This is a genomic window from Pseudomonas benzenivorans, from assembly GCF_024397895.1.
GTDB lineage: Bacteria > Pseudomonadota > Gammaproteobacteria > Pseudomonadales > Pseudomonadaceae > Aquipseudomonas > Aquipseudomonas benzenivorans_A.
In genome coordinates, this window is the sequence record NZ_CP073346.1 from 3,896,458 (window position 1) to 4,008,916 (window position 112,459).

Annotated in this window: 107 protein-coding genes and 2 pseudogenes (2 of these 109 running past the window's edge); 64 read left to right on the forward strand and 45 right to left on the reverse strand. The window is 65.4% G+C overall.

The features are described from left to right. Positions 1-78, reverse strand: the beginning of a protein-coding gene (locus KDW96_RS18275) for a hypothetical protein (RefSeq protein ID WP_255837640.1). The gene continues 180 nt to the left of window position 1, outside the view; 78 of the gene's 258 nt are visible here — the first part of the coding sequence; its start codon is at positions 76-78; the stop codon falls past the left edge of the window. Positions 79-284: 206 nt separating this feature from the next. Between KDW96_RS18275 and KDW96_RS18280 the strand changes: the two genes are divergently transcribed. Then, entirely contained in the window at positions 285-1,850 is a 1,566-nt protein-coding gene (locus tag KDW96_RS18280) for a BCCT family transporter (protein WP_255837641.1), read from the forward strand. Positions 1,851-1,927: 77 nt separating this feature from the next. Here the strand turns inward: KDW96_RS18280 and KDW96_RS18285 are convergent, their stop codons facing one another. After that, complete coding sequence (locus KDW96_RS18285; RefSeq protein WP_255837642.1) at positions 1,928-2,833, reverse strand: LysR substrate-binding domain-containing protein; 906 nt, start codon at positions 2,831-2,833, stop codon at positions 1,928-1,930. 136 nt (positions 2,834-2,969) lie between these two features. Here KDW96_RS18285 and KDW96_RS18290 point away from each other — a divergent pair, with 136 nt between their 5' ends. Continuing rightward, the gene (locus KDW96_RS18290) at positions 2,970-3,608 is read left to right on the forward strand and encodes an FMN-dependent NADH-azoreductase (RefSeq protein WP_255837643.1); all 639 of its coding nucleotides are present in this window, start codon (positions 2,970-2,972) and stop codon (positions 3,606-3,608) included. A gap of 79 nt (positions 3,609-3,687) precedes the next feature. Here KDW96_RS18290 and KDW96_RS18295 read toward each other — a convergent pair whose 3' ends face one another. Continuing rightward, positions 3,688-4,341: a peroxiredoxin gene (locus tag KDW96_RS18295; protein ID WP_255837644.1), complete on the reverse strand. Its 654-nt coding sequence runs from the start codon at positions 4,339-4,341 to the stop codon at positions 3,688-3,690. Between the two features lie 229 nt (positions 4,342-4,570). Here KDW96_RS18295 and KDW96_RS18300 point away from each other — a divergent pair, with 229 nt between their 5' ends. Beyond that, the gene (locus KDW96_RS18300) at positions 4,571-4,789 is read left to right on the forward strand and encodes a VF530 family protein (RefSeq protein ID WP_255837645.1); all 219 of its coding nucleotides are present in this window, start codon (positions 4,571-4,573) and stop codon (positions 4,787-4,789) included. A gap of 22 nt (positions 4,790-4,811) precedes the next feature. On the opposite strand, the gene KDW96_RS18305 is transcribed toward KDW96_RS18300, so the two are convergent. After that, positions 4,812-7,919: a transglycosylase domain-containing protein gene (locus tag KDW96_RS18305; protein WP_255837646.1), complete on the reverse strand. Its 3,108-nt coding sequence runs from the start codon at positions 7,917-7,919 to the stop codon at positions 4,812-4,814. Positions 7,920-8,203: 284 nt separating this feature from the next. Between KDW96_RS18305 and KDW96_RS18310 the strand changes: the two genes are divergently transcribed. The 4 genes from KDW96_RS18310 (at position 8,204) to KDW96_RS18325 (ending at position 11,623) form a co-directional block, all read left to right on the forward strand. Beyond that, positions 8,204-9,025 carry an aldo/keto reductase gene (locus KDW96_RS18310; RefSeq protein ID WP_255837647.1) on the forward strand — a complete coding sequence of 274 codons (822 nt, stop codon included), beginning with the start codon at positions 8,204-8,206 and terminating at the stop codon, positions 9,023-9,025. A 29-nt stretch (positions 9,026-9,054) separates the two neighbouring features. After that, positions 9,055-9,687 (forward strand): hypothetical protein, encoded by a 633-nt coding sequence (locus KDW96_RS18315; RefSeq protein WP_255837648.1) that lies wholly within the window; start codon positions 9,055-9,057, stop codon positions 9,685-9,687. Between the two features lie 68 nt (positions 9,688-9,755). Then, entirely contained in the window at positions 9,756-10,274 is a 519-nt protein-coding gene (locus KDW96_RS18320) for a hypothetical protein (protein WP_255837649.1), read from the forward strand. After that, positions 10,271-11,623 (forward strand): GAF domain-containing protein, encoded by a 1,353-nt coding sequence (locus tag KDW96_RS18325; protein ID WP_255837650.1) that lies wholly within the window; start codon positions 10,271-10,273, stop codon positions 11,621-11,623. The genes KDW96_RS18320 and KDW96_RS18325 overlap by 4 nt, the downstream gene beginning before the upstream one ends. A gap of 7 nt (positions 11,624-11,630) precedes the next feature. On the opposite strand, the gene KDW96_RS18330 is transcribed toward KDW96_RS18325, so the two are convergent. The 5 genes from KDW96_RS18330 to metR all read right to left on the reverse strand — a co-directional run bounded on the left by KDW96_RS18330 (position 11,631) and on the right by metR (position 15,659). Beyond that, positions 11,631-12,002, reverse strand: coding sequence for a hypothetical protein (locus KDW96_RS18330; RefSeq protein ID WP_255837651.1), 372 nt, complete (start codon positions 12,000-12,002; stop codon positions 11,631-11,633). Between the two features lie 43 nt (positions 12,003-12,045). Beyond that, positions 12,046-12,753: a hemerythrin domain-containing protein gene (locus tag KDW96_RS18335; RefSeq protein ID WP_255837652.1), complete on the reverse strand. Its 708-nt coding sequence runs from the start codon at positions 12,751-12,753 to the stop codon at positions 12,046-12,048. 538 nt (positions 12,754-13,291) lie between these two features. Then, the gene (locus KDW96_RS18340; RefSeq protein WP_255837653.1) at positions 13,292-13,699 is read right to left on the reverse strand and encodes a GFA family protein; all 408 of its coding nucleotides are present in this window, start codon (positions 13,697-13,699) and stop codon (positions 13,292-13,294) included. Between the two features lie 36 nt (positions 13,700-13,735). After that, positions 13,736-14,620 carry a GNAT family N-acetyltransferase gene (locus KDW96_RS18345; RefSeq protein ID WP_255837654.1) on the reverse strand — a complete coding sequence of 295 codons (885 nt, stop codon included), beginning with the start codon at positions 14,618-14,620 and terminating at the stop codon, positions 13,736-13,738. Positions 14,621-14,741: 121 nt separating this feature from the next. Further along, a complete protein-coding gene (metR, locus tag KDW96_RS18350; RefSeq protein WP_255837655.1) occupies positions 14,742-15,659 on the reverse strand; it encodes a transcriptional regulator MetR in 918 nt (305 codons plus the stop codon). A gap of 143 nt (positions 15,660-15,802) precedes the next feature. Between metR and metE the strand changes: the two genes are divergently transcribed. Then, complete coding sequence (gene metE, locus KDW96_RS18355; protein WP_255837656.1) at positions 15,803-18,094, forward strand: 5-methyltetrahydropteroyltriglutamate--homocysteine S-methyltransferase; 2,292 nt, start codon at positions 15,803-15,805, stop codon at positions 18,092-18,094. A 156-nt stretch (positions 18,095-18,250) separates the two neighbouring features. Next, positions 18,251-19,240, forward strand: coding sequence for an alpha/beta fold hydrolase (locus KDW96_RS18360; RefSeq protein ID WP_255837657.1), 990 nt, complete (start codon positions 18,251-18,253; stop codon positions 19,238-19,240). A gap of 109 nt (positions 19,241-19,349) precedes the next feature. Here the strand turns inward: KDW96_RS18360 and glpD are convergent, their stop codons facing one another. Continuing rightward, entirely contained in the window at positions 19,350-20,891 is a 1,542-nt protein-coding gene (gene glpD / locus KDW96_RS18365) for a glycerol-3-phosphate dehydrogenase (RefSeq protein ID WP_255837658.1), read from the reverse strand. A gap of 148 nt (positions 20,892-21,039) precedes the next feature. Then, a complete protein-coding gene (locus KDW96_RS18370) occupies positions 21,040-21,798 on the reverse strand; it encodes a DeoR/GlpR family DNA-binding transcription regulator (protein ID WP_255837659.1) in 759 nt (252 codons plus the stop codon). Positions 21,799-21,894: 96 nt separating this feature from the next. Here KDW96_RS18370 and ybaK point away from each other — a divergent pair, with 96 nt between their 5' ends. The 4 genes from ybaK to KDW96_RS18390 all read left to right on the forward strand — a co-directional run bounded on the left by ybaK (position 21,895) and on the right by KDW96_RS18390 (position 25,781). Then, positions 21,895-22,365, forward strand: coding sequence for a Cys-tRNA(Pro) deacylase (gene ybaK, locus KDW96_RS18375; protein ID WP_255837660.1), 471 nt, complete (start codon positions 21,895-21,897; stop codon positions 22,363-22,365). An 87-nt stretch (positions 22,366-22,452) separates the two neighbouring features. Then, positions 22,453-23,940 (forward strand): glycerol kinase GlpK, encoded by a 1,488-nt coding sequence (gene glpK, locus KDW96_RS18380; protein ID WP_255837661.1) that lies wholly within the window; start codon positions 22,453-22,455, stop codon positions 23,938-23,940. A gap of 50 nt (positions 23,941-23,990) precedes the next feature. Next, entirely contained in the window at positions 23,991-24,779 is a 789-nt protein-coding gene (locus tag KDW96_RS18385; protein WP_255837662.1) for a substrate-binding periplasmic protein, read from the forward strand. Positions 24,780-24,992: 213 nt separating this feature from the next. Continuing rightward, on the forward strand, positions 24,993-25,781 hold the full coding sequence (locus KDW96_RS18390; protein WP_255837663.1) for a PhzF family phenazine biosynthesis protein: 789 nt from the start codon (positions 24,993-24,995) through the stop codon (positions 25,779-25,781). Between the two features lie 37 nt (positions 25,782-25,818). On the opposite strand, the gene KDW96_RS18395 is transcribed toward KDW96_RS18390, so the two are convergent. After that, positions 25,819-26,928, reverse strand: a complete 1,110-nt coding sequence (locus KDW96_RS18395) for an ABC transporter ATP-binding protein (RefSeq protein WP_255837664.1) — start codon at positions 26,926-26,928, stop codon at positions 25,819-25,821. Continuing rightward, a complete protein-coding gene (gene argF, locus KDW96_RS18400; RefSeq protein ID WP_255837665.1) occupies positions 26,925-27,845 on the reverse strand; it encodes an ornithine carbamoyltransferase in 921 nt (306 codons plus the stop codon). Before argF ends, KDW96_RS18395 begins: the two co-directional genes overlap by 4 nt. Before the next feature lie 424 nt (positions 27,846-28,269). Between argF and KDW96_RS18405 the strand changes: the two genes are divergently transcribed. After that, positions 28,270-30,378, forward strand: coding sequence for a molybdopterin oxidoreductase family protein (locus tag KDW96_RS18405; RefSeq protein ID WP_255837666.1), 2,109 nt, complete (start codon positions 28,270-28,272; stop codon positions 30,376-30,378). 135 nt (positions 30,379-30,513) lie between these two features. After that, on the forward strand, positions 30,514-30,840 hold the full coding sequence (gene grxD / locus KDW96_RS18410) for a Grx4 family monothiol glutaredoxin (protein WP_255837667.1): 327 nt from the start codon (positions 30,514-30,516) through the stop codon (positions 30,838-30,840). Positions 30,841-30,953: 113 nt separating this feature from the next. Here the strand turns inward: grxD and bfr are convergent, their stop codons facing one another. Together bfr and KDW96_RS18420 are read right to left on the reverse strand one after the other, a co-directional pair. Beyond that, positions 30,954-31,424 (reverse strand): bacterioferritin, encoded by a 471-nt coding sequence (bfr, locus tag KDW96_RS18415; RefSeq protein WP_255837668.1) that lies wholly within the window; start codon positions 31,422-31,424, stop codon positions 30,954-30,956. 198 nt (positions 31,425-31,622) lie between these two features. Continuing rightward, positions 31,623-31,841, reverse strand: coding sequence for a bacterioferritin-associated ferredoxin (locus tag KDW96_RS18420; protein WP_255837669.1), 219 nt, complete (start codon positions 31,839-31,841; stop codon positions 31,623-31,625). A 114-nt stretch (positions 31,842-31,955) separates the two neighbouring features. Here KDW96_RS18420 and KDW96_RS22305 point away from each other — a divergent pair. Further along, positions 31,956-32,117: pseudogene (locus KDW96_RS22305) on the forward strand (hypothetical protein); the annotation flags it as partial. Between the two features lie 29 nt (positions 32,118-32,146). On the opposite strand, the gene rnt reads toward KDW96_RS22305, so the two are convergent. Both rnt and pyrC read right to left on the reverse strand, forming a co-directional pair. Beyond that, positions 32,147-32,821: a ribonuclease T gene (gene rnt / locus KDW96_RS18430; RefSeq protein ID WP_255837670.1), complete on the reverse strand. Its 675-nt coding sequence runs from the start codon at positions 32,819-32,821 to the stop codon at positions 32,147-32,149. Then, entirely contained in the window at positions 32,818-33,864 is a 1,047-nt protein-coding gene (gene pyrC / locus KDW96_RS18435; protein ID WP_255837671.1) for a dihydroorotase, read from the reverse strand. Before pyrC ends, rnt begins: the two co-directional genes overlap by 4 nt. 168 nt (positions 33,865-34,032) lie before the next feature. Here pyrC and KDW96_RS18440 point away from each other — a divergent pair, with 168 nt between their 5' ends. From KDW96_RS18440 to gloA, 3 genes are all read left to right on the forward strand, one after another. Further along, positions 34,033-34,980, forward strand: a complete 948-nt coding sequence (locus tag KDW96_RS18440; protein WP_255837672.1) for a flagellar protein MotY — start codon at positions 34,033-34,035, stop codon at positions 34,978-34,980. A 130-nt stretch (positions 34,981-35,110) separates the two neighbouring features. Then, complete coding sequence (locus tag KDW96_RS18445) at positions 35,111-36,328, forward strand: argininosuccinate synthase (protein WP_255837673.1); 1,218 nt, start codon at positions 35,111-35,113, stop codon at positions 36,326-36,328. A 108-nt stretch (positions 36,329-36,436) separates the two neighbouring features. Next, positions 36,437-36,829, forward strand: a complete 393-nt coding sequence (gloA, locus tag KDW96_RS18450; protein WP_255837674.1) for a lactoylglutathione lyase — start codon at positions 36,437-36,439, stop codon at positions 36,827-36,829. A 73-nt stretch (positions 36,830-36,902) separates the two neighbouring features. Here gloA and KDW96_RS18455 read toward each other — a convergent pair whose 3' ends face one another. The 9 genes from KDW96_RS18455 to metG form a co-directional block, all read right to left on the reverse strand. Next, complete coding sequence (locus tag KDW96_RS18455) at positions 36,903-37,082, reverse strand: PA3496 family putative envelope integrity protein (RefSeq protein ID WP_213638776.1); 180 nt, start codon at positions 37,080-37,082, stop codon at positions 36,903-36,905. A gap of 113 nt (positions 37,083-37,195) precedes the next feature. Next, positions 37,196-37,834: an endonuclease III gene (nth, locus tag KDW96_RS18460; RefSeq protein ID WP_255837675.1), complete on the reverse strand. Its 639-nt coding sequence runs from the start codon at positions 37,832-37,834 to the stop codon at positions 37,196-37,198. Further along, complete coding sequence (locus tag KDW96_RS18465; RefSeq protein WP_255837676.1) at positions 37,831-38,538, reverse strand: electron transport complex subunit E; 708 nt, start codon at positions 38,536-38,538, stop codon at positions 37,831-37,833. Before KDW96_RS18465 ends, nth begins: the two co-directional genes overlap by 4 nt. Continuing rightward, the gene (gene rsxG / locus KDW96_RS18470; RefSeq protein ID WP_255837677.1) at positions 38,531-39,172 is read right to left on the reverse strand and encodes an electron transport complex subunit RsxG; all 642 of its coding nucleotides are present in this window, start codon (positions 39,170-39,172) and stop codon (positions 38,531-38,533) included. The genes KDW96_RS18465 and rsxG overlap by 8 nt, the downstream gene beginning before the upstream one ends. A 3-nt stretch (positions 39,173-39,175) precedes the next feature. Continuing rightward, a complete protein-coding gene (locus tag KDW96_RS18475; protein ID WP_255837678.1) occupies positions 39,176-40,207 on the reverse strand; it encodes an RnfABCDGE type electron transport complex subunit D in 1,032 nt (343 codons plus the stop codon). Between the two features lie 121 nt (positions 40,208-40,328). Beyond that, positions 40,329-43,025, reverse strand: a complete 2,697-nt coding sequence (gene rsxC, locus KDW96_RS18480; protein WP_255837680.1) for an electron transport complex subunit RsxC — start codon at positions 43,023-43,025, stop codon at positions 40,329-40,331. Then, a complete protein-coding gene (rsxB, locus tag KDW96_RS18485) occupies positions 43,022-43,597 on the reverse strand; it encodes an electron transport complex subunit RsxB (RefSeq protein WP_255837681.1) in 576 nt (191 codons plus the stop codon). Before rsxB ends, rsxC begins: the two co-directional genes overlap by 4 nt. Beyond that, positions 43,594-44,178: an electron transport complex subunit RsxA gene (gene rsxA / locus KDW96_RS18490; protein ID WP_213638769.1), complete on the reverse strand. Its 585-nt coding sequence runs from the start codon at positions 44,176-44,178 to the stop codon at positions 43,594-43,596. Before rsxA ends, rsxB begins: the two co-directional genes overlap by 4 nt. A 167-nt stretch (positions 44,179-44,345) precedes the next feature. Then, the gene (metG, locus tag KDW96_RS18495) at positions 44,346-46,388 is read right to left on the reverse strand and encodes a methionine--tRNA ligase (protein ID WP_255837682.1); all 2,043 of its coding nucleotides are present in this window, start codon (positions 46,386-46,388) and stop codon (positions 44,346-44,348) included. A 217-nt stretch (positions 46,389-46,605) separates the two neighbouring features. Here metG and apbC point away from each other — a divergent pair, with 217 nt between their 5' ends. Further along, positions 46,606-47,694 carry an iron-sulfur cluster carrier protein ApbC gene (apbC, locus tag KDW96_RS18500; protein WP_255837683.1) on the forward strand — a complete coding sequence of 363 codons (1,089 nt, stop codon included), beginning with the start codon at positions 46,606-46,608 and terminating at the stop codon, positions 47,692-47,694. Between the two features lie 59 nt (positions 47,695-47,753). On the opposite strand, the gene KDW96_RS18505 is transcribed toward apbC, so the two are convergent. After that, on the reverse strand, positions 47,754-47,963 hold the full coding sequence (locus KDW96_RS18505) for a cold-shock protein (RefSeq protein ID WP_003245585.1): 210 nt from the start codon (positions 47,961-47,963) through the stop codon (positions 47,754-47,756). 323 nt (positions 47,964-48,286) lie between these two features. Here KDW96_RS18505 and dcd point away from each other — a divergent pair, with 323 nt between their 5' ends. The 18 genes from dcd (at position 48,287) to KDW96_RS18595 (ending at position 67,338) form a co-directional block, all read left to right on the forward strand. Continuing rightward, positions 48,287-48,853: a dCTP deaminase gene (dcd, locus tag KDW96_RS18510; protein WP_255837684.1), complete on the forward strand. Its 567-nt coding sequence runs from the start codon at positions 48,287-48,289 to the stop codon at positions 48,851-48,853. A 296-nt stretch (positions 48,854-49,149) separates the two neighbouring features. Beyond that, entirely contained in the window at positions 49,150-51,015 is a 1,866-nt protein-coding gene (locus KDW96_RS22395; RefSeq protein ID WP_255837685.1) for a PAS domain-containing sensor histidine kinase, read from the forward strand. Next, a complete protein-coding gene (locus KDW96_RS18520; protein WP_255837686.1) occupies positions 51,012-51,395 on the forward strand; it encodes a response regulator in 384 nt (127 codons plus the stop codon). Before KDW96_RS22395 ends, KDW96_RS18520 begins: the two co-directional genes overlap by 4 nt. Continuing rightward, positions 51,392-53,467 carry a bifunctional diguanylate cyclase/phosphodiesterase gene (locus tag KDW96_RS18525; protein ID WP_255837687.1) on the forward strand — a complete coding sequence of 692 codons (2,076 nt, stop codon included), beginning with the start codon at positions 51,392-51,394 and terminating at the stop codon, positions 53,465-53,467. Before KDW96_RS18520 ends, KDW96_RS18525 begins: the two co-directional genes overlap by 4 nt. A gap of 106 nt (positions 53,468-53,573) precedes the next feature. Then, positions 53,574-55,601 carry an ATPase, T2SS/T4P/T4SS family gene (locus KDW96_RS18530; protein WP_255837688.1) on the forward strand — a complete coding sequence of 676 codons (2,028 nt, stop codon included), beginning with the start codon at positions 53,574-53,576 and terminating at the stop codon, positions 55,599-55,601. A 22-nt stretch (positions 55,602-55,623) separates the two neighbouring features. Further along, complete coding sequence (locus KDW96_RS18535) at positions 55,624-56,742, forward strand: type II secretion system F family protein (protein ID WP_255837689.1); 1,119 nt, start codon at positions 55,624-55,626, stop codon at positions 56,740-56,742. 149 nt (positions 56,743-56,891) lie between these two features. Then, a complete protein-coding gene (locus KDW96_RS18540) occupies positions 56,892-57,428 on the forward strand; it encodes a type IV pilin protein (protein WP_255837690.1) in 537 nt (178 codons plus the stop codon). Between the two features lie 14 nt (positions 57,429-57,442). After that, positions 57,443-57,991 carry a pilus assembly FimT family protein gene (locus tag KDW96_RS18545; protein ID WP_255837691.1) on the forward strand — a complete coding sequence of 183 codons (549 nt, stop codon included), beginning with the start codon at positions 57,443-57,445 and terminating at the stop codon, positions 57,989-57,991. Beyond that, positions 57,988-58,428 (forward strand): hypothetical protein, encoded by a 441-nt coding sequence (locus KDW96_RS18550; RefSeq protein ID WP_255837692.1) that lies wholly within the window; start codon positions 57,988-57,990, stop codon positions 58,426-58,428. Before KDW96_RS18545 ends, KDW96_RS18550 begins: the two co-directional genes overlap by 4 nt. A gap of 8 nt (positions 58,429-58,436) precedes the next feature. Then, positions 58,437-59,483 carry a PilW family protein gene (locus KDW96_RS18555; RefSeq protein WP_255837693.1) on the forward strand — a complete coding sequence of 349 codons (1,047 nt, stop codon included), beginning with the start codon at positions 58,437-58,439 and terminating at the stop codon, positions 59,481-59,483. Next, positions 59,480-61,660, forward strand: a complete 2,181-nt coding sequence (locus KDW96_RS18560) for a DNRLRE domain-containing protein (RefSeq protein ID WP_255837694.1) — start codon at positions 59,480-59,482, stop codon at positions 61,658-61,660. Before KDW96_RS18555 ends, KDW96_RS18560 begins: the two co-directional genes overlap by 4 nt. A 164-nt stretch (positions 61,661-61,824) precedes the next feature. Then, entirely contained in the window at positions 61,825-63,021 is a 1,197-nt protein-coding gene (locus KDW96_RS18565; RefSeq protein ID WP_255837695.1) for a GGDEF domain-containing protein, read from the forward strand. 11 nt (positions 63,022-63,032) lie between these two features. Then, positions 63,033-64,094, forward strand: a complete 1,062-nt coding sequence (pilM, locus tag KDW96_RS18570; protein WP_255837696.1) for a pilus assembly protein PilM — start codon at positions 63,033-63,035, stop codon at positions 64,092-64,094. Beyond that, positions 64,087-64,749: a PilN domain-containing protein gene (locus KDW96_RS18575; protein ID WP_255837697.1), complete on the forward strand. Its 663-nt coding sequence runs from the start codon at positions 64,087-64,089 to the stop codon at positions 64,747-64,749. Before pilM ends, KDW96_RS18575 begins: the two co-directional genes overlap by 8 nt. Further along, complete coding sequence (locus KDW96_RS18580) at positions 64,746-65,309, forward strand: type IV pilus inner membrane component PilO (protein WP_255837698.1); 564 nt, start codon at positions 64,746-64,748, stop codon at positions 65,307-65,309. The genes KDW96_RS18575 and KDW96_RS18580 overlap by 4 nt, the downstream gene beginning before the upstream one ends. Beyond that, entirely contained in the window at positions 65,306-65,641 is a 336-nt protein-coding gene (locus tag KDW96_RS18585) for a hypothetical protein (protein ID WP_255837699.1), read from the forward strand. Before KDW96_RS18580 ends, KDW96_RS18585 begins: the two co-directional genes overlap by 4 nt. 74 nt (positions 65,642-65,715) lie before the next feature. Further along, positions 65,716-66,939, forward strand: a complete 1,224-nt coding sequence (locus KDW96_RS18590) for a type II secretion system protein GspD (protein ID WP_255837700.1) — start codon at positions 65,716-65,718, stop codon at positions 66,937-66,939. 174 nt (positions 66,940-67,113) lie between these two features. Beyond that, the gene (locus tag KDW96_RS18595) at positions 67,114-67,338 is read left to right on the forward strand and encodes a hypothetical protein (RefSeq protein WP_255837701.1); all 225 of its coding nucleotides are present in this window, start codon (positions 67,114-67,116) and stop codon (positions 67,336-67,338) included. A 167-nt stretch (positions 67,339-67,505) separates the two neighbouring features. Here the strand turns inward: KDW96_RS18595 and KDW96_RS18600 are convergent, their stop codons facing one another. From KDW96_RS18600 to KDW96_RS18615, 4 genes are all read right to left on the reverse strand, one after another. Then, positions 67,506-70,043, reverse strand: coding sequence for a penicillin acylase family protein (locus tag KDW96_RS18600; protein WP_255837702.1), 2,538 nt, complete (start codon positions 70,041-70,043; stop codon positions 67,506-67,508). A gap of 171 nt (positions 70,044-70,214) precedes the next feature. Continuing rightward, entirely contained in the window at positions 70,215-70,679 is a 465-nt protein-coding gene (locus tag KDW96_RS18605) for a DUF2489 domain-containing protein (protein ID WP_255837703.1), read from the reverse strand. A 7-nt stretch (positions 70,680-70,686) separates the two neighbouring features. Continuing rightward, positions 70,687-70,887, reverse strand: a complete 201-nt coding sequence (locus tag KDW96_RS18610) for an SEC-C metal-binding domain-containing protein (protein ID WP_255837704.1) — start codon at positions 70,885-70,887, stop codon at positions 70,687-70,689. 6 nt (positions 70,888-70,893) lie between these two features. Beyond that, complete coding sequence (locus tag KDW96_RS18615) at positions 70,894-71,391, reverse strand: LEA/WHy family protein (protein ID WP_255837705.1); 498 nt, start codon at positions 71,389-71,391, stop codon at positions 70,894-70,896. A gap of 112 nt (positions 71,392-71,503) precedes the next feature. Here KDW96_RS18615 and KDW96_RS18620 point away from each other — a divergent pair, with 112 nt between their 5' ends. Further along, positions 71,504-72,067, forward strand: coding sequence for a hypothetical protein (locus KDW96_RS18620; RefSeq protein WP_255837706.1), 564 nt, complete (start codon positions 71,504-71,506; stop codon positions 72,065-72,067). A gap of 69 nt (positions 72,068-72,136) precedes the next feature. On the opposite strand, the gene KDW96_RS18625 is transcribed toward KDW96_RS18620, so the two are convergent. The 3 genes from KDW96_RS18625 to KDW96_RS18635 all read right to left on the reverse strand — a co-directional run bounded on the left by KDW96_RS18625 (position 72,137) and on the right by KDW96_RS18635 (position 74,344). Further along, positions 72,137-73,264, reverse strand: a complete 1,128-nt coding sequence (locus KDW96_RS18625) for a hypothetical protein (RefSeq protein ID WP_255837707.1) — start codon at positions 73,262-73,264, stop codon at positions 72,137-72,139. 93 nt (positions 73,265-73,357) lie between these two features. Beyond that, positions 73,358-73,843: a YchJ family protein gene (locus tag KDW96_RS18630; protein WP_255837708.1), complete on the reverse strand. Its 486-nt coding sequence runs from the start codon at positions 73,841-73,843 to the stop codon at positions 73,358-73,360. Between the two features lie 3 nt (positions 73,844-73,846). Then, a complete protein-coding gene (locus KDW96_RS18635; protein WP_255837709.1) occupies positions 73,847-74,344 on the reverse strand; it encodes a DUF6231 family protein in 498 nt (165 codons plus the stop codon). A 422-nt stretch (positions 74,345-74,766) separates the two neighbouring features. On the opposite strand from KDW96_RS18635, the pseudogene KDW96_RS18640 reads away from it, so the two are divergent. The 3 genes and pseudogenes from KDW96_RS18640 to KDW96_RS18650 form a co-directional block, all read left to right on the forward strand. Continuing rightward, positions 74,767-75,129: pseudogene (locus KDW96_RS18640) on the forward strand (OmpA family protein); the annotation flags it as partial. Positions 75,130-75,264: 135 nt separating this feature from the next. Next, positions 75,265-75,993 carry a PA1041 family peptidoglycan-binding anchor lipoprotein gene (locus KDW96_RS18645; protein WP_255837710.1) on the forward strand — a complete coding sequence of 243 codons (729 nt, stop codon included), beginning with the start codon at positions 75,265-75,267 and terminating at the stop codon, positions 75,991-75,993. A 134-nt stretch (positions 75,994-76,127) separates the two neighbouring features. Continuing rightward, on the forward strand, positions 76,128-76,421 hold the full coding sequence (locus tag KDW96_RS18650) for a DUF1145 domain-containing protein (protein WP_255837711.1): 294 nt from the start codon (positions 76,128-76,130) through the stop codon (positions 76,419-76,421). Between the two features lie 69 nt (positions 76,422-76,490). Here KDW96_RS18650 and KDW96_RS18655 read toward each other — a convergent pair whose 3' ends face one another. Further along, positions 76,491-76,955 carry a CopD family protein gene (locus KDW96_RS18655; RefSeq protein ID WP_255837712.1) on the reverse strand — a complete coding sequence of 155 codons (465 nt, stop codon included), beginning with the start codon at positions 76,953-76,955 and terminating at the stop codon, positions 76,491-76,493. Positions 76,956-77,066: 111 nt separating this feature from the next. Between KDW96_RS18655 and dinG the strand changes: the two genes are divergently transcribed. The 20 genes from dinG (at position 77,067) to KDW96_RS18755 (ending at position 97,288) form a co-directional block, all read left to right on the forward strand. Further along, positions 77,067-79,211, forward strand: coding sequence for an ATP-dependent DNA helicase DinG (gene dinG, locus KDW96_RS18660; protein WP_255837713.1), 2,145 nt, complete (start codon positions 77,067-77,069; stop codon positions 79,209-79,211). 96 nt (positions 79,212-79,307) lie between these two features. Further along, complete coding sequence (locus KDW96_RS18665) at positions 79,308-80,453, forward strand: serine hydrolase domain-containing protein (protein ID WP_255840563.1); 1,146 nt, start codon at positions 79,308-79,310, stop codon at positions 80,451-80,453. A 93-nt stretch (positions 80,454-80,546) separates the two neighbouring features. Next, the gene (locus KDW96_RS18670; RefSeq protein WP_255837714.1) at positions 80,547-81,233 is read left to right on the forward strand and encodes an OmpA family protein; all 687 of its coding nucleotides are present in this window, start codon (positions 80,547-80,549) and stop codon (positions 81,231-81,233) included. Between the two features lie 48 nt (positions 81,234-81,281). Continuing rightward, positions 81,282-81,929, forward strand: a complete 648-nt coding sequence (gene pdxH / locus KDW96_RS18675) for a pyridoxamine 5'-phosphate oxidase (RefSeq protein WP_255837715.1) — start codon at positions 81,282-81,284, stop codon at positions 81,927-81,929. Positions 81,930-81,997: 68 nt separating this feature from the next. Further along, positions 81,998-83,140, forward strand: a complete 1,143-nt coding sequence (locus tag KDW96_RS18680; RefSeq protein ID WP_255837716.1) for a glycerate kinase — start codon at positions 81,998-82,000, stop codon at positions 83,138-83,140. A 95-nt stretch (positions 83,141-83,235) separates the two neighbouring features. After that, the gene (locus KDW96_RS18685; RefSeq protein WP_255837717.1) at positions 83,236-83,700 is read left to right on the forward strand and encodes an outer membrane lipoprotein; all 465 of its coding nucleotides are present in this window, start codon (positions 83,236-83,238) and stop codon (positions 83,698-83,700) included. A gap of 347 nt (positions 83,701-84,047) precedes the next feature. Further along, the gene (locus tag KDW96_RS18690; RefSeq protein ID WP_255837718.1) at positions 84,048-86,840 is read left to right on the forward strand and encodes a monovalent cation/H+ antiporter subunit A; all 2,793 of its coding nucleotides are present in this window, start codon (positions 84,048-84,050) and stop codon (positions 86,838-86,840) included. Between the two features lies 1 nt (position 86,841). Beyond that, positions 86,842-87,171, forward strand: a complete 330-nt coding sequence (locus tag KDW96_RS18695; protein WP_255837719.1) for a Na+/H+ antiporter subunit C — start codon at positions 86,842-86,844, stop codon at positions 87,169-87,171. Then, positions 87,168-88,673, forward strand: a complete 1,506-nt coding sequence (locus tag KDW96_RS18700) for a monovalent cation/H+ antiporter subunit D (RefSeq protein ID WP_255837720.1) — start codon at positions 87,168-87,170, stop codon at positions 88,671-88,673. The genes KDW96_RS18695 and KDW96_RS18700 overlap by 4 nt, the downstream gene beginning before the upstream one ends. After that, positions 88,670-89,173 (forward strand): Na+/H+ antiporter subunit E, encoded by a 504-nt coding sequence (locus tag KDW96_RS18705; RefSeq protein WP_255837721.1) that lies wholly within the window; start codon positions 88,670-88,672, stop codon positions 89,171-89,173. Before KDW96_RS18700 ends, KDW96_RS18705 begins: the two co-directional genes overlap by 4 nt. Further along, on the forward strand, positions 89,158-89,427 hold the full coding sequence (locus tag KDW96_RS18710; RefSeq protein ID WP_255837722.1) for a K+/H+ antiporter subunit F: 270 nt from the start codon (positions 89,158-89,160) through the stop codon (positions 89,425-89,427). The genes KDW96_RS18705 and KDW96_RS18710 overlap by 16 nt, the downstream gene beginning before the upstream one ends. Before the next feature lie 9 nt (positions 89,428-89,436). Next, entirely contained in the window at positions 89,437-89,769 is a 333-nt protein-coding gene (locus KDW96_RS18715) for a Na+/H+ antiporter subunit G (protein ID WP_255837723.1), read from the forward strand. A 91-nt stretch (positions 89,770-89,860) separates the two neighbouring features. Next, positions 89,861-90,766, forward strand: a complete 906-nt coding sequence (locus KDW96_RS18720; protein ID WP_255837724.1) for a DMT family transporter — start codon at positions 89,861-89,863, stop codon at positions 90,764-90,766. A 13-nt stretch (positions 90,767-90,779) separates the two neighbouring features. Continuing rightward, complete coding sequence (locus KDW96_RS18725; RefSeq protein WP_255837725.1) at positions 90,780-91,889, forward strand: PLP-dependent cysteine synthase family protein; 1,110 nt, start codon at positions 90,780-90,782, stop codon at positions 91,887-91,889. Further along, on the forward strand, positions 91,886-92,431 hold the full coding sequence (locus tag KDW96_RS18730; RefSeq protein ID WP_255837726.1) for a GNAT family N-acetyltransferase: 546 nt from the start codon (positions 91,886-91,888) through the stop codon (positions 92,429-92,431). The genes KDW96_RS18725 and KDW96_RS18730 overlap by 4 nt, the downstream gene beginning before the upstream one ends. A gap of 288 nt (positions 92,432-92,719) precedes the next feature. Continuing rightward, positions 92,720-93,562, forward strand: coding sequence for a hypothetical protein (locus KDW96_RS18735; protein WP_255837727.1), 843 nt, complete (start codon positions 92,720-92,722; stop codon positions 93,560-93,562). 155 nt (positions 93,563-93,717) lie between these two features. Further along, positions 93,718-94,056 carry a glycosyltransferase gene (locus tag KDW96_RS18740; RefSeq protein ID WP_255837729.1) on the forward strand — a complete coding sequence of 113 codons (339 nt, stop codon included), beginning with the start codon at positions 93,718-93,720 and terminating at the stop codon, positions 94,054-94,056. A gap of 291 nt (positions 94,057-94,347) precedes the next feature. Further along, positions 94,348-95,046: a hypothetical protein gene (locus KDW96_RS18745; RefSeq protein ID WP_255837730.1), complete on the forward strand. Its 699-nt coding sequence runs from the start codon at positions 94,348-94,350 to the stop codon at positions 95,044-95,046. Positions 95,047-95,337: 291 nt separating this feature from the next. Then, positions 95,338-96,177 carry a PI-PLC domain-containing protein gene (locus KDW96_RS18750; RefSeq protein WP_255837731.1) on the forward strand — a complete coding sequence of 280 codons (840 nt, stop codon included), beginning with the start codon at positions 95,338-95,340 and terminating at the stop codon, positions 96,175-96,177. A 250-nt stretch (positions 96,178-96,427) separates the two neighbouring features. Then, positions 96,428-97,288 carry a hypothetical protein gene (locus KDW96_RS18755; RefSeq protein ID WP_255837732.1) on the forward strand — a complete coding sequence of 287 codons (861 nt, stop codon included), beginning with the start codon at positions 96,428-96,430 and terminating at the stop codon, positions 97,286-97,288. A 239-nt stretch (positions 97,289-97,527) separates the two neighbouring features. Here KDW96_RS18755 and KDW96_RS18760 read toward each other — a convergent pair whose 3' ends face one another. From KDW96_RS18760 to KDW96_RS18770, 3 genes are all read right to left on the reverse strand, one after another. Further along, complete coding sequence (locus KDW96_RS18760; RefSeq protein ID WP_255837733.1) at positions 97,528-99,135, reverse strand: NAD(P)/FAD-dependent oxidoreductase; 1,608 nt, start codon at positions 99,133-99,135, stop codon at positions 97,528-97,530. A 234-nt stretch (positions 99,136-99,369) separates the two neighbouring features. Beyond that, positions 99,370-100,368 carry a type I glyceraldehyde-3-phosphate dehydrogenase gene (gap, locus tag KDW96_RS18765; RefSeq protein WP_255837734.1) on the reverse strand — a complete coding sequence of 333 codons (999 nt, stop codon included), beginning with the start codon at positions 100,366-100,368 and terminating at the stop codon, positions 99,370-99,372. Between the two features lie 89 nt (positions 100,369-100,457). Continuing rightward, positions 100,458-101,132: a COG3650 family protein gene (locus KDW96_RS18770; protein WP_255837735.1), complete on the reverse strand. Its 675-nt coding sequence runs from the start codon at positions 101,130-101,132 to the stop codon at positions 100,458-100,460. Between the two features lie 66 nt (positions 101,133-101,198). Between KDW96_RS18770 and KDW96_RS18775 the strand changes: the two genes are divergently transcribed. After that, positions 101,199-101,606: a DUF488 domain-containing protein gene (locus tag KDW96_RS18775; RefSeq protein WP_255837736.1), complete on the forward strand. Its 408-nt coding sequence runs from the start codon at positions 101,199-101,201 to the stop codon at positions 101,604-101,606. A 12-nt stretch (positions 101,607-101,618) separates the two neighbouring features. On the opposite strand, the gene KDW96_RS18780 is transcribed toward KDW96_RS18775, so the two are convergent. From KDW96_RS18780 to KDW96_RS18790, 3 genes are all read right to left on the reverse strand, one after another. Then, entirely contained in the window at positions 101,619-102,230 is a 612-nt protein-coding gene (locus KDW96_RS18780; protein WP_255837737.1) for a LysE family translocator, read from the reverse strand. Positions 102,231-102,424: 194 nt separating this feature from the next. Then, the gene (locus KDW96_RS18785; protein WP_255837738.1) at positions 102,425-103,756 is read right to left on the reverse strand and encodes an OprD family porin; all 1,332 of its coding nucleotides are present in this window, start codon (positions 103,754-103,756) and stop codon (positions 102,425-102,427) included. Between the two features lie 278 nt (positions 103,757-104,034). After that, entirely contained in the window at positions 104,035-104,604 is a 570-nt protein-coding gene (locus KDW96_RS18790) for a PadR family transcriptional regulator (RefSeq protein WP_255837740.1), read from the reverse strand. A 118-nt stretch (positions 104,605-104,722) separates the two neighbouring features. Between KDW96_RS18790 and KDW96_RS18795 the strand changes: the two genes are divergently transcribed. Next, entirely contained in the window at positions 104,723-106,372 is a 1,650-nt protein-coding gene (locus KDW96_RS18795; RefSeq protein ID WP_255837741.1) for a phytoene desaturase family protein, read from the forward strand. A gap of 12 nt (positions 106,373-106,384) precedes the next feature. Here KDW96_RS18795 and KDW96_RS18800 read toward each other — a convergent pair whose 3' ends face one another. From KDW96_RS18800 to KDW96_RS18815, 4 genes are all read right to left on the reverse strand, one after another. After that, on the reverse strand, positions 106,385-107,995 hold the full coding sequence (locus KDW96_RS18800) for an FMN-binding glutamate synthase family protein (RefSeq protein WP_255837742.1): 1,611 nt from the start codon (positions 107,993-107,995) through the stop codon (positions 106,385-106,387). Between the two features lie 113 nt (positions 107,996-108,108). Then, on the reverse strand, positions 108,109-109,182 hold the full coding sequence (locus tag KDW96_RS18805) for an alpha/beta hydrolase family protein (RefSeq protein WP_255837743.1): 1,074 nt from the start codon (positions 109,180-109,182) through the stop codon (positions 108,109-108,111). A 162-nt stretch (positions 109,183-109,344) separates the two neighbouring features. Next, positions 109,345-110,418: an alpha/beta hydrolase family protein gene (locus KDW96_RS18810; RefSeq protein ID WP_255837744.1), complete on the reverse strand. Its 1,074-nt coding sequence runs from the start codon at positions 110,416-110,418 to the stop codon at positions 109,345-109,347. Positions 110,419-110,524: 106 nt separating this feature from the next. Next, on the reverse strand, positions 110,525-112,459 hold the 3' portion of the coding sequence (locus tag KDW96_RS18815) for a CHASE domain-containing protein (protein ID WP_255837745.1). 696 nt of this gene lie beyond the right edge of the window; the window shows 1,935 of its 2,631 coding nt (coding positions 697-2,631); the start codon falls outside the window, past its right edge; it ends in the stop codon at positions 110,525-110,527.

The following is a 112,459-nucleotide window of genomic DNA, read 5'->3' on the forward strand; positions in this document are numbered from 1 at the left end:
CGGCTTGGATGCCTGAACAACTGGTTTTGCGTTGAGGGTTGATGAAGGGAGGTCATCACTTTTTGGCGTAAGAATCATTTGTAAAAAACATGCTCCCGACTGTTTCCTGGGTTGCCAGGAAGTTGCGTGGAGCGGTGCTGCAAAGTTTCCAGTTGGCTCTTCCCGAGCCGGCCTGACATCAAGACATATCAAACTATAACAATGGAGAACTTGATATGAGCAGTCCTAGCGGTATAACTCGCGGCGTCGATGCCCGGATTACCCTCGTTTCGATCGCAATAATCATGGCATTCGTCCTTTACTGCGCGGTAATGGGCGAGAAGGCCGGCACATTCTTCAGCGAGCTGTCCACCAGCATCCTGATGAACTTCAAGTGGTTCTACCTGGCGACCGCCTCGGGCGTGTTGGTCTACCTGCTGTATTTGATGGTCAGCCGCTTCGGCAACATCACCCTGGGCAAGGATGGCGAGAAACCCGAGTTCAGCACCCTATCCTGGCTGTCCATGCTGTTCAGCGCCGGCATGGGTATCGGCCTGCTGTTCTGGTCGGTGGCCGAGCCGATGTGGCACTACGCCGGCAATCCGTTCAGCGCCACCGGCCTCAGCGCCGAATCGGCCGAGACGGCGATGCGCGTGACCTACTTCCACTGGGGCATGCACGCCTGGGCCCTGTACCTGATGCCGGCCCTGTGCCTGGCCTATTTCTCCTTCCGCAAGGGCAAGCCGCTGTCGGTCCGCGCCTGCCTGGTGCCGCTGTTCGGCGAAAAGCGCATGGACGGCTGGCTGGGTGCGATCTTCGATATCATCATCGTGGTCATCACTGCCTTCGGTATCGCCACTTCCTTCGGCCTGGGCGTCGAGCAACTGGCCACCGGGATCAACACCCTGACCGGCATCGAGATGGGCATCGGCATGAAGATGGCCCTGATTCTGGTGATCTCCCTGGTCGCCATCATGTCGGTGGTCTCCGGCGTTGAGCGCGGCATCAAGCTGCTGTCGCTGTGGAACATGGGCCTGTCGCTGCTCATTCTGGCCGCGGTCATGGCCTTCGGCCCGACCCGCTACATCCTCAACACCATCCTCGAAGGCACCTCCGGCTACGCCCAGAGCGTGATCGGCATGAGCCTGTGGAGCGACGCGCAGAACGATGCCGGCTGGCAGAACTGGTGGACCGCGTTCTACTGGGCCTGGTGGCTGACCTGGGTGCCTTTCGTCGGCACCTTCATCGCCCGCATCTCCCGTGGCCGCACCATCCGCCAGCTGGTGATGGGTTCGCTGATCATCCCGGTGCTGTTCAGCTTCGTCTGGATCGGCAGCTTCGGTGGCGCAGCCCTGAACTACGAGCGTGCCGAGCGCCTTGCCCACGAAGAGCAGGTGCAGAGCCAGAGCCTGACCGGTGACGCGGCCAAGTTCGAAGGCGGCGCCATCCTGGCCGCGACCAAGGCCGATGCGACCAAGTCGCTGTTCAGCCTGTTCGACAAGATCGAAGAGTCCTCGGGCGTGAGCATCGCCGGTCTGCTGGGCGCCCTGGCCTCGCTGCTGATCGTCACCTACTTCGTCACCTCGGCCGACTCCGGCACCCTGGTGATCAGTACCCTGGCGGCGCGCGGCGATATCCACCCGCCGACCTGGAGCCGTGTGGCCTGGGGCGTCATGATCGGCGCCATCGCAGCCGGACTGCTGTGGGCGGGCGGCTTGAAGAGCCTGCAGACCGCGGTGATCTGCGCGGCCCTGCCGGTCGGCGTGATCCTGCTGCTGATGGCCATGTCGCTGCATCGCATTCTGCTGACCGAGCCGGTTCAGAGCCTGCAGCTGCGCCCGGCCGACGACCTCGAGCCTTCGGCTAACTAACGCCAACAGCGCGCTGTACAGAAAAGCCCGTCACCTGTTGAAGGTGACGGGCTTTTTGGTTTCCGGGGCTGGTGCGATCAGCGGGCAGCGCTGGGCTTCGATCCGCCCGCTGCCTGGCCGAGCCAGGCGAAGAATGCCTTGACCGGTGGATGGCGCTCGCGCCCCGGCACGCACAATGCGCTGTAGCTGGCCCCGGGGATGCTGATCTCCGCTCGGTAGGGCTGCAGCAGGCCGTTGGCCAGGCTCTGCGAGACCAGGATGGAGCTGGCCAGCACCAGGCCCTGGCCGGCGATGGCCGCCTGCAGCGCGTAGTGCTCATCATCGTAGGCGCGGATCGTCGCCGCGTTCTCCAGCCAGTTCTCGCCGGCCTGCGCGCACCAGGCATGCCAGCCCTGGGCGTAGAGTTCGGAGTTGTGCCAGTGCACGCTGATCAGCGGCGGCGTCTGGTGCCTGGCCTGCGCCACCTGGGTCGGAGAGCCGTAGACGGCGAAACACTCGTCGAACAGCTGGATGCCGTGGAGACCTGGGCTGGGTTGGTGGCCATAGCGGATGGCCAGGTCGATGCTGGCATCCTGATGCAGGTCGATGACCGCGCAGTTGGTATCCAGGCGAAGCGTGATATGGGGATGAGCCGCGTAGAAGTGACCGAGCCGGGGCACCAGCCAGAGGGCGGCGAAGGCCGGCGTTGTGGAGATCGTCAGGTGTCCAGCGCTGCGCAGCGGACGCAGGCTGTCGAGGCTCTGCGTCACATCCAGCAGCGCGCCATGCAGGCTACGGAACAAGCGTTCGCCGCCGTCGGTCAGGCGCACCTGGCGTGGCAGGCGCTCGAACAGCGGCACGCCGAGCCAGGTTTCCAGCGCGCGGATCTGGTGTGAAACCGCGGTGGGCGTCACGGCCAGTTCCGCGGCGGCGACCTTGAAGCTCCCCTGGCGGGCGGCCGATTCGAAGGCGCGCAGGGCGTTGAGGGGCAGGGATGCGAACATCTTGGCTCCATGGATGAACTCAGTTCATCCCATATGACTAACTCTCATTTGTTCGAGCGCCTCTGTATCAATAGTTTTGTTCCGTAACAGAGGGCCTTAGTGGCCATCTGATTCTAGCTCGGGAGAGTATCGACAGATGAACAGAATTCTTGCAGTGCACGGCAGTCCACGGGGTGAGCGCTCCCATAGTCGGCGCCTGACGGAGGGGTTTATCGAGGCGTGTCTGGCTGCTCGTCCGCGAGCCGTGCTGACCCGGCGCGAGGTGGGCCGAGCCTCGATTCCCCATGTTGGTGAGCCCTTCGTGGCAGCCGCCTTCTACCCACAACCTGAATCGCGCCCGCCGTTCATGCAGGCGGATCTGGCCTTGAGCGATGTGTTGGTGGATGAGCTGCTGGCCCATGACCTGCTGGTGATCTCGGCCCCCATGTACAACTTCAGCATCCCCAGCGGGCTCAAAGCCTGGCTCGACCAGATCGTGCGCCTGGGGCGCACCTTCGCGGTCAACCAGGACAATGGCGTCGCGCACTACGAGCCGCTGGTGCGGGGCAAGCAGGCGGTGATCATCACCAGTCGAGGTGGCCACGGCTTCGGCCCCGGTGGCCCCAATGCCGCGCTCAATCACGCCGACAGCCTGTTGTGCACCGCGCTCGGCTTCATCGGCATCGAGGACGTCAGGGTGGTGGCGGCGGAAGGCGAGGAGTCGGACCGCCAGGTCTTCCAGGCGTCCTGTGCGGCAGCCGAGCGGGAGCTGGTCAAGCTGGCCGCGAACGTCTGAGCGCCTGACCCTCAAACTGCAGCACTGGCTGACCCGGGGGCCGGGGACGCTGGGGTCCCCGGCATTCCAGCAGAGCGCCTTACTTGGGTTGGGCGACCGTGCGCAGGTAGGGCTTGAGCGTCTTGAAGCCGTCCGGGTACTTGCGCTGGGCTTCCTCGTCGGACACCGAGGTGGGGATGATCACGTCCTCGCCGGGCTTCCAGTTCACCGGGGTGGCCACCGTGTGCTTGGCGTTGAGTTGCAGCGAGTCGAGCAGGCGCAACACCTCGTCGAAGTTGCGCCCGGCGCTCATGGGGTAGACCAGCATGGCCTTGACCTTCTTGTCCGGGCCGATGATGAACACCGAGCGTACGGTGGCGTTGTCCACCGCAGTGCGCGCGCCACCGCTGGCGTTGGGGTGCAGCATGTCGTAGAGCTTGGCCACCTTGAGGTCTTCATCGCCGATCATCGGGTAGTTGACGGCGTGGCCCTGGGTTTCCTGAATGTCGGCGGCCCAGGCCTTGTGGTTGCTCACCGGGTCGACGCTGAGGCCGAGGATCTTGGTGTTGCGCTTGTCGAACTCCGGCTTGAGCTTGGCCATGTAGCCCAGCTCGGTGGTGCACACCGGGGTGAAGTCCTTGGGGTGGGAGAACAGAATGGCCCAGCTGTCGCCGATCCACTCGTGGAAATGCAGGGGGCCTTCGGTGCTGGATGCGGTGAAGTCCGGTGCTTCGTCACCAATGCGAATTGTCATGCTCAACCTCCTTGCGGGTTATGGGGCGGTCGCCGTTGCGACGACTGTTACGGGCGAACCCGCACTCCTGTGCTGGGCGGCAGCCAGCAGTATAGTCCCCGCCGCAGGCGCCGCTGCCTGGCGACCAACCGGGGTCGGGGGCGTTCGGCGGACCATGGCTTTCCCCGGGCGCGGCACTCGGCTAAGGTGCCGGCGATCCTACTCACAGTCCCCAACAGATCAGGCCCCCATGACCACAACTCCGAACAATCCGCTGCATGGTGTCACCCTGGAAGCCATCCTGACCGACCTGGTGGCGAAGCTGGGTTGGGACGGCCTGGCCAAGCGCATCGATATCCGCTGCTTCAAGAGCGATCCGAGCATCAAGTCGAGCCTGACCTTCCTGCGTCGCACGCCTTGGGCGCGGGAGAAGGTCGAGGCTTTGTACCTGCAGCTGCGCAAGGGCTGAGCCGCTCGGCCGGGGCCGCGGGCTAGCGCCAGCTGGCCTGGACCGGCGTCAGCGGGGCCTGGCACTGGGTGCTGGTGCCCGGCACCAGGTAGGGCGCGAGGATCGACGCCATGCCCTTGAGCACCTGCACCGGCAGGGCCGAGGTGAAGGTGAAGTTCTCCGCGGCGCGCCCCGGCACGAAGGCGGTGAGGGTGCCGTAGTGGCGTGGACCCAGGTAGAAGACGAAGGTGGCGGTGCGGTTCAGCGCCCGCGAGCTGAGCACCTGGCCGCCGCGGCTGACGGTTTCGACGCGGTTGTCGCCGGTGCCGGTCTTGCCGCCGAGGGTCAGCTGACGACCGTCGGGCAGGCTGAAGCTGCCCTGCAGACGCCGGGCCGTACCGCCCTCGACCACCTGGGAAAGGGCCTCGCGCAGGGCCGCGGCGACCTCCGAGGGCATCACCCGCTTGCCCTGCAGCTGGGCGCGGCCGACCCGCGACTCGTAGGGCGTGTCGACGGCGAAGTTCAGGCTGGCGATGCGCTGGGGCGGCTGGCGGATGCCGTCATTGAGGATGATGCCCATCAGTTCGGCCAGGGCCGCCGGACGATCGCCGGAGCTGCCGATGGCGCTGGCCAGGGACGGCACCAGGTACTCGAAGGGGTAGCCGTGCTTCTGCCAGCGCCGGTGGATGTCGAGGAAGGCCTCGACCTCCAGCATGATGCGGATGCGGCTGTCGCGGGCGCTCTTGTGGCGGCTGCGGAACAGCCAGCCGTAGACTTCCTGGCGCTGGTCGCGGCTGGCCAGCACGGCGTCGTTGAAGGTCGCTTGCGGCTGCTCCAGCAGGTAGCCGAGCAGCCAGAGTTCCAGCGGGTGGACGCGGGCGATGTAGCCCTGGTCGGGCAGGCTGTAGGCGCCGGGGCCGTAGTTCAGGTAGAGCTCGGCGATGCGCTTGTCGGTCAGCTTTTCGTCAGGCAGGTGGCTGCGCAGGAAGGCGCTGAACGTATCCTGGTCGGCTTGCGGCATCAGGTAGCGGTGCACCGCCGCAAGGCGCGCCGGAGTGTGGCGCAGGCCGCTGAGGAAGGTTTCCAGGCGCTGCTGGGCCGCCTGTCCGCGGTATTTGCGCCAGAAGCGCAGGAGGAAGGTCTTGCCCTCGCGGTCGGCGAAGCGGCTGAGGTAGAACTGCCGCCGCGGGTCCTTGTCGTCCTTGAGCAGCTCGGCGCTGCTGCCCGGCGCCTGGTAGGTGCTGTAGCGCACCAGATCGCGCATCAGGCGGATGAACGGCAGGTTGATCGACTCGCGCAGGGCTTCGATCAGGGTCGGGATGCGTCTGTTGTCCTCTTTGCGGAAGTTGGCGAAGGTGTGCAGGCCGCCGCCGGTGAAGAAGCGCTCATAGGGGCTGGCCGAATACTTGCGCTGCAGCGCCGCGTCGAGCATGGCCGGCAGGCCGGCGTCCGGGGTGCGGCTCAGGTAGTCGATGGCCCAGTGGGTCAGGTAGTCATGCTCGGCCACCTCCACGGCACGCAGCTGCTTGGCGTCCTTGCCGGCATAGCGCTGGTGCAGCTCGGCGATGATCTCCAGGTAGGTGGCAATCACCCGCAGCTTGGCGGTGGAGCCGAGCTCCAGCTTGCTGCCCTCGTTGATGTCGAAGGGTTGGTCGGTGCTGTCGGTCTGCACCCGCACCTGGCTGCCGCTGGGCGTGCGTTCGAACAGGGTGAAGCTGTAGCGCACCTCGGTGGTCTTCTCGGCCGACAGCAGGCGCTCGCCGAACAGGCCGATCTGCTCGGCGAACTCCGGGTCGGCGAGGCGCTTCAGGTAGGCGCTGGCCGCCTGCTGCAACTCGTCGTTGAGCGTGCTGCTGGCCTGCAGATCGAGGCGGTCGAGGTCATACAGCGGCATGTTGAGCAGGCCGGAGAGACGCGCACGGGCCACCGTGATGCCCTTGTTGCCATCGACCGTCTGCAGGTTCGGCTGCAGCTCCCAGTTGCGGTAGCGCAGCGTCTGGGCCAGGGCCGCATCACGCAGGGACTGGTTGATCAGCCCGCCGCCTGCCAGCAGGCGGATGTGGCTGTCGATCAGTGCCCCCAGCGCGTGCCGGCCCTGGGCCAGGAAGTAGGAGGGGCGGCGCTGGGCGATCATCAGCGCCAGCACCTGGCGCAGGGCCAGGCCCCGCTCGGCGTTGCTGGCCTCGGGCGAACGCGCCGGATCGAGCAGGCGGTTGACCTCGGCGAAGTCGGCGCCGTACCAGATGCGCAGGCCGTCGGCCAGGCCGTGGACCTCGCCGTGCCCCGGAGCCGCGGACAGCGGCACGCTGTTGAGGTAGTCACGCACGATGTTCTCCCGTGCCTGCTGGGTCAGCGGACCGCCCTGGTAGGCGCGCACACTGGCGGACACCATCTGGCGCAGCTTCTCGCCGGCCGAATGGGTCATTCCGTAGGGCGAGTGACGGTACTTCTCCAGCTGGGTCGCCAGGGTGCTGCCGCCGGCGGACTGGTCCTGCACGTCCAGCACCTTGCCGAGCTGGGACCAGGCGGCCATGGCGAAGCGCGGCCAGTCCACCGCCGGGTTGGCCAGCGGTTGCTCCTCGTCGAGCAGGTGACGGTTCTCGATGAACAGCAGGCTGCCCACCACCAGGGGTGGAATGGCGCCGAAGCTCGGGTAGCGCTGCTGCGGGTAGCGGAACTGGTAGAAGGGCGTGCCGCGGCAGTCGCTGATGCTCAGGCCGGTCTGGCTCTTTTCCGGGAACGGGGGGAAGAAGCCGCGCTGGCTGTAATCCATCAGCGCCGGGGAGAAGCGCGCCTGCGCGAGAACGGCGAAGTCGCGCTGTTGCAGGCGCTCGAGCATCAGCGGCAGGTAGGCGTAGCCCTGACGTTTGTCGAAGGGGCCGTCCTGCGGGTAGACGATTGCAGGGCTCGGTCCAGGCTGCACCTGATAACTCAGGGTCGCTGCGTAACGACTGAGGTAGCGCGCCTGAAAATACGCGGTGTGCAGCTCGAAGCTGGCCAGCGCGGCAGCGCAGAGCAGCACCAGCACCAGCACCAGCCAGAAGGCCATGCGCAGCATGCGTCTAGGCCCGGACGGCTTCAGGTAAACCGCCGGTTGACTGCTCGACGGTTGCGCCGCTTGCGGTAGATCGGATTGCCATAGTGCGCCCATGATTGGCCTGGCCCGGATCGGTCCCCCCGAGGGTTTAGACAAGCTTAGTCGCTGCCTGGTCGGTCATTGTCCGGTGCTGGCGGCACGGATGAAAAATAAACAGGGGCCGGCGCCGCGCGGGCGGTTAGGCGCGTAGGGCTATTGGCAGCGGAGCAGATCATCGCGCACCATAACTGGCTGCTGGCGCAGCTGATCCAGCCGCAGCGACCGGTACGGGTGCTGGCGGCGGCAGAGGTGGTTTTCGCCGGTCGAGCGGCCGGCCACAGGCAGCAGGGGGAGGTGCGGTGAGGACAGTGAATCTGGCGGGTAAGCAGGTGCCGGTCATCGGCCAGGGCACCTGGCACATGGGGGAGCAGCCTGGCGCGCGGCGCCGAGAGGTGGCCGCCTTGCAGCAGGGCATCGAGCTCGGTCTGCGGCTGATCGATACGGCCGAAATGTACGGCGAAGGCGGGGCCGAGAAAGTGGTCGGCGAGGCCATCGCCGGACGCCGCGAGCAGGTGTTCCTGGTCAGCAAGGTCTATCCGCACAACGCCAGCCGCCAGGGTGCAATCGCGGCCTGCGAGCGCAGCCTCAAGCGGCTCCATACCGAGACGATCGATCTGTATCTCCTGCACTGGCGTGGTCAGTATCCTTTGGCGGAAACCGTCGAGGCCTTCACTCGGTTGCGCGAGCAGGGCAAGATCGGTGGCTGGGGCGTGTCCAACTTCGACCTGGACGACCTGCAGGCGCTGGCCGAGCCGGGCTGCGCGACCAATCAGGTGCTGTACAACCCCGAGGCGCGCGGCATCGAGTTCGACCTGCTGCCCTGGCAGCAGGCGCAGGGCATGCCGCTGATGGCCTACTGTCCCCTCGGCCAGGGAGGCGCGTTGCTGCAGCATCCGGCCCTGCGCGGTATTGCCGAGCGGCACGGCGTGACCCCGGCCCAGGTGGCCCTGGCCTGGGCGTTGCGTCAGCCGGGCCTGATCGTCATTCCCAAGGCGGTCGATCCCGAGCATGTGCGCCTCAACGCCGAGGCCGCCGTCCTGCGCCTGTCGGCCGAGGATCTGGCGCAGCTAGATGCTGCCTATCCGCCGCCGCGGCGCAAGGCTTACTTGCAGATGGTCTGAGTGATCGGGATCGAACGGAGGATAGGATGATGAAAAGTTGGCTGCTGTTTGCCTGTGTGTTGTTGAGCGGTTGCGCCGGCTACCGCTACGGAGAGGTCAGCCGCGCCTATGTGGGTGAGCCGCCGGCGGCCACGACCATCGTGCGCGGCACCCAGAACTGGCTGGAGGTGCCAGGGGCGCGGCTTCGTGTGGAGCTGGGCAACGAAACCCAGCACAGCGAGCACCAGGTGATCCTGTTTATCGTGCCGGTCATGTACGACCCCATCGACAAGCCGCTGTACCGGGCCGGGCAGGGAACCCAGCTGTTGCTGGAGATCAGCCCCCAGGCGGGCGAAGCGAGCTTTCATCCGGAGCAGGCGCTGTTGACGATCGACGGGCGCGATTATCGGCCTACCGCGGTGCAGCAGATAGTGGCTTTCGACCCCGGCCGGTATCCCCTTGCCGGGGCGCGCGATGCCGAAGAGCGGTCGCCGGCGGGCCTCGACTATCCGATGGGCAGCCCCGGGCGCCATTACCAGTTCTGGCTGCGCTTCGACGCGCCCATGCCGGCGCCGACCCAGGCCATCCGCCTGGACCTGTCCCGCGCCGTGCGCGTACCGGGGCAGCCGCCGCTGCCGCCGATCCGCTTTCGCGCGGTGCCCTGGAAGCAGGGCTATACCTGAGAACTAGAGGGCCGGTTGATAAAGCCCCGGGAGCCAGAAATGACGGGCTTCTCAGCGGTGTGGAGTTGGTGCAGGATATCCATTTTCCCAACTCCGGGCCGGCTGGCATGATTCTCAACGACGATCAGGTGCGCTTTATCGAAAGTGGCGTGGCGATCAGCGCCGCCTCGCGCGACGTGCGTCGGGTGCCCTCGGTGTGCAAGGTGTCCGGCTGCCGGGTGGCGGCCGACCGGCGCCAGGTCACCATCCTGGTCGACGCCGCGCAGGCCGGCCAGCTGCTGCAGGACGTCGCCTTCAGCCAGGCGCTGGCGGTGGTGTTCTGTTTGCCCAGCAGTCACCGCACCCTGCAGCTCAAGGGCAGCGATGCCCGACAGGTCGCCCTGGCGGCCGGCGACGCCGAGCTGGCCGAGCGTCACCGCGGGGCCTTCGCCGAAGATCTGCTGCCCCTGGGCTATGCGCTGCCGTTTGCTCTCGCCACCCATGGCTTCCAGCCCGAGCGCCTGTGCGCGCTGAGCTTCAGCCTCGATGCGCTGTTCGAGCAGACCCCCGGCCCCAACGCCGGCATGCGCCTGGAGTCTGAGCCATGAACGGCGGAGCGAGTCTGGACGCCATCCGGCCCTGCCTGGAGGGCGCGGTGCCGGCGTCGATTGCCACCTGCGACGCCGCCGGCACGCCGAACGTGACCCTGGTGTCCCAGGTGCACTATGTGGATGCCGATCATGTCGCGCTGTCCTTCCAGTTCTTCAACAAGACCCGCGAGAACATCCTGGCCAACCCCCAGGCCACGGTGTTTCTCCTGCACCCGCAGACCAGCGCCCGCTACCGCCTGGCGCTGCTCTACCGGCGCACCGAGACCGAAGGGCCGCTGTTCGAGAGCATGAAGGCCAAGCTGGCCGGCATCGCCTCGCACACCGGCATGAGCGGCGTATTTCACCTGCGCGGCGCGGATGTCTACCAGGTGCTGGATATCGAGCACGTCGAGGGCGAGGAGGTGCCCCCGGCCCAGTGTGCGCCCTGTCATATCGCTCGCTTGAGTCAGTTGAGCCTGCGCCTGGCCGGCTGTAGCGACCTCGCCGGCTTGCTGGAACAGTGTCTGGATGGCCTGGCGAACATTCTCGAGATGCCCCAGGCCATGGTGCTGCTGCTCGATAGCCAGGGGCAGAAGCTCTACACGGTGGCCAGCCATGGCTATCAGCAGTCCGGCGTGGGCTCGGAATTTCCCGTCGGACGAGGGATCATCGGGGTGGCGGCGCAGTTCCGCACGCCGATTCGCATCGCCCATATGGCGTCCGAATACGCCTACAGCCGCGCCATTCACGAGCACTTGGCAGAAGCGGGGCTGGGCGACCGGCTGGAAACCGAGATTGCCTTTCCCGGCCTGGTCGAACCGCACAGCCAGTTGTCGGTGCCGATCCTGGCGGCCGGCCGCCTGCTCGGCGTGCTGCACGTGGAGCATGCCGAACCGCACCGCTTCGGCTACGACGAGGAGGACTGCCTGATGAGCCTGGCCAGTCTGCTCGGCGCCGCGATCCTGGCGCTGCAGCAGGCGGCTGACTGCTCGCTGGAGGAGGGCGAAGGTGCACCGCCCCCCGCGCCGCCGCTGGGCGCGCCGTTGGCGGTGCGCTACTACCCGGCCAATAGCAGTGTGTTCCTCGGCGAGGACTACCTGATCAAGGGGGTGGCCGGCGCCATCTTCTGGCGCCTGCTGACCCTGCACCTCCAGGAGCAGCGCAGCGAGTTCAGCAATCGCGAGCTGCGCATGGACCCGGCGCTTAAGTTGCCGGAGCTCGACGACAATCTCGAGGCCCGGCTGATCCTGCTGCAGCGCCGGCTGGCCGAGCGCAGCCGCGATATCGTCCTGGAGAAGTGCGGTCGCGGGCGCCTGCGCCTGCTGCTCAAGCGCCCGGTGCTGCTGCAGGAGATCGGCGGCCGCTAGACGGCGCTCAGGCGCGTCGCCAGAGCACGTTGCCGGCGAACAGCAGCACCGCCAGGAGCATCACCACCGCGGAGCTGCCGAGCACCGGGCCGGCCTGCGGCATGCCGAGGATCACCAGGGCCAGGGACAGCATCATCACCGGCAGGACCAGGTTGTGCAGCCAGAACTGCACGCTGGCCAGGCGGCTGGCGGCTGCCTTGGGAAAGTAGTGGTAGATCACGCCGACCAGGGCCAGGGTGACCCAGCCGAGCAGGTTCATGTGCGCGTGCACGGCCATCAGGCGGTGGTCGCCGCTCAGGCCCATGAACACGCCCAGGCCGACGGCCAGGCAGAAATAGACGATGGCGACATAGATCCAGCGACGGGACAGGGGACTCATTGCATTATTCCTCGTTAGGCTTGGTGAAAGGCGGCTGGTCGGCTCAGGCCGACAGGTCCGCCGGCTCGACCGCCCGGGCCAGGCCCAGTGCGGCATTGAGATGGGCTTGGTGTTTTGGCGACAGCTGCCCGCGCAGCGTCTCAAGGGTGGCGGAGACCATTGCGGCGGGCGCCTTGGCCCTCAGCTCGAGCAGAAAGCTGGCGCGCTCGTTTGGCGTCAGCGCCGGCAGCATCCAGTACAGAACTCGGCGCATTTCCTCCGGGGGCACCGAGGCGACGATGCGCTGCTCCAGGGCGATCAGTTCGGCATCGCTGTGGGTCTCCCACAGCAGGCGGTTGTTGTCCCGCTCCTCCTGCTCCATATGCTCGAGGTTTTCCGCGACGAAACGGGCGACGCGGCGATAGAGCCGGTGGGTGATATCGCCCCGGCGCAGGGCCGGCAGGTGGGTGACCTGTTCGGCCAGGTTGCTCAACTCGTCCATTTCCTGGCGATGCAGGCGGTGCGCGGCCGAGCTGTAGCGGGTCGCGCCGGGGCGGCGCTGCTCCAGGGCGGGGTGCACCAGCGCGTCCTCGTGGTCGATGTGCGAGCGGCAGAAGGCCAGCAAGTCCTGCAATTCGGCGAGCACCGCGCGGGCCTCGCCGCAGTCCTCCCAGTCGCAGCGGCCAAGGGCGCCGAGGGTGTGCAGCAGGTGGGCACGCAGGCCCTTGTGAATGAGCGCGTAGATATCGAATCGCGGGGTGGGGGACAACATCGACCGGTTCCTCGGTAGGGGCTTGAGGTGGTCCATGCTAGGGCGCGGCGAATCGGCGAATTGCGAAATAACCCCTAGGCAATCCCTAAATATTTCCTAAGCGGTGCTGCATAGGTTGAAGCCCGTGCGACTGCCGTCGCGCACTTTCCGCTGGCACGGCCCAGACCGTGCTCGCCTGCCGCAGGGCCGCGTGTTGTTCAGGGGGATGTCTGGGGCGAGGTGTGCCAGGCCCTGGCGGCCAATTGGTCGTAGGTGCCGATGAGCATGTTGGCGGCGTACTTCGGTATTGGTCAGCACCGTGCCGAGCACGGCGATGCCGAATCAGCCGCCGCCCGACCCGTTGGCCTGGCGGCATGCCGGCGCAGGGCCCCTTCCGGTTTCGAACAGCGCCGGCCATTGAGGACCAGGAGGAACGGTGCCAACCCAGGGCGTCTTGGGTGCGGGCACCCGGGCTCTGCGGGTTCGCAGCGCTTCTTCAGCGGACGGGGCTCGAAACTGAAACAGCCTCGAGGCCCGCGGGCCATAGCAGCGCCGATTGTCAGCCCTCTATTCCAGGCGGCCATTCGCCGTGCTGGGGCAGGTCATCGGTGATGTCGTGCCAGACGGCCTTGGAGTTGACGAAGATGTGCTCCAGGGGCCGTGCGCCCGGGTCGCCGTCGACACTGCCGAGCACGACTTCGGCAACCCGGCCGGCATGGCTGCTGGCCAGTGACGAGCCGCATTTTCTGCAGAAGCAGCGATGTTTGCCCGGTGACGACTCGTATTGCGCGATGTGCTCCTGTCCGGCCGTCCAGCGGAACTGCTCGGGGTCGATGAGGCCCCAGCCCACATAGGCGGCGCCGTTGGCTTTTCGGCAATTGCCGCAATGACAGTTGCCGGCGAGGGCGAAGCCGGCGGCAATCTCGTATCGAACGCTGCCGCACAGGCAGCTGCCACGTATGGCCATGGCGTGTTCCTCCGTCAAGGTTGAGCTACGGGGCTGTCAGTAGAAGATCGACGGCAGGTAGGCACCGGCCGGTTCGTTGTACAGGCCGATGGTCATCAGGGTCATCGGCTGGACCACGCGCAGGCCGTGCTCCAGGCACCAGCGAAACAGCTCGGCGTTGCGCGTCGGCACATGGAAGCCCGGCCCCGGATACTCGCTCGCCGCGGCGATCAGCGCCTTCACCGCGTCATTGGTTTCGCCCACCGTGTGGCCGAAGAAGGCGATGATGGTGGTGTAGCCGACGATCCGACCGTCGCGCTCCACCACCCTGGCGGTGCCCTGGGTGATCGCATCGAGCAGCTCGCCGCCGCGATCGTGTCCGTGCACCTGGAGGCAGAGCCGGTTGCAACTCGGCAGGTCCTCGATCGTGGCGGACCGCACCTCATGGCCAGGCAAGCGTACTTTCGGCGGCGTACCCTGCAGCGTCGACAGGGGCTCGCGCGCGACGAAACCGAGCTTGGTGTACAGCGACAGCGAGCGGTTGTGATAGGCCGCCTGCAGCAGCCGAACGCTGGGCAGGCGCTTGTCGGCAACCCGCTCGAGCACGGCCTCCATCAGGCGCCGGCCGACGGCCTGATTCTGGATGCCCGGGTCGACCGTGACCGGGCCGATGCCGGCAATGCTGTTGCGTTCGTCCAGGAAGTTGCTGCCGGCGATGCGCCCGGCCGATTCGGCGACGACCGAATAGAAACCGGGATGGCCCAGCAGGCCTGAGCACAGCTGCTCGGCGGCCTCGACTGACGGGAAGTCGGGCGGAAAATTGTGCTGAGCGGAAATGGCGCCGAAGGCGTCGTAGCAGATTCGACCGCATGCGGTGGCATCGTCCGCGGTGCCAGGGCGAAGCCTGACCTCCATCTCGAAGAACTCTGGGTTTGCCGCCATTTTGGACCTTCCTCTGTGGGCGTTGAGGAGGTCCATGCTAGGGGCCGGCGATTGGGCGGATTACGAAATAAGCCCTAGGCAATCCCTAAAATTTCCCTAAGCGGCAGGTAGGGCGGGGCGCTCAACGCGCCACGCTGACCCCTTCCAGGTTGGCGAAGGAGGTGTCCTTGGCGGTCAGCAGGAAGTCGCGCATAAAGGGCGCGTCGAGCATGTCGGTGCGGATGCCGGCGTACAGGGTGGCGAACAGGCCCTTGTCGCCCAGGCGCTTGGCCGTCACGTAGCCGCGCGAGCTGTACTCGTGCAGCGCCCAGTTGGGCAGGCCGCAGACGCCGCGGCCGCTGGCCACCAGCTGCATCATCATCACTGTCAGCTCCGAGGTGCGCACCTGGGCCGGCTCGACATCGGCCGGTTCGAGGAAGCGGGTGAAGATGTCCAGGCGGTCGCGCTCCACCGGGTAGGTGATCAGCGTCTCGCCGGCCAGGTCCTCGGGCTGGATGCAGGACTTGTTCGCCAGCGGGTGCTGGTTGGCCACCGCGAGCATGGCCTCGTAGGTGAACAGCGGCACGTAGGTGATGCCGGCCAGCTCCAGCGGGTCGGAGGTCACCACCAGGTCCAGATCGCCTCTGGCCAGGGCCGGCAGCGGGGCGAAGGAGAAGCCCGAGGCCAGGTCCAGCTCGACCTCCGGCCAGGCGTCGCGGAACTGGTCGATGGTCGGCATCAGCCACTGGAAGCAGCTGTGGCACTCGATCGCCATGTGCAGCCTCCCCGCGGTGCCGCCGGCCAGACGCGCCAGGTCGCGCTCGGCGCCGCGCAGCAGCGGCAGCACCGCGTCGCACAGTTGCAGCAGGCGCAGGCCGGCGCTGGTAAAGCGCACCGGCTTGGTCTTGCGCACGAACAACTGCATGCCCAGACGCTCTTCCAGCTCCTTGAACTGGTGCGACAGTGCCGACTGCGTCAGGTGCAGGCGCTCGGCGGCGTCCACCAGGCTGTCGCTCTCGCGCAGGGCATGCAGGGTCTTCAGGTGGCGCAGTTCGAGCATGGCGGTCTCGGCGTAGGGGGATGGGAAGAATGTCACCCTACATGAATGAAACTATAGATCAAGACGAATAGGTTGAGTTTGTCTCACGATGCAGGGCTGCCGACAATGCGCATCATCATTTTGTGCATATGGAGCGTTTCGACATGGCCCTGTCCCATTCCCTGGGTTTTCCGCGCATCGGCCGCGACCGTGAACTGAAGAAGGCCCTGGAGGCCCACTGGAAAGGCGAGCTGGACGAGGCCGGCCTGCGCGCCGTCGGCCGTGAACTGCGCGCCGCCCATTGGCAGCTGCAGAAGGACGCCGGCCTCGACCTGTTGCCGGTCGGCGACTTTGCCTGGTACGACCAGGTGCTGAGCCACTCGTTGATGCTCGGGGTGATCCCGCCGCGCTTCCGTCCGCAGTCGGGCACCCCGACCCTGCAGACCCTGTTCGCCATGGCCCGCGGCGCCAGCGGCAATGGGTGCTGTGGCGGCGGCCATGCCCAGGAACTGACCAAGTGGTTCGACACCAACTACCACTACCTGGTCCCGGAGTTCAGCGCCGACCAGCGCTTCCAGCTCAGCTGGGCGCAACTGTTCGAGGAGGTGGAGGAGGCCCACGCCCTGGGGCACAAGGTCAAGCCGGTGATCATCGGACCGCTGACCTACCTGTGGCTGGGCAAGGCCAAGGGCCAGGCGTTCGACAAGCTCGAGCTGCTTGAGCAGCTGCTGCCGGTCTACGGCGAAATCCTCGGGCGCCTGGCGGCCCTGGGGGTGGAGTGGGTGCAGATCGACGAACCGATCCTCGGCCTGGACCTGCCCCAGGACTGGAAGAACGCCTTCGAACGCGCCTACCACCTGCTCCAGCACGCGCCGCTGAAGAAACTGGTGGCCTGCTATTTCGGCGGCCTGGAGGACAACCTCGGCCTGGCCGTCGGCCTGCCGGTGGACGGCCTGCACGTCGACCTGGTGCGCGCCCCCGAGCAGCTGCCGCTGCTGGTCGACCGCCTGCCGGCCTACAAGGTGCTGTCGTTGGGCGTGGTCAACGGCCGCAACGTCTGGCGCTGCGACCTGGACCGCGCCCTGATCCAGTTGCGCCAGGCCGAGGAGCGTTTCGCCGACAACCTCTGGGTCGCGCCGTCCTGCTCGCTGCTGCACAGCCCGGTCGACCTCGCCCGGGAAGAGCAGCTGGACGCCGAACTCAAGGACTGGCTGGCCTTCGCCGTGCAGAAGTGCGCCGAGGTCGCCACCCTGGCCGGTGCCCTGAAGCAGCCGCATGAGGCCGAGGTGCAGACAGCCCTGGCCGCGAGCCGGGCCGCGCAGGCCAATCGTGCCGCCTCCTCGCGCATCCACAATCCCGCGGTACGGGCGCGCCTGGACGCGATCACGGCGGCCGACAGCCAGCGCATATCGCCCTTCGCCGAGCGCATCGAGCGCCAGCGTGCGCGCCTGCAGCTGCCGGTCCTGCCGACCACCACCATCGGCTCCTTCCCGCAGACCGCGGCGATCCGCCTGGCGCGCCAGGCCTTCAAGCAGGGCAAACTGTCGGCGGCGGCCTACACCGAGGCCATGCACAGCGAGATTCGCCACGCCGTACAGGTGCAGGAAAACCTTGGCCTGGACGTGCTGGTACATGGCGAGGCCGAGCGCAACGACATGGTCGAGTACTTCGCCGAGCAGCTCGACGGCTATGCCTTCACCCGCTTCGGCTGGGTGCAGAGCTACGGCTCGCGCTGCGTCAAACCGGCGCTGATCGTCGGCGACCTGAGCCGGCCGCGGCCGATGACGGTGGACTGGACCCACTACGCCCAGGGCCTCACCGACAAGGTGATGAAGGGCATGCTGACCGGGCCGGTGACCATGCTGATGTGGTCCTTCCCGCGCGAGGATATCTCCCGCGAGCAGCAGGCGCGCCAGCTGGCCCTGGCCATTCGCGACGAGGTACAGGACCTGGAAGCGGCCGGAATCAAGATCGTGCAGATCGACGAGGCGGCGTTCCGCGAGGGCCTGCCGCTGCGCCGGGCGAATTGGGACCACTATCTGGACTGGGCCACCGAGGCCTTCCGCCTGTGCGCCTCGGGCGTGCGCGACGAGACGCAGATCCACACCCACATGTGCTACAGCGAGTTCAACGACGTGATCGGCGCCATCGCCGCCATGGACGCCGACGTCATCACCATCGAGACCTCGCGTTCGGACATGGAGCTGCTCGAGGCCTTCGAGTCCTTCGCCTACCCCAACGACATCGGTCCGGGGGTCTACGACATCCACTCGCCGCGGGTGCCGGAGGTGGTGCAGATGACCGAGTTGCTGCGCAAGGCCGCGCGGCGCATTCCGCTCGAGCGCCTGTGGGTCAACCCGGACTGCGGCCTGAAGACCCGCGCCTGGCCCGAGACCGAGGCGGCGTTGGTCAACCTGGTCGCCGCGGCCCGCCAGCTGCGGGCGGAGCTGGCCTGATCGTCAGCGCTGCGCCCCTCTCAGGTTGAGAGGGGCGCAGCGGGCATCTCCACCGCTCGGCAATATTCATCAAACTGTCATGGGTTTGTGGCAGCGCCCTCGAATGAAATTCACCAAACTGGCGCCTCAATGGGGTTCTGCGTTCTGGTGTTGCTGATGCGTGCGTTATTTCTGTTCGTCGCACTGCTATGGGGTTTGTCGTCGCTTGCAGCCGAGCGCTGTGGTACCTGGGTGCCGACCGAGAAGGTCCGCCTGGGCGCGGTGCATCTGGCCTACCAGAGCATCGGCCGGCCGGGCGACCCGGCGCTGCTGCTGGTCATGGGGCTTGGCGGTCAGATGATCCACTGGCCGGATGAGGTGGTGACGCGCCTGTGCGCCCAGGGTTTTCGGGTGATCCGTTTCGACAACCGTGACGTCGGCCTGAGCAGCTGGGCACGGACTCCGCCGGCGGCCAACCTGGCCTACCAGGCGCTGCGCCATCGCCTGGGCCTGTCGGTCTCGGCGCCTTACAGCCTGCGCGACATGGCCGGTGACGCCCTGGCGCTGATGAATGCCTTGGGCGTGCGGCAGTTTCATGTGCTCGGTGCCAGCATGGGCGGGATGATTGCCCAGCACCTGGCCGGCCTGGCCCCGGACCGCGTGCAGAGCCTGACCCTGATCATGACCAGCTCCGGCGCCCAGGGGCTGCCGGAGCCCAGCGACGAGCTGCTGGCGTTGCTGGCCCGGCGCGAGGCGCCCAGTCGAGCGGTGGCGCTGCAGCAGCAGGCCGACCTGCTCGCCGCCCTCGGCAGTCCGGCGATCGATGACGACCGCGCGCAGCTTCTGCAGCAGGCCGAGATCGCCTACGAGCGCGCCTTCAACCCTGAGGGTGTGCAGCGCCAGCTGCTGGCGATTCTCGCCGAGCCGAGCCGGGTCGAACTGCTCAGGCGGCTGCATGTACCGACTCTGGTGGTGCACGGCACGGCCGATCCGCTGCTGCCGGCGATGCATGGGGTGCATGTCGCGGCGCATATCCAGGGCAGCGAACTCAAGCTGATCCCGGGGCTGGCCCACCGTTTTCAGGACGCCTTCAAGGAGCCCTTGCTGGCGGCGGTCCTGCCCCATTTGCGCGCCCATCGCCAGGGCGGGCAGTGGGCGCAGCTCTAACCGGTGGAGCCTGGGGGCGACCTTGCGAGCAGAGTGGCGACTCGAGCCGCAGGCATAAAAAACTCCGTGTCTCGACTGATCGGCAGGGCGAAGGGATTTCGATTCAGGTTCAGGCGGCGTGGGCGTCCTCCGGGCCTTTGGGCGCTCGAATCGCCAGGTAGTCCTCGAGGCGACGCTGCTGCGCCGCATCCATGAACAACCCCAGTTTGCTGCGGCGCCAGAGGATGTCGCCGGCGTTGACCGCCCACTCCTGCTGGCACAGATAGTCCACTTCGCGGGTGTGCAGGCCGGCGCCGAGCTCTTCGCCCAGGTCGTTCTGCTGTTGCACGCCGTCGAGCAGCGTCCAGCTGCGGCTGCCGTAGGTGCTGGCCCAGCGTCGCGCGGTAGCGCTCGGCAGCCAGCCGTGGCGGGCACACAGGGCGTCGACCAGGGCGCTACGGCTCTCCAGCTGTTCGGCCCCAGGCAAGGGGCTGTCTGCGGTCCAGCTCGGGCCCATCGTGGGGAGGTGCGGGGCGAGCTGAGCCAGGGCGGATTCGGCCAGCTTGCGGTAGGTGGTCAGCTTGCCGCCGAACACCGACAGCAGCGGCGCCTCGCCCGCCTGGGCGGACAGCGACAGGGTGTAGTCGCGGGTGATGGCCGAGGGCTCGTCGGACTCGTCGTCGCACAGCGGCCGCACCCCGGCGTAGGTGTGCAGGATGTCGTCGCGGCGCAGCTGGCGCTTGAAATGCGCGTTGACCACCTGCAGCAGGTAGTCGGTCTCCTCCTCGCTGATCTTCACGTCCGCCGGATCGCCCTGGTACTCGCGGTCGGTGGTGCCGATCAGGGTAAAGCGTTCCAGGTAGGGGATGGCGAAGACGATGCGGCGATCCTCGTTCTGCAGGATATAGGCCTGCTCGCCGTCGAACAGGCGCGGCACCACGATATGGCTGCCCTGTATCAGGCGGATGCCGTAGGGCGACGGCTGCTGCAGGTCGTCCCGAATGAACTGCGCGACCCAGGGGCCGGCGGCATTGACCAGGGCGCGGGCACGGATGGAAAAGAGGCTGCCGTCGGCCCGCTCCAGATGGATGTGCCACAGGCCCTTGCTGCGCCGCGCACTGACGCAACGGGTGCGGGTGTGCACGTGGGCGCCTTTCTCGCGGGCGGCCATGGCATTGAGCACCACCAGGCGCGCGTCGTCGACCCAGCAGTCGGAGTACTCGAAGCCGCGGGAGATCTCTGCCTTGAGCGGGCTGTCGCCGCCAAAGCGCAGGCCGCGGGAGGCTGGCAACTGTTCGCGCTTGCCGAGGTGGTCGTAGAGGAACAGGCCGGCGCGGATCATCCAGGCCGGGCGCAGGTGCGGGCGGTGCGGCAGGATGAAGCGCATGGGCTTGACGATATGCGGTGCCTTGCTCAGCAGCACCTCGCGTTCGGCCAGTGCTTCGCGCACCAGGCGGAACTCGTAGTGCTCCAGGTAGCGCAAGCCCCCGTGGATCAGCTTGCTGCTGGCCGAAGAGGTGTGCTGGGCCAGGTCGTCCTTTTCACAGAGGAAGACCGACAGGCCGCGGCCCGCGGCATCGGCGGCAATGCCGACCCCGTTGATGCCGCCTCCGACCACGGCCAGGTCGTAGACTTCGGCGAGGGGGGCGTGGTGGTTGGAGCGAGTAGGCATGGCGGCACCGGATAGTCGAATTCGAATGCGATAATGTTCACTTCCGAAAATATACTAGTCGAATACGCATGCAATCGCCAACCCCGTGCGCGAATTCGCGCCGAGCGGTGCTGGAGATCGGGTTGTTGGCTGGGCTGGTGGTGCGCCGTCAGACCAGTTCGAGCTGGACCTGGTGTTCGGCCAGCAGGCGGCAGATCGCGGCAGACGGGGCCGCGTCGGTGAACACGCGATCAACCAGGGTGATCGAGCCCAGGCGCACCACGGCATTGCGCCCGAACTTGCTCGAGTCGGCGGCCAGGAACACCTGCCGGGCATTGTCGATGATCGACTGCGAGACCCGCACTTCCTGGTAGTCGAAGTCGAGCAGGCTGCCGTCCTCGTCGATGCCGCTGATGCCGACCAGAGCGAAATCGACCTTGAACTGCTGGATGAAATCCACCGTGCTCTGGCCGACCACGCCGCCATCGCCGCGCACCGTGCCGCCCGCCACCAGCACCTCGAAGTCCGCCCGGGCGCTGAGTTGGGCGGCCACGTGCAGGTTGTTGGTGATCACCTTCAAGCCCTTGCGCTTGAGCAATTCGCGGGCGATCGCCTCGGTGGTGGTGCCGATACTGATGAACAGCGAGGCGTGGTCCGGGATATGCACGGCGATGGCTTCGGCGATGCGCTGCTTCTCCTCGCGCATCTGCCCGGCGCGCATGGCGTAGGCGGTGTTCTGGGTGCTCGAGGCCTCGCAGGCGGCGCCGCCGTGGGTGCGGCGCAGCAGGCCCTGTTCAGCGAGCAGGTTGATGTCGCGGCGGATGGTCTGCGGGGTGACGGTGAAGGCCTGGGCCAGCTCGTCGATGCTGACGTAGCCGCGCTCGCGGGCGAGGTTGAGGATGTCGTGTTGGCGGGGGGCCAGGGTCATAAGTCTGTCCTTGTGTTGCGCGGCATTATAGGCTGCCGTTGGCCGTTTTTTCGGCTAAGGTACGCGAACCTCGTCGGAGCATTTTCACATTCGAACATGACGCCTGCCATCGACCTGTTGAAAAAAGCCAAGGCTGAGCACCGGGTGCACAGCTACGAACATGACCCCAAGGCCGCGTCCTATGGCCTGGAAGCGGCGGAAAAACTCGACCTGGAGCCGGTGCGGGTGTTCAAGACCTTGCTGGCCGCCAGCGAGAAGGGTGAGCTGCTGGTGGCGGTGGTGCCGGTCGCCGGCAGCCTCGACCTGAAGGCCCTGGCCCAGGCCGCCGGCGTCAAGAAGGCCGATATGGCCGAGCCCCAGGCGGCGCAGCGCGCCACCGGCTACCTGCTCGGGGGCATCAGTCCACTGGGCCAGAAGAAGCGCCTGCGCACCTTCATCGACGAATCGGCGCTGGGCTTTGCCAGCATCTTCGTCAGCGCCGGACGGCGCGGCCTGGAGGTCGAGCTGGCCGCCGCGGTGCTGGCCGAGCACACCCAGGCGCGTTTCGCCGCCATCGGGCGCGGCTAGGGTGCAGGTACCGTCGCCGGCAGTGTAGCCTGCTGGGCAGTGCATCTCGATGTACGAGCCAAAACCCATAACAACAAGGAGTTGCGCGTGTCTCAGTATCTGCTAGCCATCGATCAGGGAACCACCAGCAGCCGTGCCATCGTGTTCGATCGCGAAGGTCGGGCACACGCCCGTGCGCAGCAGGAGTTCCAGCAGTTCTTTCCGCAGGATGGCTGGGTCGAGCACGACGGTGAGCAGATCTGGCGCAGCACCCTGGAGGTCTGCCGGCAGGCCCTGCAAGAGGGCGGCTTGAGCGCCGACGAGATCGCCGCGATCGGCATCACCAACCAGCGCGAGACCACCCTGGTGTGGGACGCGGTGAGCGGCGAGCCGATCTACCGTGCCATCGTCTGGCAGGACAGGCGCACCGCCGACTATTGCGCCGAACTGAAGGTCGCCGGCCACGAGGCTATGGTCAGCGCCAAGACCGGACTGCTGATCGACCCGTATTTTTCCGGCACCAAGCTGCGCTGGATTCTCGACAACGTCGAGGGTGCGCGTGAGCGGGCCGAGCGCGGCGAGCTGCGTTTCGGCACCGTCGACAGCTTCCTGTTGTGGCGCCTGACCGGCGGCAAGTCGCACAAGACCGATGCCAGTAATGCCTCGCGTACCCTGATGTTCAATATCCACACCCAGCAGTGGGACCAGGAGCTGCTCGAGCTGCTGGATATTCCCGCCAGCATGCTGCCGGAGGTACTGGACTGCGCAGCGGAGTTCGGCACCTGCCAGGCCGACCTGCTCGGCGCGCCGATCCCGGTGCTGGGCATGGCCGGCGACCAGCAGGCGGCGCTTATTGGCCAGGCCTGCTTTCAGCCCGGCATGGTCAAGAGTACCTACGGTACCGGCTGTTTCATGATCCAGAACACCGGCAGCACCCCGGTCAGCTCGCAAAACCGCCTGCTGACCACGGTTGGTTACCGCCTCGGCGGCCAGGTGACCTATGCCGTGGAAGGCAGCATCTTCGTCGCCGGCGCGGCGGTGCAGTGGCTGCGTGACGGCATCAAGCTGATCAGTCACGCCAGCGACTGCGAAGCCCTGGCCGAGCAGACCGGCGAAGCCTGTGGCGTCTACCTGGTGCCGGCCTTCACCGGACTGGGCGCGCCCTATTGGGATCCCAAGGCGCGTGGCGCAATCTTCGGCCTGACCCGCGATACCGGGATCAAGGAAATCGTCACCGCCGGCCTGCAGTCGGTGTGCTACCAGACCCGCGACCTGCTCGAGGCCATGCGTCAGGATGGCGCCGCGGCGCCCAGCGCGCTGCGGGTGGACGGCGGCATGGTGGTCAACAACTGGTTGATGCAGTTCCTCGCCGATATCCTCGGCGTGCCGGTGGAGCGTCCCGAGGTCACCGAGACCACCGCCCTGGGCGTGGCTTATCTGGCCGGGCTGCAGGCGGGCATCTTCCGCGACCTCGAGGACATCGCCACGCACTGGCAGCGTCAGCAGCGCTTCCAGCCGCACATGCTCGACGAGACCCGTGCCAAGCTCTATCGCGGTTGGTTGAACGCGGTGCAGCGCGTGCGCAGCGAGGCCTGATCGCCGTTGGACCTGGAGACTGACACCATCGCCTTGCGAGTAGGCCTCTGATGCTCGCCAGCTTCCGCGAGCGTTTTTCGATGTTGGCCGCTGTGCTGGCGCTGGGGGTGCTTGTTGGCAGCCCGGATGCTCGGGCCGAGACGCTGGTCATTGCCGGTGATCCCTGGTGCCCGGTGAACTGCGAGGCGGATTCGCAGCGGCCGGGCATCTTCGTCGAGCTGGCGCGGGACATCTTTGGCGAGGCGGGCATCCAGGTGGAGTACCGCGTGGTCAACTGGGCGCGGGCCCTGCATGACGCGCGCAAGGGGCGGATCGATGCGGTCATCGGCGCCGCTCGCAATGACGCGCCGGACTTCCTCTTCACCGTTACGCCGGTCAGTCATTCACGCATGTGTTTCTTTACCCGGTCGAACAGCCGCTGGCGCTTCACTGCGGTGAGCGATCTGGGCGGCCAGCGCCTGGGCGCGGTCAAGGACTACAGTTACGGCAGCGTGCTGGATGCCTATTTGCTGAGCCATGCCGAGGACCCGACCCGGGTGCAGCTGGCCCACGGTGACCGGGCGTTCGCCTTGAATGTCGACAAGCTGCTCAACCAGCGTATTGACGTCGTTATGGCCAATGCCTGGGTGATGGAGAACTGGCTGCGTGAGCAGGGCCTTGGCGGCCAGTTGCGCAACGTCGGTTGCCGCACGCCGGATCTGCCCATCTATCTGGCGTTCTCACCAGCTCTGGCGAGCAGCCCGGCCCATGTCGAATTGTTCGAGGCGGGCCTGCGGCGCTACCGGGCCGACGGCCGCCTGCAGCGCCTGCTGCAGCGCTACGGGGTCAGCGAGCCCTGATCCGCGGTGCGAATGGGAGGCCGCGGTCAGTCGAACGGGCCGGCCGCCCGCGGCGCTGATCAATCGCTCATCCATCGCGCCGAGTCGCCGCGCCTGAGTGCTGCTCTATCGGCCGCGGAGGCGCAACTGTAGCGCCGGCTCCGCCGTCAGCTGTGCTGGTCAGCGCCGCGTGCCTCAGGGCATGCTGGTTCGATCATCCAGCAGGAGTCTGCCATGTACCTCGAGTTTCACCAGATCGACGCCTTCAGCGACCGTCCGTTCGCCGGCAACCCCGCCATGGTCTATCGCCTGGACAGCTGGCTGGCCGATAGCCTGATGCAGCAGATCGCCGCCGAGCACAACCAGGCGGAAACCGCGTTCCTGGTGAAGGAGGGTAGTGCCTGGCATATCCGCTGGTTCACCCCAACCACCGAGATTCCGCTGTGCGGCCACGCCACCCTGGCCAGCGCCAAGGTGCTGTTCGAACTGTATGACGAGCCCGGCGAGGCCATCGACTTCACCTGCCAATCCGGTGCCCTGCGGGTGACCCGCGAGGGTGAGCGACTGGTGCTGGACTTCCCGACCGCCGAGACCGTCGAGGTGCCGGTCAGTGCGGCGTTGGAGCAGGCGTTGGGGCTGGCAGTACAGACCGCCTGGCAAGGCAATGAGCTGATGGTGGTGGTCGAGTCGGAGCAGGCGGTGCGCGCCTGTCAGCCGGATCTGCTGGCCCTGGCCAAGCTGCCGGGTTTGGGGGTGATCGTCACCGCGCCCGGGGAGCGTCATGACTTCGTGTCCCGCTATTTCGCCCCGGGGATCGGCATCGACGAAGACCCGGTGACCGGCTCGACCCATTGCTGCCTGATTCCCTACTGGGCCAGCCGTTTGGGCAAGCAGGAGCTGAGCGCCTACCAGTGCTCGAAGCGCGGCGGCGAGCTGCATTGTCGTTTGCAGGGCGAGCGAGTGAAGATCGCCGGCGAGGCGGTGCTGGTTGCCAGTGGCCGGCTCTACCTGAGCGAGGCGTAAGGTTGCCGGGGCGCGCTGCTGCGCCCCGCTAGGTGACTCAGTTGGCGCTGCTGTAGCGGCGCACCCCGGACTCGGTGAGGTCCAGGTGGGCGGCGATGCTGCCGAGTGCGGGGAAGGCCACCAGGTGATCGGCGGCGACGCGAATCCCCACTTCCTCCCCGGGCAGGTGGTCGGCGTGGCTGGGAAAGATCGACTCCAGCTGGCTGCCGGTCGCCAGTTGCAGGCGATACAGGGTGGCGGCGCCGAGGAAGGTCTTGCCGACGATCAGCGCCTTCTGGTCGCTGTCCGGCGCGTAGACAATGTCGTCCGGGCGCAGCAGCACGTCCACCGCGCTGCCCACCGGCCAGGTGTAGGCGCGGTTGCCACGGATCAGACCAAGCTCGGTTTGCACCGCATCCGGGCTGATCAACTGGCCGCGAATAAAGTAGCCCTGGCCGATGAAGCTGGCGACGAAGGGCGTCAGCGGCTCGTGGTAGAGGTTGAAGGGGGTGTCCCACTGCTCCAGCTTGCCTTCCTTGAAGACGCCGACGTGGTCGCTGACGGCGAAGGCTTCTTCCTGGTCGTGGGTGACCAGGATGGCGCTGGTGCCGCGGGCCTTGAGGATGTCGCGGACCTCATGGCTCAGGCGTCGGCGCAGCTCGCCATCGAGGTTGGAGAAGGGCTCGTCGAGCAATAGCAGCAGCGGCTCCGGCGCCAGCGCGCGGGCGAGGGCCACGCGCTGCTGCTGACCACCGGACAGCTCGTGGGGGTAGCGCTTGCCCAGGTGGCTGAGCTTGACCAGCTCCAGCAGCTCACCGACGACCTGCTCGCAGTTGGCCTGCTTGCGGATGCCGAAGCCGATGTTCTCGGCGACGGTCAGGTGCGGAAACAGCGCGTAGTCCTGGAACACCATGCCGATGCGGCGTTTCTCCGGTGCCAGGGTGAAGCCGGCGCGGGAAATAACCTGGTCTTCCAGCTGGATCTCGCCTTCGACCACCGGCTCGAAGCCTGCGATAGCGCGCAGGGTGGTGGTCTTGCCGCAGCCGGAAGGGCCAAGCAGGCAACCGATGTCACCGGCGTTCAGGTGCAGATTGAGGTCCTGCACGACGCGGTGCTCATGGTAGCCACAGCTCAGGTCGCGCAGGTTCAGCAGCAGGGAGTGGCTCATGCCTGGCGAGAGGACGCTTCGACGAGGAACTCGAGCAGCGCCTTTTGCGCATGCAGGCGGTTCTCCGCCTGGTCCCACGGCACGGCGCGGGGGTCGTCGAGCAGGTCCTCGCTGATCTCCTCGCCGCGGTGCGCCGGCAGGCAATGCAGGAACAGCACGTCCTCGGCGGCGGCATCGAGCAGCGCACGGTCGACCTGGTAGGGCTTGAACAGCTTGTGGCGCTCGGCGATCTCGTCTTCCTGGCCCATGGACGCCCACACATCGGTGCTCACCAGGTGGGCGCCCGCCACGGCTTCGCGCGGGTCGCGCAGCACCTTGACGCGGTCGCCGGCGCGGGCGAGGAATTCCGGGTTGGGCTCATAGCCTTGCGGGCAGGCGACACGCAGCTGGAAGTCGAACTGCATCGCGGCTTCGATGTAGGAGTTGCACATGTTGTTGCCGTCGCCGATCCAGGCGGCGGTCTTGCCGGCGATGCTGCCGCGATGCTCCTGGTAGGTCTGCATGTCGGCCAGTAGCTGGCAGGGGTGCAGGTCGTCGGACAGGCCGTTGATCACCGGTACCCGCGAATTGGCCGCGAACTCCACCAGCTTGCTGTGGGCGAAGGTGCGGATCATCACCGCGTCGAGCATGCGCGACATGACCCGGGCGGCGTCGGCCACCGGCTCGCCGCGGCCGAGCTGGGTGTCGCGCGGCGAGAGGAAGATCGCCTGGCCGCCGAGCTGGATCATGCCGGCCTCGAAGGACAGCCGGGTACGGGTCGAGGCTTTCTCGAAGATCATGCCCAGTACGCGATTCTTCAGCGGCTCGAACAGTACGCCGCGGTTGCGCAAGTCCTTCAGCTCCATGCCGCGGCGGATCAGGCTCACCAGCTCTTGCGGTGTGCAGTCCATCAGCGAGAGAAAGTGTCTTGCGCTCATCGTTAACTACCTTTTTTACAACAGCGCAGGTTCGGTTTATCGAGGAAAAGGGCTGAACCTGCGGCTGGGAGCCGCACAGTGCGACGAAACGGGGAAGGCGCGATCTTATAAGGAAATGACGAGGCGGTGCAATTCGCTCGCGCGGCCAGGCAAGTTGGCGTCGCACCGGGTCATCACGGCAGTGCGGCGCCTGCAATGCCCATGACGAGCGCCTTGCCCGACTCAGGTCCAGTTGGCTGCGGCGGGGAGCGTGTGGCCGCCGCTGTCCGCTGCAGGCGGCCGGGTAGTGTGCGCGTCACGAATCGGCTGGCATTATGCCGGCCGATTCATGACGCGAACCCTGCTGGTGCCGCCTCCCGGCTGCGGCCATAGTCTGCCCTTGCGACCCGACCGGTCGTCTCGAACAAGAATATGAGGCCAGGCCATGAGCAAGACCCTCCACCACCGTGCGTGCCATCTGTGCGAGGCCATTTGTGGCCTGACCATCGAGACCCAGACCGAGCCTGACGGGGCCACGCGGATCCTGTCGATCAAGGGCGATGCCCAGGACAGCTTCAGTCGCGGCCATATCTGCCCCAAGGCGGTGGCGCTGCAGGATATCCAGAACGATCCCGAGCGCCTGCGCCAACCCATGCACCGGGTCGGGAGCGAGTGGCAGCCGATTGCCTGGGACGAGGCCTTCGCCCTGGTCGCCGAGCGCCTCGGCGACATCCAGGCGCGGTGCGGCAAGAACGCGGTGGCGGTGTATCAGGGCAATCCGAGCGTGCACAACTACGGGTTGATGACCCACAGCAACTACTTTCTCGGACTGTTGAAGACCCGCAACCGCTTTTCCGCCACCTCGGTCGACCAGTTGCCCCATCACCTGACCAGCCACCTGATGTACGGCCACGGCTTGCTGATACCGGTGCCCGACATCGATCACACCGACTTCATGCTGATCCTCGGCGGCAATCCGCTGGCTTCGAACGGCAGCATCATGACCGTGCCGGACGTGGAGAAGCGCCTCAGAGCCATCCAGGCCCGCGGCGGCAAGCTGGTGGTGGTCGATCCGCGGCGCAGCGAGACCGCGGCGATCGCCGACCAGCACCTGTTCGTGCGCCCCGGCCAGGACGCGGCGCTGCTGCTGGCCCTGCTCAATACCCTGTTCGAGGAGAACCTCGCCCGTGGCAGCCATCTGCCGGTCGAGGGGCTGGAGGCGGTGCGCCGTGCCATTGTCGGCTTCACCGCCGAGGCCATGGGACCGCGTTGCGGCATTTCGGCGGCGACCATTCGCCAGCTGGCGCGGGATTTCGCCGCCGCCGACAAGGCCGTGTGCTACGGGCGCATGGGCGTCTCGACCCAGGCCTTCGGCACCCTCTGCCAGTGGCTGGTGCAACTGATCAACCTGGTCACCGGCAACCTCGACCGCGAAGGGGGTGTGCTGTGCACCGAGCCGGCTGTTGACCTGGTCGCGACGACGTCGGGCGGGCACTTCAACCTCTGGCAAAGCCGGGTGTCGGGGCTGCCGGAATACGGCGGTGAACTGCCGGTCTCGGCCCTGGCCGAGGAAATGCTCACGGAAGGCGAGGGCCAGGTGCGTGCCCTGGTCACGGTGGCCGGTAACCCGGTGCTGTCGACACCCAACGGGCGCCAGCTGGAGCAGGCCCTGGAAGGCCTCGAGTTCATGCTCAGCATCGACTTCTACATCAACGAGACGACCCGTTACGCCGACCTGATCCTGCCGCCCACCGCGCCGCTGGAGCACGACCATTACGACAGCACCTTCAACCTGTTCGCCGTGCGCAATGTCACCCGCTTCAACCAGGCGGTGCTGGCCAAGCCGGCGGGCGCGCTGCACGACTGGGAGATCTTCGTCGGCCTGGCCGAAGCCTTTGCGGCGAAGAGCGGCGTGCCGTTGAAGCCGACCGTGGCGCCGGAGCGGATGATCGACATGGGCCTGCGGGCCGGGCCCTATGGCGACCAGTCTGCGCACAAGCTGTCGCTCGCCGCGCTGCGCGATCATCCCCATGGCCTGGACCTCGGCGCCCTCAAGCCGAATCTTGCCGCGCGCCTGAACACCTCGACGCAACAGGTGCAGGCCGCACCAGAGGTGCTGCTGGCGGACCTGCGGCGCTTCGCCGAACACCCGGTCGCAGACGGCGACGGCCTATTGCTGATCGGCCGTCGCCATGTACGCAGCAACAACTCCTGGATGCACAATTACCACCGCCTGGTGAAGGGCAAGCCACGTCACCAGCTGCTGATGCACCCGGACGACCTGGCTCGCCGAGGACTGGCGGATGGCCAGCGGGTGTGCGTGCGTTCGCGGGTCGGCGCTATCGAGGTGGAGGTGGCGGCCAGCGAGGAGATGATGGAAGGGGTGGTCAGTCTGCCCCATGGTTGGGGACACGCCCGCCCGGGGGTGCAGATGAGCATCGCCAGCGCTCAGCCGGGGGCCAGCGCCAACGACCTGACCGATGAGCGCGTGCTCGATGCGCTGTCCGGCAATGCGGCGCTGAATGGCGTGGTGGTCGCGGTCAGCGCCGCCTGATCGGGCGGTACGCATAGCTGCGAGCGGTCCGTCCAAACGGGGTCAGGCAAGGCCGAGCATTGCGCTCGGCTTTTCGCTACAATGCCGCCACCGTGTCGACCCGTGAGTCGCAAAGTTAAGCCCTGAGGTGCCCCCATGGATATCATCGAAACCATCAAAGAGCAGATCGCCAACAACACCGTTCTGCTGTACATGAAAGGCTCGCCGAACGCGCCGCAGTGCGGTTTTTCCTCCCGCGCCGCGCAGGTGGTCATGGCCTGTGGCGAGAAGTTCGCCTATGTCGACATCCTGCAGAATCCGGAGATTCGCGCCAACCTGCCGAAGTACGCCAACTGGCCGACCTTCCCGCAGCTGTGGGTCGGTGGTGAGCTGGTTGGCGGCAGCGACATCATGGCCGAGATGTTCGAGAAGGGCGAACTGCAGACCCTGATCAAGAACGCGGTGCAGAAAACCGACGCGTAATTCGGCTTTTCAGCAGAGAACCCCGCCGCGGCGGGGTTTTTTGTGCCCGGGTTTTGCCCGGCGCCAACAAAAAACGGGAGCCTGGGCTCCCGTTTCGTGTTCTGGGCTGGACCCTATTCGTCCATCTGCGATTGCAGGTAGTTTTCCATGCCGATCTTCTCGATCAGGCTGAGCTGGGTCTCCAGCCAGTCGATATGGTCTTCCTCCGAGCAGAGGATCTCTTCGAGCAGTTCGCGGGTGCAGTAATCACCGATGCTCTCGCAGTAGGCGATGGCCGCCTTCAGGTCGATGTGTGCCTTGTGCTCGATCTTCAGGTCACACTCGAGCATTTCCTTGGTGTGCTCGCCGATCATGATCTTGCCGTAGTCCTGCAGGTTCGGCAGGCCTTCGAGAAAGAGGATGCGCTTGATCAGCTTGTCCGCATGCTTCATCTCGTCGATGGACTCGTGATACTCGTGCTCGCCGAGCTTCTTCAGGCCCCAGTCCTCGTACATGCGCGCGTGCAGGAAGTACTGGTTGATCGCGACCAGCTCATTGCCGAGGATCTTGTTCAGGTGCTGGATGACCTTCTTGTCGCCTTTCATGTCCGGGTCTGCCTTGCGGGGAAGTTGATACCCAAGTCTGGGCCGCGCTATAACGGCTGTCAAACCTAAGTATTTGAAATTTATATATAAAAACAAACCTGAATACGAATGTTTTTGCTCTGCATCCGGCGCCTAAGTAATTGAATTACAGGCATAAAAAAACCGGACTCAGGGTCCGGTTCTTCTGCGGCGATTCGATCAGGCGGCAGCGAAGCTGGCCGGGTAGGCCAGCGCGGCCTGGCTGCTCTGCATTTCGCTCAGGGTTTCACGTACCACCTGCTTGGCCACGCAGGCGCATTTGCCGCACTGGCTGGCCACACCCAGGGTGGCGCGGACATCGCGGTAGCTGCAGCAGCCGTCGTAGATGGCTTCGCGGATCTGGCGGTCGGTGACACCTTCGCAGAGGCAGACATACATAGTTTGGGGTCCGTCACATGGCAGTGATTCGATACCTATGGATACTAATGTTAATGAGAATGCGTGTCAAACAGACTGGTTGGCTGTTTTTTCCTGAAGCTGACGAGCGGTCTGCTGGCCGGCGCCCTGCAGTTCGGCGAGGGGCATGGCGAAGTCTGGCCGGCCAATTGGAAGCAGGGCGCCAGCGGCATGACCGCCTCGCCAGAAGGGGCATTACCTGACCCAGCATGCCGGCCACCTGCGAGGCGTGCCGGCTCCACAAAGAAACCGGCCTAGGCCGGTTTCTTTTAGAGCTCCCTTGGGGATCAGTCGTCGAACTCCATCCAGCCGCCCATTTCCTTCCAGCGGTTGACGATGCCGCAGAACAGCTCGGCGGTCTTCTCGGTGTCGTAGCGCGCCGAGTGCGCCTCGCGGCCGTCGAACTCGATGCCGGCGGCCTGACAGGCCTTGGCCAGCACGGTCTGGCCATAGGCGAGGCCGGCCAGGGTGGCGGTGTCGAAGCTGGAGAAGGGGTGGAAGGGGTTGCGCTTGAGGCCGGTGCGGGTCACCGCGGCATTGAGAAAGCCCAGGTCGAAGCTGCTGTTGTGACCGACCAGGATCGCCCGCTTGCAGCCGTTGGCCTTCAGCGATTTGCGCAGACCGCGGAAGATCTCGTTGAGCGCATGTTCCTCGCTGACCGCCATGCGCAGGGGGTGATCCAGCTTGATCCCGGTGAATTCCAGGGCCGCCTGCTCGATGTTGGCGCCCTCGAAGGGCTCGACGCGAAAGAAGTGGGTGTGGTCGGGGTAGAGAAAGCCCTGCTCGTCCATGCCGATGGTGGTGGCGGCGATCTCCAGCAGGGCGTCGGTGGCACAGTTGAAGCCACCGGTCTCGACATCCACCACCACCGGCAGGTAACCGCGAAAGCGCGCCGCCATGGGGTGGCGTGAAGCGGATGGAGTGCTGCCGTCGAGCTCGTCTTCGTACAGGTCTTCGCTCACGCCTGATCCTCCAGCACACGCCAGCGCAGTTTCTCGCCGGCCCGCAGGGGGATGACGGTCTGCTCGCCGAACGGCAGGCTGGCCGGGACGTCCCACTCCTGGCGCACCAGGGTGATGGTCTCGCTGTTGCGCGGCAGCCCGTAGAAGTCCGGGCCATGCTGGCTGGCGAAGCCTTGCAGCTTGTCCAGCGCGTTGCGCTGCTCGAAGGCCTCGGCATACAGCTCGATGGCGGCAAAGGCGGTGTAGCAGCCGGCGCAGCCGCAGGCGGCTTCCTTGGCATGCTTGGCGTGGGGCGCCGAATCGGTGCCGAGGAAGAACTTGCTGTTGCCGCTGGTGGCGGCGTCGAGCAGGGCTTCCTGGTGCACGTTGCGCTTGAGGATCGGCAGGCAATAGAAGTGCGGGCGGATGCCGCCGACCAGCATGTGGTTGCGGTTGTAGAGCAGATGGTGGGCGGTGATGGTGGCGCCGACGTTGCTCGAGGCGGCCTCGACGAACTGCACCGCATCGCGGGTGGTGATGTGTTCGAACACCACCTTCAGGCTGGGAAAGCGTTCGACCACCCGGGTCAGGTGTTCGTCGATGAAGGCCTTCTCGCGGTCGAACACGTCGATCTCGCTGCGCGTCACCTCGCCGTGGACCAGCAGCGGCAGGCCGACCTCGGCCATGGCCTCGAGCGCCGGGAAAATCTTGTCGATGCTGGTCACGCCGGAGTCGGAGTTGGTGGTGGCGCCGGCCGGGTAGAGCTTGGCCGCGTGCACGAAGCCGGAAGCCTTGGCCGTGCGCACGTCGGAGGCCGAGGTCAGGTCGGTGAGGTAGAGCACCATCAGCGGTTCGAAGCCACTGCCGGCCGGGCGCGCAGCGAGGATGCGCTGGCGATAGCCCTCGGCTTCGAGGGTGTTGCGCACCGGTGGCACCAAGTTCGGCATGATGATGGCACGGGCGAAGGTGCGCGCTACGTCGGCCACTGTATGCGGCAACACGGCACCGTCGCGCAGGTGGATGTGCCAGTCGTCGGGGCGCAGCAGGGTGAGGCGGTCGGTCATGGGGGGGCTTCCGGGCGGGCAAAACGTGGCTGGAATGCTACCGGAAAAGCCCCCGCAGAGCACGCCGGGCAGATGGCAGGGCGCCGCGGCGCGGACTGTCGGCGCTTAAGTTTTGCCGCAGAGCACCGATACCCCGAGGGAATGCCGTTATTCCCCGTGGAGCCCGCCGTGCGCCAGTCCTACATAAGCCTGTTCAGTCTGTTCGGTACGCTCGTCGGCGTGCTCGCCAGCCTGCCGCTGGCGCCGCCTGTCGCAGCCATTAGCTTCCAGACCCGCCTGGAGAAGGTCGAATGGCAGGTCGAGGGCGACCAGTTCGAGTGCCGGCTGTCGCAGCCGATCACCGATTTCGGCGCCGGCGAGTTCGTGCGCCGCGCTGGCGAGCAGGCAATCTTCCGTCTGCATGCGCGCGAGCGCTGGCTCGGCGCCGGCTCGGCCACCTTGCTGGCCGCGGCGGCGCCCTGGCAGCCGGGGCGCGGCGATATCCATCTGGGGTCGGTCAGCGTCGCCGCAGGCGAGGTGCCCTTCAACAGCTCCCAGGAGCAGGCCGGGCGCCTGCTCACCGGCTTGCTAGAAGGCCGCAGCCCGCTGGTGCGTCACCGCACCGTGCAGGGCGGCGAGCGGCTGGAGGTGCGCCTGCTGCCGGCCAGGTTCCAGAAGGCCTACAGCGACTACCTGGGCTGTACCGCCAAGCTGCTGCCGGTGAATTTCGAGCAGGTACGCCAGACCCAGGTCGGCTTTCCGGGCGGCGGCGTCGACCTGGAGCCGTTGGCCCAGGCCAAGCTCGACATTATCCTGACCTTTCTCAAGGCCGACCCCAGCGTCAATCGCATCCAGATCGACGGTCACGCCGACAACAGCGGCAACCGCTTGAGCAATCGCGACCTGTCGCGCCGCCGTGCCCTGGCTGTGATGGAGTACTTCAAAGCCAACGGCGTGCCGGCGGAGCAGATCACCCTGCGTTTTCATGGCGAACGCTATCCCATGGTGCCGAACACCAGCGAGGCCAACCGGTCGAAGAATCGTCGGGTCAGTATTCGCCTGGATCGGGTGGCGGAGGCGCCCGCCGAAGCACCGGCGTCCGAGGCTCCGGCAGCGTCCCCGGCCGCCGCGTCCTGAGCGCTGAATCGGGTGTCGCCCGGTTGCAAGAAGCTGTCGCTTCATCGTCACAAGCTGTCGCGCCCCTGTAAATTGGCCGCCAGGGTCAGTAGAATCACGGGTTTTCGTACAACCCCGTGGAGTTGATGGCATGGCCGACGTAAACAAGGTAGTCCTGGCGTATTCCGGTGGCCTGGACACTTCGGTGATCCTCAAGTGGCTGCAAGATACCTATAACTGCGAAGTGGTGACCTTCACCGCGGACCTCGGCCAGGGGGAAGAAGTCGAGCCGGCGCGCGCCAAGGCCCAGGCCATGGGCGTCAAGGAAATCTACATCGACGACCTGCGTGAAGAGTTCGTGCGTGACTTCGTCTACCCGATGTTCCGCGCCAACACCGTCTATGAAGGCGAGTACCTGCTGGGCACCTCCATCGCCCGCCCGCTGATCGCCAAGCGCCTGATCGAAATCGCCAACGAAACCGGTGCCGATGCCATCTCCCATGGCGCCACCGGCAAGGGTAACGACCAGGTGCGTTTCGAGCTGGGCGCCTACGCGCTCAAGCCGGGCGTCAAGGTCATCGCCCCCTGGCGCGAGTGGGACCTGATGTCCCGCGAGAAGCTGATGGACTATGCGGCGAAGCACGAGATCCCGATCGAGCGTCATGGCAAGAAGAAGTCGCCGTACTCCATGGATGCCAACCTGCTGCACATCTCCTATGAAGGCGGCGTGCTGGAAGACACCTGGACCGAGCACGAAGAGGACATGTGGCGTTGGACCAAATCGCCGGAAGCGGCGCCGGATACCCCGACCTACATCGAGCTGACCTACCGCGCCGGCGACATCGTCGCCATCGATGGCAAGGACTTGAGCCCGGCCACCGTGCTGGCCGAACTGAACCGCATCGGCGGCGAGAACGGCATCGGCCGGCTGGACATCGTCGAGAACCGCTTCGTCGGCATGAAGTCGCGTGGCTGCTACGAGACCCCCGGCGGCACCATCATGCTCAGGGCTCACCGTGCCATCGAGTCGATCACTCTCGACCGCGAAGTGGCCCACCTGAAAGACGAGCTGATGCCCAAGTACGCCAGCCTGATCTATAACGGCTTCTGGTGGAGCCCGGAGCGCGTCATGCTGCAGCAGATGATCGACGCGTCCCAGGCCAGCGTGAACGGCGTAGTGCGCCTGAAGCTGTACAAGGGCAACGTTGTGGTGGTTGGACGCAAGTCCGACGATTCGCTGTTCGACGCCAACATCGCCACCTTCGAGGATGATGCCGGCGCCTACAATCAGCAGGATGCGGCGGGCTTCATCAAGCTCAATGCGCTGCGCATGCGTATCGCCGCCAACAAAGGGCGTACGCTGTTGTAAAGGCGGGTGCGCCAAGGCCCGTGTTGGCCTGACGTCAAACAACCCCGGCCTGTGCCGGGGTTGTGCTTTCTACGCCGCCACAAGCGGCACGGAATGAGGAGAATCTCGATGAGACTGCTGCACACCATGCTGCGTGTCGGCGACCTGGACAAGTCCATCGCCTTCTATACCGAAGTGCTGGGCATGACCCTGTTGCGGCGCAAGGACTACCCGGACGGCCAGTTCACCCTGGCCTTCATCGGCTATGGCGATGAAGCGCACAACAGCGTGATCGAGCTGACCCAGAACTGGGGCGTGGACAGCTACGAGCTGGGCACTGGCTATGGCCACATCGCCCTGGAGGTGGAGGATGTCTACAAGGCCTGCGAGGACATCCGCGCCCGCGGTGGCAAGATCGCCCGCGAGCCGGGGCCGATGAAGCACGGCAGCAGCATCCTGGCCTTCGTCGAGGACCCGGATGGCTACAGGATCGAGTTGCTGTCACCGTCGCGCAGCGATTGAGGCAACGGCGCGTCAGGAATGTAAAAAGCCCCGCATCGCGGGGCTTTTTCGTGTTCGGTGTCTGGCCTGGCCACTACAGGTCGAAATCGTATTCGGCCAGTTGTTTATGCAGGCGTCGCTCCTCGAGGAAATTGTCGATGATGCGCCGTTTGGTCAGGTTGGTCTTGGCGACCTCAACGGGGGCTTCGGCATCGTCCGAATCTTCTGCGACGAAATCGTCGTCGAGCTCGAGGTCTTCTTTGGCAGTGCTCATGGGCTTTCACTCCAGCTTGGCTACGGGGGGCCATTTGCGCACCTTATAGCGGCAAAACCGGGGCGGGTAAAAAAGATTTTTTCAATCAGCAGGTGTGATTTTTCACTGAAAGCTCAATCGTCGGACGTCTTGTGCTTGTATTCGCACAGATCCTCGATGCGGCAACTGCCGCAGCGCGGCTTGCGTGCCTGGCAGACGTAGCGCCCGTGCAGGATGAGCCAGTGGTGGGCGTCCAGCAGAAATTCCTTGGGCACGAACTTCAGCAGCTTCTTTTCCACCTCCAGCACGGTCTTGCCGGGGGCGATGCCGGTGCGGTTGCTGACGCGGAAAATATGCGTATCCACGGCCATGGCCAGCTGGCGGAAGGCGGTGTTGAGCACCACGTTGGCGGTCTTGCGGCCGACCCCCGGCAGGGCTTCCAGGGCCTCGCGGCTCTCCGGCACCTGGCCGCCGTGCTGCTCGACGAGAATCCGGCAGGTCTCGATGACGTTCTTCGCCTTGCTGTTGTACAGGCCGATGGTCTTGATGTACTGGGAGAGCCCCTCGACGCCCAGGGCATGGATGGCCTCCGGGGTGTTGGCCAGCGGAAACAGCTTGGCGGTGGCCTTGTTGACCCCGACGTCGGTGGCCTGGGCCGAGAGGATCACTGCGATCAGCAGCTCGAAAGGTGTGCTGTAGGCCAGTTCGGTCTCGGGCTCCGGGTTGTCTTCATGCAGCCTGCGGAAGATCTCGTAGCGCTTGGCCGCGTTCACTCGATCACTCCGGTGACCCGAACGCGCCGACTCTGTGCCGGGGCCTGGGGCTGGCGCGCCTTGGCCCGTTCGGCCAGCACCTGATCGATACGATTCTTGCCGGCAATCAGCAGGCCGAGGACGATAAAGGCGCCGGGCGGCAGGATGGCCAGCAGGAAGCCTGGATAATCGGGCATGACGGTCACCTGCCAGTCGGCGGCCAGCGGCCCGAACAGCAGGTGCATGTTGGCGAACAGGGCGCCGGTGCCGAACAGCTCGCGCAGGGCGCCGATCATCACCAGCACCACACCGAAGCCCAGGCCCATCATCAGGCCGTCGTAGGCGGCGCGAGCCGGGTCATTCTTCGCTGCGAAGCCGTCGGCGCGACCGAGGATCACGCAGTTGGTGGTGATCAGCGGGATGAAGATGCCGAGGATCTGGTACAGCTCATAGGTGTAGGCCTGCATCAGCAGCTCGATGCAGGTGGTCAGGGCGGCGATGATCATCACGAAGGCGGGCAGGCGCACGGCGGTATTGACCACCCCGCGCACCAGCGATACGGCGGTGTTGGAGCAAACCAGCACCATGGCGCTGGCCAGGGCCAGGCCGAGGGCGTTGACCGTTGAGTTGCTGACCCCGAGCAGTGGGCAGAGGCCGAGCAATTGCACCAGGGCCGGGTTGTTCTTCCACAGGCCGTTGAGGGTGATCTCGCGATAGCTAACCATGGGGCTTCACCTGGGCTGCGAACAGCTCCTGCTTGTGCGCGTCGAAGTACTGTAGGGCCAGGTGCACGGCCTTGACCACGGCGCGCGGGGTGACGGTGGCGCCGGCGAACTGGTCGAACTGGCCACGGTCCTTGCGCACCGCCCAGCCCTCCTCATCGGGATCGCCCAGGGACTTGCCATTGAAACCGAGAATCCACGGGCTCTTGCTCAGCTCGACCTTGTCGCCGAGGCCCGGGGTCTCCTTGTGGCTGAGGACCCTTACACCGGCCAGGCGGCCGTCGGCGCGGACGCCGACCAGCAACTGGATCACCCCGCTGTAGCCGTCCGGCGCCGTGGCGCGGAGGATCACCGCGCTGGGCTGGCCGTCCTTGAGGGCGATATAGGCTGGCCGAGGCCCCTTGCTGCCGAGCAGTTCCGGGTCGTGCACCTTGACCGTGTCATCCAGCAGGTCATTGTCGTAGCTGCCCGCCGGGAGTATCTCGGCGAGGGCGCGTACCTGGGCCTCGCGCTCGGACGCGGCGATGCGACTGGCGGTGCTTTGTTGAACCACTGCCACCAGGCCAACCGTGGCCACGGCGAACAGGCCGAGCACCAGGCTGTTCTTCAGCATCGAGCGACTGATCTCCGGTAGCACGGCTTATTCTCCCATCTTGAAGCCGCGGGTCGGCTTGCGGTGGCCGTAGGTGCGCGGCCGTGTGTAGTAGTCGATGGTCGGCGCCGCCAGGTTCATCAGCAGCACGGCGAAGGCCACCCCGTCCGGGTAGCCGCCCCAGGCGCGGATGACGTAGACCAGGATGCCGACGCCGGCCCCGAAGATCAGCCGGCCGAGGTTGCTGGTGGCGCCGGACACCGGATCGGTGACGATGAAGAAGGCGCCGAGCATGGTCGCTCCGCTGAGCAGGTGGAACAGCGGCGAGCCATGGGAGTCGGAGCCGCTGCCATTCCAGAACAGCAGGCTCATCAGCGCCAGGGCCGCGAGCATGCCCACTGGCGCGTGCCAGGTGAACAGGCGCTTGTGCAGCAGGTACAGGCCGCCGGCGAGGAAGGCCAGGTTGACCGCCTCGACCGCCGCGCCGCCGAAGCGGCCGAATGCCGGGTGCTGGGCCCACAGCTCGTCGACGGTCAGGCTCTGGTTGATCTTCAGCACATCCAGGGCGGTGGCCTGGGTCCAGCCGTCGGGCAGGGCGGCGATGCCGAACACGTGCAGCAGGCCGTCGACCGGGCCGACCCGCTGCGGCGCTGGCCAGCTGGTCATCTCGCTCGGGAAGGAAATCAGCACCACCACGTAGCCGAGCATGGCCGGGTTGAACGGGTTCTGGCCGAGCCCGCCGTAGAGCTGTTTGCCGAAGACGATGGCGAAGCCCGTGGCGATCAGGGTCAGCCACCAGGGCGAATAGGGGGGCAGGGCCAGGGCCAGCAGCACCGCGGTGACCAGGGCGCTGTAGTCCTTGAGAAAGAAGCCCAGCGGGCGCCCCCTCAGGGCCAGGATCGCCGCCTCGAAGCCCAGGGCGCAGGCGCTGGCCCAGAGCAGGTTGATCAGCGTGCCGGCGCCGAACAGCCAGGTCAGTGCCAGTACGCCTGGCACGCAGGCCAGCAGCACCTGCAGCATCACCTGCTGGGTGCGGTTGGCGCCCTTGGCGTGGGGCGAAGTGATGCGGGGCAGGGCCATTGGCGCTCCGGTGTCAGGTACGGTTTAGGGTGGCCCGATCGCTGGCGATCGGACCATCGGCCGGGCACGGAGACCGGCGGTTAGGGCAGTCAGGCTGCCGTCGGTTTCTTGCGCCATTGGCTCATCCACCCGGCGACTCGGTGTGTTGTTGCAGCTTGGCCTCGGCTTCGGCCAGGCGCTGACGGGCCGCCTCCAACGCCTCGGCGCTGGCGCCGTCCTCGCGTTCCAGCTTGCGCAGGTCGGCGCGGGCGAAGGCCACTTCGGTCTTCAGTGCGCGGGTGGCCTCGTCGACCGGCCGTTTTTCACTGCGTACCAGTTCGGGAGCCGGCTTGCCGGAGGCCGCTTCGGCGTCGTGCAGGGCCTGTTCGGCTGCGGCGACGGCCGCGCGTAGGAGCTCCAGTGCGCCGTCGATCGCCGCGGCTTTCTCGGCCTTCTTCAACTCGGCGCGCTTCATCGCCAACTCGACCTTGGCCTTCTTCAGCGGATCGACCTCCGGCGCCTTAGACGGCTTGGCCGGGGCTGGCGCGGCGGGAACCTGATCCTGCAGACCGGCCAGTAGCTTCTCGGCTTCCTCGAGTTGCTGGCGCAGGCGCGCCAGTTCGGCCTGCTGGTCGTCGTCCGGGGCTTCGAGTTTCTCCAGCTTGCGCAGCTGGGCGCGGAGCATGGCGGCGTCGATCTTGGCTTTCTTCAGGGCGCCGTCGTCCACGGCCTTGGCCGGTGTGGCGGGGGCCTGTTCCTGCAGGCTGCTGAGCAGCTTCTCGGCTTCCTCGAGTTGCTGGCGCAGGCGCGCCAGTTCGGCCTGCTGGTCGTCGTCCGGCGCCTCGAGTTTCTCCAGCTTGCGCAGCTGGGCGCGGAGCATGGCGGCGTCGATCTTGGCCTTTTTCAGGGCGCCGTCGTCCACGGCCTTGGCCGGTGCGGCCGGGGCCTGGTTCTGCATGCTTTCCAGCAGCTTCTCGGCTTCCTCGAGCTGCTGGCGCAGACGCGCCAGTTCGGCCTGCTGGTCGTCGTCCGGCGCCTCGAGTTTCTCCAGCTTGCGCAGCTGGGCGCGGAGCATGGCGGAGTCGATCTTGGCCTTCTTCAGCGCCGCGTCGTCCACGGTCGGGGCGACCGGGGCGGCGCTTGCCATTTCGGCTTCCAGGGCCTTCTGCGCGGCCTCGGCGGCGGCGCGCAGGTCCTTGACCTGGGCCTGCAGTTCCGGAGTGTCGTGGGCGGCCAGTTGCTTCTCGGCCTTCTTCAGGGCGACCTGGGCCATGCTGGCCTCGATCTTCAGCTTCTTCTGCGCATCGCTCAGGCTGCTGACCTTGGCGGCCGGCGCGCCGGCCACGGCGTCTTCCTCGAGCAGGCCGGCGGATGTCTCGGCCTGGATCGCCTTGGCCCGGGCGGCGCGCTCGGCGCGGGCCTGGCGTTCGGCTTCCTTCTGCTCTTCGGCGCGGCGCAGGCGTTCCTGGCGCAGCTCGAAGCGCTGCTTGGAGTGTTCGGCCTTGATCTGCTTCTGTTCCAGCTCGCGGATCTCGCCCTTGGCGGCGCGGTAGTACTGCACCAGCGGGATGTTCGAAGGGCAGACATAGGCGCAGGCGCCACATTCGATGCAGTCGAACAGGTTGTGTTCCTTGAGCTGCTCGTGTTCCTGGCCGAGGGCGAAGAAGTGCAGCTGTTGCGGCAGCAGGGTGGCCGGGCAGGCTTCGGCGCACTCGCCGCAGCGGATGCAGGGCAGCGCCGGCGGTGGCGGCGGCAGCTCGGCGTGGCTGGCCGCCAGCAGGCAGTTGGTGGTCTTGATCAGCGGCACGTCGAGGTTGGGCAGGGTGAAGCCCATCATCGGCCCGCCCATGACCAGGCGGTGCAGCTTGTCCGCTTGCAGGCCGGCGAACGCCAGCAACTCGCCGACCGGGGTGCCGAGCAGCGCTTCGACGTTCATCGGCCGGGCCAGGGCCTCGCCGGTGAGGGTGGTGATGCGGCTGATCAGCGGCTTGCCGAGCACCACGGCGTCATGCACGGCCACGGCGCTGCCGACGTTCTGGCAGAGCATGCCGATATCCGCGGGCAGACCGCCGCTGGGCACTTCCACGCCGGTGAGAATCTGGATCAGCTGCTTCTCGCCGCCGGACGGGTACTTGGTCGGGAACACCCGCACGCTGAAGGGGCGTTCGCCCACGGCGGCCTGCACCGCGGCGATCGCCTCGGGCTTGTTGTCCTCGATGCCGATCAGCACCTGCTCGGGCTGGATCAGGTGGGCGAGTATCTCGATGCCGCTGACCAGCTCGGCAGCCTTCTCGCGCATCAGCAGGTCATCGGCGGTGATGTAGGGCTCGCACTCGGTGCCGTTGATGATCAGGGTGTGGATCTTCTGCGTCGGCCGCGCGGCGAGCTTCACCGCCGTGGGGAAACCGGCGCCGCCCAGGCCGCTGATACCGGCCTGGCGGATCTTCTCCAGCAGGGCGTCCGGCGCCAGCTGACGATAGTCCGGACAGGGCTCGAGGTCGCACCACTGCTCCTGGCCGTCGCTGTCGATGACGATGGCCGGGGTCAGCATGCCGGACACATGGGGGTAGGGCTGCGGGCCGATGAAACTGACGATGCCGGAAGTCGGCGCATGCAGCGGGGCGCTGACGAAGCCGCTGGCTTCGGCGATCTTCTGGCCCTTGAATACGGCCTCGCCGACTATCACCAGGGGCTCGGCCGCCGCGCCGATGTGTTGGTTGAGCGGCAGCACCAGTCGCTTGGGCAGCGGAGCGTTCTGCACGGCGCAGTGGTTGGACAGCTCCTTGCGCTCGGGCGGGTGGATGCCGCCGTGGATGTCCCAGGTCTGCATCGAAGTCATGCCGCGTGCCCCCGGTCAGTGGCGATCAGCTGGCCGGGCGGCAGGGGCAGTTGCCACTTCCAGCTCTGCAGCGTGCCGCCGACTTCGATCATGTCGATGCAGTCGACCGGGCAGGGCTCGACGCACAGGTCGCAGCCGGTGCATTCGGAGACGATCACCGTGTGCATCTGCTTGGCCGCGCCGACGATCGCGTCCACCGGGCAGGCCTGGATGCACTTGGTGCAGCCGATGCACTCGGCCTCGCGGATGTAGGCGACCATCTGCGGCTTCTCGCCCTCCACCGCGTCCAGCGGCTCGGCCTCGACATCCAGCAGATCGGCCAGCGCCTGGATGGTCGCCTCGCCGCCGGGCGGGCACTTGTTGATCTTGTCGCCGCCGGCGATCGCCTCGGCGTAGGGCTTGCAGCCCGGGTACCCGCACTGGCCGCACTGGGTCTGCGGCAGCAGGGCGTTGATCTGCTCGGCGATCGGGTTGCCCTCGACGCGAAAGCGCACCGCCGCATAGCCGAGGATGGCGCCGCACACCAGGCACAGGCCGAGCAGGGCGAGCACCGCACTGATCACCAGACTCATAGCTTGATCAACCCGGTGAAGCCCATGAACGCCAGGGACATCAGGCCGGCGGTAACCATGCCGATGGCCGCGCCCTGAAAGGCCTTGGGCACGTCGGCGATGGCGATGCGTTCGCGCATGGCGGCGAACAGCACCAGTACCAGGGAGAAGCCCAGGCCGGCGGCGAAGCCGTTGGCGGTGGCGCTGATGAAGGTGAACTCGGCCTTGTTGGCGTTGAGCAGGGCCACACCGAGGACGATGCAGTTGGTGGTGATCAGCGGCAGGAAGATGCCCAGCACGCGGTACAGCAGCGGGCTGGTCTTGTTCACCACCATCTCGGTGAACTGCACGGTCACGGCGATCACCAGGATGAAACTGATGGTGCGCAGAAACTCCAGGTCCAGGGGCTTGAGCACGTACTGCTGGACCAGGTAGCTGCACATCGCCGCCAGGGTCAGGACGAAGGTGGTGGCCAGGGACAGGCCGATGGCCGTCTCGATCTTCTTCGACACGCCCATGAACGGACACAGGCCGAGGAACTGCACCAACACGAAGTTGTTGACCAGGATGGCGCTTACCATGATCAGGGCGAGTTCGGTCATTGCGGGTACCGTTGTGGACAGGCAAAGGCCGTGGGTAAAGGGCGCCTATTATCGGGAAGGCGCCCGGTGCAGACAAGCCGGCATTGGCCGGCGTGTTGCCGCGTCATAACAGCGCAGTGCTGTTCCGGGCGGCCAGGGGCCCGGCGTCACCGCTCTGCCAGCGGGGGTTACTTGACCCGCTGGCCGGGCCTGGCGCCGCTGTCCGGGCTGAGCAGGTAGATCTCCTCGCCGCCGGGGCCGGCGGCCAGCACCATGCCCTCGGAGACGCCGAACTTCATCTTGCGCGCCGCCAGGTTGGCCACGTACAGGGTCAGGCGGCCTTCAAGCGCGCTCGGGTCCGGGTAGGCGCTCTTGATGCCGGAAAACACGTTGCGCTTGGCATCGCCGATGTCCAGGGACAGGCGCAGCAGCTTGTCGGCGCCCTCGACGAACTCGGCCTTCTCGATCAAGGCGATGCGCAGATCCACGGCGGCGAAGGTGTCGAAGGCGATCTCGGCGGCCAGGGGCTCCTTGCTCAGTTCGCCGTTGCCCGGCGCTGCGGCGATGGTTTCGCTGGCCGCGAGGTCTTCCTTGGAGGCTTCGATCATGGCGTCGATCTTCGCCGGCTCGATACGGGTCAGCAGGGCGCTGAACGGGTTCAGCTGATGGTCGGCCAGCAGGTACTGGTGGTCGTCCCAGGTCAGTGGCGCGACGTTGAGGAACGCCTCGGCGTCGGCGGCCAGCTTCGGCAGCACCGGCTTGAGGAAGATCACCAGCTGGCGGAACAGGTTGATGCCCGCGGCGCAGATGGCCTGGACCTCGGCCTGCTTGCCGTCCTGCTTGTTCAGCGACCAGGGTGCCTTGTCGGCGATCCAGGCGTTGGCGCGATCGGCCAGGGCCATGATCTCGCGCATGGCGCGGGCGAAGTCGCGGGCCTCGTAGGCCTCGGCGATCGACGGCGTGGCCGCGCTGAAGGCGCTGGTCAGCTCGGGTGCGGCATTGCCGGCCACCAGCAGGCCGCCGTTGCCCTTGTGGATGAAGCCGGCGCAGCGGCTGGCGATGTTCACCACCTTGCCGACCAGGTCCGAGTTGACCTTCTGCACGAAGTCCTCGAGGTTGAGGTCGAGATCGTCGACGCCGCGGCCCAGCTTGGCTGCGTAGTAGTAGCGCAGGTACTCGGGGTTGAGATGGTCCAGGTAGGTGCGCGCCTTGATAAAGGTGCCGCGGGACTTGGACATCTTCTGGCCGTTGACGGTCAGGTAGCCGTGCACGTTGATCGCGCTGGGCGTGCGCAGGCCGGCGCCTTCGAGCATGGCCGGCCAGAACAGGGCGTGGAAGTTGACGATGTCCTTGCCGATGAAGTGGTACAGCTCAGCCGTCGAGTCCTTGTTCCAGAAGGCGTCGAAGTCCAGTTCCGGTCTGCGCGCGCAGAGATTCTTGAAGCTGGCCATATAGCCGATCGGCGCGTCCAGCCAGACGTAGAAGTACTTGCCCGGCTCGTCGGGGATCTCGAAGCCGAAGTAGGGCGCGTCGCGGCTGATGTCCCACTCCTGCAGGCCGGCGTCCAGCCATTCGGCGATCTTGTTGGCCACGGCATCCTGCAGGGTGCCGCTGCGGGTCCACTGCTGGAGCATGGCCTGGAAGTCCGGCAGCTTGAAGAAGAAGTGCTTGGAGTCGCGCAGCTCCGGCACCGCACCGGAGATCGCCGAGCGCGGGTTCTTCAGCTCGGTCGGCTCGTAGGTGGCACCGCACTTCTCGCAGTTGTCGCCGTACTGGTCCTCGGCCGCGCATTTCGGGCAGCTGCCCTTGATGAAGCGGTCGGCGAGGAACATGCCCTTTTCCGGGTCGAAGTACTGGGTCACCGAGCGGGTGGCGATATGCCCGGCATCGCGCAGCTTCAGGTAGATGGCCGACGACAGCTCGCGGTTCTCGTCCGAATGGGTCGAGTGGTAGTTGTCGAACTCGACCAGGAAGTCGGCGAAGTCGGCAGTATGCTCGGCCTGCACCTCGGCGATCAGTTGCTCGGCGCTGATGCCCTGCTTCTCGGCGCGCAGCATGATGGCCGAGCCATGGGCGTCGTCGGCGCAAACATAGATGCACTGGTTGCCGCGCAGTTTCTGGAAGCGCACCCACATGTCGGTCTGGATGTACTCGAGCATATGGCCGAGGTGGATCGAACCGTTGGCATAGGGCAGGGCGCTGGTGACGAGAATCTGGCGGGCTTCGGGCATGGGGATCGGCTGCACTGGTAAAACGAAGGAAGTCGGCAACTATATAGGCGCTGCGGTTTTTTTTCACCCGTGTGCTGCTTCGGGCGACGCCCGCGAAGCGTCTTCGTCATGGTCGACGACGACGCGCAGCGGGCGTTCCTGCTGTGGTATGCATGCGCCGCGGGCGTCGCTCGGTTAGGATAGCCGTCTGTTTTGCTCGGTCTTTTTTGGAGTTGCCATGAGCCTCGTCACCCGTCAGGCGGTGGAAACCGCACTGCGTCAATACACCGATCCCCACCTCAATCAGGACCCGGTCAGCGCCGGTTGTCTGCGCGAAGTCGACATCCAGGGCGGCAAGGTGCGCGTGCGCCTCGAACTGGGCTACGCCGCCGGACTGTTCAAGAGCGGCTGGGCGCAGACGCTGCAGATGGCCCTCGAGGGGCTCGAAGGCGTCGACTCGGCCGAGGTTCAGGTCGACTGCCGGATCGAGGCGCACAAGGGGCAGGAGCAGGTGCCGGCCCTGGCCAACGTGAAGAACATCATCGCCGTGGCCTCGGGCAAGGGTGGTGTGGGCAAGTCGACCACCGCCGCCAACCTGGCCCTGGCCCTGGCTCGCGAAGGCGCGCGGGTCGGCATTCTCGATGCGGATATCTACGGGCCGAGCCAGGGCATCATGTTCGGCATCGCCGAGGGCACCCGCCCCGCGGTTCGCGAGCAGAAGTGGTTCGTGCCGCTCGAAGCCCACGGCGTGCAGGTCATGTCCATGGCGTTTCTTACCGACGAGAACACCCCGGTGGTGTGGCGCGGGCCGATGGTCTCCGGCGCGCTGATCCAACTGATCACTCAGACCGCCTGGGACAATCTGGATTATCTGGTGGTGGACATGCCGCCGGGCACTGGCGACATCCAGCTGACCCTGGCGCAGAAGGTGCCGGTCGCCGGTGCCGTGATCGTCACCACCCCGCAGGATCTGGCGCTGCTGGATGCCAAGAAGGGCGTGGAGATGTTCCGCAAGGTGCATATCCCGGTGCTGGGCGTGGTGGAGAACATGGCGGTGCATATTTGTTCGAACTGCGGCCATGCCGAGCACCTGTTCGGCGAGGGCGGCGGCGAGAAGCTGGCGGTGCAGTTCGGCGTCGACCTGCTGGCCTCGATGCCGCTGTCGATGGCCATCCGTCAGCAGTCCGACGGCGGCAAGCCGACCACCATCGCCGATCCGGAGAGCCAGATCGCCATGCTCTACCAGGCCACGGCACGTACCGTGGGTGCGCGCATCGCTCAGGGCGGGCAGGTGGTCATGCCGACCATCCAGGTCAGCGACGACTGAGTTTTCGCCAGGCACAAAAAAGCCCCGCCGAAGCGGGGCTTTTTTTAAGTCAGTGCAGGTTAGATAACCTGAACTTCCTCAGCTTGCATGCCTTTCTGACCACGAGTGGCCACGAAGGAGACCTGCTGGCCTTCTTTCAGGCTCTTGAAGCCATCGCTCTGGATAGCTTTGAAGTGTACGAACAGGTCGTCACCGGATTGCGGGGTGATGAAGCCGTAGCCTTTTTCATCGTTGAACCACTTAACGGTGCCAGTCTGACGATTGGACATGTGATATCTCCTAACAAAAGTAATAGCAGCCCTGGAAAAGCCCAGGCCGGGACTGAGTGCAACGAGTACTAGGAGTCGGACGATGTTTGGATCGAAATCTAGGCATCAAGTAGCGATTCGCGGTGACACATGCAGCACAGTGGGGTCACCATACCTGCTTTTCTCGTCGAGCGCGAATGCTCTGTGCGCCTTTTCACTAATTAATGGCTGCTGGCGACGAACGTAGCGCTCCCCTGGCACCGGTCGACAGCCTTTGAACCCAGTCGCCGGCCCCGGTAAGATGCGCTCACTTTTTCACCATCAGCCCATTCAGGACGCCCGCCATGAGCATCAAATCGGACAAGTGGATTCGCCGCATGGCCCAAGAGCACGGCATGATCGAGCCCTTCGTCGAGCGCCAGGTGCGCAACGAAGGCGATGCGCGCCTGATCTCCTATGGGGTTTCCAGCTACGGCTACGACGTGCGCTGCGCGGATGAATTCAAGGTGTTCACCAACATCAACTCGGCCACGGTCGACCCGAAGAACTTCGATGAGAAGAGCTTCGTCGATGTGAAGAGCGATGTGTGCATCATCCCGCCGAACTCCTTCGCTCTGGCCCGTACCGTCGAGTACTTCCGTATCCCGCGCAACGTGCTGACCATCTGCCTGGGCAAGAGCACCTACGCGCGCTGCGGCATCATCGTCAACGTCACCCCGTTGGAACCGGAGTGGGAAGGCCACGTCACCCTGGAGTTCTCCAACACCACCACGCTGCCGGCGAAGATCTACGCCAACGAAGGCGTGGCGCAGATGCTGTTCCTCGAGTCCGATGAGGCCTGTGAAGTGTCCTACAAGGACCGCGGTGGCAAGTATCAGGGCCAGCAGGGCGTGACTTTACCCAAGGCCTGAAAGCGCCTTTCCCATCAGTTTAGAAGTAGCCGGGCCTATGCCCGGCTTTTTCATGAGCAATCGCTTCTTGCGCCGAACTCGTCGATACCCCACCACGGCCCGGGCCGGCAAGGGCTGGGTTCCGGTCGAATGCATAGTCTGCTCAACCCCATCATTAAAAGCCGACTATACCTAGTGGGTGCCCTGCGCATGCTTGGATCAGGTAGCAAGGCTCGCCTGGTCGCAGCGAAAAAGAAGAGTGAGCAACGCCTGAGCACAGATACGAATTACAGTTGTATTCGGGGGATCTTGCTGGGATGCCGAAGAAATCGCGCTGGAGCTGGAGGCAAGAACGCTTGGGGCTGGCCGCTGCTGGAGCTGCCGTTGTGGCCACGGCTCTGGTGCTGGTGCTGCTGGTTCAGCATTTACTTCAGCAGGAAAGGCAACAGGTTCGTGAGCAGGGGTTGAGCCTGATCCGGACCTTGTCCGCAATGCCTGCCGACAAGCTGATACCCGAATCCGCTCGCTGGGGCGTGCTGACGGCGATCCACCACAGCCTGAAGAACAGTCATTTCGCCTACATTTCCCTGAATGCCGCCGATGGCCAGGTGCTTGCTGAAGAAGCAGCACCTGGGGTCGCCCCGGAGCGGGTCAAGGTGAGCTCGGAGCCCGCTTCCTGGCACGGTCGGCGGGACGTGACCCTGGTCGACGATAGTCGCCCGATGACCGAGTTCTATGCGCCCGTTCTGGCACAAGGGGAGTTTAAGGCATTGATCCGGATTGCCTTTTTCACGCCCCAGATCAGTACCTTGTTTCCGCGACTGCCGTTCTTTGCCGCATTGGCCGCGCTGATCCTGCTTCCGGCGGGGATATTGCTGATGCTGATTCGGCGTCAGCTGGCGCCGCTGTCCCAGTTGAACTGCCAGATGGAGTTGCTGCTCAACCGCGAAACGGTCGACAGCCAACCACTGGCCATGGAGGCTAGCGGCGAGCTGCTGGTGTTTGCGCAGAACTTCAATCGCTATGTCGGCCAGATGCAACAGCAGCTGGATGAGCAGGAAAAGGCCCAGCAGCAGCTAGTGCTCGGCAGCCAGATGAGCAATTTCAGGCACGCGCGCGTTCAGAGCATTCTGCACAGCATTCCCGAGGCCCTGCTGGTGCTGGATCAGGCCGGGCGCATCAGTTTTAGCAACGATAAGGTGCAGGGCTGTTTTGAGCTCGATGCGCCGGTAATGGAGGGCCAGACGCTGCGTGAGTGGTGTCCGTATCAGGAGGTCATCACCTTTCTGAGCCCAGCGCACGCGCGTTACGCTTCCGGCATCCCGCCCAGTTCGCTGGTGTTCAAGGTCAGCGACAGTGCGACCCGGACAATGGAACTCAGCCGTTTTCCGCTGGTGTCGCCCTGCGACAAGGAAACTATCTTTGGCACTCTGGTGGTGGGGCGCGACGTTTCCGAATTGTGGATGGCCAAGCACGACCGCAGCGAGTTCATTGCCCAAGTGGCCCATGAGCTGAAGGCACCGTTGAACGCACTATCGCTCTACAGCGAGGCCATGCTGGGCGAGGAGGGGCAGTCGGCAGATTTTCGCATTGAGGCCTGCAACGTCATTAATGATGAAGTGCTGCGGCTGTCGCAGTTGATCAATAACCTGTTGAACCTGAGCAAGCTGGAAGGCGGCGGCCTCAAAGCCGAGCGTCAGCGGGTCCGTCTGCACGACTTGCTGGAAGACACCTTCCAACAAGTCGCCAGTGCCAGCCCGGGCCAGTCGCAGCTGCAGTTCGAGCTGGATATCCCCCAGGAGCTGAGCGCCTTGTCCGCCGACAAGGAGCTGCTGCGCATCGCCATCAGCAACTTGCTGAGCAACGCGGTCAAGTACAACCGGCCCGGCGGTCGGGTCAAGCTCAGTGCCGAGGAGACGGAGACGGCCATCAGCATCTCGGTCGAGGACACTGGGCTGGGCATCAGCGAAGCTGACCAGGCGCGCATCTTCGATAAGTTCTTTCGCTCATCCAGCTCGGCGGTGCAGCAGCGCAGCGGGCACGGCCTGGGCCTCTCAGTGGTCAAGGAAATCGTCGCCCTGCACCACGGCGTGCTTGAGCAGCAAAGCCAGCTTGGTCAGGGGACGAGGTTCACTCTCTTGTTTCTGAAGTCGACCGGGGTGGTAAAGGAGATGGTCTCGTGAGCGCGCAGATACTGCTGGTCGATGATGAGCCCCATGTCCTTCGACTGATGCGCCTCAAGCTGGAAGGTGCCGGCTACCGGGTGGATACGGCGGGCAATGGCAAGGAAGGGCTGCAGAAGCTCCAGCAGCAGCTGCCGGATGTGCTGATTACCGACATTCAGATGCCGGAAATGAATGGCGAACAGCTCTGTCAGGCCATAACTGAACACTGGCCCGATCGGCGCTTCCTGATTGTGTTGTTGACCTCAAGGACCGAAGTTGAGCACAGACGCTGGTCTTCGGGCATCGATAAGCTGTGGTTTATCGAAAAGCCGGTGAGCATGCGCAGACTGCTTGATCGACTCGACGACTATATCCAGGTAACCCCGAGGCAGGTATGAACAGTTCGATCAAGCTGATCGATTTTTCCCGCTATGACCGCTACGTCCGCGCGCAACTATCCGAGTTGCAGGCGTGGGTCCTGTCGGACGATGACGGCAGGCTGATCTACGCCACCTGCGCGGAGGAAAACGCCCAAGCCTTGATCTGCCAGGCCAGCATTCAGGATTGCGCCGGCGAAATCGTGATCAGCGCGCCCAATAACGCATTTCTCGGACGGCTTCACTATTGGCTCGAGCACCACAGCGACGTTTCCAGGGCCGTGATGCAGATGGTTGCGGACTGCATCAGTAAAGAGCTGGCATTGCAGTGTGAGCTGGATGCCATGGCGGGGGAGCTGACCGAGCGCTACGAAGAGCTGCATCTGATCTACGACACGGAGGACCAGTCTGCCAGTTACCAAGAGTGTCAGCAGGCGCTGGACCAGCTCGTGGGCAACTGCCTTGGTTACCTGGAGGTGGACAGGGCCCTGCTTTGGTTGCCGGCGCAGAAGATCACGGTGCTGCACGACAAGCCGGATCTGCCATTCGAGCATTCACTGTCCATCGAGGGCACAGTCAAGCAGGCGATTTTACGCGCGGTTAAGCGGGATGAAGGCGCTGTCGTGATCAATCAGCTGGCCGAGCGGTCAGATCTGGGCCTGGACGAGAGACTCCCCTGCAAGCTACTGGCCGTGCCGGTGTCCGGCAGCAATGGCGCCTGCATCGGCGTGCTGGCGCTGCTCAATGGACTGGTGAAACGGGATTTCAGCAACAGCGACCGCAGTCTCATAGAAGCCATGGCGCGCAAGGTCAGCAAGCTGGTGCATGGCAGTTACGATGAACTGACCGGGCTGCTCAAGCGCAAGGGCTTCGAGTATTACCTGCGCCAGGCCATGGGCGGAACCCGCTATCAAGGGCTGAGCCACTCTGTGCTGTGTATCAATCTGGACAAGTTCAGCGTGGTCAATGACACCCTGGGGGTAGAGGTGGGCGACCAGCTGCTGAAGGCAGTCACCGAGGTCTTTCAGCAGGAGATTCGCGACAGCGACACCTTGTCGCGGTTGGAAGGCGACAGCTTCGGCCTGTTGCTCACCAGTTGCCCCCTGGACCATGCGAATACCATTGCTGAGCGCATCCTGGGTGCGGTGCGACAGTTGCAGGTGGGGCAGTCGGACGCCGCACTGCAGGTGACCGCTCGAATCGGTTTGGGCTCGTTGGATGCCGACGCCCGCGGGGTCGAACAGCTGATGTCGGGCCTTGATGTTGCGCTCAAGGTGGCCAAGGAGCAGGGGGGGGATCGGGTTCGCCGCTCAGGGCCCGGGGATCTGGAGATGCAAAACTGGGCCAAGGCCATGCGATGGGTCGCCCGTATTCAGGGCGCGGTGCGCGACGACCGGTTCGAGTTGCTGCTCCAGCCCATCGTGGCCTTGCACGCGGATCTGGAAGGGGCGGCTCACGGCGAGTTCCTGCTGCGCTACCGGGGCAGCGATGGCGCCCTGGTGTCGCCCCAGCACTTTATGCCGTCAGCCGAGTACTACCACCTGATGCCCAGCGTCGACCGCTGGGTGGTTAAGCGCGCATTGGCACAGATCGCGGATTTCCGCATGCCGGGGTGCTGGTCGATCAACCTGTCCGGGCAGACGCTGGCCGATGAGGGATTCGATAAAGAACTGATTCAAATGATCCGCGACAGCGGCGTCAGTCCGGATCGGCTGTGCTTCGAGGTGACGGAGACATCGGCCATTGGCAACCTGCTGCTGGCGCAGAAGCTGATCGCCAAGCTCCGCCAGATGGGCTGTCAGTTCGCTCTGGACGACTTCGGCACCGGCCTGTCCTCGTTCACCTATCTTCGGGAACTGGAGGTGGACTTCGTCAAGATAGACGGTTCCTTTGTGCGGCATATCGCCGAGGATCCCGTCGCCTTCACCATCGTCAAGGCCATTCATGACGTGGCCAAGCGCATGGGGCTCAAGACAATCGCCGAATGTGTCGAGAATGACAGCATCAGGGCAGGTCTGTGCCAGATTGGCGTCGATTACGCCCAGGGCTACTACTTCGGTCGCCCCGAATCCATTGGTGACAGGCCTAGTTGAGTCGAGGACAGGGATTATGGACAGCAGCATCGCCGCTTCAGGCCTTCCCGGCGCCACACGTCTGAGCGACTCGAAAGGGGAGGGGGCGGAGGCGAGTCTTGCCCATGTGTTGCACGCGAAAATCGGTGTCATCGCCTACCTGACGCCGCTCGGCTCGCTGCAGGCGGGCGAAGCTCGGGAGGCGCTGCGCCAGTGCTCCAGCGCCCGCTGCGAGCAAGGCGAGTGCCAGCAGGTGATCGATCTGTCCAGGGGCGCCACCCTGAGCAGCGCGGTGCTGGAGCTGTTGCTGGATATCCAGGAGCAACTGGGTCCCCGGGGTGGCAGCCTGCGCATCGCCAATGCCAGCGACGTGGCAGGAGAAGTGCTGCAGTTCACCGGTGTCTGCGAGCTGGTGGAGTTGACCGAGGCCGGTCCGCGCTGGGTTCAGTGCAAGTCATCCGAAGCGGCCTCGGGCCTGCCTCGGCTCGGCGACATACTGCTGCAGCGTGGCCAACTCAGCGAACAGCAACTGGCCGAAGTCATCGAATTGCAGCAGCGGCTGGGCAAGCGCATGGGGCAGATCGTTACCGAACGTGGTTGGGTTTCGGAAACCCACCTGCTCGAGGCATTGAGCCTGCAGATGGGCTTGCATTTCATCAACCTTCGCCCGGGCCTGTTTGATCCGATGAGTGCGCAACTGGTCGATGCCGCCACCTGCGAGCGCCTGGGCGTGGTGCCGCTGTTCAAGCTGCGCAGCGAGTTGCTGGTGGCCACCGCTGATCCTCAGGACATGCCGGCGCTCGACGAGCTGGAGGAGCTGACCGGTCTACACATCAAGTCAGTCCTGGCCTGCCGCGAAGCGATCGAGAGGGTGATCGGCCTGGCCCGTGCCGACAGCCAGTTGAGCGACCTGCAGCTGATTGGCGAGGCGGAGCAGGACTTGGAGGTGATGCAGTCGCCGCTGCCGGAGGACTATGCCCAGATCGACGAAATGGCCCAGGGCAGCCCGGTGGTCAACATGGTCAACGCCATCATCCAGAGGGCGGTGTGTGACGGCGTCAGCGATATCCACATCGAGCCCGGCCGTGGTCATGCCAAGGTGCGCTACCGCATCGACGGCGTGCTCTACCAGGTACTCGCGCCGCGCATGGAGTTGATCCCGGCGATGGTTTCGCGGCTCAAGGTCATGGCCAACCTGGACATCGCCGAACGGCGGCTGCCGCAGGATGGTCGCATCCAGGTGCAGACCAAGGGCAAGGCGGTGGACCTGCGCTTCAGCTCGCTGCCGGGGCTCTACGGCGAGAAGGTGGTGCTGCGGATCCTGGACAAGAACCAGGCCCTGCTCGACGTCAACAAGCTGGGCATGGACGAGCGCAACCTGCAGGCCTACAAGCGTCTGTTGTCGCGCAGTTACGGCCTGATCCTGGTGACCGGCCCGACGGGTAGCGGCAAGACCACCAGTCTCTATGCGGCGATCAACGAGCTCAACAGCATCGAGAAGAACATCGTCACCATCGAAGACCCGGTCGAGTACCAGATCGACGTGGTCAACCAGAACGAGGTCAGGGAGCGCATCGGCCTGACCTTCGCCAAGCTGCTCAAGCATGTGCTGCGTCAGGATCCGGATATCGTCCTGGTGGGCGAGATCCGTGACCGGGAAACCGCCGAGATCGCGGTGCAGGCGGCCCTGACTGGCCACCTGGTGCTCTCGACCCTGCACACCAACAACAGTTGCGGCGCAATTACCCGGATGATCGACATGGGCATAGAGCCTTACCTGCTGGCTTCGGCTTTGGTCGGGGTGGTGGCCCAGCGCCTGGTACGGCGCATTTGCAGCCACTGCAAGAGCCAGTATCTGGCGCCGGTGGAACTCTGCAGCCATTACGGTTGGCCGCAGGACGGCACGGTGAAGCTGGCCCGCGGGCGCGGTTGCGAGAAGTGCTACGACTCGGGCTACCGCTCGCGCCTGGGCATTCACGAAATCTTGCCGGCCACCAGCGAACTGCAGCAGCTGATTATCAAGAACCCCAGTCTCGAGAGCCTGCAACAGTACATGCGTGAGCAGCAGATCGCCTCGCTGTTCGAGGATGGCTTGGCGCGGGTCAGGGAGCAGTTGACATCGGTCGAGGAGATCGCCCGAGTGGTCAACAGCTAGGCCAACGCACAGGAGTCAGGCAATGCCGCTAACGGTTGATACCGCACAGAAGGCCGCGCGTGCCCCGGCCAGCCCGCTGGCGGGCTTCGGTAAGCTGCTGCAGCCAAAGGCTGGCGCCCAGGAGCGCATTTTCTTTACCGAGCAGCTGGCGCTGCTGCTGGAAACCGGCACCAGCATGCATGTGGCGCTCAACACCATGGAGCAGCATGTCAGCAATCCGATGATGGCCAGTATCCTGCGCGACCTGGCCCGCCAGGTTTCCGAGGGGCGCTCGCTGTCCCAGGCGCTAAGCACCCATCCGGCATTGTTCAGCACGACCTACGTCAACCTGGTCGCCGCCAGCGAGGAGGGCGGTTTCCTGTTGCCCGTGCTGGGCCGCCTGCTCGAACATGACGAAAAGCGCCAGCAGCTCAGGCGAACCCTGATTTCGGCCGCCTCCTATCCGGTCTTCCTGATCCTGTTCTCGCTGGCGGTGGTGGTATTCGTGCTGGTAGCGGTGTTCCCCAAGTTCGAGGCCATGTTCAGCGCCATCAAGGACCAGCTGCCCTGGACCACCCAGGTGCTGATGCTGCTCAGCGACCTGGTGCGCCATCACTGGCCCTGGCTGGCGATCGCCGCCGGCCTGCTCGGCGCTGGGGCCTGGTACTTGGCGGCAACCCCCCGGGGACGGATGCACCTGGATCGGCTCAAGCTCTCGCTGCCGCTGATCAGCCGGGTCTATATTCAGATCTACATGGTCGAGTCGCTGCGGGTGCTGGGGATGTCCCTGGCCAACGGAGTGAGCGTGCGCGACGCCTTGGTCTCGGCCCGGGACGTGGTCAAGAATCAGCTGTTTCAAAACTTCATCTGCCAGCTCGAGGAACAGGTAAAAGAAGGCAAGGGCCTGGCCATGGGCTTTCGCCAATCGCCGCTGATTCCCGTGCTGGTGCAGCAGATGGTGGCCACCGGGGAGGAGACCGGCAATCTGCCCAAGGTGTTGGAGCGCCTGGCTGGTTTCTATGAGCGGGAGCTGAGCAAGCAGCTGGAGATGCTGTCGCGCCTGGCCGAGCCGTTGATGCTGGTGGTGATGGGGGCGGTGGTCGGGCTGCTGGTCAGTTCGCTGATCCTGCCGATCTTCAAACTCTCCCAGGTGGTGCATTGAGCGATTGAAGAGTGCTGGCGTTATGCCGCTCCGGTGACTAGCCTTCTAGAGGTTGAGGCGCCAAGGCGGATCCTACTCAGAACGTACGCGCAAGAATATTCGGCTGGACAGGCGAGTTGAAATAACAACGAAGTCGCGAGGTAAGGAAGATGTGCCGGAAAAATCCCCAAGCTGTGCGTGGTTTTACCCTGGTGGAGTTGCTGATCGTGGTGATCATTCTCGCCGTCTTGGCGGCGATCGTGGTGCCACAGTTCGCGTCCTCCACGGAAGACGCCAAATCCGCCGCGGCCGACAGTTCCCTGGCCAATCTGCGCTCGACCATCGACCTGTACTACCAGCAGCATGGCAAGTATCCGGCCGCGGTGACCGCGGTACCGACCAAGGCGTGCAGTGGAACCGCCGGTACCGGCGCCCTCACTACCGAGGCGGCCTTCCTCGCCCAGCTGACCCTCTACAGCGATGCCGATGGGGGCACCTGCTCGGTGCTCGACGCCACCAACCACAAGTTCGGGCCCTACCTGAAGAAGGCCACCATGCCGGCCGACCCCTTCATGAACGTCTCGACTGTGCAGGTGGTCTCCACCGGTGACCTGAACATGCTCGCCAGCGGTACCACCGGCGGCTGGAAGTACGACACCCTCACGGGCAAGGTCATCATCAACCACACCGATCACGACGACCGCTAAGGCGGTGACCGCCGATGCGCGGCGTTGCAGCCGGCCGAGGGCTGAGCCTGGTCGAACTGCTGGCGGTCGTGGCGATCCTCGGCGGGCTGGCCCTGGTGGCGCTGCCCGGGCTCTCCGCCGGCGACCCTGAGAAGCTCGACCGGGCGGCGGCCGAAGTGGCCGCGGCCATCCGCTTCGCTCGGGCCGAGGCGCAGCGCACCGGCATCGAGCATGGCGTGGAACTCAACCCCGGCACCCAGCAGCTGCGGCTCTACCGGTTGGATACAGGTGGCGGGCCTACAGCGGTCTACGACGTGCGCCATCCGCTCGACAAACGCTTCTACCAGCTGAGCTTCGGCAGCGCCCCTCTGCTGGGCGGCGTGCGCCTGCAGAGCGCGCAATTCCTCTACCAGGGCTCGGCCACGGCCCGTAGCCTGGTCGGCTTTATCGCCGGCGGCCAGCCGAGCCACAACGACGCCGGTACCCAGCGCCTGCTGAGCAGTGGCACGGCAGTGTTGAGCTACCGCGGGCGCCAGCGCACCTTGCTGGTGACGCCGCTGTCCGGCCGGGTGACGGTGCAATGAGGCGCGCGCTGCACGGCAGGCAACGGGGCCTGAGCTATGTCGAGCTGCTGGTGGCCAGCGCCTTGATCGCCGCGACCCTGCTGCCCGCCTTGCAGGCCCTGCAGGGGGGCGCCCAGGGGGCGGCCCAGCATGCCCGCGACAGCCTCGACCGGCAGCTGCTGGTGGCCAAGCTCGAAGCGGTGCTGGCCAGGCCCTTTGCCGAGCTGGCGGCGGCGGCCACCGCTGCAGGCAGCCGCACGGTCGCCAGCAGCCTGTCCGACGCCGTGCCCAGCGGCGATGGCCGGACTCTCAGTCGCCAGGTGTTTCTGGGCTACTACGATGGCGACAACGCCGACGCCGACAACGACCCCTTCAGCGGCACCGACCCGGGGCTGCTCTGGGTGCGGGTCGTGATCGCCGGCAGCCGCCATGAACTCCAGAGCCTGACCCGTCAATGATGCCGCCCATGAGCAAGTCGCTGCGGGCCGGCCGGCGCCCGATCAAGGGTCAGCCGCAGTCGGGCTTCAGCCTGCTCGAGCTGACCCTGACGGTGGCCATCGCGGCGTTGCTGATGGCCGGCCTGTCCGGGGTGGTCGGCACCAGCCTGCGCTTGCAGGCCCAGGCCCAGACGAGCAACGAGCTGACCGGTCAGGCCCGTTTCGCCCTCGAGCGCATGGCCGCCGCGGTACAGGGCTCGCGGCGCCTGCTGCTGCCGCTGGCCGACAGCCCCAAGACCAACTGGCCCGAGCATATCCGCATGCAGAGCGTGCCGGCGCAACCGCCGCAGGGCAGCAGCAGCAAGGCCACCGCGGTGCTGGCGGTGACCCTCGACCCGACCCTGGATCTGGATGCCGATGGCTGGGCCGATGCCAACAACGACAAGGACTACCTCGATTTGAACAAAAACGGCGTGCGCGACCCTGGTGAGCCCGAGCGCATCGACGAGGACCCGAGTCACGACAACAGCAGTGACGGAGCGCCCGGCCTTCGCGGCATCGACGACGACGGCGATGGCCTGGTCGATGAGGGCTCGGACAATACCGACAACGACGAGGACGGCCTGATCAAGGAGGACAAGCTCGACGGCCTCGACAACGATGGTGACGGCAGCGTCGATGAGGATCTGCCCAGTGACCTCAATATGGACCTGAAGGCCGGCGTGGCCGGCGTCGACGACGATTTCGACGGCCTGATCGACGAAAGCCCACCGCCCGACGACGACGAAGACGGCAGGAATGACGAGGACTGGTTCGACCCGGTGGTCTTCTACCTCAACGGCAGCGACCTGATCGAGCGCTGGCCGTCCCTGGTCGACACCAACGGCGACGGCCTGGTGACCGGCGCGGACTTCACCGAGAGCGTGATCGCCAGTTCGGTCAGCCACTTCCGGATCGAACGCGTCGCCTTGAGCAACGGCCGGGCCGTACTGCTGGACCTGACCCTGGAGTTGAGCGGCAGCGGCGGCCAGAAGCGCCGCTTCAACACCCGCCTTCGCCTCGGAGCGCGCTTGTGAAGGGCGCCAGCCGGCCGCGCCGGGGCGGCCAGAAGGGCTACGTGCTGCTGGTGGTCATGGTGACCCTGACCCTGGTCGCCGCCATCGCCCTGCAACTGAGCCGGCAAAGCGGCCTGGAGGCGGCCATGGTGCGCGGCGAGGCGGCCACCACGCAGGTGCGCTATGTCGCCGAGGCCGGCCTCAATCACGGCCTCTGGCGGCTCGACCAGCTCGGCTGCAGCGCCGATCCCAGTCTCGGCGCGACCGCCTTCGGCGGCCACAGCTACAGCGTCAGCGTGACCCCGACCAGCGGCTCGCCGGTGACCCTCAGCGCCAGCGCGGCACTGGCCGGCGGCGCCAGTCTGAGCATCCGCCGCGAGCGCCAGCGCCGTTACGCGCCGCCCGGCAGCCCGCTGGTGCTGCAACCCAATGCGGCCCAGGGCAAGGACACCTTTCTCTACCAGTGGAAGCCGGTCTGGAATTACGGCGGCTCCGGCAACCTGGATGCCGGCGACAATGGCTGGGACAGCACGTGGCGGGCGCTGCTGCAGTTCGACCTCAGCGCCATTCCCGCCAGCGCGCGCATCGTCTCGGCGACCCTGGCCCTCTACCAGAACAACCCATCGATGAGCCCCGGCCGCCTTGGCGTGAGACGGATCAGGACGGCCTGGACCGAAGGTAGCAACAACGGCGCGAGCGGCAGCGGGGCCACCTGGAGCGAAAGCGCCCCCGGTGTGCCCTGGGCCACTGCCGGCGGCGATCTGGACGGCAGTGCCTTCGCCAGTACCCAAATGACCAATACGGTCGGCTGGTTCAGCTGGGATATCGGCAAGCTGGTGGCCGGCTGGGTGGCCGGCGAATACCCCAACCACGGGCTGGCCCTGGTCCACGAGACCCCCTGGGCCGCCGGCCGCTTTTCCAGCAGCGATGCCAGCGACCCGGCGCAGCGGCCCAAGCTGACCGTTACCTATGCCTGCGAGTGCGGCCAGAGCTGCGGCGCGCTCGCCGTGCCGAAGCCCGGTGTGCTGCTGGTGGTGCCCGACCCGGCGGCGCCGGATGCACAGGACAGCGCGCGCAAGGCGCTGATCGAGTCGTTCAACTACAGCGTCCGTCTGATCGACGACGATGCTCCGCACTTCACCTTCGACCAGGCGCTGACGGACGTGAGGGCCATCTACGTGAGCCTGCAAAGCAACAGTGCCGGTCTCGGCACGCGCCTGCGCAACGCCTCCGTGGGCATCGTCAACGAGCACGGCGGCCTGGCGGCCGATCTGGGCCTGTCGGCCAACAGTAACGTGACGGCCGCGCGCAACAGCATCAACGTGCTCGACAACAGCCATTACCTGACATCGCCCTTTGCCATTGCATCGACCATCATCACCCGGTCGAACCAGCCGATGATCATCCTCGGCGGCCAGAAGGCCCCGGGCCTGATCATTCTGGCCGATGCCCTGCCTTCGACCAGCGCGCAGATACTCTCGCTGGTCGACAGCGGCGGCGGCCTCTACGGCGGCGGCACGGCCCCGGCGCGGCGGGTGCAGTTGCCCTGGGGCGCGCCGGGCTTCGACATCAAAGCCCTCGACAGCAACGGTGAGGGCCTGATGCGCCGGGCCGTTGAATGGGCTGCGGGGATGGATACCAAGCTGCCGGCGGGCGGCAGCCAGGTGATGCTGATCGTCGCCAGTGACACCTACATCCGCGAATCCTCGATCAGCAGTTACGGCAGCAGCAGTTCGCTGAGCGTCGGGCGCAGCAACGGGCAGGGGCACAACATGCACAGCCTGCTGCGTTTCGACCTGAGCACGTTGCCGCCCGGTTCGCGGATCAATTCCGCGACCCTGCGCCTGTTTGCCGGCGCCCGCAACGGCGCCGAGCCCTTCAGCATCAAGGCGCACCGCATGACCCAGACCTGGGAAGCTGAGGCGGCCACCTGGACCAACGCCAACGCCGCCACCAACTGGAGCGGCGGCCCTGGCGGCAGCTACGCGCCGACGGCGGTGGCCACGCTGGCGGCGACGGGCACCGGCTGGTACCAGTGGAACCTGGCCCCCTTGGTCCAGGAGTGGGTCGATGGGCTCAGCCCCAACCAGGGCGTGGGGCTGATACACACGGCGGTCTCGTCGAACAACCGCGTCGATTTCCACAGCCTCGAGGGGGCCAGCCGGCCACAACTGGTGATCGAGTACAGTCCGCCCTGATCGGGCACCCTTGCCGTGGGCTCGCCGGACGGGCAAATCTGTTCCACTGGCAGTGACGGTCGGCTCGTTAACTCTGGTATACACTCAGTGCAGAGCCGGTTTAAGCGATAAGCATAAGAATAACTTGAACTTCTGGCGGCCTTCGGCGCCTTCAAGGAGCGATGATGGCAGGGCTAGGGCAGCGCAGGCAGCAGTTTACCGAAGGTCTGAAAACCCTCTGGGCCGATGGCCGCTTCGTCGGCAAGGAACTCAGCGCCTACGCCGAGGCGCGCATGTTCAAGCAGGTGCGCGACGGCATCATGCTGCTGGGACTGGTGGCGCTGATGCTGCTCAGCTGCGGGGCCGCCTTCTACGCTTGGATCGGCCTCGACCAGCCACTTGATCAGCGCTATGTCTACACCTTCTCGGTGCTCGCCCTGCTGGCCCTGAACACCATCGTCTCCTCCCTGGCCGTCAAGCAGACCCGCATTCTCTACCTGCTGGCCATCACCCTGCTGGTGATGAGCGGCTCGGCCTTCGTCCTCCTGGCCCATCAGACCGGTTCGCTCAATGCGGCGCTGCTCTCCAGCGTGGTGCTGCTGTTCATGGTGGTGCCGCTGGTGCCCTGGGGCGTGCGCGAGGCGAGTCTGGTGGTGGTGCTGATCTACCTGGTGTTCACCCTCTCGACCTTTAGCGTATCCGGGCGATTCGAAGAGCAGACCCTGTGGGGGCTGCAGTTTCTGATGATCGGCTCGGCGCTGATCACGTTGATCGTGGTGGCGCGCAACGCCGGGGTGCGTCGGCAGGACATCGAGTCGCACTACCTGCTGGAGCAGTCGCGTCAGGAAATGGAGCTGCTCTCGTTCAAGGATCCTTTGACCGGGGCCTGGAATCGGCGCTTTCTCGAGCATAACTTCGCCCAGCTGCTCGAGGACCTGCGCCGTCGCGGTGAGCCCTGCCACCTGGCGCTGCTGGATCTGGACGACTTCAAGGGGCTCAACGACAGTTGCGGCCACCAGGCCGGTGATCTGGCGCTGCAGCGGCTGGTACGGGTGCTTCAGGAGCAGCTGGACCCCACCGCCTTGGTGATTCGCCTGGGCGGTGACGAGTTCTTGCTGCTGCTGGCGGCGGCCGACCCGCAGGCCCTGCTCGCGGGCTGTGCCGAGGCGCTGCTGCGCGATCCGCTGCTCAGGCGCCAGCCGTCGATGCGGCCGGTGCGCTTCAGCGTCGGCCTGAGCGCGCTGGTCGGCAGCGGCGAGTGCAACCTGGAGCAGGCCTATCGCACCGCCGATCAGGCGCTGTATAGCGCCAAGCGCAACCGAACTGCGCCTGCTGCAGCCCGGCCGCAGCGCCCGTTATCGGGCCCGGGGGCGCTTCTGTGACCGACGCTGCCATGGGACTGGTACTGCCTGAACACAACAAGGCTCGCTACGGGGCCATTGGGCTGGAGTTCGCCCTGGGCAAGCTCAATGTGGCGCAACTGCGCCAGCACCAGGGGGACATGCAGATCCAGGCCTGCGCCTCGGTGCCCTATGGCCAGGATCGTGAGCAGTTGTTGCATTCGGCCCGGGCGCTGAAGCCGCTGCTGACCCAGCTGCTGCGTCAGCACCCGTTCAAGGGGCGGCGCGTGGTCACCACCCTGCCGGCGGCCATGGTGCGTACCCTGTCGCTGAATTATCGGGCGGCGGGCGAGCAGGGCGACGCCGCGGTGATTTTCGAACTGTTGCAGGGACGCCTGAAGGAGAATCTGGACGAACTGGTGATCGACTACATACCGACCCGCCAGGACCCGGAGCGCGCGGATCGCTCCGCGATCGTGGCCATCACCCGGCGTGAGGAGGTGATCGGCTATCTGGAACTGCTGCGCAACGCTGGGCTGGAGGTCGAGGGGCTGGAGATCGGCCAGGTGGCCATTCGCCGCCTGATTACCAGCCTGACCGGAGGCGCCAGCACCGAGCACAATCTGGTGATCAATTTCGCCAGCCGGCGCAGCTACATCACCCTGATATCCGGCCGCCGCCTGCTGTTCGATCACCGCATGGACTTCGGCGAGGAGACGCTGCTGCAGCGCCTGTCCGCGGAGCTGCAAATCGATGCCGAGATGATCAGGGCAATGCTGGCGGATCCTGAGTCGGCGGACGACAGCACGGAGCTGCAGGGCCTGGTCATGGAGGTGCTGCTGCCGGACCTGATGCACCTCGCCGAGGAGATCAATCGAGCATTGCTGTACGCCGCCTCGGAGCTGCACGGCCAGGCTGTCACGCGCGTTTATATGCTCGGCAGCTTGGCGCGTTGGCAGGGACTGCACGGTCAGCTGAGGCGTTTGATCAACATCGAGGTAGTCTTGCCCGATCCGCTATCGGCATTCGCCGATAGTTTCGCCTACAGGGGGCTGCGCCAGGATCTGTGCATCGCCACGGGCCTGGCATTGAGGGGGCTGGGCGTCGATGCATGATTTCGATCTGATACCCCAGGATTATCGCGCCTGGCTGTGGCGCCGGCGTTTTGTCGTGCGCATGGTCTGGCTGCAGTTGCTGCTGGCCGCCTTGGTGGCGGCGGTGAGCCTGGGGCTGGGTTGGCAGAGCCGGCAGATGGAGCAGCGTCTGGAAGCGCTTCAGGCGCAGCGCAACATCAGCGATCTGCAGCGCACCCAGCTGCTCGAATTGGGCAAGGTCCACCAGCAGTTGCAGCAGCAGGCCCGGTTTCTGGAGGGGCTGCGCAGCGGCATCGCCGCCACGGATTTGCTGCAGGCGATCGATCGGGCTTTGGTGGACGAGGGGGTCTGGTTCATGCGCTGGAGTTTCCAGCGTGATGGCAGCCTGGTGGAACAGGCGGCCCCTCAGGCGGGCGACACCGGCTACTTTATTGTCGTCCCGTCGCAGACCTCGCCACAGGACAGTCAGCGCCAGGTGATGCAGTTCCACACGCGGATGAGCGTCAAGGGCCAGGCATTGGACCATGCGACCCTGTCGGCCTTCATCCGCCGCCTGTTGGAGCAGCCGCAAGTGACCGATGCCTACCTCAAACGCACCAGTGTGCGTCAGTACACAGCCTCGCAGGTGGTGGACTTCGACCTGGAAGTAATGGTCAGCAGCAAGGTGGCCGGATGAGTTGGGATCAATGGCTAAAAACGCTCGATAGCCGATCTCTGGTCCTGGCCGTGGGCGGCGCTGCACTGCTGCTGACGGTGGCGCTGGTCAGCCTTTTGCTGGTTCCGCAGGTTAAGAGCTATCTGGCAGTGGGCGACAGCCTGGCGCTGATCGAGCAGACGCCCGGCAGCGGCGAGCAGTTGGATCAGGAACTGGAGAGCCTGCGGCAAGTGGTGGCCCAGCTCGAGCGCCGGCTGCATGGCGATATGGCGCAGCTGCCGGCCAAGCAGCTGCAGAATTACGTGGTCGATGCCCTGCAAACTTTGTCCTGGCGCCATCAAGTGGCGCTGTCCAGCGTTGTCCCGCGCCAGGGCACCACCATCGATCGATATCAGGAGTTGGTGTTCGAGGTCGAACTGAAGGGCAACTATTTCGACTTCTACGCCTGGCTGCAGCAATTGCGCGAAGCGCTTGGCTTCGTGGTGATCTCCCACTTTGATATTCAGCCCTTGTCGACCGAGCCGGGACAGACGCCGTTGTCGATCAAGTTGTCCTTGACCACCTACCGGGAAATTAAATGAGTCGATACTCGCTCGTGCTGTTGGCGATGACGTTTGGCATCCTGGCCGTGGCTGGAGAGTCACGGGCGGAGGTGACAACAGACCCCTTCAGCCGGCCCACGCTGTCCCAGGCTGCATCGCAGGCGGTTTCGCTCGAGGCCGGGGCGGGCCTGGAACTGCGCGGGATTCTGCTGGCCGGAGAACACTCGGTGGTCAATGTGGGCGGGACGATTGTTGCCTTGGGGGAGGCGATCGATGGTTACCTGTTGACGCAGGTTTCTGAAGAAGCGGCGGTGTTTCGCAAGAACAATGAATCGATTCGAATCCGATTAAAAGGCCATGGGGAAGAGTAACGGTGAAGTGCAGAAAGGGGCAGATGGGCGTTTCAGCGATCGCACGACCGTTGGGCTGGATGCTGGCGGGACTGATGCTCCTCCCCGCAGGCTCGGTCCATGCCATGCCGGTGACGCTGAACGTGGAGGCGGTGGAGATCGGCGAGGTCATGAACATGCTTTCGCGCCGCAACCGGATCAATATCCTTTTATCCAAGGAGGTGACCGGGCCGGTATCGGTCAATCTCTATGATGTCGGCGAAGCACAAGCGATCCGCATGATCGCCGGCGCGGCCGGTTTTGTCGTCGAGCAGCGCGACGGCAGCTATTTCATCGTCAGTCGCGAAGACAGCGGCAAATACGATTACAGCAACCTGACGCAACTGCGAACCTTCAAGATCCAGTACTCGGACCCGCTGCTGATTCAGGAGATCCTGCAGAAGCACCTCTCGCAGTACGGCAAGATCACCACCCTGGGCGATCGCAGCCTGCTGGTGGTGGAGGACCAGCCAGTCTTCCTCGAGCGCATCGCCAAGCTGCTCAAGGATATCGATCTCAAGCCCAGGCAGATCCTGATCGAGGCGCAGATCATGGAGGTCACCCTGGGCGACAGCGAGGATTTCGGCATCGACTGGAAGGTGCTGTTCAGCGGTGGCAAGGGCGTGATCGGCACCACCGGGCTGGCGCCCGCGGTGGACGGTCTGTTCATCGACTTCGTCAATAAGGACGTCGATTTCTTTCTTCGGGCCCTGCAGCAGAATGACCGCCTAAGAACCCTGTCGACGCCCAAGATTCTGGCGCTGGAGGGCAAAGAGGCACGCGCCGTGATCGGCGACCGGCAGGGCTTCAAGGTCACCACCACCATCAATCAGGTGACCACCGAGAGCATCGAGTTCCTCGAATCCGGGGTGATCCTCAAGGTCAAGCCAACGGTCGATGACGAGGGCCGAATCCTCATGGATATCCACCCGGAGGTCAGCTCGGGGGCGATCGATCAGCTGGGCATTCCTTCGCAGAAGACCACCGAGGTGTCCACCCAGATGCTGGTCAACGACGGCCAGACGGTGTTCATTGGCGGCTTGATGAAGCAAAACCTGATCGAGGGCCGCAGGGGTGTGCCCTTTCTCAGCAAGATCCCCTTCCTGGGCCGGGCCTTCTCGCAGAACTTCAGCACCAACATCAAAACCGAAACCGTGGTGTTCATCACCCCCTACATCGTCGACGGCAATCAGAGGGTGCTCAGTCGCATGAGCGAAGAGGGCACGGGGACGATCGAGCGACTGCAGCGCACGCCGCCCGAGCCTTTCGACCTGCCCTAAGCCTATTTCCGACGAGCAGTACCGGCTCGCAACGCGGCCCCTGGGGCAGGGTTGGCCGGCGTGCATGAAGGCTGTCCGCCGGCTCCAGGGGAATGCCGACAGTGCCGCAATGGTCCAATCTAGAAAGAATACGGTTTTAGCTGGATTGCGGTTGTCAGTAGGGAGGTGGCAGTGATGGCCAAGTGGATGATTACCTACAGTAAAGACGAGGGGGCCGGGGTGTTGGAGGTCGAGTCGGCGACCAAGCCGAGCATGGAGCAAGCGGTGCAGTGGTTGCTGGAAATGGCCGGACGGGACTTCGAGGCGCAGGAGCCGGATAGCCCTTACGAGATTCAGACGCCCGCGGTGCGCCTGCTGGAGTGTTACGGCATTACCGTGACCAGTATCAGTGAGGAGTGAGCGGCGCGGCACGGGTCGCCGCTGCTGCCCGTGAGCGGCATCGAGGCAAAATCCAGGCAAAAGAAAGGGCGCCAGCAGGCGCCCTAAAACGATGAACTATGGAGTAAGTCTGCAGGTTCAGAGCGGCGGCCCGGGCCATCGGTTCAAAATGACCCGACGAACGGTCGTCATGGTCCGGGCACCAGCAGTAATCGCTTGGTGCCATAGGCCTTATCGAGGTTCTGCGGCTGGAACGGAAAGCTCATGTAGTGCCCCTTGCGCCAGGCCTCGATGCCGTCGGCATAGTGGTCGCTGGCCGGGTTGCCGGATTGTCCCGAGCTGTTCAGGCCGATCAGCGGTTCCTCGCTGCCGAAGTCGACGACGAGGCGCATGGCGGGGATCAGCCAGGTATCGAAGTCTTCGCCCCAGCGGTAGGCCGAAACGTTGAGGGTGCTGTGGTCGCCCCCGGCCGGATAGGGGCCGCGATCCAGGTAGTCCTTGAGCGCGCTGATGCGGGAGCGCTGGCTGGCGCCCATGTATTGCGAGAGCTGAGTGAGGTCGCTGCTCCAGTGGTAGCGATGCAGGGTGCCCCACTGCCAGGTCGCAGGATCGTTGCCGAGTCGAGCCTGGCCGAGGGTCATGGCTGCGGCCAGGCTGCGCGCGAGGATGGCCGGCTTGTCTTCCTTCTGCGGCGTACCGAGGTCGTCCCAGAACGGACTGTCATCGCGGCCGAGCAGGTGGTCGGCCTGGGCCGAGTAGGAGGTGTCGGCCGCCAGCACCAGGGCCTTCCACGTCGCGCTGCCGTCTGGGCCCAGTTCATCGAGGAAGATCTGCCGCGCACTTTCATGGAGGAAGGCGCCGTAGAGCGCGGCGTCGGCCGAGTCGGCGGCGAGCTTGCCGTCGAATGCCAGCAGGCGCTCGAGGGCGGCTTGGGCCTTGGTGCGTTGGTCCTGCGGCAGCGCATCGGTGGCCTGCTTCAGCGACTCGGCCATGCCGGGTGCGGTCAACATGGCCTGGAGTTTGGCGACGAACGGCGAAGTCTGGTCGTACTGCATGGCGATCATGCTGGCGCGGTCGTGCTTGCCGCTGCCGGCCAGTGCGGCGATGCGCTCGGCCCGTTCTGGGTAGTACCAGGAGTTGGACAGCTGCATGCCGTAGCCGCGGTTGATGGTGCGCTGGTTGGCGGTCCCCAGCCAGCCCTGGGGCGGGTCCTGGTCGTAGGGATGGAGGATCGGGTCGGCGAAGCCGTCCCAGTCATAGCTGCCGTCCCAGCCCGGCGATGGCAGCAGGCCGAGGCCGTCGCGGCGGTTGGGAAAGCGCCCGGTGACTTGCCAGCCGATGTGCTGGGCATCGGCGAAGACGATGTTCAGCGGCATGGCGCGGACCTCCCGGGTCGCCTCGAACGCCTGCTCCACCGACTGGGCGCGGGACAGGTCGAAGAGTGCATCCAGGGACTGGTCCGCCTCGAACTGCGCGGTCTGCAGGGCCAGGCCGTAGCCGCTGTTCAGTTGCATTGGCTGCAGGCGGTGTTTGCGCTCGCCCAGCACCGAGTTCAGCAGCGGTCCGTGACGGGTCTCGTAGATGGTCTCGCGGATCGGTCGCTCACCCTTGATGAAGAAGGTTTCCTGGCGCTCCCGGGCGGCCAGCCACTGGCCGTCGGCCTGGTACAGCAGGCGTCCGCCTTCGCGCTTGACCTTCTCCAGGAACAGGTCCTGGTTGTCGCCCATGACCATGGTCATGCCCCAGCCCAGCTTGCCGTTGAAGCCGGCCACCACCGCCGGCACCCCGGCGATCGAGACGCCGGCGGCCTGGAATTTCGGCGAGCGGATCTGCACGAAGTTCCAGGGCGAGGGCAGGGCCAGGGGCAGGTGGGTGTCGTTGGCCAGCAGGCTTCGGCCGCTGCGGCTGTTCTGCGGGGCGATGGCCCAGTTGTTGGAAGCGGCCACGCCCAGCATGTGGGTCTCGGCCAGTTGCCCGGCGGCCTGGCTGACGGCGTCCAGGCCGGCGATCTGTCCGCTCAGGTTCAGGCCCTGGAGCTTGGCGGCCTCCTCGAATGGCAGCGGCTCGTCGGGGTAGGTGGGCAGCAGCCAGGCCAGTTGCTCGCTGCCGACCTTCTGCGCCAGCACCAGGGCGGCCAGTTCCTCCTGCAGGTTGACCGACAGGCCGAAGTTCAGCAGGCAGAACACCAGCACCGAGTCTTCGGGCTTCCAGTAGGCGGGCCGGTAGCCGGATTCCGCCAGGTCCATCGGCAGCTTGTCGCGGTAGCGGAACAGGTAGGCGTTGACGCCGCGGGCGTAGACCTCGAAGAAACGCTGGAGACGCGGTGAGGCGTTGCGATAGAGCAGTTCGGCACTCTTTTTCAGGTTTGCCGCGCGCATGAAGCGGTCGATTTCCAGCACCCCCGGACCGGCCATCTCCGCCAGGCGGCCCTCGGCCATCAGGCGCATGCCGACCATCTGGCTGAGGCGGTCGCTGGCGTGTACATAGCCCAGGGCGAACAGCGCGTCGTGGAAGGTGGTGGTCTCGATCAGCGGCATACCCAGTGCGTTACGCCGCACCACCACGCTCTGCGCCAGGCCCTGGACCCGGACGATGCCCTGGGTTGGCGGCAGGCTGTCGTGATACCGACTGTCGAGAAACGACTGGCAGCCGCTGAGCAGCAGGCTGAAGGCGAGGGCGCTGGTCAGGCACAGCGGGGCCAGTGGACGAAACGCGCGCGGTAGCATGCAGCGGGCTCCTTGCAGGACGCAGGAATGGGATCGATGGTCGGAGTGGGGCGCCGCCCGATAGCCTAGCAACTTGGCGCAAGCAAGCCGCCCGAGGCGATGGCTGGCGCTGGGTGCGGCGTAAGGTAGAGAGCGCCGCAGCGCCTGGCAAGGGGCCGCGCGCGCTGATTGTCAGGCGCGCTTGGGCGCCTGCTGCAGGCCCTCGTCGAGCAGCCAGCGCGCCGCCGCGCGGGCGGCCGCCTTGTGCTGCAGTTCGAGTTCGTTGAAGTGCTTTTCGTGTTGCCGGCGCGCGGCTTTGTCCAGTGCCTTCCAGTCGGCGTGGGTCGGCACGTGGGCGGTGGCGGCGAACAGGTGATGGAACACTTCGCAGCGCGCATCCTGGCTCAGTGTGCTGTCGTAGTTGTCGAGCAGCACCTTGATGCGGATGGCACCTTCGATCAGCGGCAGCTGGCCCTCGAGCAGGCTGCCGGCGAGGATCTGCAGATCGCCGCCCAGGCGCTCACGCCGCTCCAGGGCGGCCTGCGCCAGTTGCCGCTGTTGGCTCCAGACCCGGCGCCACAGATGCAAGGCGTAGGCGGCGAGCGCCAGCACCAGCAGTGCGCCGGCCAGCAGCAGAAGCAGGGTGAGTTCGCTCATGCGCGAATTAGGCGCCGTGGCATTTCTTGAACTTCTTCTGGCTGCCACATGGGCAGGGGTCGTTGCGGCCGACGTCTTTCAGGGCGTTGCGCACCGGTTCCTGGTGACCGTGATTGCAATGCGGGCCGTGCACATGGTCGTGGTCATGATGTGCGTGATCGTGATCGTGGTTGCAGTCGGGGCCGTGGACGTGGGGTTGCTGGTTCATGTGCGGTTACTCCGGGATGAAATCGCCGGGAATTATCTCGCCATTGCGCGACATGTGCACGCTGCGACCGAACAAGAATCCGGTTTTCACCGCGCCATCGAGACGATAGCGGATCGGTTCGTCGGGTTCTTCCAGCAATTTGACGACCTGCCGCACGTGCCGCCACAGGTTGGTACGCACCGGCACGTCGAACACATGATGGCCATTGGCAGGCACGGTGAACCAGGCATCGGACTCGCCTTCGGCCAGTTTCACTTCGTTGAGGTGAACCCGGTAGTCGAGGCCGCGCACCGGCAGACTGACGTTGTTGGGGTTGTCGATGCGAAAGCGCAGGACGAAGCGCTGCTCCAGCAGCTTGGCCTTGACGACGTCGACCTTGAGCAGACGGATATCCGGATTCTTGAATCCACCTGACATCCAGGTGGAGCATCCGCCGAGGCCTGAAAGCAGGCCAAAAAATATCAGTAGGCTAAGAATTCTTATAGTTTTTGCCTGATAGAACATTGGGTACTCCGATGGACGTCACAGTGTAACAAGCAAGTGCTCGGCCGCAACGTGTTGTGAGCGTAAAAAAACCTGCGCCATACTGGACATCGATTAGGACAGGAGTGTGACCATGGCTAGTTACGAGATCGCCTTCGCCGGGCAGCTGGTGCCGGGCGCCCAGTTGGAGTTGGTCAAGGCCAATCTGGCCAGGTTGTTCCAGGCCGACGCGCAGCGTATTGCCCTGCTGTTCTCGGGGCGGCGCATCGTGATCAAGAACAATCTGGATGCGGCGGGCGCGGAGAAATACCGGGCAACCCTTGAGCGCGCCGGCGCCATGGTCGAGGTCACGGCCATGCCCGCCGTGGCCGAAACCGGGGGCGTGGCCGGCGCCGCCGAAACCAGGCCGGCGCAGCCGTCGGCGCGCGTTGTCGAAGCGTCCGCAGCTGGCGCTCCGGGGCGACTGAAGGTCTTGCCGCGGGATGAGTACATGGCGGCCTTCGCCGAGGTGGACGCGCCGGACTTCGGCATCGCCCCTCTGGGTGACGACCTGCAGGACGAAAAGCCCGAGGCGCAGGCGCCCGAGCTCGACCTGGCGCAGTTCAGTCTGGCGCCACCTGGCAGCGACATGGGCCAGGCAGCGGCCGACCCCGCGGCAGCGCCGCCCGATACCTCGCACCTGAAGCTGCAGGAGTGACCTCGCAAGGCCCGCCATAGCGGGCCTTGCTGCATCTGGACGCGGGCTCAGTGCAGCCGGGCGCTCGGCTCAGTGACTGGCCATGGCATCCCGGGCTGTCGAGCACTTGGCTTGCGCCTGGGCCGGAGTCAGGTCGCGGATCGAGGTGTAGAACAGCGTGCAGCTCTGTCGCTGGTCTTCGACCAGCCACTGCTGGGTGCAGCGCTGCAGCGTGGCATTGGCGTCCGCGCCTGGGTTCTGGCCCATGCCGGCCTGCCAGCAGGCAGCCGAGAGGTCCTGGCCCATGACCTTGAGACCTGCCTGGTCGGCCTTTTGCTGGTTGCCGCCGTAGTTGCTCGGGTCGGCGGCGTACCAGATATAGCTGGGGTGGTTGGCACCCAGCACGGCCACCGACTGGCCTGGCGCCGGGATGATCTGGCCCAGGCCGAGCACGCTCAACGGCACGCCGTAGCGCTGCTTCACCCAGTCACGCACCGGGCTGCCGAACGCCACCATGGGCAGGGCGCCTTCGCCATTGCCCGCAGTCAGTTCGCGGACCATGCGTTGCTGATAGTCGCTGAAGTAATCGTAGACACCCTCCAGGCTTGCTCCGGCGCTGGCCGGCGCTGCAATGGGCGCTATGTCGACGATGGTCTGGAAGGCCGCAGTCTCGGCTGCCGGTATGCCGTTGACCGTGAGCAGCTCGGCCCAGCGGTCAGTGGTGCTGGAGCGCAGGTAGTCCTGGGCCTCGGTCAGCGAGTAGTCCGGCGGGAAGTGCAGCAGTTCGACGCTCTTGCGGTTGTCCAGGGCCATGCCCAGGGGCAGGAAGAAGTACCAGTCGTACTGCCACTTGCCGTCACGATTGAGGCGGCTGGCGCCTTCAAAGGCCAGGTCGCCGCTGTCGAGCAGCTGTTGCAGTGGTCTGCCGTAATCGTCGGGCACGCCACTGAAGCGGGCATAGACTCTGTCGCCTCTGCGCTCGACATGAACCTTGGCCGACGCATGGCCATCGCGGCTCAGGCTCTGCTCCAGGTAATGCTGCACGGTTTGCTCCAGGGTCCATGGGCGATAACAGACCACACTGCAGTTGTTGGGGTAGGCGAACAGCCGGCTGACCCGCTCCGTGCTGCCCAGGTCGAGTCGCTCACCTGAAGGGTGGCCGGCGCAGCCGAGCAGCAGGCTGGCGAGGACGAGCAGCAATCCAATTTGCTTGTGCATGGTTTCTCCTTGTCGAGTGTCCGTCGCCCCGATTGTTGCGCCGGAGGTCAGTTGATCAGGCAGGGTCTCTCACGGGTGTCAGTCGATGGCGGCTCAGCCCAGGTAGGCGGCGCAGCACTTCTTGAATTTCTGTCCACTGCCGCAGGGGCAAGGATCATTGCGGCCGGCGTTCAGCCCCACAGTCGGGTCGATGAAGTACCACTGCACGCCGTACTGGACGAAGGCGGAGCGCTCGCGATGGCTGTGTTCGCCGGCCTCATCATGCCAGCGGGCGGTAAAGGTGACGAAGGCATGCTCGGGTTGGCCACCGAGCACTTCGGCGTTTTCGACCTCGAGGCCAAGCCAGGTGCTCTGCTGGCTCCAGGCCCGAATGGCATCGCGATCCAGCCCGGTCCGCTGGACGGGCAGGGTAGTGGCCAGCAGGTAGTCAACGTCGCCCAGCACATAGGCGCTGTAGCGCGAGCGCATCAGACGCTCCGCGCTGGGGGCCGGGGTGCCGGCGTGATAGCGGCCGCAGCACGCGCTCAGCAGGTCGCCGCTGCCGCACGGGCAGCTGGGCGCGGTGTCAGTTGTCGGCATGCATCACCACCAGTACTTGCCAAAATTCTCCGGGTTGGCCCAGAACTTGGCGTTGAGCCAGTCCGGCACCTGTTTATAGTCGAGCAGGTCATAGGTGAACAGGCTGAGGGTCTGCTCGCCGCGCTGGAAGCGCTCGCTGGTCTGCATCGCCAGGGCGAAGAAATCGGTGTCCTGCCAGGCGCAGGCCTGCAGGTCGACCAGCACGGCCAGGCGGTTGGCATTCAGGTTGCGGATACCGCCGAGCAGCTCGAGGCCGGTGCGCTTGGGCAGGTGTTCCAGGCAATCGACGATCAGGGCCAGGTCGAAACGCTGGGCCGCCAGTTCGCTTGGCAAGGCACCTGCGGCGGCGAGGGTGATCTGGCAATCGGCATGGGCGCTGCGGTAGGCCGCCAGCGCCGGCAGCTCGCTCGCGCCCACCACCAGCAGCCGGCTCGGCAGATAGCGTTCCAGTTGTGCGGCCAGGGCCTGCTGCGGGGTGCGGGAAGATACGGATTCGCTCATCGATGACTCCAGGATCAGGCCTGAAAGACTAGCGCGCCGTCGTGCGTTGGCCTAGCGCTGATTGACACTTCAAGGGCATATCGTCTGGCGAATTGTGGAACTGCCGTCTTTACTCCTTAAGTGTCGGTTTTGGGCCGATTTCTACAGGAGACTTGTATATGAGCATTACCAGGAAAGCAGGACCCCTGATTCTGGCGGCCAGCTTGCTGACGGGGTGCGCCGGACTGCAGAAGAGCGACTGGCCTACTTGTGCGGCGGTCGGCGGTGTTGGCGGTGCTGCCTTGGGCGCGATCGAGAGTTCGTCATGGGCGGCTGGTGGCGCTGCGGTAGGTGCCGGCATGGCCGCGGCTTATTGCTGGGTACATGGTGCCGAAGCGGAAAAGATGGTGATGGTCGAAGAGGTCATGGAAGAGCCTGCCATGCCTGAGCCCGTCGAAGTCGTGCGCGTCGAGCTGGATGTGAAGTTCGACTTCGACAAGTCCCGGGTCAAAGAAGAAAGCTATGGCGATATCAAGAACCTGGCGGACTTCATGAAGCAGTACCCGCAGACCTCCACGGTGGTTGAGGGTCACACCGACTCGGTCGGTACGGATGCCTACAACCAGGGGCTGTCGGAGCGCCGCGCCAATGCCGTGCGCGATGTGCTGGTCAATCAATATGGCGTAGAGGGTGGGCGCGTCAATGCAGTCGGCTACGGCGAGTCCCGGCCGGTTGCCGACAACGCCACCAGTGAAGGGCGCGCCATCAACCGTCGGGTAGAGGCCGAAGTCGAGGCTCGTCAGTAACCCCTGCCATCTGGTGATGCACGTGCTGGCCCCGACAGACGGGGACGTCTGTCGGGGCCCGGCTTGTGTAGCCGGGGGGATGGACCTTTACTCCTGTGGTACCGGTAGCAACCGGTTACACAGGAGACTCCTACCATGTCGACTCGCCACGCAAGAGTGGTTTTACCCCTTCTATTGGTCAGCAGTGTTCTTTCGGGTTGCGTCACGACTTCCAGTACGGGAGACGCGCCGCTCAACCAAGGGAACTGGCCCCTGTGCAGCGCGATTGGCGGCTTGGCTGGCGGAGGCCTGGGCGCAATCGAAAGCTCCACCGCAGCCGCCGGAGGCGCCCTGGCCGGTGCCGTGATTGGCGGCCTGATCTGCTATGCCCAAGACGGTGACGAGGATGGCGACGGTGTGTTCGATCGCCGTGATCGCTGCCCGCACACCCCTAGCGGCATGTCAGTTGGGCACAATGGTTGCCCCCTCAAGGTCTACCCCGACAGTCCGGCGGTAGTCGAGGCCGAGCCGCTCGAGGTGGTTCGGGTCGAACTGGACGTGAAGTTCGATTTCGACAAGTCGGTGGTCAAGCCGGACGGTCAGGCCGACATCCGCAGCCTTGCCGACTTCATGAAGCAGTATCCACAGACCAACACCGTGGTTGAGGGGCATACCGATTCCATCGGTACCGACGCCTATAACCAGGGGCTGTCCGAGCGGCGGGCCAATGCGGTGCGTGATGTGCTGGTCAGGCAGCATGGCATCGATATGGGTCGAGTCTCCGCAGTCGGTTACGGCGAGACCCGCCCTGTGGCGGACAACGACAGTGAGGCTGGTCGCGCCATCAATCGCCGGGTCGAGGCAGAGGTCGAGGTGCAGCCCTGATGGCAGCGAAGGCGGCCGGGCTCAACCGGCCGTTTTCACCGCGGCAATCGGCGGACGCCGGCCCTTTGCCATGCTGGTCCCTTCGCCTCAAAGCGGTTAAGGTGCGGCTCGGTTAACGGCTGCGAGGGGCGATCATGAAGGCACTGCTGGGATTGGGAAAGATACTGGCCGCTCTGTTCTGGGGCGCGTTGCTGGCCAACCTGCTCGATCCGTTTGTGCAGCCTTTCGCCTTGCTGCTGAACATTGCCGGGGCCTTTGTCCTGTTCATTCATGCCGGCGAGTTGCTGTTGTTCCAGCAGCGGTTGAAGCAGTGCCCGCGACCGCTGCTGGCGTGCGGGCAGGTCATGCTGTTCGGTATTTTTTACCTGTCGACACTGGCCGAGGTCGAAGAGCAGGCCCCCGAGCCCTTGGCGGCCGAGCAGGCCTAGAGAGGTTGCACCCAGGCTGGTCGCGCCCAGGGGGCGCGTTCAGCCGAGGCGTCCAGGTCAGGGCGAAGTCTAGAAAGGCGGGCGGGCGGCGGCGATGCTCACCAGCAACAGGCCGAGGATCAGGTTGATGCCCACCAGCCGACGAATCCGCCCCAGTACCGCACCACCGCTCGGCCAGTCCTCGGCGGCCACGGCACTGCGCAGTTCCGGCAACTGCAAGGCCTGGACCCGCAGGAACAGGGCGAGCATGGCGATGTACAGGCCCATCATGATGTGTACGTAGCGCGGCGCGGTCTCGAAGCCGGCGAAGCGCAGGTGCAGCATGCCCACGCCGGTGATCGGCAGGATCAGCACGGCGGCCCATACCCAGTGAAAGAAACGGCGGAACACTTCCAGCCATAGCTTCAGGCGTGCCGGGGCTTCCAGCGTGCTGACCGCCGAGGGGCGCAGCACCATCCAGGCGAAGAACATGCCTCCCACCCAGATGAGGGCGGCAAGCAGGTGCAGGGCGTAAGTCGCGGCGTAAGGGGTCATGCAGGTACTCCAGTCGGGCAGGCGGTTCTGCGCTGAATTGATTGGCGCGCTATCATAGCCGCCGATTGCAAACACTGAAAATTTATCCAGCTTTTCCGCGCCCAGGCCATCATGCTCAGTACCGAACTCAAGTCCCAGATCCAGGGCGCCTATTCCCGTTTTCTCGAAGCCAAGGGGCTCAAGCCGCGCTACGGCCAGCGCCTGATGATCGCCGAGATCGCCAAGGTGCTGGGCACCATCAAGGCCGACGATGAAGGCCGGCGTGACGGCGAACCGGCGGTGGTCGCGGTCGAGGCCGGCACCGGCACCGGCAAGACCGTGGCCTACAGCCTGGCGGCGATCCCCACCGCCAAGGCCGCCGGCAAGCGCCTGGTGATTGCCACCGCGACCGTGGCCCTGCAGGAGCAGATCGTGCACAAGGACCTGCCGGACCTGATGCGCAATAGCGGCCTGAGTTTCAGCTTCGCCCTGGCCAAGGGGCGCGGTCGCTACCTGTGCCTGTCCAAGCTGGACCTGCTGCTGCAGGAAGGCCAGGCCCAGAGCGCCACCGCCCAGCTGTTCGAGGAGGAAGGGTTCAGGATCGATGTCGACGAGCAGAGCCAGAAGCTGTTCGGCGCGATGATCGACAAGCTCGCCGGCAACAAGTGGGACGGCGACCGCGACAGCTGGCCCCAGGAGCTGGAGGACGGTACCTGGTCGCGCCTGACCACCGACCACAGCCAGTGCACCAGCCGGCATTGCCCGAACTTCCAGCAGTGCGCCTTCTATAAGGCGCGCGAAGGCATGGGCAAGGTCGATGTGATCGTCACCAACCACGATATGGTCCTGGCCGACCTGGCCCTGGGCGGCGGCGCCGTGCTGCCCGATCCGCGCGAGACCCTCTATGTGTTCGACGAAGGTCATCACCTGCCGGACAAGGCGATCGGTCACTTCGCCCACTTCACCCGCCTGCGCTCGACCGCCGACTGGCTCGAGCAGACGGCCAAGAACCTCACCAAACTGCTGGCCCAGCACCCGCTGCCGGGTGACCTGGGGCGGCTGATCGAGCAGGTGCCGGAGCTGGCGCGGGAGATCAAGATCCAGCAGCAGTTCATGTTCAGCGCCTGCGAGCAGCTGGCCGATTTCAAGCCCGGCGAAGACATGGAGGGCCGCGAGCGGCCGCGCCACCGCTTCGTCGGCGGCCTGGTGCCGGAGCACCTGCAGGAGCTGGGCCTGGAACTGAAGAAGGGCTTCTCCCGGCTCACCGACCTGTTCACCGGGGTCGCCGAGCAGCTCAAGGAGGCCATGGATGGCGAAGCCACCATCGGCATCGCCAGTCACCAGGCCGAGGAGTGGTACCCGCTGTTCGGCAGCCTGCTGGCGCGGGCCAAGGGCAACTGGGAGCTGTGGCTGGCGTTTACCGCCGAAGATCCGGAGGACAGCCCGCCGATGGCGCGCTGGCTGACCCTGGCCGAGAGCGGGGCGCTGTTCGATATCGAGGTCAACGCCAGCCCGATCCTCGCCGCCGAGACCCTGCGGCGCAACCTGTGGAATGTCGCCTATGGCGCCCTGGTGACCTCGGCGACCCTCACAGCTCTCGGCACCTTCGACCGCTACCGGATGCGCGCCGGCCTGCCCAAGGTGGCGGTGACCGCCGTGGTGCCGAGCCCCTTCCATCACGCCGACGCCGGGGTGCTCAAGGTGCCGGACCTGAAGGCCGATCCGCGCGAGGCGCCGGCCCACACCGCGGCGATCATCCGCGAGCTGCCGGGCCTGGTGGCCGGCTCGCGCGGCACCCTGGTGCTGTTCTCCTCGCGCAAGCAGATGCAGGAGGTGTTCGATGGCCTGGAGCGCGACTGGCGCAAGCGGGTGTTCATCCAGGGCAACCTGTCCAAGCAGGAGACCCTGAACAAGCACAAGGCGCGGGTCGATTCCGGCGAGGAGAGCGTGCTGTTCGGCCTTGCCAGTTTCGCCGAGGGGGTCGACCTGCCGGGCGCCTACTGCGAGCACGTGGTGATCGCCAAGATCCCCTTCGCCGTGCCGGACGACCCGGTGGAGGCGGCCCTGGCCGAGTGGATCGAGGCGCGCGGCGGCAACCCCTTCATGGAGATCGCCGTGCCGGATGCCTCGCTGCGCCTGGTGCAGGCCTGCGGCCGCTTGCTGCGCACCGAGGCGGATCGCGGCACCATCACCCTGCTGGACAGGCGCGTGGTGACCCAACGCTACGGCAAGGCAATTCTCAACGCCTTGCCGCCGTTTCGTCGGGAGATCGGCTAGCTAGGCCCGGGTTCGCCGCCGGCTCGGTTCCCAAGTCGGCCATGGGCTGGAACAATGCGCGCCATCTCGTTGATTTCCAAGACCAAGGAGCTTCCTTTGCAGATTCAGGGGTACTTCGACCTCCAGTTCGAGGCCGTCAAGGACGCGTTCGCCGCCTTGTTCGAGGATCGCCAGGAGCGCGGTGCGGCACTCTGCGTGCAGATCGCCGGCGAAACCGTGGTGGACATCTGGGCCGGGGTGGCCGACAAGGACGGCCAGCAGGTCTGGCACAGCGACACCATCCTCAACCTGTTCTCCTGCACCAAGCCCTTCACCGCGGTCACCGCGCTGCAGCTGGTCGGCGAGGGCAAGCTCGAACTGGACGTGCCGGTGGCCCGGTACTGGCCCGAGTTCGCCGCCGCCGGCAAGGAAAAGATCACCCTGCGTCACCTGCTCAGCCACCAGGCCGGTCTGCCGGCGCTGCGCCAGCCGCTGCCGGCCGAAGCCCTGTACGACTGGCAGGCAATGGTCACGGCGCTGGCGGCGGAGCAACCCTGGTGGTCGCCGGGCGAAGGACACGGCTATGCCCCGATCACCTATGGCTGGCTGGTCGGCGAGCTGCTGCGCCGCGTCGAAGGGCGCGGTCCCGGCGAAGCCATAGTGGCGCGCACCGCCAAGCCCCTGGGCCTGGACTTCCATGTCGGTCTGGACGACAGCGAGTTCGAGCGCGTGGCGCATATCGCCCGCGGCAAGGGCAACCTGGGGGACGCCGCGGCCCAGCGCCTGCTCAAGGTCACGATGAGCGAGCCGGCGGCCATGAGCACCCGCGCCTTCACCAATCCGCCCTCGATCATGACCAGCACCAACAAGCCGGAGTGGCGACGCATGCAACAGCCCGCCGCCAACGGTCACGGCAATGCGCGCAGCCTGGCGGGTTTCTACAGCGGCCTGCTCGACGGACGCCTGCTGGAAAGCGAACTGCTCGACGAGCTGACCCGCGAGCACAGCCGTGGCGATGACAGGACCCTGCTGACGCCCACGCGCTTCGGCCTGGGGTGCATGCTCGACCAGGGCGGGGTGGCCAACGCTACCTATGGCATGGGGCCGCGCGCCTTCGGCCATCCGGGGGCGGGGGGCTCGACCGGCTTCGCCGACCCCGAGCGCGATGTCGCCCTGGGCTTCGTCACCAACAATCTAGGACCGTTCGTCTTAATGGACCCCCGTGCGCAAAAACTTGCGCGGGTATTGGCGGATTGTCTGTAGAAGTCTGGCTAAACTCCCGGCATAACCAGGCGGTACTGCCCATAAATACTGGCCTGTGGCCATTTTTCTTTGACCGATTCGTGTGGATTAACCATGTTTGCCAAGAAGAACCTCGCGCTCGTCCTGTGTCTGCTGATGGCCGGTTGTGCCGGCTCGGAAAAGAAACCGCAGGCGCAGCAGGCCGCCATGCCTGCCCCGGAAGTCACCCAGGCCTGGCTGGACGACTACGAGCCCAAGCTGCGCGAGGCCATCAAGGGCAGTCACTTCGAGCTGGAGCGTCGCGAGAGCCTGCTGGTGGTCACCGCGCCGGTGGAGGGCTCCTTCAACCCCGATCGTCCGCATATGCTGCTGCCGGTCACCCTGGGGCCGATCAGTCGTCTGGCCAAGCTGGTGGAGCACGACAAGAGCATGGGCGTGCTGATCCTCGGCCATGCCGATAGCAGTGGTGCGGCGACCCTGAATCGCGAGCTGAGCCATGAACGGGCGCGGGCCTTCACCGCGATTTTCCGTCTCAGCGGGCTGCGTCAGGACCGTTTGCTGGTCAAGGGGCTGGGGGCGGACATGCCGCGCGCCGCCAACGACAGCGTCGAGGGCCGTGCGCTCAACCGCCGCGTGGAGATCCTGCTGACCCCCCGGGTCACCCTGAATGCGCTGATCGCCCACTACAGCCAGCCGGCGGTGATTCCGGCGGTCGCCCAAGCGGTGCCGGGCGCCAAGTCGAGCAAGACCAAGCCGGCCGCCACCGGCAAGGCGGTCGCGAGCAGCAAGCAAGCCAACTAGCACGGACCCCGGTAAGCTAAGGGGATATCCGTTCTAGAGGGCTTTGCCATGACCCAGACCCTGGCCGACATGCGCCGCGACTACACCCGCGACGGCCTCAGCGAGGAGCGCGCGCCGGACGAGCCGTTCGTACTGTTCCAGCAGTGGTTCGCCGATGCGGTGCAGACCGAGCAGCTGCCCGTCGAGCCCAATGTCATGAGCCTGGCGACCGTCGATGCCGATGGCCGTCCGCACTGCCGGGTGGTGCTGCTCAAGGGGCTGGATGACCGTGGCTTCACCTTCTTCAGCAACTACGAGAGCGCCAAGGGGCAGCAGCTGGCGGCCAGTCCGTTCGCGGCGCTGACCTTCTTCTGGCCAGCCTTGGAGCGCCAGGTGCGCATCGAGGGACGGGTCGAGCGGGTCACCCCCCAGGAATCCGATGCCTACTTCCAGGTGCGCCCGCTGGGCAGCCGCCTCGGCGCCTGGGCCTCGCCGCAAAGCCGGGTGATCGCCGATCGTGCCGAGTTGGAGGGTTTGCTGGCGCACGCCGAGCAGCGCTTTCTCGACCAGGCGCCGGAGTGCCCGCCCCATTGGGGGGGCTACCGCCTGCTGCCCGAGCGCATCGAGTTCTGGCAGGGCCGCGCCAGCCGCCTGCACGACCGCCTCAATTACCGTCTGCGGGACGGCGCCTGGCTGCGCGAGCGCCTGGCGCCCTGATGATCGAGGGGCGGCCACGCCCCGCTCGTGCGGTGCGACCCGCGAAGCCCAGCCTTGTAAGGAGCTCCATGAAAATCGTCATAGCCCCGGACTCATTCAAAGAGAGCCTGAGCGCGCCCGAGGTGGCGGCGGCCATCGCTCGCGGTTGGGTCACCGTATTCCCCGAGGCGCAGCTGTGCCTGCGGCCCATGGCCGATGGCGGCGAGGGCACGGTGGATGCGCTGTTGGCCGCCAGCGGCGGGCAGCGCCGCGAGCTGACGGTGCGCGGCCCGCTGGGCGCACCGGTCAAGGCCCATTGGGGCTGGCTCGAGGGCGATACCGCGGTCATCGAAATGGCCGCCGCCAGCGGCCTGCATTGGGTGCCGCGGGAGCAGCGCGATGCCACGGTCACCAGTAGCTATGGCACCGGCGAGCTGATCCGCGCAGCACTGGATGCCGGCGCACGGCGGATCATTCTCGGCCTCGGCGGTAGCGCCACCAATGACGGCGGCGCCGGCTTGCTGCAGGCCCTGGGCGTGCGCTTGCTCGATGCCCACGGACAGGAGCTGGCGCCAGGCGGCGCGGCGTTGGCCGGGCTCGCGCGTCTCGACCTGAGCGGTCTGGACCCGCGCCTGGCCGCGGTGCAGGTGGAGGTCGCCGCGGATGTCGACAACCCCTTGTGCGGCCCCCACGGAGCTTCGGCGATCTTCGGCCCGCAGAAAGGCGCCAGCCCGGAGCAGGTCGCGCTGCTGGACGCCGCGCTCGGGCGGCTAGGCCAGGTGGTGGCCGCGGAGCTTGGCGAGGACTTCAGCACGTTTCCCGGCGTCGGTGCGGCGGGTGGCCTGGGCTTCGCTGCCAAGGCCCTGCTCCGCGCGCGTTTTCGTCCCGGGGTCGAACTGGTTGCCGAGCTGTCCGGCCTGGCCCAGGCACTGGTCGGCGCCGACCTGCTGATCACCGGGGAAGGGCGCCTGGATGCCCAGAGCCTGCATGGCAAGACGCCGGTCGGCGTGGCACGCCTGGCCCGCGCCGCCGGCGTGCCGGTGATCGCCCTGGCGGGCAGCCTAGGCGAGGGCTACCAGCGCATGTATGAGGTCGGTATCGAGGCGGCTTTCAGCCTGGCGCCGGGACCGATCAGCCTGGAGCAGGCCTGCGCCACTGCGGCCGCGGAACTGGAGGCCCGCGCCTGCGATATCGCCCGGGTCTGGCACATGGCGCAACAGCTTGGGGCTTAAGTTCGTTGGCTGTTTTCGGCTATTGTTGCGCCATAGCAGTGACAGCGCCCGGGCGGGCGCGGTCTAATGCATTGAAAGTCATTGGAGGAATCGTTATGCGTAAAACCACTCTGCTTGCCGCCTCGTTTACCGCGATGGCCCTGGCGCTTGGCGGTTGCGCCTCCAGCCTGACCGGCGATACCTACTCCCGTGCCGAGGCGCGCACCGTACAGACCGTGCGCATGGGCACCATCGAATCCCTGCGACCGGTGAAGATCGAAGGCACCAAGACACCGATCGGCGCCGGTGCCGGTGCAGTGGTCGGTGGTGTGGCCGGCAGCGGTGTCGGCGGCGGCCGCGGCAGCGCCGTGGCGGCGGTGGTTGGTGCTGTGGCCGGCGGTCTGCTTGGGGCGGCAGCCGAAGAAGGCCTGACCCGCACCCAGGGCGTGGAAATCACCGTGCGCGAGGACGACGGCACCATGCGTGCCTATGTCCAGGAGGTCGAACCGAACCAGGTCTTTCGCCTGGGCGAGCGGGTGCGCATCCTCAGTGTCAACGGCACCAGTCGCGTTTCCCATTGAGCGGCACCCGAGCCGGATCAGCGCAAGCTGATCCGGCTTTTTCTTGCCCGCTCGCCACGATCATGACGCGCAGCGGGCGTCTGTCGGCCATCCAGCTAGAGTCGATAGGCGGCCGATCGACAGCTTTTGGTAATATTTCTATTCAACACGCTCTACCGATAGTTATGGATAATCGGCAAAATATCGCGCTTCAACAATGACTTAGACCAGGCAGCAGGCATTGCCCTGCAAAAATGAATAAGGGTGGCCGGGTGGGCGCAGACCAGCGTCGCGCCGTCGGACCACTCGCGGGACGCTAACCGCCGGCCATCATGATCTCGGCGGTCTTGCAGAAGGGGTTTTAGTGTATGGCGCTTGCGCTGATTGTCGCCTTGCCGTTCCTCGGGGTGTTGCTGCCCCTGTTCGCCGAGCGATTGGGCCGTTCGGCCTGTGCCGTGGCGACCGGGGTGGCGCCGTTTCTGGCGTTGGTGCTGCTGCTGAGCCAGCGCTCGGCGGTGTTCGCCGGCGAGGTGCTGCGGGTTCGTCTGGAGTGGCTGCCGGAACTGGGCATCAACCTGAGCCTGCGCCTGGACGGCCTGGGCTTTCTGTTCGCCCTGCTGATTCTCGGCATCGGTTTGCTGGTGATCCTCTACGCCCGCTATTACCTGTCCAAGCAGGAGCCGATGGGCCGATTCTTCGCCTTCCTGCTGCTGTTCATGGGCGCCATGCTCGGCATCGTGCTGTCGGAAAACCTGCTGCTGATGCTGATGTTCTGGGAGCTGACCAGCCTGTCGTCGTTCCTGCTGATCGGCTTCTGGAGTTCCCGCACCGACGCCCGCAAGGGCGCGCGCATGGCCCTCGCGGTCACCGGTGGCGGCGGCCTGGCATTGCTCGCCGGCATCCTGCTGATCGGCCACATCGCCGGCAGCTTCGAGCTGTCGCGGGTGCTGGCCGCCGGCTATGCGATTCGCGCCCACGAGCTCTATCCCGTGGCGCTGGTGCTGGTGCTGCTCGGCGTGTTCACCAAGTCGGCGCAGTTCCCCTTCCATTTCTGGCTGCCCCACGCGATGGCGGCGCCGACCCCGGTCTCGGCCTATCTGCATTCGGCGACCATGGTCAAGGCCGGGGTGTTCCTGCTGGCGCGCCTGTACCCCGCGCTGGCCGGCTCGGAGTGGTGGTTCTACCTGGTCAGCCTCACCGGCATGGCGACTTTCGTGGTGGGGGCGGGCATGGCCCTGTTCCAGCACGACCTCAAAGGCCTGCTGGCCTATTCGACCATCAGTCACCTGGGCCTGATCACCTTGCTGTTCGGCCTCGACACCCATCTGGCGGCGGTGGCGGCGGTGTTCCACATCATCAACCACGCCACCTTCAAGGCGTCGCTGTTCATGGCCGCGGGGATCATCGACCACGAGACCGGCAGCCGCGACATGCGCAGGATCAACGGCATGTGGAAGTACATGCCGCACACGGCGATGCTGGCCATGGTGGCGGCTTCGGCCATGGCCGGGGTGCCGCTGCTCAACGGCTTCCTCAGCAAGGAAATGTTCTTCAGCGAAACCCTCAACCTGCACATGCTCGGCAGCTTCGACTGGGTGATCCCGGCGACGGCGACGCTCGGCGGGGTGTTTTCGGTGGCCTACTCGCTGCGTTTCATCCACGACGTGTTCTTCAACGGCGAGCCGGTCAACCTGCCGAAATACCCGCCCCATGAGCCGCCGCGCTACATGAAGGTGCCGGTGGAGGTGCTGGTGTTCCTCTGCCTGCTGGTCGGCATCCTGCCGGCCTACACGGTGGCGCCGCTGCTGGCCGTCGCTGCCACGGCGACCCTGGGGGGCCAACTGCCGGAGTACAGCCTGGCGATCTGGCACGGCTTCAACCTGCCGCTGCTGATGAGCTTCATCGCCCTGTTCGGCGGCATCCTGGTCTACACCTTCCGCCAGCCGCTGTTCCGCTGGTACGCCGGCTTGCCGAGCATGGACGCCAGGTTGTTGTTCGAACGCGCCATCCAGCTGGGCGTGCAGGCCTGCGCCGGCCTCACCGGCCGCCTCGAGAGCGGCTCCCTGCAACGCTACCTGGCGCTGCTGCTGGGCGCCGCGCTGGTGGTGGTGGCCCTGGGCCTGGGGCCGCTGGCGCAGGTCAGCGGTCCGGTGGCCATGAGCCCGATCGACGGCTTCAGCGCCCTGGGCATGGGCATACTGGCCGTGGCCGCGCTGGTCACCGTGATCTTCCATCGCCAGCGCCTGGTGTCGCTGCTGATGCTCAGCGTGGTCGGCCTCATGGTGGCCCTGGCGTTTGCCCGCTACTCGGCGCCGGACCTGGCCCTGACCCAGCTGTCGGTGGAGGTGGTGACCATCGTCCTGCTGATGCTGGCGCTGTTCTTCCTGCCGGCGCAGAGCCACGGCGAGTCGAGCAGCATGCGCGGCCTGCGCGATTTCATCCTGGCGGTGGGCAGCGGGGTGATGGTGGCGATGCTGGTATTCGCCGTGCTGACCCGTCCCTACGACAGCATTGCCGGCTACTTCCTGGCCAACAGCGTGTCCGGCGGCGGTGGCAGCAACGTGGTCAACGTCATCCTGGTGGACTTCCGCGGCTTCGATACCCTCGGCGAGATCACCGTGCTGGCGATCGCCGGGGTCGGCATCTACGCCATGCTCGACGGCCTGCGCCTGATCCAGCCGCGGGTCGACTACGCCGGCCGCAGCTGGGCGCGCGACCGCCACCCGCTGATCCTCGCCACCCTGTCGCGGGTGCTGCTGCCGATGGCCCTGCTGATCTCGGTGTTCATCTTCCTGCGCGGCCACAACCTGCCGGGCGGCGGCTTCATCGCCGGCCTGGTCACCGCGGTGGCGCTGATCCTGCAGTACGTGGCCAACGGCGTGCAGTGGACCCAGTCGCGCCTGCCGCTCAACTACCACCGCATGGCCGGCTCCGGCGTGCTGCTGGCCGGCCTCACCGGCCTCGGCAGCTGGGTGTTCGGCAAGCCGTTCCTGACCTCGGCCTTCGGTCACTGGGGGCTGCCCCTGGTGGGTGAGATCGAACTGGCGACCGCCATGCTGTTCGACCTGGGCGTGTACCTGACGGTAGTCGGCGCGACCCTGCTGATTCTCGCCAACCTGGGCAAGCTGACCCAGGAAAAAGCGGCACAAGAGGTACTCTGAGATGGAAGCACTGTTCGCCGGCACCCTCGGCATCCTCACCGCCAGCGGCGTCTACCTGCTGCTGCGGGCCCGCAGTTTCCCGGTGGTGATGGGCCTGACCCTGATCTCCTATGCGGTCAACCTGTTCCTGTTCGCCATGGGCCGCCTGCAGAGCGGGGCGAGCACAGTGATCGGCAAGGGCAGCGTCTACGTCGACCCGCTGCCCCAGGCCCTGGTGCTCACCGCCATCGTCATCGGCTTCGCCATGACCGCCTTCGTGGTGGTGCTGGCGCTGCGCAGCGTCGGTGAATCGAAGAGCGACCACGTCGATGGCCGGGGGGCCGGTCAATGAATCATGCGTTGATCCTGCCGGTGCTGCTGCCGATGTTCGTCGGCAGCCTGCTGCTGTTCGGCGCGCGCCTGAGCATAACGGCCAAGCGTTCGATGTCCCTGACGTCGGCGACGATCCTGCTGCTGGTGAGTTTCCTGCTGCTTCAGCAGGCCAACCAGGGTGGCTTGCAGGTCTATGCCCTGGGCGCCTGGCAGGCGCCGTTCGGCATCGTGTTGCTGCTCGACCGCCTCAGCGCCCTGTTGCTGATGGTGACCGCGGTGCTGGCGTTCTTTTCGCTGCTCTACGCGGTGCGTGGCGACGACCAGCGCGGGCGCAACTTCCATGCCTTGTTCCAGTTCCAGTTGATGGGCATCAACGGCGCCTTCCTCACCGGCGACCTGTTCAACCTCTTCGTGTTCTTCGAGATCCTGCTGATCGCCTCCTACTCGCTGCTGTTGCACGGCGGCGGCCCGGAGCGGGTGCGCGCCGGCCTGCACTACGTGATCCTCAACCTGGTGGGCTCCTCGTTCTTCCTGATCGCCGTCGGCGTGCTGTACGGCATCACCGGCACCCTGAACATGGCCGACATGGCCCAGCGGGTGGCGGCGGCCAATGCCGACCAGGCGCCGCTGCTGGGCGCCGCCGGCCTGCTGCTGCTGGTGGTGTTCGGCCTCAAGGCGGCGTTCCTGCCGCTGTATTTCTGGCTGCCGCGGGCCTACGCCTCGGCCACCGCGCCGGTGGCGGCGCTGTTCGCGATCATGACCAAGGTCGGCCTGTACTCGATCCTGCGGGTGTATACCCTGATCTTCGGTGACGAGGCCGGCAGCCTGGCCAACATGGCCGAGGCCTGGCTATGGCCCCTGGCGCTGCTGACCATCGCCTGCGGGGTGGTCGGCGCCCTGGCGGCCAGCAGCCTGCACGGCCTGCTGGCCTACCTGGTGATCGTCTCGGTCGGCACCCTGCTGGCCGGCATCGCCCTGGGCACCCCCGAGTCGCTGGCGGCGGCGCTGTTCTACCTGGTGCACAGCACCTGGATTTCCGGCGGTTTGTTCCTGGTCGCCGACCTGATCGCCCGCCAGCGCGGGGTGAAGGGCTCGCAGATCATCCAGGGGCCGCAATTGCAGAATCCCCACCTGCTCGGCGCGCTGTTCTTTGTCGGCGCCATCGCCGTGGCCGGCCTGCCGCCGCTCTCCGGGTTCTTCGGCAAACTGCTGCTGCTGCGTTCGGTGGCGCCAGGGGTCGAGGCGCTGCTGCTGTGGACGGTGGTGCTGGTGGGCGGGCTGGCCACGCTGATCGGCCTGAGTCGCGCCGGCAGCACCCTGTTCTGGCGGGTCGGCCTGCACCAGCTGGACAGTGCCGAACTGGACACCGGCCGCCTTCTCGCCTGTGCCGGCCTGGTGGCGCTGAGCCCGCTGCTGTCGGGCCTGGCCGCACCGCTGCTGGAATACACCCAGGCCACGGTCGGCCAGCTGCATGACCTCGACCTCTATCGCCAGGCCGTGCTCGGCAAAGGTGCGCCATGAATACCTATCGCTGGCTTCCCCATCCGCTGCTGAGCCTGTCCCTGCTGGTGGTCTGGTTGCTGCTGGTCAACGACCTCGGCTTCGGCCACCTGTTGCTCGGCGCGCTGCTGGGCTGGCTGATCCCCCTGATCAGCCAGGTGTTCTGGATCAATCCGCCGCGCCTGCAGAAACCGTACAAGCTGGCCCTGTTCCTGCTGCGGGTGCTCGGCGACATCGTGATCGCCAACCTGCAGGTGGCGGCGCTGATCCTCGGCCCTACCGCCAGGTTGCGCCCGGCCTTCGTCGAGATTCCGGTGCGCCTGGAGGACGAACTGGCCCTGACCATGCTCGCCAGCGTCATCTCGCTGACCCCGGGCACGGTGTCCGCCGACCTCAGCGACGACCGCAAGACCCTGCTGGTGCACAGCCTGGACGTCGCCGACGAGGCGGCCATGGTGCGTGAGATCCAGACCCGCTACGAGGCGCCCCTGCTGGAGGTATTCCCATGCTCGACTACGTGATTCCGCTCTGCCTGGCGATCATGGGGCTGGCCCTGCTGCTGACCCTGGCGCGGCTGATCAAGGGCCCGGACATGCCCGACCGCATCCTCGCCCTGGACACCCTGTACATCAACGCCATCGCCCTGCTGGTGCTGTTCGGCGTCTGGCTGGGCTCCAAGCTGTATTTCGAGGCGGCATTGCTGATCGCGGTGATGGGCTTCATCGGCACCGTGGCAGTGGCCAAATACCTGTTGCGCGGCGACATCATCGAATAGGGAGGCCGGATGAATACCTGGATCGAGGCGCTGGTCGCCATCGCACTGCTGCTCGGCAGCCTGTTCGCCCTGGTCGGCGCCATCGGCCTGTATCGCCTGCCGGACTTCTTCATGCGCCTGCACGGGCCGACCAAGTCCACCACCCTGGGCGTCGGCGGCATGGTCATCGCCTCACTGATCTACTTCGGCGCCAGCGGCGAGGGCATCAGCCTGCACGAGCTGCTGATCACCCTGTTCCTGTTCATCACCGCGCCGGTCAGCGCCCACATGCTGGCCAAGGCCGCCATGCAGCAGAAGGTGCGGGTGAACGACAAGACCCGCGGCAAGCCCTGGGAGCAGTAGGTCGCGACGGCGTGCACAGTTCGCGCGCCTGACTGTACCTGTGCACGCCGCGACCGCCTCTCTACACTCGGGTTTTGACTGGGAGTGAGCGATGAGCGGGCAGGGCAGAGGGACGGCGGTGGTGTGCCTGGTGGTGGCGATGGCGTTGTGGGGCAGCTCCTTCATCGCCCTGAAACTGGCCTTCGCCGAGCTGCCGCCGCTGTGGGTGATCTTCGCCCGCATGGCCCTGGGCAGCCTGGTGTTCCTGCTGGCCTGGCGTTGGCGTGGGCGCCTGCTGTACCGCGCCGGCGACTGGAAATACCTGCTCGGCCTGGCCGCCTGCGAACCCTGCCTGTACTTCATCTTCGAGGCCCTGGCGCTGCAGAACACCAGCGCCTCCCAGGCCGGCATGATCACCGCGCTGTTGCCGCTGCTGGTCGCCATGGGCGCCTTCGTCTTCCTGCGCGAGCGCATCAGCCGCACCACCCTGGCCGGCTTCCTCCTGGCGATGGCCGGCGCGGTGTGGCTGAGCCTGGCCGGCAGTGCCGACGCCCACGCCCCCGATCCGCTGCTGGGCAACTTCTACGAGCTGCTGGCAATGCTCTGCGCCACCGGCTACACCCTGCTGCTCAAGCACCTCTCGGCGCGCTACTCGGCCTTCATCCTCACCGCCATGCAGGCCTTCATCGGCGCGCTGTTCTTCCTGCCGCTGGCGGCCTGGGATGCACCGGTGCCCCAGGCCATCAGCCCCCTTGGCATCGGTGCCTTGCTCTACCTGGGCGTGGTGGTCACCGTCGGCGCCTATGGCCTGTATAACTACGGCGTCAGCCGCCTGCCGGCCAGCCAGGCGTCCGGCTTCATCAACCTGATTCCGGTGTTCACCCTGGTGTTTGCCATGCTGCTGCTCGGTGAGCGCCTGAACTCCGAACAGCTGCTGGCCGCTATGCTGGTATTCGCCGGCGTGGCGCTGAGCCAGTGGCGCAGCACGCCGCCGGTGCCGGCTGGCGTACTGGATTGACGAGGAGCCGCCGATGAGCGATTCGAGAACCTGGGCCCGCGAGGCGATCCGCATCATCGAGGCGGACTTCCAGCGCAGCGCCGACACCCACCTGATTCCCCTGGAGCTGCCCGGCCTGCCGGGCATCGAGCTGTACTTCAAGGACGAATCCAGCCACCCCACCGGCAGCCTCAAGCACCGCCTGGCCCGCTCGCTGTTCCTCTATGCCCTGTGCAACGGCTGGCTCAGGGCCGGCGCCCCGGTGATCGAGGCGTCCAGCGGCTCCACGGCGATTTCCGAGGCCTACTTCGCCCGCCTGCTGGGGCTGCCCTTCATCGCCGTGATGCCGGCCACCACCTCCCGGCAGAAGATCGCCCAGATCGCCTTCTACGGCGGCCAGAGCCACCTGGTCGAGGACCCCACGCAGATCTATGCCGAGTCCGAACGCCTGGCCCGTGAGAGCGGTGGGCACTTCATGGACCAGTTCACCTATGCCGAGCGCGCCACCGACTGGCGCGCCAACAACAACATCGCCGAGTCGATCTTCCAGCAGATGCGCTACGAGCGCCATCCGGAGCCGGCCTGGCTGGTCTCCAGCGCCGGCACCGGCGGCACCCTGGCGACCCTCGGCCGCTACGTGCGCTACCGCCAGCACTGCACCCGGGTGTTCTGCGCCGATGCCGAACGCTCGGTGTTCTTCGACCACTACCGCACGGGCGATGCCAGCCTGACACTGGATCACGGCTCGCGCATCGAGGGCATCGGCCGGCCGCGGGTCGAAGCTTCCTTTCTGCCGTCGGTGATCGACGCCATGTGCAAGGTGCCCGACGCCCTGTCCCTGGCGGCCATGCACTACCTGGCGCGGCGCCTGGGCCGGCATGTCGGCGGCTCCAGCGGCACCAACCTGATCGGCGCGCTGCTGGTGGCCCGGCACATGGTCGCGGCCGGCGAGTCCGGCTCGGTGGTGGCTATTCTCTGCGACAGCGGCGAGCGCTACGCCAACACCTACTACGACGAAGCCTGGCTGCAACGCCAGGGCTTCGAGCTGGCGCCGTTGATCGAGGCGGTGGCGGCCTGCGCCGAACAGGGCGCGCCGCTGCCGCAAGACCTGCCCTGCATCGGGCTTCTGGAGACAAAACCATGACCGAGTTGCTGATTCGCCAGGCCGATGCCGGGGATATCGCTGCCCTGTGCGCGCTGCTCTTCGAGCACGGCCCCAATCCCTGGAACCACCTGCCCGAAGCCGAGGTGCGCGCGCACCTGCAGGCCATCGCCGACGGCTCGGTGCAGGCCGTGCTGGCAGAACGCGGCGGCCAGCGCGAGAGCGGCGGCGAGCCGCTGGGCATGGTCAGCTACCGCCTCAGCCGCGACTTCGCCCGCTACCAGCCCGAAGCGCGCCGCGAGCAACTGCATGCCTATATCTGCGAGGCCGTGGTGCACCGCGACGCCGCCGGCCAGGGCCTCGGCGCACGCCTGCTCCAGCAGGCGGTCGAGCACCTGGCCGGGCAGGGCGTGCAGGACATCTACATCGACCGCCACGAAGAGAACGCCGCCTCGGCCGGGATGATGCGCAAGGCCGGCTTCGTCGAACTCGACACCTTCCCCGACCCAGCGCGGCGTCCCAATGGTTCGGGGCGCACCACGGTGTGCTGCCTGCGCCTGGCGGCCGACGCAGCCGAGGGGTGAGCGGCGTCACCCTTTGCCATTTCGCGCTTGAGCGGGCCCGGTGCCATACCCTATAAGGGTTTCCAACTTTTCACGCAGCGCCCAGAGGCAAGGGACGGCCTGGGTTTCGCGCGCTCCTCTCTCCGATTGATCCGCTGAACGCCTCAAGCAGGCTGGCCTGCGCCTTGGCGTGTCGGGGGCGGCGTTCTGCGGTGCCCGAGCGAAGCGGAGAGAGCGGCTACCAGGCCCCGGATCAAGCGCAGTAGGCCGTCCCTCGTGTTTCAACGGCGACCCAAGGATGCCCGTCGCATGAATGCCATCGCTAAACCCCACCTGCTCTTCGCCCTATTGCTGCTGGCCGGCTGCGACGCGGGCCAGGCGCCGATGCAGGCCAGCGCGCCCGCGCCCAGCGATCCGGTGGCCATGACCCCACTGCAACGGGCCGAGGCCGGTAAGGCTCTATGGGAAGAGAAGTGCCGTACCGTGGCCGGGGAGAGGATCTATAAGACGGTGGCGGATTTGGAGGGGCTGGTGTTGCTTAAAGTCAGGCCCAGGGCTGGGGCGCCGGAGTGGGCAGACCCCAATTGGCCGGGGGCGGCTTTTGCCAGGGAGGCGCGAGATGTCAGATACATCGAAAGTTTTTTGGGCTATGAGCATTCGTCCGATCCGGCCGGTGAGGCACCTGTGAGCCCAGCGTTTCGTGGTTATGTAAATACCGATTTCCTGCCCAATAACCCGAGTAACCTTCCAGGCTACCGCTATGTCGATGTGATCGATCCTGAAGATAAACAGCGATACCGGTATGTATTGGTTCATAAGCCTAGACCTACGTCTAAGATAGGCTGGATAGATACCCTCCTAGAAAAGTCTCCTGCCCCCGACCCCATTCCACGCTATGGCGTCACCTTCGAAGACCACGTAATCCCCGAAGAGCGCGCCTTGGGTGTGGCCAGTAGTACGGTCAAAGTCATAGATATGGAGTCCGGCGAAGTGCTGGGCGAGCTGCTGCGCTATGCCTGGAGCACCCCGGCCAGTCGCGCCAACCCTAGCCCCTGGTTAACCGCCTATCGTTGCCCTGAACATTGGGTCGGCACAGGTTCGGCCACCCGCAAATTTGTCGATCAGATCCTTATTCCACGGAAGGAGCAATAAGCAATGACTACCGAAAACGCGCTGAGCATCGCGGACTATCTGAAATACGCCAATCTGCAAATAGCTAAAGGGGTCGGAGTGAATTGTTTTTATTACCAGAAAGTAATTCACTCCGACCCATCTAGTTCGACCCCTTTAGTTAAACCTATAAGAAGGTGCTGCAAGTCTCGGCGGTGCATCTGTATCTGACTTATCCATTAGTGCTGTCTTGGTCGCTATTGGAGGCCATGGCCAGTGGGTGTTTGATTATTGGATCGGATACCGCACCGGTAAGGGAGGTGATTCGGAATGGTGAGAACGGTTTGTTGGTGGACTTCTTCAATACGAACGAAATTGCCGAGCGGGTCCTGAAAAATCTTGCCGAGCTAGAGACATTTAAGGATCTGAGAAAGGCGGCCTATATAACGGCGCAGCGTTATGCCATCGAATATGGGAATCGGCATTACGTTAATGCTGTTTTGACTCGGCGCCAATCAAAGCCGATGTTCAGCTAAGTCTCCAGATAGACGGATTTCTCAAGTTGGGTGTGCCGTCGGGATAATGCGTATGCTCAATGTGGGAACGCGAATAGGCGGTGCTCTGCTGGAAAGACTGGATGAGTTATCCAGTTTTCGATTGTCATCCAGCGGAGCGTCGTTGAATGTGATTAGGGTCATGGGTATTGATGTTCTGGGAGGGTTGCTATGAAGCTTAATTGTATTGATGGTGTGTTTCTTAATAGACAGTCCTCGGCGGAAGGGAGGCTTTTGAAATGCTTGTCGCACTCTGTCCTAAGCTGCGTTGTCGTGTTTGTCGCGCTCTGTCAGGTCTCGATAATAGCAGCTGCGGAAAATGGAGGTGATTCGAGTTTAATAAGAAAAGAATCTGTTCCTGTCTTGGGTGATCCGAATTATAAACTAGACTCAAAATATTGGCCTATACACGGCTCACCAAGAGGAAAGAGTTTTTTTCTGCATTACTGTTTGCCTGGATTTGTTCCGCAGGGGCTTGGGGGTTGTAGGGTTGATTTGCCCGGTAGGGATCCTAGAGGTATTCAGGTTGAATATCTATATTCATTGGGCGGTAGGGATGAGCATGCTTTTTTGGAGGGCAGTCCAGCGTTCCTGTTTCCGTTTCCAGTCAATATAAATTTAGAGGGCAAGACGCCATATTTGGCGCAGTATAAAAAATCTGAACTGTCGAAGTGGAGGTCTCATCAAGTAGTTAAGGATAAAGGTGAGCTAAGTAACAAATATGACGGGCTGGATTTCTATGAGGCCTCAGCGCTCCCCGGGGGGTGGTGGGTGCCGGAAAATATCTTTGAATATCAAACAAGGCTTGGTAATCCTCCGATTTTTGTATGCAGTGATTCATATTGCGCATTGATCCTTGATCAAGGTAGTGGATGGGTAGTGCGTGCAAAATTTAATGAGGCGGCCTTGAGTAATTGGCGCGAGTTCCTTTTGCAGCTTAATGTGTCAATCAAAGAAATACTGGGGCAATAAAATGGCTTATACATTCACGCAGGAAGAATAAGCTCAGTTGCAAAGTGTTTATGATGCTGCCGTAAAGCTAAAGGGGTCGGAGTGAATTGTTTTTATTTCCAGAAAGTAATTCACTTCGACCCCTTTAGTTGATGATTGAGGCCGCTGTCCATAGAGGCGCGCCGGATATAAGAGCGCAGGCTGTTTGAACAGAAATATACCCACTGCGCAGCAGGCTATGCGCCTATTCGCTGCGCCATTAACCCTATAACCAGGCGTCGTCTCGATGCTCTGGCTACGGAGGCTTGTCGTATGAAGTGGCTCAACCGAGCTTATTGGCTTCTCGCCCTATTGCTGCTGGCCGGCTGCGACGCGGGCGAGGCGACGAAGCAGGCCAGCGCGCCCGCGCCCAGCGATCCGGCGGCCATGACCCCACTGCAACGGGCCGAGGCCGGTAAGGCTCTATGGAAGGAGAAGTGCCGCACCCTGGCGGGGGAGAAGGTCTACAAAACGGTGGCGGATTTGGAGGGGTTGGTGTTGCTTAAAGTCAGGCCCAGGGCTTGGGCCCCTGAGTGGGCTGATCCCATGTGGCCGGGGGCGGCGTTTGCGAAGGAGGCTCAGACTGATGGGTACATTAAGTCTTTTCTGGGGTATGAGCATTCGTCTTCCCCAACAGGTGAGCCTGTAACTCCGACCTCACGCGGGTATATCGGTACGGACTTTCAGTCAAGAAATCCGTCGAATGTTCCCGGCTACCGCTATGTCGATGTAATCGATCCTGAAGATAAACAGCGATACCGGTATGTATTGGTTCATAAGCCTAGACCTACGTCTAAGATAGGCTGGATAGATACCCTCCTAGAAAAGTCTCCTGCCCCCGACCCCATTCCACGCTATGGCGTCACCTTCGAAGACCACGTAATCCCCGAAGAGCGCGCCTTGGGCGTGGCCAGTAGTACGGTTAGGGTTATCGACCTTAAAACTAACGAAGTGCTGGGCGAGATGCTGCGTTACGCCTGGAGCACTCCGGCCAGTCGCGCCAATCCTAGCCCTTGGTTAACCGCCTACCGCTGTCCAGATCATGAGGTTGGGGCTGGAGCCGCTACTCGAAAATTTGTCGATCAAGTTCTTATTCCAAGGAAGGAGCAATAAGCAATGACTACCGAAACACGCTGCAGCTAAAGGGGTCGGAGTGAATTGTTTTTATTTCCAGAAAGTAATTCACTTCGCCCCCTTTAGTTGATGATTGAGGCCGCTGCCCATAGAGGCGCGCCGGATATAAGAGCGCAGGCTGTTTGAACAGAAATATACCCACTGCGCAGCAGGCTATGCGCCTATTCGCTGCGCTGTTAACCCTACAACCAGGCGTCGTCTCGATGCTCTGGCTACGGAGGCTTGTCGTATGAAGTGGCTCAACCGAGCTTATTGGCTTCTCGCCCTATTGCTGCTGGCCGGCTGCGACGCGGGCCAGGCGCCGATGCAGGCCAGCGCGCCCGAACCGGTGCCCAGTGATCCGGCGGCCATGACCCCGTTGCAACGGGCCGAGGCCGGTCAGGCTCTATGGGAAGAGAAGTGCCGCACCCTGGCGGGGGAGAAGATCTACAAGACGGTGGCTGATGTCGAGGGGTTGGTGTTGCTTAAGATTAGGCCGCAGGCAAGCGACCGCGAATGGGCTGATCCCAATTGGCCGGGGGCGGCGTTTGCTAGGGAAGCTCGGCAGGATGAGTACATTAATAGCTTCCTTGGCTACGAGGAGGCTTTTTCCTTCGGTGGAGTTCCGCGGACCATCACCAAGGAATATCGCGGTGCTATCAACACTTCCTACAGTCCCGGCCCCAAACAGTATCCGGGCTACCGCTATGTCGATGTAATTAATCCCGAGGATGGTCAGCGTTACCGCTATACGGGGCGTTGGGAAGAACCTTGGCAGTACGATAAAAGCTACCTACAGGGTTATATCAAGTTTTTCCTCGACAAGACCTTGGCGCCCGAACCGTCGCCACGCTATGGAGTGACCTTTGAAGATCATGTGATTCCCGCGGATCGTGCCTTGGGCGTGGCCAGTAGCACGGTCAGGATTATCGATCTTAAAACTAACGAAGTGCTGGGCGAGATGCTGCGTTATGCCTGGAGCACCCCAGCCAGTCGCGCCAATCCTAGCCCCTGGTTGGCTGCCCATAAATGCCCAAGTCACGCAGAGGCGGCCAGCTCCGCCACTCGTATGTTTGTCGATCAAGTCCTAATTCCAAGGAAGGAGCAATAAGCAATGACTACCGAAAACACCCTAAGCATCGCCGACTACCTAAAGTACGCCATTCTGCAAATGGCTGCCGAAGCCTTGTATGCGGAATAAAAGAGGACATATTTATTTTCACCCCGACCGCCTGATGCGTCGGGTCCGTCGAATATCCAGCCCGACGTAAAAGGCCCATCAATCGATGGGCCTTCTTCGTTTTGGTGCAGCACACAACCTTCAGGTTGCTGCCGACTGCGCCGAACGCATCAGCCGCCGAGCATATCCTTCGCCACCGCCTCGGCCACGCGAATGCCGTCCACCCCGGCCGAGAGAATGCCGCCGGCGTAGCCCGCGCCTTCACCGGCCGGGTACAGGCCCTTGACGTTGAGGCTCTGCAGGCTGTCGTCGCGGGTGATGCGCAGGGGCGAGGAGGTGCGGGTTTCGATGCCGGTGAGTACGGCATCACTCAGGGCGAAGCCCTTGATTTGCTTGTCGAAGGCCGGCAGCGCTTCGCGGATGGCGGCGATGGCGAAGTCCGGAAGGGCGGGCGCCAGGTCGCCGAGCTTGACCCCGGGCTTGTAGGACGGCTCGACGCTGCCCCATTCGGTGGAGGGCTTGCCGGCGATGAAGTCGCCGACCAGTTGCCCCGGTGCCTCGTAGGTGCTGCCGCCGAGGATGTAGGCGTGGGACTCCAGGCGCTCCTGCAGCTCGACGCCGGCCAGGGGGCCGCCCGGGTAGTCCTGCTCGGGGGTGATGCCGACGACGATGCCGGCGTTGGCGTTGCGCTCGTTGCGCGAGTATTGGCTCATGCCGTTGGTCACCACCCGCTCCGGCTCGGAGGTGGCGGCGACCACGGTGCCGCCCGGGCACATGCAGAAGCTGTACACCGAGCGGCCGTTGCTGGCGTGGTGCACCAGTTTGTAGTCGGCGGCGCCGAGCTTGGGGTGGCCGGCGTATTTGCCCAGGCGGGCGCGGTCGATCAGCGACTGCGGGTGCTCGATGCGAAAGCCCACCGAGAACGGCTTGGCCTCCATGAACACCTCGCGGGCATGCAGCATGCGGAAGGTGTCGCGGGAGCTGTGGCCCAGAGCCAGGATCACGTGGCGGCTGCGCAGCTGTTCGCCGCTCTCCAGCTCCACGCCGAGCAGCTGGCCGTCTTCGATCAGCACGTCGCTGACCCGCTGCTGGAAGCGCACCTCGCCGCCCAGGGCCTTGATCTCCTCGCGCATGGTGGCGACCACACCGGTGAGGCGGAAGGTGCCGATGTGCGGCTTGCTGACGTAGAGGATCTCCTCCGGCGCGCCGGCCTTGACGAACTCCTGCAGCACCTTGCGCCCCAGGTGCTTGGGGTCCTTGATCTGGCTGTACAGCTTGCCGTCGGAGAAGGTGCCGGCGCCGCCTTCGCCGAATTGCACGTTGGACTCGGGGTTGAGCACGTTCTTGCGCCACAGGCCCCAGGTGTCCTTGGTGCGTTGGCGCACTTCCTTGCCGCGCTCGAGCACGATGGGGCGCAGGCCGGCCTGGGCGAGGATCAGCGCGGCGAAGATGCCGCAGGGGCCGAAGCCGACCACGATCGGGCGCTCGTCCAGCGGCTGGCTGGCCTGGCCGACCGGCTTGTAGGCGGTGTCCGGGGCGACGCCGATGTGCTTGTCGCCCGCGAATCTGGCCAGCAGCGCGGCTTCGTCGCGCACCTTGAAGTCGATGGTGTAGATGAACTGCAGCTCGCTGGATTTCTTGCGCGCATCGTAGCTGCGCTTGAACAGGCTGAAGTCGAGCAGCTGCTCGTCGGCGATGCCCAGGCGCTGGAGCAGGGCGGGGCGCAGGGCCTCTTCGGGGTGGTCGAGGGGCAGCTTCAGTTCGGTGATGCGCAGCATGGGGCCATCCAGGGTCAGGGCCGGTGACGATCCGGCAATCTAGGGAGGCGGCGATTATACCCGCGATTGCCGGGCAACCGGCGACGCGGCCGTCGCCGGAGTGCCTGGGGCTTGCGGGCGATTCAGGCTCATTGCTGGCGGTGCGCGTGGCGCACCCTACGGTTCAGTTGCAGTAGGGTGCGCCGCGCGCACCGCGGGCTCTTGAGTGAGGGTGGCCAAGGCGCAGCCTGTGGGTCAGGGTTTCAGCCAGGCCAGCAGCACGTCGAGCATGCGGTTGGCGAAGGCCCATTCGTTGTCGTACCAGGCCAGCACCTTGACCAGCTCGCCCTGCACCCGGGTGTGGTTGAGGTCGACCACGCAGGACACCGGGTAGGCGCGAAAGTCGCTGGATACCAGGGGCAGCGCGTTGCACTCCATCACCCCCGCCGGCAGGGCCTGGGCACCCTGCTCCAGGGCCGCGTTGATCGCCTCGCGGCTGGCCGGGCGCTCGGCGCTGAAGGTCAGGTCGAGCAGCGACACGCTGGCGGTCGGCACCCGTACCGAGAGGCCGTCCAGGCGCCCGGCCAGCTCCGGCAGGATCAGACCGATGGTCTTGGCCGCGCCGGTGCTGGTGGGAATCATCGACAGCGCGGCGGCGCGGGCGCGGTAGAGGTCGTGGTGGGGTTTGTCGAGCAGGTTCTGGTCGTTGGTGTAGGCGTGCACGGTGTTGATCAGGCCCTGGCGGATGCCCACGGCCTGGTGCAGGACCATGGCCAGGGGCGCCAGGCAGTTGGTGGTGCAGGAGGCGTTGGAGACGATTTTCTGGCTGCCCAGCCGCTGGTGATTGACGCCGTAGACCACGCTCAGGTCGGCGTCCTCCAGCGGGTGGGAGAGCAGTACCCGCGGCGCGCCGGCGGTCAGGTGCTGTTCGACCTGGGCGCGCTGCTTGAAGTGGCCGGAGCACTCCAGCACCAGGTCGATGCCCAGGTGGTCCCAGGGCAGCTCCACCGCCTCCGGTTCGCGCAGCAGGTGCACCACCTGGCCGTTCACCTGCATGTCGCCCTGGTGCAGGCCGACGTGGCCGGGAAAGCGGCCGAAGGTCGAGTCGAAGCCGGTCAGGTGGACCAGGGTGGGGTGATCGCCGAGGTCGTTGATCGCTACCAGGTGAATCCGTTGCTCCAGTCCCCGCTCGAACAGCGCGCGCAGCACGGCGCGTCCGATGCGTCCATATCCGTTGATTGCCACTCGCAACATAGCTGCCTCCCGTCTGCCGTATAGCCTTCAGCTTAGGAGAGGGTGGCGGCGTTACCGGGCCAATCTGTGTGGGGCTGTAACCGCTCGCCTCAGTCGCTGCGCGCACCGCCATAGTAGCCGCAGCCGCGCAGTACTTCGCCGTTCAGGCGCAGCTCGGCCATCAGGTGCTGCACCGCGCCGCTCATGGGGTCGACGCAGCGCTGCGGCGCGACCCACAGCTCCAGGCGCTGGCCATTGGCTTCGCTGCTCAGATTGAGGCGGCCTTCGGGCAGCTGCTCCTCGAGGAAGGGCAGGGCCAGGGGCTGCTGGCCCTGGCGTTCGAGCACCAGGCCGCGACCACCGACCGTCACGCTCCAGCCCGGCTCCTGGCCGCTGGCATGCAGGGTGGTGCGCTTGAAGTTGGGATCGTCGCAGCCCCAGCCTTGGTGCTGCAGGCGATACACCCGCTCGAGCTTCAGCTGGCCGTCGACGCCGCTCTGCGGGCTCGCCGCCAGTCTGCCGCGCACATCGGCGAACAGCGGGCCGGGGCCGCCGGCGAGCAGCTCGGCGGTCTCGCCCATGATGTCGGTGGCGCCGGCATCGTCGATCACGAAGCGGCGCTGCTCCTGGCAGGGTTGGAACAGCAGCTGGCCGTCAGCCTGGCTGAGCTGGCCCTGCAGGCGGACCTGCTCGGCGCTGGCGGCGTCGCTCGGCTGGTCCTTGAACACCTGGCAACTGGCGAACAGCGGCAACAGGGCAAACACTAGGGTACGGCTGGCGGACATCGGGGCTCTCCTGGCAAGAGGCGCCACGTTACCCAGGCCGTTGGACGATCACAAGGGAGGGCGCCGATGATCCAGTGCAAGCGGGTGTACGAGGGCGTTGACGCGGCGGACGGCCGGCGCGTGCTGGTCGACCACCTGTGGCCGCGCGGCTGCAGCAAGGCTGCGCTGCAACTGCATGACTGGCTGCGCGAGGTGGCGCCGTCCGCTGCGCTGCGCCAGCAGTTCCATAAGCGGCCGCAGGCGTTCGCCGAGTTTCGTGAGGCCTATCGGCGTGAGCTGGCCGGCCATCCCGAGCATTGGCAGGGCCTGCTGGAGCTCGCCGGGCAGGGCACCCTGACCCTGCTGTTCGCCGCTCGCGACGGCGCGCACAACAACGCCCGGGTGCTGGCGGAGTTTCTCGAGGAGGAGCTGGACCGCCGTGGCGCGCCCAGCTCGCCGGTGTGTTATGCCGGCGAGGAGGGCAGTGGAGGCTGACGGCGATCAGGGTCAGCGGGTCAGTGGCAGCGCCGCGCCCATCGCCGCGAACAGCCCGCCGCAGCAGCGGTTGAAGCCCTTGCCGCTGCGCTGCAGCCATGGCCGGATGTGATGTGCCGCGCGGGCCAGGAGGAACTCCGCCAATGCCTCGACCACGGCGAAGGTCAGGGCCATCACGGCGAACTGCAGCAGCAGGTCGCCCTGGGGATCGAGAAACTGCGGCAGGAAGGCACCGAAGAACAGGATCACCTTGGGGTTGGACAGCGCGGACAGCAGGCCCTGGCGAAACAGGGTGGCCCCGGGCTTGTCGGTGGCCCGCACGGCAGCGTCGAGCTGCAACGGCGGTGCACGCCAGAGCTGGAAACCGAGCCAGACCAGGTAGCCGCCACCGATCCACTTGAGTATGACCAGGGCGTTGGCCGAGGCCTGCAGCAGTGCGCCGATGCCGAACATCGACAGGGCCATCAGCAGGGCGAAGCCGATCACACCCCCAGCCGTGGTCCACAGGGCCTTCTTGTAGCCGTAGAGGGTGCCGTGGGTCAGCACCAACAAGCTGTTGGGGCCGGGCGTCAGGACCAGGCCGATGACGGCGGTGAGGTAGAGCAGCCAGGTGTGCAGGGCCATGGGGCGAATCCGTTTAGGTGAAGCGGATGGTGGGTGTCGCGCTCTTTGTATGCTTCGCCCTGCGACCCGTCAAGCCGGCTGGGGCGCAACCGTCACTGGCCAAGGGCCGAGAAGGAAAAAGCCGGGCTGCATTGCTGCAGCCCGGCAGTTGCGTGACCCACATGCAGCCCCCTCGATCGTGCGCAGTGTTGGGGTCAGAGAACGCCCAGCGGGTACTCGACGATAAAGCGTACCTCGTCGACATCGCCGTCGATCTGATTGGCCGAGCCTCTGTGCGTTGCCTGGCGAACACGGAACGAAAGGTCCTTGGCGGCGCCGTCCTGCACCACGTACTTGGCTTCCAGATCGCGCTCCCAGTGTTTCTCGTTGGTCGCCGCGGCGTTGAAGAAACCGCTGAGCGGGTCGGCGTCTGTGCTGTCGATGTTGTCGCCACGGATATAGCGGGCCATCAGGCTCAGGCCCGGCACGCCATACTCGGCCATGTTCAGGTCGTAGCGCAGTTGCCAGGACTCCTCGCGCGGGGCGTTGAAGTCGGAGTACTGCACCGAGTTGGCCAGGTAGATGGCGTTGAAGCCGATGTAGTCGAAGCCATCGTTGCCGTTGACCTTCTGAAAGCCCAAGGTCAGCGCGTGGGCGCCCATGGCGTATTTGGACGCCAGCGACCAGGTGGTGTTTTCGATGGCCCCGACCAGCGCCTTGCCCTCATCGAGGGTGCGATAGATGTTGAAGTCGAAGTTCAGCGAGCGCGCGTCGCCGAGCGGCAGGGTGTAGTTGGCATTGCCGTAATAACGCCGCCAGGTGTCTTCCACTTCCGAGGCGAACAGGCTCAGGTTCAAGGCATCGGTTGCCGTGAAAGTACCGCCGGCCCAGTCCACCGTGTTGCCGACATTTCCCGCGTATTGAATCTGCAGGCCACCGTCGGAGTTGGTGCTGCCGAACTCGTTCATTGCGGTGATATGGCCGGCGTCGATATTCAGGGAGTCGACTTCATCGCTGTTGAGGAAGATACCCGTTGCGGTCTGCGGCAGCAGTCGCGCATCGCCGGTTGCCACCATTGGGTTCTCGACGCGCTTCTCACCCACTTTCAGGGTGGTGTTGGACAGGCGCACTTTCACCACGCCGCCCACCTCGCTGTAGTCATCGCTCGGCCTGCCGTCGCTGCCGACCGGCAACAAGGCGGTCCCGGTGCGGCCGCCGCCGCTGTCGAGCTTGATACCGAGATGGCCGTAGGCGTCCACACCGAAGCCGACGGTGCCCTGGGTAAAGCCGGACTCGTAGACCGCCATGATGCCGTGGGCCGCTTCCTCACGGTAACCATTCTCACGACCGGGTTTGGCGCCATTGGTGCCCGCGCTATTGAAGCCGCCATTACGGAAGTCACGGTTGAAATAGAAAGTACGATTCAGGATGTTGAAAGTGCTTTCTTCGATAAAGCCCTTTGATTCGCTCTGCTGACTGGCAGCGGCCATTTGCAACGAGGCTGCCGATACCGCCAGCGCCACGATACTGAGGGTGATGGTGCGCATTGGAACTTCCTCTTGATGGACTCGGAGGTTGTTATGTGATGTGCCAATACCTGCACGTCTAGGCTGACCACTTAGAGCGTAGCCTTCGAAAGTAAAGCGACAAGTTTGTCCGATAAGTGGATGTTTTTTGGTGGGTTAGTTCGTGGGTGTAGGACTGTTACGTTTGAAGTTGTGCTGAAGTACAAGGTGCCGTTACTTTGCTAGTACTGATGGGCTGGTGATAGTTCTAGCCGCATTAACTTGGGCGCAAGCAGACGGACTCATTTCAGCCTTTATGGCTATTTGCCGACTGGTTTCTCGCTCGACTGGTCGGCGCGTGCCGCCAGTTCCGCATCGACCTCGTCGGCCCAGGCCAGCCAGGCCTGTTCGCCGAGAATGCCGCGGCGCAGGGTCAGGTAGGGCAGGCGCTGGCGGGCCTGTTCGGCGGCATCCAGCGCCAGGTATTGGCGTTGGATGTCCAGCAGGCTGGCGAGGGTCGCCTGGTGGGTGGTGCGGTGGCGGGCCATCTCCGCGCGCAGATCGTCCGGCTCGGCCAGGGCGCCGGCGAACAGCTTGACCAGCAGGGCATCGTTGATCTTGTTCGGCGCCGCCGGCTGGCCCAGCCAGCGCCTGAGCTCGGCGCGGCCGCTGGGGCTGATGCTGTAGACCTTCTTGTCCGGCTTGTCGCTCTGGGCCTGCTCGGCGCAGTGCAGCCAGCCCTCGTCGCTGAGCCGGCGCAGCTCCTGGTAGACCTGCTGGTGCTTGGCGTTCCAGAAGTAGCCGAGCGACTCCTTGAAGTGGCGGACGATGTCGTAACCGCTGGCCGGTTCGGTTTCCAGCAGGGTGAGGATGGCGTGGCGCAGGGACATGGAGCAACCAGAGCGGACGAGGTGGGGCGATTGTAAGGGCATATGCAAAAAGTTGCATTTGCCGCGCGGCTGGATTATCTATGCAAATACTTGCATAACAAAACACCCCGGAGCCCCCATGAAACGCACAGGCACCCGCTTTCGTTCGCACAAGGCCCTTTCCCATTACGACGTGATCGTCATCGGCTCCGGTATCGGCGGCCTGTGCACCGCCGCCCTGCTGGCCAAGGCCGGCAAGAAGGTCTGCGTGCTGGAGCAGCACTACACCGCCGGCGGCTACACCCATGTCTACGAACGCGAGGGCTACGAGTGGGACGTGGGCGTGCATTACATCGGTGAGGTGCACAAGCCCTGGTCGATGATCCGCCGGGTGTTCGACGTGATCAGCGACGGCCAGCTCAAGTGGGCGCCGATGGATGCCCACTACGACCATATCGTCATCGGCGAGCAGCCGTTCCGCTACCTGGCCGGGCGCGAGGCGTTCAAAACGGAGATCAAGCGGCACTTCCCCGAGGAAGCCGCGGCCATCGACCGCTATGTGGAACTGATCAGCGAGGTCAGCCAGAGGATTCCGCGCTTCTTCGCCGGCCAGGCCCTGCCGCGCACCCTCGGCGTGCTGTACAACCGGCTGCGCCGGCGGCTGTTTCCCGACTACTTCTTCCAGAGCACCCGCCAGGTGCTGGAGGGACTGACCGGCAACCAGCAGCTGATCGGCGTGCTCACCGCCCAGTGGGGCGACTACGGCCTGCCGCCGGCGCAGGCGGCGTTCATGATGCACGCCATGGTCGCCAAGCATTACATCACCGGTGGCAACTACCCGGTGGGCGGCTCGGTGCGCATCGCCGAGACCATCATTCCGGTAATCGAGGCGGCCGGTGGCCACGTGTTCACCTACGCCGGGGTCGAGCAGGTGCTGGTCGAAAACAACCGCGCCTGTGGCGTGCGCCTGGTCAAGGACGGCCACCAGATCAGCGCCGACCAGGTGGTCAGCTGCGCCGGGCTGCTGCCGACCTACCAGCGCCTTCTGCCGGCCGAGGTGGTCGAGCGCCATGGCCTGCTCAAGGGCCTCGAGCGGGTCAAGCCCTCGGCTTCGCACGTTTGCCTGTATGCCGGCTTCAAGGGCGACGCCGCCAGCCTCGGCATTCCCAAGACCAATTACTGGCTGTATCCGGAGTTCGATCACGACCTCAGCGTCAAGCGCTTCATGGATTCGCCGGGCCTGGATTTCCCGATGATCTACATCTCCTTCCCCTCGGCCAAGGACCCGGACTGGGCGCGCCGCTATCCCGGCAAGTCGACGGTGGAGATCGTCGCGCCGAGCTTCCCGCAGTGGTTCGAGCAGTGGAAGGGCAGCACCTGGAACAAGCGCGGCGAGGACTACGAGGCGTTCAAGGCGCGGATCACCGAGGTGCTGCTGGAGGCGCTGTACAAGCACCAGCCGCAGCTGCGCGGGGCCCTGGACTACTGCGAGCTGTCGACGCCGTTGTCCACCGAGTGGTTCCAGTGGAACGAGGCCGGCGAGATCTACGGCCTCGAACACACGGTGGCGCGCTTCGAGCAGCACGGGATCCACCCGCAGACGCCGATCAAGGGCTTCTACCTGACCGGCTCGGACGTGGTCACCGCCGGGGTCGGCGGTGCGCTGATGGGCGGCGTGCTGACCGCCACGCGCCTGCTCGGCTGGCGCGCCTACAAGGTCAAGCAGCTGATCGACGGAGCCTACCGGCCCGAAGTGCAGGACGGGCGGCTGGCCGATTCGCCCGGTTGATGCGCCGCTGAATCAGGCCTGCGCCGCCTCGAAGCTGTCGGCCCGGGCCATCTGCCACATGCGCGCGTAGAAATCGCTGGCGATGGGGCCTTCGAGCAGCTCGCCAGGCTTGAGGAACTGGTGCTGCTGGGCGAACAGCTTGATCTCGGTGGCCGACATGCGCCGCACCAGGTGCCTGGCGTCCAGTTGGTCGGGGTGTTCCAGGCCGGCGGCGGCGAGCATCTCGGCCAGCGCCTCGAGGGTGTTGCGGTGGAAGTTGTGCACCCGCTGGGCCTTGTCCTCGACCACCAGGGCGCGCTGGCGCAGCGGGTCCTGGGTGGCCACCCCGGTCGGGCACTTGTTGGTGTGGCAGCTCTGGCTCTGGATGCAGCCGATGGCGAACATGAAGCCGCGGGCGGCGTTGGCCCAGTCGGCGCCTATGGCCAGTACGCAGGCGATGTCGAAGGCGCTGACGATCTTGCCGCTGGCGCCGAGCCTGATCTGGTCGCGCAGGTTCAGGCCGACCAGGGTGTTGTGCACGAACAGCAGGCCCTCGCGCATGGGCACCCCGAGGTGGTCGGTGAACTCCAGGGGCGCGGCGCCGGTGCCACCCTCGGTGCCGTCGATGACGATGAAGTCGGGCAGGATGCCGCTTTCCAGCATGGCCTTGGCGATGCCCATGAACTCCCAGGGATGGCCGAGGCACAGCTTGAAGCCAACCGGCTTGCCATCGGACAGCTCGCGTAGCTGGGCTATGAACTGCAGCAGCTCGAGGGGGGAGGAGAAGGTGCTGTGGCGCGACGGCGACACGCAGTCCTGGCCCATGGGCACGCCACGGGTGGCGGAGATCTCGGCGGTGATCTTGTGCTTGGGCAGGATGCCGCCGTGGCCGGGTTTGGCGCCCTGGCTGAGCTTGATCTCGATCATCTTGACCTGGGGGCTGGCGGCCTGTTCGGCGAAGCGCTGCGGGTCGAAGCGCCCCTCGCTGTCGCGGCAGCCGAAGTAGCCGCTGCCGATCTCCCAGATCAGGTCGCCACCGTGTTCGCGGTGATGGGGGCTGATGCTGCCTTCGCCGGTGTCGTGGGCGAAGTCGCCGAGCCTGGCGCCTTTGTTCAGCGCCTTTATCGCGTTGCCGCTGAGCGAGCCGAAGCTCATCGCCGAGATGTTGAACAGCGAGGCGCTGTAGGGCTGGCGGCACTGCGGCCCGCCGATGCTGACGCGGAAGCTCGCCGGGTCGGCCAGGGGCGCCGGGCGCATGGAATGGCTGATGAACTCGTAGCCGTTCTGGTAGACATCCAGCAGGGTGCCGAAGGCCTTGCCGGCGCCCTCGTTCTTCGCCCGGGCGTAGACCAGCGAGCGCTGGGCGCGGGAGAACGGCAGCTTGTCGCCGTCGCCTTCCAGCAGGTACTGGCGGATTTCCGGGCGAATGCCTTCGACCAGGTAGCGGATGTTGCCGAGGATCGGGTAGTTGCGCCGCACCGCCTGGCGGGTCTGCAGCAGGTCGCCGATGCCGATCAGGCTGAGGGCCGCGGTCAGCAGGAGGACGGGCCATAGCCAGGTCTGGTCGAGAAAGGCCAGGCCGATCAGGGTGGACAGCAGGCAGGCGGCGAAGAAGGCGTAACGGCTGAGCAGCGACAGCGACATGCGAGCTCCGGGAGCGGGCGGGGACTGCTCAATGTAGACGCCGGCAGGGGACTTAGTCGATGTCCAAATGCAAGCAGGCCGCCCCGCCCCAGGGACGGCCTGCAAGGCCCTACTTAGCGGGCATACAGCTTGAAGCTGTCGTCCCAGGGTTCCTTGGTGGTGCCGCCCAGGTCATGCACCAGCTTCTGGGTGCCGTTCATCAGGGTGGTGATGCGGCTGTCGGGGGTGCTGGCCGAGGCGGCCTGGTTGCTGGTGCCGGTGATCAGCGGCGGGTTGGAGGCGAACGACCAGAGGTAGTGCCAGACCGCGGCGTTGTGCTTCTGGGTCTGCTGGGTGCTGTTGAAGTAGCCGGTCTTGACTTCGCTGAAGGCGGTCATGTTCATCAGGCCGGTGTTGTTGTCGCCGACGAAGATGGTGCTGGTGACGGCCGAGGTGCGGTAGGCCTCGAAGATCACGCCCTTGGTCTTCAACTCGCTGACGTAGGTGCGGCACACCTCGCCGGTCCACTTGTTGCCCAGGTAGCTCTTGCCCTGATTGGAGTAGAAGGGGTCGAGCAGGGCCACGCGCTTGGGCAGCAGCTTGCTGTTGACGGTGCCGGCGGTGACCGCATCGCTGATCTTCTTGGTCAGGACGATGGCCAGCTGGTTGCCCAGGGAGTGGCCGAGCAGGCGGATGCCGCTGCCGTTGTAGCCGGCCAGGTTGTCCTTGTAGCTCTGGAACAGCAGGTCGCCGGCCGACTGCGACGGGCCGCTGGCGTAGGCGCCGCTGGCGTTGCGCCAGCGCATGGCGCGCGGCCCCGTGGCGGTCCAGATCTTCGCCTCGGCGTCCTTGACCTCGCCCTCGTCGGCGAACTGGTTCCAGTACAGCACGCCGACGTTGTAGCCGGCCGTCAGCCAGGCGTGAGCCAGGTCCAGGTTGGGTCCACCGGCATCCAGACGATTGAAGGTCTCGCGGTTCTTGTTGACGCTGGAGCCGTTCTGCCAGCCGTGGATGTAGATCACGGTGGGCTTGGTCGAGCTGTAATAGGCGTTGGTGTAGCCCGGCTGGGCCTTCTGCCAGCTGTCGCCGTAGCCGAACCAGTACAGACCGTAATCCAGGTTGTTGAAGGTGCTGTCGGGGAACACGCCGGTGGCGGCCTCGGCCAGGGAGGTGAGTGTCAGGAGAAACAGCAGGACAAGCTTGCGCATGGAGCGGACCCTCTATTTGTTGTTGTGTGGGGTAGGCTGAGCTTATCCCTGGCAGGGATGGCCGCCATCGCCCGGACGGGTGAGGGGCGGGTGAGGGACGCGGCAGAAAGCAGTGGGCGCCGCCCCCTCTATCTGGGGGGGCGGCGCAGGAGGGGCAGGCGCTTAGCGGGCGTACAGCTTGAAATTGTCGTCCGAGGGTTCCTTGGTATAGACGCCCTGGTCATGCACCAGCCGCTGGGTGCCGTTCATCAGGGTGGCGATACGGCTGTCGGAGGTCTTCGCCGAGGCGGCCTGGTTGCTGCTGCCGCTGATCAGCGGCGGGTTGGAGGCGAACGACCAGAGGTAGTGCCAGACCGCGGCGTTGTGCTTCTCGGCCACCTGCACGCTGTTGAAGTACCAGGGCTTGAGTTCGCTGAAGGCGGTCATGTTCATCAGCCCGGTATTCTTGTCGCCGACGAAGAGGGTGCTGGTGACGGCCGAGCTGCGGTAGGCCTCGAAGATCACGCCCTTGGTCTTCAGTTCGCTGACGTAGCTGCGGCTCACCTCGCCGGTCCACTTGTTGCCCAGGTAGCTCTTGGCGTAGTTGGAGTAGAAGGGGTCGAGCAGGGCCACGCGCTTGGGCAGCAGCTTGCTGCTGACGCTGCCGGCGCTGACCGCATCGCTGATCTTCTTGGTCAGGACGATGGCCAGCTGGTTGCCCAGGGAGTGGCCGAGCAGGCGGATGTTGTTGCCGTTGTAGCCGGCCAGGTTGTCCTTGTAGCTCTGGAACAGCAGGTCGCCGACCGACTTGGACGGACCGTTGCTGTAGACGTTGCTGGAATTGCGCCAGCGCATGGCGCGCGGGCCCGTGGCGGTCCAGATCTTCGCCTCGGCGTCTTTCACCTCGCCCTCGTCGGCGAACTGGTTCCAGTACAGCACCCCGACGTTGTAGCCGGCCGTGAGCCACGCATGGGCCAGGTCCAGGTTCGGCCCGCCGGCATCCAGGCGATTGAAGGTCTCGCGGTTTTTCTTCGCGCTGGAGCCGTTCTGCCAGCCGTGGATGTAGATAACGGTGGGCTTGCTCGAGCTGTAATAGGCGTTGCTGTAGCCGGGCTGGGCCTTCTGCCAGCTGTCGCCGTAGCCGAACCAGTACAGGCCGTAATCCAGGTTGTTGAAGGTGCTGTCGGGGAACACGCCGGTGGCGGCCTCGGCCAGGGAGGTGAGTGTCAGGAGAAACAGCAGGACGAGCTTGCGCATGGAACGGACCCTCTATTGTTGTTGTGTGGGGTCGTTCGAGCTTAACGGCCGTCTCGATTCCAGCCATCGCCCGGACGGGTGAAGGCGGCTGGCGGGCGTCGATGGCTCAGGTGTCGGCCAGCGGCAGGGTGAAGTAGAAAGTGCTGCCCTGGCCCACCACGCTGCTGTAATCGATCTGCCCGTGCATGCGCTCGATCAGCGTCTTGCAGATGCTCAGGCCCAGGCCGGTGCCGCCGCGCCGACGACTGTCGGAGGCATCGGCCTGGGCGAATTTCTGGAAGATGCGCTCGCGAAACTCCTCGGCGATGCCGGGGCCGTAGTCGCGCACTTGGACCCTGACCTGCTGGTCGACCAGCTGGGCGGAAATTTCCACCCGGCCCAGGGGATCGGAGAACTTCACCGCATTGGCGATCAGGTTGCTGAGCACCTGTTGCAGGCGCAGGCCGTCGACCTGCACCGGCACCTGGGCGGGCAGGGCGCTGTCGTCCAGGCTGAGGCTGACCTGGAAGCCGTCGGCATAGCCCTGGTTGTGCGCCAGCGCCTCGTGCAGCAGCGGGCGCAGATCGGTGCGGCTGAGCTGGAGGCGGGTGTGGCCGAACTCGAGCTTCTCGATGTCGAGAATGTCATTGACCAGGCTGACCAGGCGCTCTGAGTTGCTCTGGGCAATGCTCACCAGCTGGTGGGCTTGCTCGCTGAGCGGGCCGACCGCGCCGGCGGTGAGCAGGCCGAGCGAGCCCTTGATCGAGGTCAGCGGGGTGCGCAGCTCGTGACTGACGGTGGCGACGAATTCGCTCTTCATCCGCTCGACCTGCTTGCGCGCGCTGATATCGCGGAGCATGCAGATATACAGGCGGCGTCCCGGCAACGCATAGCTGCTCAGGCTGATTTCCAGTTCCAGCTGTTTGCCGTTGGTGTGGGTGCCGCTGACCTCGAGGGCGTTGCCCAGCTGCCCGTCCAGCCGCTCTGCGCTGCAGGGGTGCAGGCTGGGAATCAGGCTGCCGATGCGCCGGCCGACCAGCTCGCTGGTGGGGTAGCCGAACAGGCGGCTGCTGGCCGGGTTGGCACGTCCGATCAGGCCCTGTTCGTCGAAGATGAGGATGCCCTCGGCGGCGTTCTCCAGAATGGCGCTGAGCTCCAGGGTGCGCTGCCTGACCTGGTGGCGAATCTGGTCGGCGCGGCCGGTGATGGTCAGCAGGTAGCCGCCGAGCAGGCTGCACAGCAGCAGGCCGCCGGCCAGCACGGCCCAGGGCTGCAGGCCGTGGTTGCGGCGCAGGAAGGCTTCGGTCGGCGAGATCGTCAGGCGCAGCTGGCGCCCGCCGATCTCCAGTTGCTCCTGCCAGACCAGCTCCGTGGCATAGGCCGGCAAGGCGATCCCGGGCTGCCCGTAGAGCGGTTGCGCTGCGGCGTCGCTGACATCCTCCAGCTGCAGCCGGTAACTGTCGGCCGGGTAGGCCTTGAGCGCGTTCTCGATCAGGTCGGCCATGCGCACGACCGCCGCGGCATAGCCGCGCAGCTGGCGCCGGCGTTCGCTGACGCCCAGCGGCGCGAGCTCGCCGGCGTAGACCGGATGCAGCAGCAGAACCCCGAGTTGCGGCGTCTGCTTGTCCTGAACCAGGGTGATGGGCGCGGTCATCACGGTGCGGGCGCTGTCCCGGGCGCGCTCCAGGGCCTGTCGGCGCAACGGCAGGGAGGCGACATCGAAGCCGAGTGCCTTGACGTTGGCGCCGAGGGGCTCGACGTAGGTCACCGGCACGTAGGCCGGGCGTGCTCCGGCGCTGACCAACTGACCCGCGGCGTCGAACTCCGAAATGCGAAAACCCGCGAAGCCCTCGGCCGCCATCTGCGTCTCGAAGCCTTCCCGCTGTCCGGCGGTGACCAGGGCGTCCCAGCTCAGGGCGGTGATGCCCGGATAGGTGCTGGGCAGGTTGGCGACGAAGCGGGCGAAGTCCTGGCGCGACACCCCTTCCGACGAATTGAACAGGCGCTCGATGGATTGCGCGGCCTTGCCGTAGAGCTCGAAGCGGAACTTGAGCGTGGCGCT

Coding starts and splice junctions, on each gene's coding strand:
- KDW96_RS18280 (WP_255837641.1), top strand. CDS start 285: ATGGCATTCGTCCTTTACTGCGCGGTAATGGGCGAGAAGGCCGGCACA.
- KDW96_RS18285 (WP_255837642.1), bottom strand. CDS start 2,833: ATGTTCGCATCCCTGCCCCTCAACGCCCTGCGCGCCTTCGAATCGGCC.
- KDW96_RS18290 (WP_255837643.1), top strand. CDS start 2,970: ATGAACAGAATTCTTGCAGTGCACGGCAGTCCACGGGGTGAGCGCTCC.
- KDW96_RS18295 (WP_255837644.1), bottom strand. CDS start 4,341: ATGACAATTCGCATTGGTGACGAAGCACCGGACTTCACCGCATCCAGC.
- KDW96_RS18300 (WP_255837645.1), top strand. CDS start 4,571: ATGACCACAACTCCGAACAATCCGCTGCATGGTGTCACCCTGGAAGCC.
- KDW96_RS18305 (WP_255837646.1), bottom strand. CDS start 7,919: ATGGGCGCACTATGGCAATCCGATCTACCGCAAGCGGCGCAACCGTCG.
- KDW96_RS18315 (WP_255837648.1), top strand. CDS start 9,055: ATGAAAAGTTGGCTGCTGTTTGCCTGTGTGTTGTTGAGCGGTTGCGCC.
- KDW96_RS18325 (WP_255837650.1), top strand. CDS start 10,271: ATGAACGGCGGAGCGAGTCTGGACGCCATCCGGCCCTGCCTGGAGGGC.
- KDW96_RS18330 (WP_255837651.1), bottom strand. CDS start 12,002: ATGAGTCCCCTGTCCCGTCGCTGGATCTATGTCGCCATCGTCTATTTC.
- KDW96_RS18335 (WP_255837652.1), bottom strand. CDS start 12,753: ATGTTGTCCCCCACCCCGCGATTCGATATCTACGCGCTCATTCACAAG.
- KDW96_RS18340 (WP_255837653.1), bottom strand. CDS start 13,699: ATGGCCATACGTGGCAGCTGCCTGTGCGGCAGCGTTCGATACGAGATT.
- KDW96_RS18345 (WP_255837654.1), bottom strand. CDS start 14,620: ATGGCGGCAAACCCAGAGTTCTTCGAGATGGAGGTCAGGCTTCGCCCT.
- metR (WP_255837655.1), bottom strand. CDS start 15,659: ATGCTCGAACTGCGCCACCTGAAGACCCTGCATGCCCTGCGCGAGAGC.
- metE (WP_255837656.1), top strand. CDS start 15,803: ATGGCCCTGTCCCATTCCCTGGGTTTTCCGCGCATCGGCCGCGACCGT.
- KDW96_RS18360 (WP_255837657.1), top strand. CDS start 18,251: ATGCGTGCGTTATTTCTGTTCGTCGCACTGCTATGGGGTTTGTCGTCG.
- glpD (WP_255837658.1), bottom strand. CDS start 20,891: ATGCCTACTCGCTCCAACCACCACGCCCCCCTCGCCGAAGTCTACGAC.
- KDW96_RS18370 (WP_255837659.1), bottom strand. CDS start 21,798: ATGACCCTGGCCCCCCGCCAACACGACATCCTCAACCTCGCCCGCGAG.
- ybaK (WP_255837660.1), top strand. CDS start 21,895: ATGACGCCTGCCATCGACCTGTTGAAAAAAGCCAAGGCTGAGCACCGG.
- KDW96_RS18385 (WP_255837662.1), top strand. CDS start 23,991: ATGCTCGCCAGCTTCCGCGAGCGTTTTTCGATGTTGGCCGCTGTGCTG.
- KDW96_RS18390 (WP_255837663.1), top strand. CDS start 24,993: ATGTACCTCGAGTTTCACCAGATCGACGCCTTCAGCGACCGTCCGTTC.
- KDW96_RS18395 (WP_255837664.1), bottom strand. CDS start 26,928: ATGAGCCACTCCCTGCTGCTGAACCTGCGCGACCTGAGCTGTGGCTAC.
- argF (WP_255837665.1), bottom strand. CDS start 27,845: ATGAGCGCAAGACACTTTCTCTCGCTGATGGACTGCACACCGCAAGAG.
- KDW96_RS18405 (WP_255837666.1), top strand. CDS start 28,270: ATGAGCAAGACCCTCCACCACCGTGCGTGCCATCTGTGCGAGGCCATT.
- grxD (WP_255837667.1), top strand. CDS start 30,514: ATGGATATCATCGAAACCATCAAAGAGCAGATCGCCAACAACACCGTT.
- bfr (WP_255837668.1), bottom strand. CDS start 31,424: ATGAAAGGCGACAAGAAGGTCATCCAGCACCTGAACAAGATCCTCGGC.
- KDW96_RS18420 (WP_255837669.1), bottom strand. CDS start 31,841: ATGTATGTCTGCCTCTGCGAAGGTGTCACCGACCGCCAGATCCGCGAA.
- pyrC (WP_255837671.1), bottom strand. CDS start 33,864: ATGACCGACCGCCTCACCCTGCTGCGCCCCGACGACTGGCACATCCAC.
- KDW96_RS18445 (WP_255837673.1), top strand. CDS start 35,111: ATGGCCGACGTAAACAAGGTAGTCCTGGCGTATTCCGGTGGCCTGGAC.
- gloA (WP_255837674.1), top strand. CDS start 36,437: ATGAGACTGCTGCACACCATGCTGCGTGTCGGCGACCTGGACAAGTCC.
- KDW96_RS18455 (WP_213638776.1), bottom strand. CDS start 37,082: ATGAGCACTGCCAAAGAAGACCTCGAGCTCGACGACGATTTCGTCGCA.
- KDW96_RS18465 (WP_255837676.1), bottom strand. CDS start 38,538: ATGGTTAGCTATCGCGAGATCACCCTCAACGGCCTGTGGAAGAACAAC.
- KDW96_RS18475 (WP_255837678.1), bottom strand. CDS start 40,207: ATGGCCCTGCCCCGCATCACTTCGCCCCACGCCAAGGGCGCCAACCGC.
- rsxC (WP_255837680.1), bottom strand. CDS start 43,025: ATGACTTCGATGCAGACCTGGGACATCCACGGCGGCATCCACCCGCCC.
- rsxB (WP_255837681.1), bottom strand. CDS start 43,597: ATGAGTCTGGTGATCAGTGCGGTGCTCGCCCTGCTCGGCCTGTGCCTG.
- rsxA (WP_213638769.1), bottom strand. CDS start 44,178: ATGACCGAACTCGCCCTGATCATGGTAAGCGCCATCCTGGTCAACAAC.
- metG (WP_255837682.1), bottom strand. CDS start 46,388: ATGCCCGAAGCCCGCCAGATTCTCGTCACCAGCGCCCTGCCCTATGCC.
- apbC (WP_255837683.1), top strand. CDS start 46,606: ATGAGCCTCGTCACCCGTCAGGCGGTGGAAACCGCACTGCGTCAATAC.
- KDW96_RS18505 (WP_003245585.1), bottom strand. CDS start 47,963: ATGTCCAATCGTCAGACTGGCACCGTTAAGTGGTTCAACGATGAAAAA.
- dcd (WP_255837684.1), top strand. CDS start 48,287: ATGAGCATCAAATCGGACAAGTGGATTCGCCGCATGGCCCAAGAGCAC.
- KDW96_RS22395 (WP_255837685.1), top strand. CDS start 49,150: ATGCCGAAGAAATCGCGCTGGAGCTGGAGGCAAGAACGCTTGGGGCTG.
- KDW96_RS18525 (WP_255837687.1), top strand. CDS start 51,392: ATGAACAGTTCGATCAAGCTGATCGATTTTTCCCGCTATGACCGCTAC.
- KDW96_RS18535 (WP_255837689.1), top strand. CDS start 55,624: ATGCCGCTAACGGTTGATACCGCACAGAAGGCCGCGCGTGCCCCGGCC.
- KDW96_RS18540 (WP_255837690.1), top strand. CDS start 56,892: ATGTGCCGGAAAAATCCCCAAGCTGTGCGTGGTTTTACCCTGGTGGAG.
- KDW96_RS18545 (WP_255837691.1), top strand. CDS start 57,443: ATGCGCGGCGTTGCAGCCGGCCGAGGGCTGAGCCTGGTCGAACTGCTG.
- KDW96_RS18550 (WP_255837692.1), top strand. CDS start 57,988: ATGAGGCGCGCGCTGCACGGCAGGCAACGGGGCCTGAGCTATGTCGAG.
- KDW96_RS18555 (WP_255837693.1), top strand. CDS start 58,437: ATGAGCAAGTCGCTGCGGGCCGGCCGGCGCCCGATCAAGGGTCAGCCG.
- KDW96_RS18565 (WP_255837695.1), top strand. CDS start 61,825: ATGGCAGGGCTAGGGCAGCGCAGGCAGCAGTTTACCGAAGGTCTGAAA.
- pilM (WP_255837696.1), top strand. CDS start 63,033: ATGGGACTGGTACTGCCTGAACACAACAAGGCTCGCTACGGGGCCATT.
- KDW96_RS18575 (WP_255837697.1), top strand. CDS start 64,087: ATGCATGATTTCGATCTGATACCCCAGGATTATCGCGCCTGGCTGTGG.
- KDW96_RS18580 (WP_255837698.1), top strand. CDS start 64,746: ATGAGTTGGGATCAATGGCTAAAAACGCTCGATAGCCGATCTCTGGTC.
- KDW96_RS18585 (WP_255837699.1), top strand. CDS start 65,306: ATGAGTCGATACTCGCTCGTGCTGTTGGCGATGACGTTTGGCATCCTG.
- KDW96_RS18590 (WP_255837700.1), top strand. CDS start 65,716: ATGCTCCTCCCCGCAGGCTCGGTCCATGCCATGCCGGTGACGCTGAAC.
- KDW96_RS18595 (WP_255837701.1), top strand. CDS start 67,114: ATGGCCAAGTGGATGATTACCTACAGTAAAGACGAGGGGGCCGGGGTG.
- KDW96_RS18600 (WP_255837702.1), bottom strand. CDS start 70,043: ATGCTACCGCGCGCGTTTCGTCCACTGGCCCCGCTGTGCCTGACCAGC.
- KDW96_RS18605 (WP_255837703.1), bottom strand. CDS start 70,679: ATGAGCGAACTCACCCTGCTTCTGCTGCTGGCCGGCGCACTGCTGGTG.
- KDW96_RS18610 (WP_255837704.1), bottom strand. CDS start 70,887: ATGAACCAGCAACCCCACGTCCACGGCCCCGACTGCAACCACGATCAC.
- KDW96_RS18615 (WP_255837705.1), bottom strand. CDS start 71,391: ATGTTCTATCAGGCAAAAACTATAAGAATTCTTAGCCTACTGATATTT.
- KDW96_RS18620 (WP_255837706.1), top strand. CDS start 71,504: ATGGCTAGTTACGAGATCGCCTTCGCCGGGCAGCTGGTGCCGGGCGCC.
- KDW96_RS18625 (WP_255837707.1), bottom strand. CDS start 73,264: ATGCACAAGCAAATTGGATTGCTGCTCGTCCTCGCCAGCCTGCTGCTC.
- KDW96_RS18630 (WP_255837708.1), bottom strand. CDS start 73,843: ATGCCGACAACTGACACCGCGCCCAGCTGCCCGTGCGGCAGCGGCGAC.
- KDW96_RS18635 (WP_255837709.1), bottom strand. CDS start 74,344: ATGAGCGAATCCGTATCTTCCCGCACCCCGCAGCAGGCCCTGGCCGCA.
- KDW96_RS18645 (WP_255837710.1), top strand. CDS start 75,265: ATGTCGACTCGCCACGCAAGAGTGGTTTTACCCCTTCTATTGGTCAGC.
- KDW96_RS18650 (WP_255837711.1), top strand. CDS start 76,128: ATGAAGGCACTGCTGGGATTGGGAAAGATACTGGCCGCTCTGTTCTGG.
- KDW96_RS18655 (WP_255837712.1), bottom strand. CDS start 76,955: ATGACCCCTTACGCCGCGACTTACGCCCTGCACCTGCTTGCCGCCCTC.
- dinG (WP_255837713.1), top strand. CDS start 77,067: ATGCTCAGTACCGAACTCAAGTCCCAGATCCAGGGCGCCTATTCCCGT.
- KDW96_RS18670 (WP_255837714.1), top strand. CDS start 80,547: ATGTTTGCCAAGAAGAACCTCGCGCTCGTCCTGTGTCTGCTGATGGCC.
- pdxH (WP_255837715.1), top strand. CDS start 81,282: ATGACCCAGACCCTGGCCGACATGCGCCGCGACTACACCCGCGACGGC.
- KDW96_RS18680 (WP_255837716.1), top strand. CDS start 81,998: ATGAAAATCGTCATAGCCCCGGACTCATTCAAAGAGAGCCTGAGCGCG.
- KDW96_RS18685 (WP_255837717.1), top strand. CDS start 83,236: ATGCGTAAAACCACTCTGCTTGCCGCCTCGTTTACCGCGATGGCCCTG.
- KDW96_RS18690 (WP_255837718.1), top strand. CDS start 84,048: ATGGCGCTTGCGCTGATTGTCGCCTTGCCGTTCCTCGGGGTGTTGCTG.
- KDW96_RS18695 (WP_255837719.1), top strand. CDS start 86,842: ATGGAAGCACTGTTCGCCGGCACCCTCGGCATCCTCACCGCCAGCGGC.
- KDW96_RS18700 (WP_255837720.1), top strand. CDS start 87,168: ATGAATCATGCGTTGATCCTGCCGGTGCTGCTGCCGATGTTCGTCGGC.
- KDW96_RS18705 (WP_255837721.1), top strand. CDS start 88,670: ATGAATACCTATCGCTGGCTTCCCCATCCGCTGCTGAGCCTGTCCCTG.
- KDW96_RS18710 (WP_255837722.1), top strand. CDS start 89,158: ATGCTCGACTACGTGATTCCGCTCTGCCTGGCGATCATGGGGCTGGCC.
- KDW96_RS18715 (WP_255837723.1), top strand. CDS start 89,437: ATGAATACCTGGATCGAGGCGCTGGTCGCCATCGCACTGCTGCTCGGC.
- KDW96_RS18720 (WP_255837724.1), top strand. CDS start 89,861: ATGAGCGGGCAGGGCAGAGGGACGGCGGTGGTGTGCCTGGTGGTGGCG.
- KDW96_RS18725 (WP_255837725.1), top strand. CDS start 90,780: ATGAGCGATTCGAGAACCTGGGCCCGCGAGGCGATCCGCATCATCGAG.
- KDW96_RS18730 (WP_255837726.1), top strand. CDS start 91,886: ATGACCGAGTTGCTGATTCGCCAGGCCGATGCCGGGGATATCGCTGCC.
- KDW96_RS18735 (WP_255837727.1), top strand. CDS start 92,720: ATGAATGCCATCGCTAAACCCCACCTGCTCTTCGCCCTATTGCTGCTG.
- KDW96_RS18750 (WP_255837731.1), top strand. CDS start 95,338: ATGAAGTGGCTCAACCGAGCTTATTGGCTTCTCGCCCTATTGCTGCTG.
- KDW96_RS18755 (WP_255837732.1), top strand. CDS start 96,428: ATGAAGTGGCTCAACCGAGCTTATTGGCTTCTCGCCCTATTGCTGCTG.
- KDW96_RS18760 (WP_255837733.1), bottom strand. CDS start 99,135: ATGCTGCGCATCACCGAACTGAAGCTGCCCCTCGACCACCCCGAAGAG.
- gap (WP_255837734.1), bottom strand. CDS start 100,368: ATGTTGCGAGTGGCAATCAACGGATATGGACGCATCGGACGCGCCGTG.
- KDW96_RS18770 (WP_255837735.1), bottom strand. CDS start 101,132: ATGTCCGCCAGCCGTACCCTAGTGTTTGCCCTGTTGCCGCTGTTCGCC.
- KDW96_RS18775 (WP_255837736.1), top strand. CDS start 101,199: ATGATCCAGTGCAAGCGGGTGTACGAGGGCGTTGACGCGGCGGACGGC.
- KDW96_RS18780 (WP_255837737.1), bottom strand. CDS start 102,230: ATGGCCCTGCACACCTGGCTGCTCTACCTCACCGCCGTCATCGGCCTG.
- KDW96_RS18785 (WP_255837738.1), bottom strand. CDS start 103,756: ATGCGCACCATCACCCTCAGTATCGTGGCGCTGGCGGTATCGGCAGCC.
- KDW96_RS18790 (WP_255837740.1), bottom strand. CDS start 104,604: ATGTCCCTGCGCCACGCCATCCTCACCCTGCTGGAAACCGAACCGGCC.
- KDW96_RS18795 (WP_255837741.1), top strand. CDS start 104,723: ATGAAACGCACAGGCACCCGCTTTCGTTCGCACAAGGCCCTTTCCCAT.
- KDW96_RS18800 (WP_255837742.1), bottom strand. CDS start 107,995: ATGTCGCTGTCGCTGCTCAGCCGTTACGCCTTCTTCGCCGCCTGCCTG.
- KDW96_RS18805 (WP_255837743.1), bottom strand. CDS start 109,182: ATGCGCAAGCTTGTCCTGCTGTTTCTCCTGACACTCACCTCCCTGGCC.
- KDW96_RS18810 (WP_255837744.1), bottom strand. CDS start 110,418: ATGCGCAAGCTCGTCCTGCTGTTTCTCCTGACACTCACCTCCCTGGCC.